The sequence below is a fragment of the Actinophytocola glycyrrhizae genome, from assembly GCF_042653545.1.
In the GTDB taxonomy this organism is placed as follows: domain Bacteria; phylum Actinomycetota; class Actinomycetes; order Mycobacteriales; family Pseudonocardiaceae; genus Actinophytocola; species Actinophytocola glycyrrhizae.
Window position 1 is genome coordinate 1,026,709 of record NZ_JBHSIS010000002.1, and the last position, 114,578, is coordinate 1,141,286.

100 protein-coding genes and 1 pseudogene (2 of these 101 only partly in view) are annotated in these 114,578 nt (G+C 71.6%); 48 read left to right on the forward strand and 53 right to left on the reverse strand.

What is annotated here, in order from left to right; genetic code table 11:
* Both ACFPCV_RS04605 and ACFPCV_RS04610 read left to right on the forward strand, forming a co-directional pair.
* Positions 1-660, forward strand: partial view of an ATP-binding protein gene (locus ACFPCV_RS04605; RefSeq protein ID WP_378054731.1) — the 3' portion only. 591 nt of this gene lie to the left of the window's left edge; the window shows 660 of its 1,251 coding nt (coding positions 592-1,251); its start codon lies off the left edge, out of view; it ends in the stop codon at positions 658-660.
* 136 nt (positions 661-796) lie between these two features.
* Entirely contained in the window at positions 797-1,717 is a 921-nt protein-coding gene (locus ACFPCV_RS04610) for a universal stress protein (protein ID WP_378054732.1), read from the forward strand.
* A gap of 94 nt (positions 1,718-1,811) precedes the next feature.
* Here the strand turns inward: ACFPCV_RS04610 and ACFPCV_RS04615 are convergent, their stop codons facing one another.
* Positions 1,812-2,933 (reverse strand): enolase C-terminal domain-like protein, encoded by a 1,122-nt coding sequence (locus tag ACFPCV_RS04615; protein ID WP_378054733.1) that lies wholly within the window; start codon positions 2,931-2,933, stop codon positions 1,812-1,814.
* Positions 2,934-3,083: 150 nt separating this feature from the next.
* Here ACFPCV_RS04615 and ACFPCV_RS04620 point away from each other — a divergent pair, with 150 nt between their 5' ends.
* The gene (locus ACFPCV_RS04620) at positions 3,084-4,121 is read left to right on the forward strand and encodes an SDR family oxidoreductase (RefSeq protein WP_378054734.1); all 1,038 of its coding nucleotides are present in this window, start codon (positions 3,084-3,086) and stop codon (positions 4,119-4,121) included.
* A 33-nt stretch (positions 4,122-4,154) separates the two neighbouring features.
* On the opposite strand, the gene ACFPCV_RS04625 is transcribed toward ACFPCV_RS04620, so the two are convergent.
* The gene (locus tag ACFPCV_RS04625) at positions 4,155-4,952 is read right to left on the reverse strand and encodes a CPBP family intramembrane glutamic endopeptidase (protein WP_378054735.1); all 798 of its coding nucleotides are present in this window, start codon (positions 4,950-4,952) and stop codon (positions 4,155-4,157) included.
* A gap of 137 nt (positions 4,953-5,089) precedes the next feature.
* Between ACFPCV_RS04625 and ACFPCV_RS04630 the strand changes: the two genes are divergently transcribed.
* Complete coding sequence (locus tag ACFPCV_RS04630) at positions 5,090-5,629, forward strand: hypothetical protein (protein WP_378054736.1); 540 nt, start codon at positions 5,090-5,092, stop codon at positions 5,627-5,629.
* Positions 5,630-5,681: 52 nt separating this feature from the next.
* Here the strand turns inward: ACFPCV_RS04630 and ACFPCV_RS04635 are convergent, their stop codons facing one another.
* Positions 5,682-7,211: a hypothetical protein gene (locus ACFPCV_RS04635; RefSeq protein WP_378054737.1), complete on the reverse strand. Its 1,530-nt coding sequence runs from the start codon at positions 7,209-7,211 to the stop codon at positions 5,682-5,684.
* Positions 7,212-7,335: 124 nt separating this feature from the next.
* Here ACFPCV_RS04635 and ACFPCV_RS04640 point away from each other — a divergent pair, with 124 nt between their 5' ends.
* On the forward strand, positions 7,336-8,295 hold the full coding sequence (locus tag ACFPCV_RS04640) for a hypothetical protein (RefSeq protein WP_378054738.1): 960 nt from the start codon (positions 7,336-7,338) through the stop codon (positions 8,293-8,295).
* 114 nt (positions 8,296-8,409) lie between these two features.
* On the opposite strand, the gene ACFPCV_RS04645 is transcribed toward ACFPCV_RS04640, so the two are convergent.
* The 3 genes from ACFPCV_RS04645 to ACFPCV_RS04655 all read right to left on the reverse strand — a co-directional run bounded on the left by ACFPCV_RS04645 (position 8,410) and on the right by ACFPCV_RS04655 (position 12,137).
* A complete protein-coding gene (locus ACFPCV_RS04645; RefSeq protein WP_378054739.1) occupies positions 8,410-9,138 on the reverse strand; it encodes a phosphatase PAP2 family protein in 729 nt (242 codons plus the stop codon).
* Complete coding sequence (locus ACFPCV_RS04650; RefSeq protein WP_378054740.1) at positions 9,096-9,503, reverse strand: phosphatase PAP2 family protein; 408 nt, start codon at positions 9,501-9,503, stop codon at positions 9,096-9,098. Before ACFPCV_RS04650 ends, ACFPCV_RS04645 begins: the two co-directional genes overlap by 43 nt.
* Before the next feature lie 723 nt (positions 9,504-10,226).
* Positions 10,227-12,137, reverse strand: a complete 1,911-nt coding sequence (locus tag ACFPCV_RS04655) for a S9 family peptidase (RefSeq protein WP_378054741.1) — start codon at positions 12,135-12,137, stop codon at positions 10,227-10,229.
* A 188-nt stretch (positions 12,138-12,325) separates the two neighbouring features.
* Here ACFPCV_RS04655 and ACFPCV_RS04660 point away from each other — a divergent pair, with 188 nt between their 5' ends.
* Positions 12,326-12,649, forward strand: coding sequence for a hypothetical protein (locus ACFPCV_RS04660; RefSeq protein ID WP_378054742.1), 324 nt, complete (start codon positions 12,326-12,328; stop codon positions 12,647-12,649).
* 67 nt (positions 12,650-12,716) lie between these two features.
* Here ACFPCV_RS04660 and ACFPCV_RS04665 read toward each other — a convergent pair whose 3' ends face one another.
* Positions 12,717-13,742, reverse strand: coding sequence for a peptidoglycan-binding domain-containing protein (locus ACFPCV_RS04665; protein ID WP_378054743.1), 1,026 nt, complete (start codon positions 13,740-13,742; stop codon positions 12,717-12,719).
* 391 nt (positions 13,743-14,133) lie between these two features.
* On the opposite strand from ACFPCV_RS04665, the gene ACFPCV_RS04670 reads away from it, so the two are divergent.
* Positions 14,134-14,805, forward strand: a complete 672-nt coding sequence (locus ACFPCV_RS04670) for an EF-hand domain-containing protein (protein WP_378054744.1) — start codon at positions 14,134-14,136, stop codon at positions 14,803-14,805.
* Between the two features lie 442 nt (positions 14,806-15,247).
* Positions 15,248-15,676 (forward strand): hypothetical protein, encoded by a 429-nt coding sequence (locus ACFPCV_RS04675; protein ID WP_378054745.1) that lies wholly within the window; start codon positions 15,248-15,250, stop codon positions 15,674-15,676.
* A gap of 212 nt (positions 15,677-15,888) precedes the next feature.
* Here ACFPCV_RS04675 and ACFPCV_RS04680 read toward each other — a convergent pair whose 3' ends face one another.
* Both ACFPCV_RS04680 and ACFPCV_RS04685 read right to left on the reverse strand, forming a co-directional pair.
* Complete coding sequence (locus ACFPCV_RS04680) at positions 15,889-17,076, reverse strand: glycosyltransferase family 87 protein (protein WP_378054746.1); 1,188 nt, start codon at positions 17,074-17,076, stop codon at positions 15,889-15,891.
* Positions 17,077-17,251: 175 nt separating this feature from the next.
* On the reverse strand, positions 17,252-17,809 hold the full coding sequence (locus tag ACFPCV_RS04685) for a GNAT family N-acetyltransferase (protein WP_378054747.1): 558 nt from the start codon (positions 17,807-17,809) through the stop codon (positions 17,252-17,254).
* A 70-nt stretch (positions 17,810-17,879) separates the two neighbouring features.
* On the opposite strand from ACFPCV_RS04685, the gene ACFPCV_RS04690 reads away from it, so the two are divergent.
* The gene (locus tag ACFPCV_RS04690) at positions 17,880-18,389 is read left to right on the forward strand and encodes a hypothetical protein (RefSeq protein WP_378054748.1); all 510 of its coding nucleotides are present in this window, start codon (positions 17,880-17,882) and stop codon (positions 18,387-18,389) included.
* A 53-nt stretch (positions 18,390-18,442) separates the two neighbouring features.
* Here ACFPCV_RS04690 and ACFPCV_RS04695 read toward each other — a convergent pair whose 3' ends face one another.
* Together ACFPCV_RS04695 and ACFPCV_RS04700 are read right to left on the reverse strand one after the other, a co-directional pair.
* Complete coding sequence (locus ACFPCV_RS04695) at positions 18,443-19,450, reverse strand: alpha/beta hydrolase (protein WP_378054749.1); 1,008 nt, start codon at positions 19,448-19,450, stop codon at positions 18,443-18,445.
* Positions 19,447-20,790, reverse strand: coding sequence for a cytochrome P450 (locus tag ACFPCV_RS04700; RefSeq protein ID WP_378054750.1), 1,344 nt, complete (start codon positions 20,788-20,790; stop codon positions 19,447-19,449). The genes ACFPCV_RS04695 and ACFPCV_RS04700 overlap by 4 nt, the downstream gene beginning before the upstream one ends.
* Before the next feature lie 160 nt (positions 20,791-20,950).
* On the opposite strand from ACFPCV_RS04700, the gene ACFPCV_RS04705 reads away from it, so the two are divergent.
* The 3 genes from ACFPCV_RS04705 (at position 20,951) to ACFPCV_RS04715 (ending at position 24,939) form a co-directional block, all read left to right on the forward strand.
* Positions 20,951-21,766 carry an SAM-dependent methyltransferase gene (locus ACFPCV_RS04705; protein ID WP_378054751.1) on the forward strand — a complete coding sequence of 272 codons (816 nt, stop codon included), beginning with the start codon at positions 20,951-20,953 and terminating at the stop codon, positions 21,764-21,766.
* A gap of 63 nt (positions 21,767-21,829) precedes the next feature.
* Positions 21,830-23,947 carry a putative bifunctional diguanylate cyclase/phosphodiesterase gene (locus ACFPCV_RS04710; protein WP_378054752.1) on the forward strand — a complete coding sequence of 706 codons (2,118 nt, stop codon included), beginning with the start codon at positions 21,830-21,832 and terminating at the stop codon, positions 23,945-23,947.
* A gap of 467 nt (positions 23,948-24,414) precedes the next feature.
* On the forward strand, positions 24,415-24,939 hold the full coding sequence (locus ACFPCV_RS04715) for a nucleotidyltransferase family protein (RefSeq protein WP_378055024.1): 525 nt from the start codon (positions 24,415-24,417) through the stop codon (positions 24,937-24,939).
* Between the two features lie 205 nt (positions 24,940-25,144).
* On the opposite strand, the gene ACFPCV_RS04720 is transcribed toward ACFPCV_RS04715, so the two are convergent.
* Both ACFPCV_RS04720 and ACFPCV_RS04725 read right to left on the reverse strand, forming a co-directional pair.
* Positions 25,145-25,537: a hypothetical protein gene (locus ACFPCV_RS04720; RefSeq protein ID WP_378054753.1), complete on the reverse strand. Its 393-nt coding sequence runs from the start codon at positions 25,535-25,537 to the stop codon at positions 25,145-25,147.
* A gap of 414 nt (positions 25,538-25,951) precedes the next feature.
* A complete protein-coding gene (locus ACFPCV_RS04725; RefSeq protein WP_378054754.1) occupies positions 25,952-27,334 on the reverse strand; it encodes an FAD-binding oxidoreductase in 1,383 nt (460 codons plus the stop codon).
* A 156-nt stretch (positions 27,335-27,490) separates the two neighbouring features.
* On the opposite strand from ACFPCV_RS04725, the gene ACFPCV_RS04730 reads away from it, so the two are divergent.
* The 11 genes from ACFPCV_RS04730 to ACFPCV_RS04780 all read left to right on the forward strand — a co-directional run bounded on the left by ACFPCV_RS04730 (position 27,491) and on the right by ACFPCV_RS04780 (position 36,380).
* Entirely contained in the window at positions 27,491-28,516 is a 1,026-nt protein-coding gene (locus ACFPCV_RS04730) for a beta-ketoacyl-ACP synthase III (protein ID WP_378054755.1), read from the forward strand.
* A gap of 26 nt (positions 28,517-28,542) precedes the next feature.
* A complete protein-coding gene (locus tag ACFPCV_RS04735) occupies positions 28,543-28,794 on the forward strand; it encodes an acyl carrier protein (RefSeq protein ID WP_378054756.1) in 252 nt (83 codons plus the stop codon).
* Entirely contained in the window at positions 28,794-30,008 is a 1,215-nt protein-coding gene (locus tag ACFPCV_RS04740; RefSeq protein ID WP_378054757.1) for a beta-ketoacyl-[acyl-carrier-protein] synthase family protein, read from the forward strand. Before ACFPCV_RS04735 ends, ACFPCV_RS04740 begins: the two co-directional genes overlap by 1 nt.
* A 164-nt stretch (positions 30,009-30,172) precedes the next feature.
* Complete coding sequence (locus ACFPCV_RS04745) at positions 30,173-32,023, forward strand: acyl-CoA dehydrogenase family protein (protein ID WP_378054758.1); 1,851 nt, start codon at positions 30,173-30,175, stop codon at positions 32,021-32,023.
* Between the two features lies 1 nt (position 32,024).
* Entirely contained in the window at positions 32,025-32,435 is a 411-nt protein-coding gene (locus ACFPCV_RS04750; protein WP_378054759.1) for an acyl-CoA thioesterase, read from the forward strand.
* 6 nt (positions 32,436-32,441) lie between these two features.
* Positions 32,442-33,317, forward strand: coding sequence for a fumarylacetoacetate hydrolase family protein (locus ACFPCV_RS04755; protein WP_378054760.1), 876 nt, complete (start codon positions 32,442-32,444; stop codon positions 33,315-33,317).
* Positions 33,314-34,381 (forward strand): branched-chain amino acid aminotransferase, encoded by a 1,068-nt coding sequence (locus ACFPCV_RS04760; protein WP_378054761.1) that lies wholly within the window; start codon positions 33,314-33,316, stop codon positions 34,379-34,381. Before ACFPCV_RS04755 ends, ACFPCV_RS04760 begins: the two co-directional genes overlap by 4 nt.
* A gap of 11 nt (positions 34,382-34,392) precedes the next feature.
* Complete coding sequence (locus tag ACFPCV_RS04765) at positions 34,393-35,112, forward strand: beta-ketoacyl-ACP reductase (RefSeq protein WP_378054762.1); 720 nt, start codon at positions 34,393-34,395, stop codon at positions 35,110-35,112.
* Positions 35,113-35,178: 66 nt separating this feature from the next.
* Positions 35,179-35,859 (forward strand): AzlC family ABC transporter permease, encoded by a 681-nt coding sequence (locus tag ACFPCV_RS04770; protein WP_378054763.1) that lies wholly within the window; start codon positions 35,179-35,181, stop codon positions 35,857-35,859.
* Positions 35,856-36,182 (forward strand): AzlD domain-containing protein, encoded by a 327-nt coding sequence (locus ACFPCV_RS04775; protein ID WP_378054764.1) that lies wholly within the window; start codon positions 35,856-35,858, stop codon positions 36,180-36,182. The genes ACFPCV_RS04770 and ACFPCV_RS04775 overlap by 4 nt, the downstream gene beginning before the upstream one ends.
* Positions 36,183-36,191: 9 nt before the next feature.
* Complete coding sequence (locus ACFPCV_RS04780) at positions 36,192-36,380, forward strand: hypothetical protein (protein ID WP_378055033.1); 189 nt, start codon at positions 36,192-36,194, stop codon at positions 36,378-36,380.
* Here the strand turns inward: ACFPCV_RS04780 and ACFPCV_RS04785 are convergent.
* The 5 genes and pseudogenes from ACFPCV_RS04785 to ACFPCV_RS04805 all read right to left on the reverse strand — a co-directional run.
* Positions 36,357-36,536: pseudogene (locus ACFPCV_RS04785) on the reverse strand (LuxR C-terminal-related transcriptional regulator); the annotation flags it as partial. The gene ACFPCV_RS04780 and the pseudogene ACFPCV_RS04785 sit on opposite strands and share 24 nt — an antisense overlap.
* 374 nt (positions 36,537-36,910) lie before the next feature.
* A complete protein-coding gene (locus ACFPCV_RS04790) occupies positions 36,911-37,888 on the reverse strand; it encodes an NAD(P)-dependent alcohol dehydrogenase (RefSeq protein WP_378054765.1) in 978 nt (325 codons plus the stop codon).
* On the reverse strand, positions 37,885-38,112 hold the full coding sequence (locus ACFPCV_RS04795; RefSeq protein ID WP_378054766.1) for a helix-turn-helix transcriptional regulator: 228 nt from the start codon (positions 38,110-38,112) through the stop codon (positions 37,885-37,887). The genes ACFPCV_RS04790 and ACFPCV_RS04795 overlap by 4 nt, the downstream gene beginning before the upstream one ends.
* Entirely contained in the window at positions 38,106-38,534 is a 429-nt protein-coding gene (locus ACFPCV_RS04800) for a hypothetical protein (protein ID WP_378054767.1), read from the reverse strand. Before ACFPCV_RS04800 ends, ACFPCV_RS04795 begins: the two co-directional genes overlap by 7 nt.
* A 140-nt stretch (positions 38,535-38,674) precedes the next feature.
* Positions 38,675-39,787, reverse strand: coding sequence for an AI-2E family transporter (locus ACFPCV_RS04805; RefSeq protein WP_378054768.1), 1,113 nt, complete (start codon positions 39,785-39,787; stop codon positions 38,675-38,677).
* Positions 39,788-39,959: 172 nt separating this feature from the next.
* Here ACFPCV_RS04805 and ACFPCV_RS04810 point away from each other — a divergent pair, with 172 nt between their 5' ends.
* Positions 39,960-40,694 (forward strand): hypothetical protein, encoded by a 735-nt coding sequence (locus tag ACFPCV_RS04810; protein ID WP_378054769.1) that lies wholly within the window; start codon positions 39,960-39,962, stop codon positions 40,692-40,694.
* Between the two features lie 24 nt (positions 40,695-40,718).
* On the opposite strand, the gene ACFPCV_RS04815 is transcribed toward ACFPCV_RS04810, so the two are convergent.
* A complete protein-coding gene (locus tag ACFPCV_RS04815) occupies positions 40,719-41,198 on the reverse strand; it encodes a hypothetical protein (RefSeq protein ID WP_378054770.1) in 480 nt (159 codons plus the stop codon).
* Positions 41,199-41,598: 400 nt separating this feature from the next.
* Between ACFPCV_RS04815 and ACFPCV_RS04820 the strand changes: the two genes are divergently transcribed.
* From ACFPCV_RS04820 to ACFPCV_RS04835, 4 genes are all read left to right on the forward strand, one after another.
* Positions 41,599-42,420, forward strand: a complete 822-nt coding sequence (locus ACFPCV_RS04820; protein ID WP_378054771.1) for a YihY/virulence factor BrkB family protein — start codon at positions 41,599-41,601, stop codon at positions 42,418-42,420.
* 167 nt (positions 42,421-42,587) lie between these two features.
* Positions 42,588-43,157, forward strand: a complete 570-nt coding sequence (locus ACFPCV_RS04825; protein ID WP_378054772.1) for an SPW repeat protein — start codon at positions 42,588-42,590, stop codon at positions 43,155-43,157.
* A gap of 345 nt (positions 43,158-43,502) precedes the next feature.
* Positions 43,503-44,501 (forward strand): S1C family serine protease, encoded by a 999-nt coding sequence (locus ACFPCV_RS04830; RefSeq protein WP_378054773.1) that lies wholly within the window; start codon positions 43,503-43,505, stop codon positions 44,499-44,501.
* Between the two features lie 277 nt (positions 44,502-44,778).
* Positions 44,779-45,072, forward strand: coding sequence for a hypothetical protein (locus tag ACFPCV_RS04835; protein ID WP_378054774.1), 294 nt, complete (start codon positions 44,779-44,781; stop codon positions 45,070-45,072).
* 36 nt (positions 45,073-45,108) lie between these two features.
* On the opposite strand, the gene ACFPCV_RS04840 is transcribed toward ACFPCV_RS04835, so the two are convergent.
* Entirely contained in the window at positions 45,109-46,125 is a 1,017-nt protein-coding gene (locus tag ACFPCV_RS04840) for a sodium:calcium antiporter (RefSeq protein ID WP_378054775.1), read from the reverse strand.
* A 333-nt stretch (positions 46,126-46,458) separates the two neighbouring features.
* Here ACFPCV_RS04840 and ACFPCV_RS04845 point away from each other — a divergent pair, with 333 nt between their 5' ends.
* The 3 genes from ACFPCV_RS04845 (at position 46,459) to ACFPCV_RS04855 (ending at position 48,492) form a co-directional block, all read left to right on the forward strand.
* Positions 46,459-46,872: a PASTA domain-containing protein gene (locus ACFPCV_RS04845; protein ID WP_378054776.1), complete on the forward strand. Its 414-nt coding sequence runs from the start codon at positions 46,459-46,461 to the stop codon at positions 46,870-46,872.
* Positions 46,873-47,010: 138 nt separating this feature from the next.
* Positions 47,011-47,469, forward strand: coding sequence for a nuclear transport factor 2 family protein (locus ACFPCV_RS04850; protein ID WP_378054777.1), 459 nt, complete (start codon positions 47,011-47,013; stop codon positions 47,467-47,469).
* Between the two features lie 297 nt (positions 47,470-47,766).
* On the forward strand, positions 47,767-48,492 hold the full coding sequence (locus ACFPCV_RS04855; RefSeq protein WP_378054778.1) for an alpha/beta hydrolase: 726 nt from the start codon (positions 47,767-47,769) through the stop codon (positions 48,490-48,492).
* A 106-nt stretch (positions 48,493-48,598) separates the two neighbouring features.
* Here the strand turns inward: ACFPCV_RS04855 and ACFPCV_RS04860 are convergent, their stop codons facing one another.
* On the reverse strand, positions 48,599-49,468 hold the full coding sequence (locus tag ACFPCV_RS04860) for a poly(ethylene terephthalate) hydrolase family protein (protein ID WP_378054779.1): 870 nt from the start codon (positions 49,466-49,468) through the stop codon (positions 48,599-48,601).
* A gap of 164 nt (positions 49,469-49,632) precedes the next feature.
* Between ACFPCV_RS04860 and ACFPCV_RS04865 the strand changes: the two genes are divergently transcribed.
* Complete coding sequence (locus ACFPCV_RS04865; protein ID WP_378054780.1) at positions 49,633-52,068, forward strand: LuxR C-terminal-related transcriptional regulator; 2,436 nt, start codon at positions 49,633-49,635, stop codon at positions 52,066-52,068.
* A gap of 1 nt (position 52,069) precedes the next feature.
* On the opposite strand, the gene ACFPCV_RS04870 is transcribed toward ACFPCV_RS04865, so the two are convergent.
* Positions 52,070-52,240 carry a hypothetical protein gene (locus ACFPCV_RS04870; protein WP_378054781.1) on the reverse strand — a complete coding sequence of 57 codons (171 nt, stop codon included), beginning with the start codon at positions 52,238-52,240 and terminating at the stop codon, positions 52,070-52,072.
* A 442-nt stretch (positions 52,241-52,682) separates the two neighbouring features.
* Between ACFPCV_RS04870 and lanKC the strand changes: the two genes are divergently transcribed.
* Complete coding sequence (lanKC, locus tag ACFPCV_RS04875; protein ID WP_378054782.1) at positions 52,683-55,316, forward strand: class III lanthionine synthetase LanKC; 2,634 nt, start codon at positions 52,683-52,685, stop codon at positions 55,314-55,316.
* Positions 55,317-55,482: 166 nt separating this feature from the next.
* Here lanKC and ACFPCV_RS04880 read toward each other — a convergent pair whose 3' ends face one another.
* From ACFPCV_RS04880 to ACFPCV_RS04890, 3 genes are all read right to left on the reverse strand, one after another.
* Positions 55,483-56,007 (reverse strand): hypothetical protein, encoded by a 525-nt coding sequence (locus ACFPCV_RS04880; RefSeq protein ID WP_378054783.1) that lies wholly within the window; start codon positions 56,005-56,007, stop codon positions 55,483-55,485.
* A gap of 162 nt (positions 56,008-56,169) precedes the next feature.
* A complete protein-coding gene (locus ACFPCV_RS04885) occupies positions 56,170-57,852 on the reverse strand; it encodes a SulP family inorganic anion transporter (RefSeq protein WP_378054784.1) in 1,683 nt (560 codons plus the stop codon).
* Positions 57,849-58,190: an ArsR/SmtB family transcription factor gene (locus tag ACFPCV_RS04890; protein ID WP_378054785.1), complete on the reverse strand. Its 342-nt coding sequence runs from the start codon at positions 58,188-58,190 to the stop codon at positions 57,849-57,851. The genes ACFPCV_RS04885 and ACFPCV_RS04890 overlap by 4 nt, the downstream gene beginning before the upstream one ends.
* A 455-nt stretch (positions 58,191-58,645) precedes the next feature.
* Between ACFPCV_RS04890 and ACFPCV_RS04895 the strand changes: the two genes are divergently transcribed.
* The gene (locus tag ACFPCV_RS04895; protein ID WP_378054786.1) at positions 58,646-59,539 is read left to right on the forward strand and encodes a universal stress protein; all 894 of its coding nucleotides are present in this window, start codon (positions 58,646-58,648) and stop codon (positions 59,537-59,539) included.
* A gap of 32 nt (positions 59,540-59,571) precedes the next feature.
* Here ACFPCV_RS04895 and qcrA read toward each other — a convergent pair whose 3' ends face one another.
* Positions 59,572-60,807, reverse strand: coding sequence for a cytochrome bc1 complex Rieske iron-sulfur subunit (qcrA, locus tag ACFPCV_RS04900; RefSeq protein ID WP_378054787.1), 1,236 nt, complete (start codon positions 60,805-60,807; stop codon positions 59,572-59,574).
* 272 nt (positions 60,808-61,079) lie between these two features.
* Between qcrA and ACFPCV_RS04905 the strand changes: the two genes are divergently transcribed.
* The 3 genes from ACFPCV_RS04905 to ACFPCV_RS04915 all read left to right on the forward strand — a co-directional run bounded on the left by ACFPCV_RS04905 (position 61,080) and on the right by ACFPCV_RS04915 (position 63,353).
* Positions 61,080-61,601 carry a YflT domain-containing protein gene (locus tag ACFPCV_RS04905; RefSeq protein ID WP_378054788.1) on the forward strand — a complete coding sequence of 174 codons (522 nt, stop codon included), beginning with the start codon at positions 61,080-61,082 and terminating at the stop codon, positions 61,599-61,601.
* 294 nt (positions 61,602-61,895) lie between these two features.
* Positions 61,896-62,687 carry a DsbA family protein gene (locus ACFPCV_RS04910; protein ID WP_378054789.1) on the forward strand — a complete coding sequence of 264 codons (792 nt, stop codon included), beginning with the start codon at positions 61,896-61,898 and terminating at the stop codon, positions 62,685-62,687.
* Between the two features lie 279 nt (positions 62,688-62,966).
* Positions 62,967-63,353: a hypothetical protein gene (locus tag ACFPCV_RS04915; protein WP_378054790.1), complete on the forward strand. Its 387-nt coding sequence runs from the start codon at positions 62,967-62,969 to the stop codon at positions 63,351-63,353.
* Between the two features lie 238 nt (positions 63,354-63,591).
* Here ACFPCV_RS04915 and ACFPCV_RS04920 read toward each other — a convergent pair whose 3' ends face one another.
* Both ACFPCV_RS04920 and ACFPCV_RS04925 read right to left on the reverse strand, forming a co-directional pair.
* Positions 63,592-64,035, reverse strand: a complete 444-nt coding sequence (locus tag ACFPCV_RS04920; protein WP_378054791.1) for a hypothetical protein — start codon at positions 64,033-64,035, stop codon at positions 63,592-63,594.
* Positions 64,036-64,045: 10 nt separating this feature from the next.
* Entirely contained in the window at positions 64,046-64,396 is a 351-nt protein-coding gene (locus ACFPCV_RS04925; protein WP_378054792.1) for a peptidoglycan-binding domain-containing protein, read from the reverse strand.
* A 235-nt stretch (positions 64,397-64,631) separates the two neighbouring features.
* Between ACFPCV_RS04925 and ACFPCV_RS04930 the strand changes: the two genes are divergently transcribed.
* Positions 64,632-65,345 (forward strand): methyltransferase domain-containing protein, encoded by a 714-nt coding sequence (locus ACFPCV_RS04930; RefSeq protein WP_378054793.1) that lies wholly within the window; start codon positions 64,632-64,634, stop codon positions 65,343-65,345.
* A 29-nt stretch (positions 65,346-65,374) separates the two neighbouring features.
* A complete protein-coding gene (locus ACFPCV_RS04935; protein WP_378054794.1) occupies positions 65,375-66,214 on the forward strand; it encodes a glycosyltransferase family 2 protein in 840 nt (279 codons plus the stop codon).
* Here ACFPCV_RS04935 and ACFPCV_RS04940 read toward each other — a convergent pair.
* Together ACFPCV_RS04940 and ACFPCV_RS04945 are read right to left on the reverse strand one after the other, a co-directional pair.
* Positions 66,203-67,267, reverse strand: a complete 1,065-nt coding sequence (locus tag ACFPCV_RS04940; RefSeq protein WP_378054795.1) for a glycosyltransferase family 9 protein — start codon at positions 67,265-67,267, stop codon at positions 66,203-66,205. The two genes, ACFPCV_RS04935 and ACFPCV_RS04940, sit on opposite strands and share 12 nt — an antisense overlap.
* 329 nt (positions 67,268-67,596) lie before the next feature.
* The gene (locus tag ACFPCV_RS04945) at positions 67,597-68,421 is read right to left on the reverse strand and encodes an alpha/beta hydrolase (protein WP_378054796.1); all 825 of its coding nucleotides are present in this window, start codon (positions 68,419-68,421) and stop codon (positions 67,597-67,599) included.
* 333 nt (positions 68,422-68,754) lie between these two features.
* Here ACFPCV_RS04945 and ACFPCV_RS04950 point away from each other — a divergent pair, with 333 nt between their 5' ends.
* The 5 genes from ACFPCV_RS04950 to ACFPCV_RS04970 all read left to right on the forward strand — a co-directional run bounded on the left by ACFPCV_RS04950 (position 68,755) and on the right by ACFPCV_RS04970 (position 73,328).
* Positions 68,755-69,777, forward strand: coding sequence for a hypothetical protein (locus ACFPCV_RS04950; protein ID WP_378054797.1), 1,023 nt, complete (start codon positions 68,755-68,757; stop codon positions 69,775-69,777).
* 233 nt (positions 69,778-70,010) lie between these two features.
* Positions 70,011-70,661 (forward strand): DUF4328 domain-containing protein, encoded by a 651-nt coding sequence (locus ACFPCV_RS04955; protein ID WP_378054798.1) that lies wholly within the window; start codon positions 70,011-70,013, stop codon positions 70,659-70,661.
* A 341-nt stretch (positions 70,662-71,002) separates the two neighbouring features.
* Entirely contained in the window at positions 71,003-71,854 is an 852-nt protein-coding gene (locus tag ACFPCV_RS04960) for a hypothetical protein (protein ID WP_378054799.1), read from the forward strand.
* 190 nt (positions 71,855-72,044) lie between these two features.
* Positions 72,045-72,878: a hypothetical protein gene (locus ACFPCV_RS04965; protein WP_378054800.1), complete on the forward strand. Its 834-nt coding sequence runs from the start codon at positions 72,045-72,047 to the stop codon at positions 72,876-72,878.
* A gap of 294 nt (positions 72,879-73,172) precedes the next feature.
* Complete coding sequence (locus ACFPCV_RS04970) at positions 73,173-73,328, forward strand: DUF6131 family protein (protein WP_378054801.1); 156 nt, start codon at positions 73,173-73,175, stop codon at positions 73,326-73,328.
* Positions 73,329-73,465: 137 nt separating this feature from the next.
* On the opposite strand, the gene ACFPCV_RS04975 is transcribed toward ACFPCV_RS04970, so the two are convergent.
* From ACFPCV_RS04975 to ACFPCV_RS05025, 11 genes are all read right to left on the reverse strand, one after another.
* A complete protein-coding gene (locus ACFPCV_RS04975; RefSeq protein WP_378054802.1) occupies positions 73,466-74,650 on the reverse strand; it encodes a hypothetical protein in 1,185 nt (394 codons plus the stop codon).
* Entirely contained in the window at positions 74,650-75,159 is a 510-nt protein-coding gene (locus ACFPCV_RS04980; RefSeq protein WP_378054803.1) for a hypothetical protein, read from the reverse strand. The genes ACFPCV_RS04975 and ACFPCV_RS04980 overlap by 1 nt, the downstream gene beginning before the upstream one ends.
* A 274-nt stretch (positions 75,160-75,433) precedes the next feature.
* Positions 75,434-77,119: a Na(+)/H(+) antiporter subunit D gene (locus tag ACFPCV_RS04985; RefSeq protein ID WP_378054804.1), complete on the reverse strand. Its 1,686-nt coding sequence runs from the start codon at positions 77,117-77,119 to the stop codon at positions 75,434-75,436.
* Complete coding sequence (locus tag ACFPCV_RS04990; RefSeq protein WP_378054805.1) at positions 77,109-77,363, reverse strand: hypothetical protein; 255 nt, start codon at positions 77,361-77,363, stop codon at positions 77,109-77,111. The genes ACFPCV_RS04985 and ACFPCV_RS04990 overlap by 11 nt, the downstream gene beginning before the upstream one ends.
* A complete protein-coding gene (locus ACFPCV_RS04995) occupies positions 77,360-78,841 on the reverse strand; it encodes a proton-conducting transporter transmembrane domain-containing protein (protein ID WP_378054806.1) in 1,482 nt (493 codons plus the stop codon). Before ACFPCV_RS04995 ends, ACFPCV_RS04990 begins: the two co-directional genes overlap by 4 nt.
* Positions 78,838-80,313 carry a monovalent cation/H+ antiporter subunit D family protein gene (locus tag ACFPCV_RS05000; protein WP_378054807.1) on the reverse strand — a complete coding sequence of 492 codons (1,476 nt, stop codon included), beginning with the start codon at positions 80,311-80,313 and terminating at the stop codon, positions 78,838-78,840. Before ACFPCV_RS05000 ends, ACFPCV_RS04995 begins: the two co-directional genes overlap by 4 nt.
* Entirely contained in the window at positions 80,310-80,687 is a 378-nt protein-coding gene (locus tag ACFPCV_RS05005) for a cation:proton antiporter subunit C (protein ID WP_378054808.1), read from the reverse strand. Before ACFPCV_RS05005 ends, ACFPCV_RS05000 begins: the two co-directional genes overlap by 4 nt.
* Positions 80,684-81,679 carry a DUF4040 domain-containing protein gene (locus tag ACFPCV_RS05010; RefSeq protein WP_378054809.1) on the reverse strand — a complete coding sequence of 332 codons (996 nt, stop codon included), beginning with the start codon at positions 81,677-81,679 and terminating at the stop codon, positions 80,684-80,686. The genes ACFPCV_RS05005 and ACFPCV_RS05010 overlap by 4 nt, the downstream gene beginning before the upstream one ends.
* A complete protein-coding gene (gene mnhG, locus ACFPCV_RS05015) occupies positions 81,679-81,993 on the reverse strand; it encodes a monovalent cation/H(+) antiporter subunit G (RefSeq protein ID WP_378054810.1) in 315 nt (104 codons plus the stop codon). The genes ACFPCV_RS05010 and mnhG overlap by 1 nt, the downstream gene beginning before the upstream one ends.
* On the reverse strand, positions 81,990-82,271 hold the full coding sequence (locus ACFPCV_RS05020) for an MrpF/PhaF family protein (RefSeq protein WP_378054811.1): 282 nt from the start codon (positions 82,269-82,271) through the stop codon (positions 81,990-81,992). The genes mnhG and ACFPCV_RS05020 overlap by 4 nt, the downstream gene beginning before the upstream one ends.
* Positions 82,268-82,744 (reverse strand): Na+/H+ antiporter subunit E, encoded by a 477-nt coding sequence (locus ACFPCV_RS05025; protein WP_378054812.1) that lies wholly within the window; start codon positions 82,742-82,744, stop codon positions 82,268-82,270. Before ACFPCV_RS05025 ends, ACFPCV_RS05020 begins: the two co-directional genes overlap by 4 nt.
* Positions 82,745-82,989: 245 nt before the next feature.
* Between ACFPCV_RS05025 and ACFPCV_RS05030 the strand changes: the two genes are divergently transcribed.
* Complete coding sequence (locus tag ACFPCV_RS05030) at positions 82,990-83,475, forward strand: hypothetical protein (RefSeq protein WP_378054813.1); 486 nt, start codon at positions 82,990-82,992, stop codon at positions 83,473-83,475.
* Between the two features lie 71 nt (positions 83,476-83,546).
* Here the strand turns inward: ACFPCV_RS05030 and ACFPCV_RS05035 are convergent, their stop codons facing one another.
* The gene (locus ACFPCV_RS05035; RefSeq protein ID WP_378054814.1) at positions 83,547-83,708 is read right to left on the reverse strand and encodes a hypothetical protein; all 162 of its coding nucleotides are present in this window, start codon (positions 83,706-83,708) and stop codon (positions 83,547-83,549) included.
* Positions 83,709-83,959: 251 nt separating this feature from the next.
* Positions 83,960-84,340 carry a histone-like nucleoid-structuring protein Lsr2 gene (locus ACFPCV_RS05040; protein ID WP_378054815.1) on the reverse strand — a complete coding sequence of 127 codons (381 nt, stop codon included), beginning with the start codon at positions 84,338-84,340 and terminating at the stop codon, positions 83,960-83,962.
* A 316-nt stretch (positions 84,341-84,656) separates the two neighbouring features.
* Here ACFPCV_RS05040 and ACFPCV_RS05045 point away from each other — a divergent pair, with 316 nt between their 5' ends.
* Complete coding sequence (locus ACFPCV_RS05045; RefSeq protein ID WP_378054816.1) at positions 84,657-85,271, forward strand: hypothetical protein; 615 nt, start codon at positions 84,657-84,659, stop codon at positions 85,269-85,271.
* Positions 85,272-85,681: 410 nt separating this feature from the next.
* Here the strand turns inward: ACFPCV_RS05045 and ACFPCV_RS05050 are convergent, their stop codons facing one another.
* Positions 85,682-86,584, reverse strand: coding sequence for a hypothetical protein (locus tag ACFPCV_RS05050; protein WP_378054817.1), 903 nt, complete (start codon positions 86,582-86,584; stop codon positions 85,682-85,684).
* A 211-nt stretch (positions 86,585-86,795) separates the two neighbouring features.
* On the opposite strand from ACFPCV_RS05050, the gene ACFPCV_RS05055 reads away from it, so the two are divergent.
* Positions 86,796-87,980, forward strand: a complete 1,185-nt coding sequence (locus ACFPCV_RS05055) for a 3-hydroxyacyl-CoA dehydrogenase NAD-binding domain-containing protein (protein ID WP_378054818.1) — start codon at positions 86,796-86,798, stop codon at positions 87,978-87,980.
* An 86-nt stretch (positions 87,981-88,066) separates the two neighbouring features.
* Here the strand turns inward: ACFPCV_RS05055 and ACFPCV_RS05060 are convergent, their stop codons facing one another.
* A complete protein-coding gene (locus ACFPCV_RS05060; RefSeq protein ID WP_378054819.1) occupies positions 88,067-88,459 on the reverse strand; it encodes a hypothetical protein in 393 nt (130 codons plus the stop codon).
* A 251-nt stretch (positions 88,460-88,710) separates the two neighbouring features.
* Between ACFPCV_RS05060 and ACFPCV_RS05065 the strand changes: the two genes are divergently transcribed.
* Positions 88,711-89,907, forward strand: a complete 1,197-nt coding sequence (locus ACFPCV_RS05065) for a cytochrome P450 (protein WP_378054820.1) — start codon at positions 88,711-88,713, stop codon at positions 89,905-89,907.
* A gap of 12 nt (positions 89,908-89,919) precedes the next feature.
* Here the strand turns inward: ACFPCV_RS05065 and ACFPCV_RS05070 are convergent, their stop codons facing one another.
* The 8 genes from ACFPCV_RS05070 to ACFPCV_RS05105 all read right to left on the reverse strand — a co-directional run.
* Positions 89,920-91,143 carry a macrolide family glycosyltransferase gene (locus ACFPCV_RS05070; RefSeq protein ID WP_378054821.1) on the reverse strand — a complete coding sequence of 408 codons (1,224 nt, stop codon included), beginning with the start codon at positions 91,141-91,143 and terminating at the stop codon, positions 89,920-89,922.
* Positions 91,140-92,102 carry an NAD-dependent epimerase/dehydratase family protein gene (locus tag ACFPCV_RS05075; RefSeq protein WP_378054822.1) on the reverse strand — a complete coding sequence of 321 codons (963 nt, stop codon included), beginning with the start codon at positions 92,100-92,102 and terminating at the stop codon, positions 91,140-91,142. The genes ACFPCV_RS05070 and ACFPCV_RS05075 overlap by 4 nt, the downstream gene beginning before the upstream one ends.
* Entirely contained in the window at positions 92,095-93,339 is a 1,245-nt protein-coding gene (locus tag ACFPCV_RS05080) for a macrolide family glycosyltransferase (protein ID WP_378054823.1), read from the reverse strand. The genes ACFPCV_RS05075 and ACFPCV_RS05080 overlap by 8 nt, the downstream gene beginning before the upstream one ends.
* Before the next feature lie 106 nt (positions 93,340-93,445).
* Positions 93,446-94,666 (reverse strand): macrolide family glycosyltransferase, encoded by a 1,221-nt coding sequence (locus tag ACFPCV_RS05085; protein WP_378054824.1) that lies wholly within the window; start codon positions 94,664-94,666, stop codon positions 93,446-93,448.
* 19 nt (positions 94,667-94,685) lie between these two features.
* Positions 94,686-95,423 (reverse strand): hypothetical protein, encoded by a 738-nt coding sequence (locus ACFPCV_RS05090; protein WP_378054825.1) that lies wholly within the window; start codon positions 95,421-95,423, stop codon positions 94,686-94,688.
* 23 nt (positions 95,424-95,446) lie between these two features.
* Positions 95,447-96,328 carry an ABC transporter ATP-binding protein gene (locus tag ACFPCV_RS05095; protein WP_378054826.1) on the reverse strand — a complete coding sequence of 294 codons (882 nt, stop codon included), beginning with the start codon at positions 96,326-96,328 and terminating at the stop codon, positions 95,447-95,449.
* Positions 96,329-96,372: 44 nt separating this feature from the next.
* The gene (locus ACFPCV_RS05100; protein ID WP_378054827.1) at positions 96,373-101,529 is read right to left on the reverse strand and encodes a type I polyketide synthase; all 5,157 of its coding nucleotides are present in this window, start codon (positions 101,527-101,529) and stop codon (positions 96,373-96,375) included.
* A gap of 11 nt (positions 101,530-101,540) precedes the next feature.
* On the reverse strand, positions 101,541-114,578 hold the 3' portion of the coding sequence (locus ACFPCV_RS05105) for a type I polyketide synthase (RefSeq protein WP_378054828.1). It continues 807 nt past the right edge of the window; only the last 13,038 of its 13,845 coding nucleotides appear in the window; its start codon lies beyond the right edge, outside the window; its stop codon occupies positions 101,541-101,543.

A 114,578-nucleotide genomic window follows, 5' to 3' on the forward strand; every position in this document is an offset into this window, starting at 1 on the left:
TACGAGATCGGTCTGAGCGACGTACTGGACATGTGGATCGGCAGCAGTGAGCGCAACCTGCGGTCGATCTTCGACACCGCTCGCCGCAACCGGCCCTGCCTGCTGTTCTTCGACGAGATGGACGCGCTGGGCCAGAAGCGGTCGCACCTGCGCGGCGGCGGCTCGGCCATGCGTGGCGTGGTGAACCAGATGCTGGCCGAGCTGGACGGCGCCGCCACCGACAACGAGGGCGTGTTCGTGCTGGCGGCGAGCAACCACCCGTGGGACATCGACTCGGCGCTGCTGCGGCCGGGGCGGTTCGACCGGACCGTGCTCGTCCCGCCCCCGGACCGTGCGGCACGGGAGGCGATCCTGCGTTTCCACCTGCGTGGGAAACCCGCGGAGAACCTGAACCTGGCCAGGGTGGCGAAGGCCACCAACGGCCTGTCCGGCGCCGACCTCGCCCTCATCTGCGAGCAGGGCACCGAGTCGGCCATGGACGAGTCGATGATTTCTGGCCGGCTCCAGCCGATCACGCAGCGGCATCTGGAGGACGCGACCCGGACCGTGCGCCCGAGCATCGACGACTGGCTGGAGACCGCGCGCAACTACGCCCTGTACGGCAACGAGTCGGGCAAGTACGACGAACTGGCGGGATACCTCAGGAAGCGCCGTCGCTGACGTACTCCTCACGCCCGGATGACGGCGAGGGCCACCTGACGAGTTCCTTACCGATGCCCTCGCCGGGTTTGCGCCCGCGTCCGCGGACCAACCCGGCAGGTCGGACGTCAGCGAGAACAGGGACGAGGTGACCGGCATGCCGAACGGAGTGGTCGTCGGCTTCGACGGCTCGGACCGCGCGCGGGACGCGGTGTGGTGGGCGGCGGACGAGGCGCGGCGCCGGGACCGGCCGTTGACGCTGGTGCGGGCGCACGGGGCGCCGGTGCCGACCGTGGCCCACGCGTGGGGACCGGTGGTCACACCAGGCGGAGCGGCGGCGGCCACGGGTCTGGGCCCGGCCGAGCTGCTCGCCCACGACCGGGTCCGCGAGCACGCCGAGCAGGAACTGGCCGCGCTGGCCGACGAGTGCCGCACCCGGGTACCCGGGCTGGCGGTGGACACCGAGGCCGGGGAGGGCCGGGCCGCGGCGGTGCTGCTCGCGGCAGCGGACCAGCGCGACGCGGCCCTGCTGGTGGTCGGCGCGACCGGGCTCAGCGCGCTGCCAAGGGCCGTGCTCGGGTCCACCACCGCGGAGCTGGTGCACGACGCCGGCCGGCCGGTGGTCGTGGTCCGCGGCGACCACACGGGCAGGGACGCCGACGCGCCGGTGGTCCTCGGCACGGGCGGCACCGAGGCGGCCGACAACGCCGTGGGCTTCGCGTTCGAGTTCGCCGCCCGCCACGACTGCCCCCTGCGGGTCGTGCACGCCTGGTCGGACTCACCCCTGGACGTGCTGGCCACGCTCGGGCTGTGGGAGCTCGGGTCCGACACCGACGAGGTCGCTGAGCGCATCGACGAGTACGTCCTCCGCGAGGAGCGGCAACGGCACCCCGAGGTGAGCGTGCGCGTCGACGTCGTGCACGACCGCCCGGCCCGCGCACTGCTCGACCAGGCCGGGACGGCCAGGTTGCTGGTGGTCGGCAGCCGGGGCCGCGGCCCGGTTCGCCGTGCCCTGCTGGGCTCGGTCAGTCACGCGGCCCTCTACCACGCGTCGTGCCCGGTCGCCGTGGTCCCGTGACCCGCTCGGACCCGGTCGTGGCGGGAGGCACCCGGTAGGAATCGTCGCGCTCGACCGCCGCGCGACCACACTCCTCTGTGGTGCTTCTCCGGTGTCAGTTCCGCTCCGGCCCGTGCACCCGGTAGGGCCGCAGGTCGGCCCAGCGCACGTCGAGGCCCAGCCCCGCGCGGTCCCGCGCGGGGCGCAGCACGCCATCGACCGGCAGGAGGGTGCCGTCGAACGCGAGCCGCTCGACCCGCACGTGGTCGTGGAAGTACTCGAGGTGACGCAGGTGCGGCACCGCGCAGAACGCGTGCGCGGACACCGACGGAGCGCAGTGCGCGGACACGTCCACCTGCCGGGCGGCGGCCGCGCCACCGACCTGCGCGAGACCGGTGACGCCACCGCAGCGGGTCACGTCGGCCTGCAGGCAGTCCACGGCGCCCGCCGACAGCAGGTCCTCGAAGTCACGCAGCACGAAGGCGTACTCCCCCGCGGCGATGTCCAGGCCCGGCGGCCCCTGGTCGCGCAGCACCCGCAGGCCGGTCACGTCCTGGGAGCTGACCGGCTCCTCGAACCAGCACACCCCCCACTCGTCGGCGAACCGGCGGGCCCAGTACAGGGCGGCCTTGCGGGACAGGGCCCCGTTGGCGTCGGCGAACAGTTCCGGGCCGGTGCCGATGACCTCGCGGACCGCCGACAGCCGCGCCGGGTCCGCCCGGGGATCACGGGAGGTCTTCAGCTTCACCCGGGGGATGCCCTGGTCCACCCAGTCCGCCAGTTGCCCGGTGAGCCGGGAGTGCGGGTAGTTGGTGAACCCGCCGCTGCCGTACACCGGCACCTGGTCCCGGAAGGACGGCAGAACCTGGTACAGCGGCCGGTCCAGCAGCCGTGCCTTGAGGTCCCACAGCGCGACGTCCACGGCGCTGACGGCCATCGCGCCTGCCCCGGACTGGCCCGCGTTGCGGATGGCGGTCTGCTGCGCGTGCCAGGCCGCCGCCGGTGCCATGGCGTCGGCCCCGAGCACGACACCGGCGAGCGCGGACTCGACGAAGGTCGCGACCGACACGTTGCCGTAGGTGTAGCCGATCCCGGTCCGGCCACCGCCGTCGACCTCGACGAGCACCATGGTCGTCGAGTCCCATTCCAGGGTGCCGTCGCTCTCCCGTCCGTCCGGGCCGTCGGTGGGCACCGTGAACGCGTGCACCCGGACGGCGTCGACCGTGACGTCTGCCATTCCGCCTCCTCCCCGAGCCGCTCGATCCGCCGTGTGCCGTGTGCCCGGCGGGACACGGGGCAAACTCCTCGAACCGAGGACGAGCGGATCGTCAGGTTCGGAACGGACCGGCCGGGGTACGCCGCGGGCACCGACGCGAAGGAGAGGGAGGTGCGCGCTGCGATGGCGGGCGGTTCTGAACTGCGGGACAAGGTCGTGGTGGTCACCGGGGCGAGCGGCGGCGTCGGGCGCGCGACCGCACGCCTGCTGGGCGAGCAGGGTGCGGCGGTCGCGTTGCTGGCGCGGGGCGAGACCGGTGTGCGTGCCGCCGCGAAGAATGTCGAGCAGGCCGGTGGCCGGGCACTCGCGGTGCCCGTCGACGTGTCCGACCACGCGGCGCTCGACGCGGCCGCGACGCGCGTCGAGGAAGAGCTCGGGCCCATCGACGTGTGGGTCAACGTCGCGTTCAGCACGCTGTTCGCGCCGTTCACCGACGCCGAACCCGAAGAGTTCGAACGCGCCACCCGCGTCACCTATCTGGGGTTCGTGTGGGGGACCAGGGTGGCGCTGAACCGGATGCTGCCGCGGGACCGGGGCGTGATCGTGCAGACCGGGTCGGCGATGGCGTACCGGGGCATGCCGCTGCAGGCCGTGTACTCCGGCGCCAAGCACGCGATCCAGGGCTTCACCGAGGCGCTGCGCTGCGAGCTGCGGCACGAACGCAGTGGTGTCGCGGTCACCATGGTGCAGCTGCCCGCGATCAACACGCCGCAGTTCGACTGGGTCCTCTCCCGCCTGCCGAAGCACCCCCAGCCGGTGACACCGGTCTTCCAGCCCGAGGTCGCGGCCCGCGCCATCGTGCACGCCGCGGCCCACCCCCGCCGCGAGTACTGGGTCGGCGCCTCGACCGTGCTCACCCTGCTGGCGAACAAGATCGCCCCAGGACTGGTGGACCGCTACCTCGCCCGCACCGGCTACCGTGCCCAGCAGACCACGGAGCTGCCGCCGGAGGGCACGGCGAACCTCTGGGAGCCGGTCGACGACGTCGCCGGCACCGACCACGGCGCGCACGGCCGGTTCGACGACCGCGCCCACGCGCACAGCCCCCAGCTGTGGGCCTCCCAGCACCACGGCACGCTCGCGGCGACCGCGCTCGGCGGGGCCGCGGTGGCAGGCGTGCTCACCTGGCGGTCCCGCAGGAGCGGATGAGCATGTCGTGCGGCCGGCGGGGCGGTCGCCTGATCAGGACGGCAGCGCCCCGGTCGCCGCCAGCAGCAACGCGAGGGCCGGCAGGAAGTTGTTCACCTGGTGGGCGACGACGCAGGTCAGCAGGTTCCCGGTGACCAGCCGGGCCAGCCCGATGGGGATCGACAGCACCAGCAGCAGCGGTGTGCGCAGCAGTTCCATGTGGGCCACCGAGAACACCGCGCTCGTGACCGCGAAGACGAGCCAGCGGTTCCACCGCCAGTGCTCGAACGCGCGCCACAGCACGCCGCGGAAGAGCACCTCCTCGGCGAGCGGTGCGACGAGCCAGACGACCAGGAACATCAGCCCGGCGGCGAGGGGTCCGAGGCGCCGGTCGCCGAAGGCCGCGCCGACCGCCGAGGTGGCCTGTTCGCTCCCGATCCAGCTCGCCCAGACCACCGCGGCGGGAATCGTGAGCAGCAGGCCGCCCGCGCCGATCGCCAGGCCCCGCCCGGCGTCGCGCCTGCTCCAGCGAAGCGCGAGTTCCCTGCGCACACGTGCCGGCCTCGTTCCCGGACCGAACCAGGCCGTGCCCGCCACCGCCACGAGCGCCGCCGTCACCGACGGCACCACGAGCAACGCGATCAGTGGCCAGGTCCCCAGCCTGCCGTCCCGGAGGAACGCGGAATCGTTGACCGCGAACGGGACCAGCACGAAGAACGCCGTCGCGAGCAGCGCGACCTGCGCGACCAGGAACACCGACAGCATGCGCCACCCCGCTCCCCTGCCTGTGCCGGCGCGCGAGCCGGCGCTCGCCCAGTCCTCCGGCGGCGCCGACTGCCAAGGTCGTGCCATGCCTACCTCCCCGCGCCGCGAACGATCCTGGCCGGGCGCAACCGCTCGTCCAGGCACCGGTACTCCTGTTCTCTCATGGCAACCGCTCCTCTCCGCCGACAGACCGGCTACCCCGCCACCGCCGGACGGCGACCGAGATGACGGAACTGTCAGGTTTCCGTCGTGGCCTGACGGGCACGTCCGGTGACGGTTCCGAGAAGGAGGAGGACGACATGCCCGCACACGTGTTCCGCCGCGCCGCCACCGTGACGGTCGCGCTCGCCACCATGGCGGTGTCCGCCTGCGCCGACGAGTCGGACGGCGGAGCGGTCGACAACGAGGAGACCACCAAGACCACCGCCGAGACCACCGCCCCGCAGGAGAAGTACTTCGCCGACTCCGAGTACGTCGGTGAGACCGTAACGGTGACCGCGGCCGTCGAGACGGATCTGACCGACGAGTCGGTGGTCCTCAACGCGAACGACTACGGCGACGAGAGCCTTCTCGTGCTGTACCGGTCCGACCAGCCGGCGTTCGAACAAGGGGACGTCGTCACCGCGGAGGGCACCGTGCGCCGCTTCTCCTACGACGAGATGTCCGAGACGTACGGCCTCGCGGAGTCGGCGATGTACGAGGTGTTCGCCGACGAGGCGTTCCTGATGGCCGACAGCCTCAGCGTGGACTCCCCTGGTGGGTGAGCGCCGGAGCGGCGCTGGGGCAGAGCCGCCGAGCCGTTCCCGCAACGCGGCCCTACTGGTAGGTGATCATCAGCGGCTTCGGCTCGTGCGCCATGGTCTGTGCCGGGGTGAGCATCGGGTGGTCCTCGTCGTAGAAGTTCTTCCAACCCAACGGCATGCCTTCCGGCCGGGCATTCACGACGGCGCGCCAGGTGGCGTTCTTCTGGGCCGTCGTGCCCTGCCCGTCCATGTGGATCAACAACGACAGCTCGTCGTGGCTGGTGTCCAGGGCGTGCTCGTTCCGGATCATCGACAGCCGGAACTGGTGGATCACCAGCAGCTTCTGCGGCAGCGCGTGCTCGGCGGTCAGTGCGGCCAGCCACGCGGCGGTCCGGTTGATCTCGGCGGCGTCGATCCCGCCGATCTGTTGGAGCGGCAGCTGATCGGGGCCCAGCTTCCACTCCGGGTCCACCGCGAGCCCGACGTGCGGCATGCGCAGCAGGGGTTCGTACCGCCGCGCTTGCGCTGTGAGGTCGGCACGGCCGGGCTGCAGGTCCAGCAGGACGTAGAGGCCGGTCTCGCGCGCTCGTTCCACCCACGGTCGCAGCGACTCGACGCTCGCCTCCCCGGAGTAGTCGCCGTCCGCCCCCGCGCTGCCCTGGGCGACGGTCGCGATGATCTCGAACGCGGGCACCACGGGCACGTCGCTGAACGGTTCGTACTCCTTGGCGACCTGCCGCGCACGGTCGACGGCGGCGTCGACGCCCTGTTCACCGAGCACGCCGAGGGACGCCGTGCCGGGATGGCCGTAGAGGCAGACGAGCCGCCTGCCGCTCAGCACGACCTGCCCGCCACCCGGCAACTGGCCCCCGGTGGCCGCGACGGTCAGCCGCGAGCGGAGACGCTCCGCCGGGCCGAACGCGCCGCCCACCGCGAGCACCGCACCGGGCGGGGCGGCGTGCAGCGCCTCGATCGCCGCCGGGTCGGCACGGGGGTCGGTGCCGTGCACCGCGACGACCGCCGCACCCGCCGCACGTGCGGTCGCCACCGCGGCCGCGTCGTCACGCGCGCGGTCGACGAGCACCGTGACCGCCACCGGGGTCGGCGGCACGACGTGCGGGAGGTCCGCGGGCAGTTCGGGAGCCGCGCCGGTACCTTCGACGCCGAACACCGGTGCGTCGGTGCCGTTGGACCGCACGGACTCGCGCGCCGCCCCGCCCACCGCCACGATCGCGCGGGGTGACAGGCGCGCGAGTTCCCGCCGCAGCGGGTCTCGTGCCGGTCCTGGCGCCGCGAGCAGCACCGGCGCCCCGGCCTTTCCGGCGACGGCCGACGCGGTGGCCATGCCCTTCGCGTCGCCTTCCGCCACCACGACCACCAGTGGTGCGCGCCGGAACAGCTGTGCGCTGACCGCGATCGCGGCACCCACACCGGGCGGCGCGTCGAGCACCGTCGTCTTCCCTTGCGGCGGCGTCACTTCCGCAGTCAGCTCAGGCGGTTCGGTGGTGGCCGACGGACCGGCCGCCGGCGTCGTGCAGGCGGCGAGGGCGGCGACGACCGCCACCAGCATCAGCGAGCGGAACCGCGGCGGCGGGGAGACCATGGTCCTCCAAGGACGAAAGGTATCGGACACTCAACGCGTACCAGAGCAGCACCGGCGGCACACGACGAAGGTCGCGAACACCGCCGGTAGTCATGGTCACCCCGCAACAACCTGGCAGGTCGCGATGGCTCACCGTCCCACACTGCGCCCGACCCTGCTGGCCGGCGCTCCGCAACTGCTGGCCGTGGCACCGGCCGCGCTGACGATGCTGGTCGCGTGGGACCGGCTGCCCGAGCGGATGGCGACCCGGTTCGCGTTCGACGGCTCGGTCACCGACGACATGAGCCGTCCCGCGATGCTCGTCACCACGATCGGTGCCGGGCTCGTGCTGTCGGTGGTGCTCGGGCTCACCAACCGTTCGACCTCGGGCACGCGGATCTCCCGGTGGGACATGCCTCGGCTGCTGGTCGCCGTGTCATGGGCACTGGCGGGGTTCCTCGGTGTCGTCCTGTTCATGGTGGTGGTGAGCAACATCGACGCACCGGAACCGGCGGCCGTCACCATGTCGGCGGTGGTGCTGCTCTACGCCCTTGGCGCCGCTGTGGTGACGGGGGCGGTCGGTGCCCTGGTGGCGCCGAGGAGCGCGACCCCGCCACCCGGCGACCGCGAGCCGCCGACCATGGACCTCGGGCCGGCCGAACACGTCGAATGGTCGCGGTCGATCACCGCGCCGTGGCTGGTCGTGCTGGGGGTCGTGCTGCTGCTGGCTGGTCTGCTGCTGGGATGGAGCGCAGGCTGGGGCGCCGGGGTGCCGCTCGCCGTGGCCGGGCTGCTGCTCTCGCTGCTGTCGAGTGCCACGGTCACCGCCGACGAGCACGGGGTGCGGGTGCGGTTCACCCCGTTCGGGTGGCCCCGGCTCCGGGTCGGGATGGACGAGATCGAGTCGGCGGTGGCGGAGGACGTCACCCCGGCCCAGTTCGGCGGCTGGGGTTACCGGGTCGTCCCCGGCGCCAGTGGGCTCGTGCTGCGCCAGGGACCGGCGCTGGTCATCACGCGCACGTCGGGCAGGAAGTTCGTCGTCACCGTGGACGACGCGCGGACGGCGGCGCGGCTCCTCAACGGCCTGCGTGGCAGGAGAAGGTGAGTCCGCGAACCGGGGGGTCCCTTCGTCGCGTCGTTGTTTCCGTTTGGTCACAAGGGTTTGGTCTGGTCCGACGGGTGCATCCACCGGTGTGGAACCCAGTTCATGGCCTGCGTCTCACGCGCCAGGCCCGCCGGTGGGCGGCGGGATCGAGATTGCCCCCTCTCCCGTCGTCCGCCTCCACCCGCTGTGCGGACGACCGGTTCTGTCCTCGGTTCTGAGGACGTGCCGGCAGACGAGGATCCACGGCAGGGCGAGCAGCGCGGAACCGAGGATGTCGGTCGGGTAGTGGACGCCCGCGTAGAGGCGCTGGACCGCCACGAGGACGGGCACGGCCGCCGCGGCCGCGACCAGCGGCCAGCGCCACCACGAACGGAGGAGGCGGTGGGCCAGCAGCGCGATGCCGGTGTAGACGACGAGCGTGGCGGCGACGTGTCCCGAGGGGAAGCTGGACGTGGGTGGCAGGTTCGGGTTGAGCTGGGGGACGTCGGGGCGGTGCCGGTCGACGATCGCTGTGGTGGCGAGGAACAACGTCAGTTCGCCGAGCAGGCCGACGGCGAGGAGGAGCACGGGCTGCCAGGTGCGCGTGATGGCGACCGCCAGCGGGGCGGCGACCAGGACGGCGAGCATGACCATGCGGGTGCTGCCCAGCTGGCCGACGTGGTGGAGCACCGCGGTCAGCGTGGGGTCGCGGTGCCCGGCCAGCCACGCCACCACCGCGCGGTCCCAGCCGAGCGCGGGTCCGCTCGTGCGGCTGAGCAAGGTGCCAAGCCCCGCCAGCGCTCCGATCAGCAGGACCCACGTCACGGTGAGCACGCCCAGGCTCTGCCAGGGGTGGTGCAGCACTCGCCGATGGTGGTCGGGCACCGGCCGGAGGTCGGCCACGTCCTCCGGCGGCACCTCCCCGGGCAGGGACCGGCGGCCGGAACGTGTGCTTCCTGTCGCCAGCGGCGGAAAGCGAAGGTCGTGAGCAACAGCCACAGGCAGCCGAGCAACCAGCCCGCGACCACGTCACTGAGGTAGTGCACGCCGAGCGCCATCCGCGTGAACCCGATGACGAACACGAGCGTCGCGACGACCGCGATCGTGGCGCGACGCGTTGCGGGTCGCAACAAGGGGGTGAACACGAGGAGCAGGACGCCGTACGAGACGAGGGAGCTCATCGCGTGGCCGCTGGGAAAGCTCATGCCGGGCGCTGTGTAGACGGGCATGTCCACCGCCGGCCGCAGCCGCCCGACGAGCTCCTTCCACCCAGTTGAGAATCATCCCGCCCGCAGCGGTCACGGCGACGAGGATGGCCAGCCTCGGCTGGCGACGGACCAGCAGCCACAGCACGCCGATCGCCAGCACCCACAGCAGCATGGTCGTGCCGCCGAGGTCGGTGACCGCGGCGAGCGCGCGCTGGAGCACACCTTCTGCTGCCACCGGCTCGTTGAGCGCGTCGGCCACCGCCTGGTCCAGACGTCCCAACGGCGAGGAGCGCAGGCGCACGAGCACAGCCAGGAGGCCGAACCCGACACCGAGCACGGCCACCACCACCAGCGCGACAGCGCTGCGGAGCGTGAACCGTTCGAGTGGACCCAGACGCGAATGTTGAGTGGCAGAAGACACTCTCTTCCTTCCCACGGTGCCGGTGGACCGAGCCATGGGCGACCGGAGCGAGCGCGCGGGCGTCACCGACCTCGTGCGACCGGTGACGACGACAGGACGGCCACGCTGTCCGGCTACCGGTCTGGCCTGGCAAGGAAGCTGCGCACACGATCTCCTCTCATCCGTTCGGGATGGACCGTGACTGCCCCCGCTGGGCCGGGATCATTCGTCCTGAGCGGGAAATGACGGAATCGACATCCTGTCGCCCGCGGCCCGCACGGCCGCGGCAGTCGGCTTCGGAGAAGGGTTCGGGCAGCGGGCACGTTGCGGTGGTTCGGTCGCGGTCAGGTCCCGGCAGGTGGCTGAAGCCATCGGTCGAACCAGGCGCGGGTGCGGTGGAGCAGGTCGATCTGGTGGTCGCGTTCCTGGAGGCGGTGGTTCTCCCCGGGGTACACGACGAACTCGTGCTCGACGTCGAACCGGCGAAGTGCGCGGTGGAAGTACTCCGCCTGGGCGAGCGGCACGTTGGTGTCCTCGGCACCGTGCACGATCAGCACCGGGGTGCGGATGGCCGAGGCGTAGGAGATCGGGCTGAGCCGGTCGTGCCGGTGCGGGCCGGTGCCTTCCCATCCGGTGCTGCCGCCGAGGGCGGCGTCGAAGGCACCCCATTCGCCCGCGGCGGCCTGCAGCCCCCAGTCGCTGATTCCCGCACCCATCACGGCGGCCGCGAACCGGTCGGTGTGGCCGACCGCCCACGCCGCCATGAAACCGCCGTGGCTCCAGCCGCCGATGCCCAGCCTGCCCGGGTCGGCGACACCGTCGGCTGTCAGCAGGTCGATGCCGGTCAGGATGTCGGTGAACTCCTGCTGGCCGACGGCGCCGGCGACGCTTGCCGCGAAGTCATGGCCGTGGCCCTGCCCGCCGCGGGGATTGGGCAGGAACACCGCGTAGCCCGCGTGCGCCAGCCACTGCCCGGACGGCGCCCAGTGCAGCATGAACTCGTCGGCGTACCGGTCGTCGGGACCGCCGTGGACGATGGTCACCAGTGGGAAGGGACCGTCCTGCCGGGTACGGCCCGGCGGCAGGATCAGCAGACCGTCGAGGAGCAGGCCGTCGGAGGCCTGGTAACCCAGCCGCTGCTGGGTGCCCCACCGGATGTCACGCAGTTCGGGCCGGGTGTCGGTGCGGCGAGCAAGTGGGCCGTGGAGCGGGCCCGCCAGTACGTCGTGCGGCTCGTCGGCCCTGCTCACGACTGCCGCGACGACGTCGCCGTCCCGGTTCGTGCTGAGGTGCTTGACCAGGCCCCTGGTCCGTGCGATCTCCGCGAGCCCGCCGGGGGTGAGCCGGTGGATGCCGGTGTCCAGTCCGTCGGCCACCAGCACCAGCGGAGCGTCCCGGTCGACCTGCACCAACTCCGCAGGGCACGCGGGCATCCCGGCGGTCAGGTTCCGGGGTGGTGTCGCCGGTGCGGTACCGGGCGACGCGAGGTCGAACACGGCGGTTCCCGCGTGCAGGCCGGGCGGCGTCAGCGCCAGGTAGGACAGGTGCCAGTCCTCGCCCCGCCACCACACCGGTGAGTGCGCGCCGGCAGGCACCGGGCCGAGGTCGCGGACCTGACCCGAGGACAGGTCCAGCAGGTGCAGCGCGGGGTGGACCAGCCCGGGGTCGAGGTCGGGCGCCGACCAGGTGAGCACGGCTACCGGACCACCGTCGGGGCGCTGGACCGCGTCGACGACGTGCCGATCGCCGAACGCGCCCGCCACGTCGATCCGGCCGGTCCGCAGGTCCAGCAGACACAGGCGTGCCGGGCGGGCCCGGCTGCGCACCCGCACCGCGGCCCGATCACGCTCCTCGTCGGGCGCCATGACCGCGACGACGCGGGGGTCGACGAGGGGACGGTGCTCCTGGACTCCCACCCGCCACTGGGTCAGCACCTCGACGGCATTGCCGGCACACCCGACGCGGTGCAGCTGCGGCGCACCACGGTTCGCGTGGTCCGACAGGAAGAAGATCGCATCGGAGCCGGCCGCCCAGCGCGGTGCGGAGAGGTGGGCGGGCGGGATGGCCAGCCGCCACGGTGCGACGTCGCCATCGACCGCCGTGACCCACAGCTCGCTCACCGTGTGCTCGCCGGACCGTCCCATCGGAGACACCACGTACACCACCCACCGCCCGTCCGGCGACAACCTCGGCGACGACGGCACGTGACCGTCCACCACCAGCTCGGCGGTCAACCTCGACGGCACTTCGTCCACGGGGTCCCCTTCTCACCGTCGGCCAGCACCAACGGTGTGGTTCGCCTTCGACTCTGCCTCGGACGGCGTGCATCGGGTGGTACCTGATCGACACCACGGTCGCCGCCGCCACCCGGTAACGCACCCGGACAGCGACGCACGGCCTCGCCGTCACCGTGCCCGTCCAGTGCCCTCGCGAAGCTGACGAGGTGGTCAGCCTGGTCGCCGCCGCCGGTCTCGCCATCGCCGCCACGACCGGGATACCCGCGATCCTCCGCGTGTGGGGCACCTGGGCGATCGTGTCCGGCATCATCCAGCTCTTCGTCGGCACCAGGCGCACCGCGCTGGGCGGCCAGTGGCCGATGATCCTCAGCGGCGCCATCTCCACCGTCGCCGGCACGGCGTTCATCCTGCAGGCGGCCCAGGACGGTGCCGCGCTGTCCGTTCTGGCCGGTTACGCCACGGCCGGCGGCGTCTTCTTCCTCGTCTCGGCACTGCGCCTCGGCCACGGCACAAAGAACCCGGACGCGTGACCGACGAAGGCCCGAACGCGACAGCCGTGTCCGGGCCTTCGTCGGCGGGTACGGGCGGGTGGGCGGGTCACGGCAGCAGTGCCTCCCACGTGAGCCGGCCGACCAGTCCGTCGTCGTCGAGGCCCCTGCTCGCCTGGAAGGCCTTCACCGCGGCCTCGGTCCGCTGGCCGAAGTCGCCGTCCACGCTGCCCGGCGTGAAGTTGCGGTAGATCAGCAGTTCCTGGAGGTAGCGGATCTCGCTCGCGTCCTCGTCGTCGCGGCGCAGGACCCGGCGACCCGTCGCCGGCCCACCCTCGACGTACTCCTTCACCTGCCGTTTGACGCTGCCGCCCGTGGCGCCCGCGTCGGCCTCCCTTGGCGCGTCGACGCCCGCCGGGACCGGGGAGACGCCGAAGTTCTGCTCGTACCAGGCGATCGCCGCCATCGTCTTGGTGTTCGACTGCAGGATCGGGTCGGCGGCGCCCAGGTTGGCGATGTCCAGGTTCAACCCGGTGCGGGCGTGAATGGCGGCCCCGTCCATGTCGTAGAGCCCGGCGAGCAGCCGCGCGATCGTCCACCACTGCTCGCTGTGGCGCGACTCGTGGTAGATCGTGTCCATGTTCTCGACGGCCTCGCCGCTGTCCTGCGCCTTGACGTACAGGTCGCGGTTGACGGTGACCGCCCACGGCCGCCAGTCGAAGACGGCCCAGTTCGTCCCGGCGTCGCCGAACGCGATCGGCACGTAGGGCACCCCGGCGGCGGCCAGTTGCTCGTTGGCGGCGGCGGCCAGTGCGTCGAGCTGCTCCTGGGGATCCATCGAGCTGTGCGCCGTGCCGTAGGTGTCGTCGACGTAGTCGGTGACGCTCTCCTCGGTCCGCAGGCCGTCGAGGTCCCCGAACTGCGCCGCCAGCGCGGCCCAGGTGTTCACCCCGCACACGCCCTCGGGATCACCGATCATGTGGTCCCTCTGGTACCCGATGAGCGCTGCCTCGGTGATGGGACCGAAGTCCCCGTCGATGTTGCCGACGGGATAGTGCATGTCGCGCAACATCTGCTGCAGCAGCCGGACATCGTTGTTGTCGAAGTCGTTCTGCTGGACGGTCGGTCGGGTCATGGCCACGCACCCCTTCATCGAGTTCGTCCACGATGACCGGCGCGCCCGGTCCGTGTCCGTCCCGAAAGGGCAGCCTTCAGGACCACGCGGCGCCCACTTCCGGGCCTGAGCCCGCCGGACCACGCCTGCGCCCGGCATCTGGCCCACCGGCCGAAGTTTCCCGAACCAACCGGCGAGAACAACCACCGTCGACCGACGCATGGTCGCCGTCAGTGTGATCGCGGCGGCCTCATCCACTTTCCCGATTGGTTATTCACCCGTTACGGCGCCCGGCGACTGGGCGCTGCGTGACGACTGGACGCCCCTGTTCGCCGGCCCACGATCTTTCGAGTGACGTCATAGATTCGGCTCGACTAGTCGAATTCAGTGTGGTTAGACTCCGAATATCCGAGTGATCGTCCGCGAATCGGACCATGATTTGCCCCACCGCGGCCAATCATGGTCCGAATTCCGGCCACCTCGGTTGTTTCCGGCGGGACAACAATGCCGACGCCGATTTATTCGGCCATCGCAGAAGGAAGCATACATGACCGCGATCACGTCACAGGAAAATGTGCAGCAAAGGTTGAAGCGCCGGTTCGAGCGGTGGGACACCGACCACAGCGGCAGTCTGACGCGGGAGGACTTCGAGCGCGAGGCGGACAAGGTCGCCCGGCAGATGGGGGAAGACGCCAACTCGGCGAAGGCCACCCAGTTGAAGAAGGCCCTGGCAGGCATGTGCTCCGACATCGCAAGGGACGGTGGGGCCGGCTCCGGGCCGATCAGCTACGACCAGTTCAACCAGGCGGCGCAGAAGTGGATGGAGAGTGACGAGCACATCCTCAAGCAGCACCTGCGGCCCATGGTCCAGGCCGTCGTCGCGCTCGCGGACCGAAGCGGCAACGACAAGATCTCCCGAGAGGAGTTCATGAACTGGCTGAAGGCGGTCGGCACGGACAGTGCACAGGCCAGGGACGCTTTCGACCGGATCGACACCGACGCCGACAGCGAACTGAGCACCGAAGAACTGTTGCAGGCCTGCGTCGATTTCCACCTCGGCAGGAGCGACTTCGAACTGCTCTGAGGACCGCGCCGCCAACCACCGCGATCGGCGCTGTCCGTCCACACCGGAAACACCGATCGTCGCCCCAGTTCGGAGCGTTCCTTGAAAGCCATGGCGATCACGGCTCCGGGTCACGCCAGCCACCCATTCAGGAGCGCTCACTCGACATCGACGTGCGATCCCAGCCGTACGCCCTGATGGGGCCGTCAGTCGAGGACGGTGTACCGGCGAGAGTCATTGTCGTCCACCTCAGCCACCCTCGTGGCCGACCCGGCGGCCGTGTCGCAAGACGGGCCGTCGGGTCGGCTGCGGCTGCGTGCCCGGTTCGCCGCCCGGCCTGCCCCGACGGCGGCGTGGAGCCGCTGAACCGTGCGCTCGACCGGTTGGCGGACCGCGGCCGCTCGCGTGCCGCGGATCTCGTGGCGGACCGGCAGCCCGAGGCCGTGACCATTGGCAGCGGCCGGTGAACCCGAGTGTGCCCCGCCGGACCTGGCTCCGGCTCGGGTTGCTGGTCGTCGCGGTCACGCAGGGGGTACCCGGACTCTGGGCGGCGTGCTGGCCCCGGTCGTTCTACACCACCTTCCCGACCGCGGGCAAAGCGTGGCTGACGTTGTTCCCGCCGTACAACGAGCACCTGGTGCGCGACTTCGGCCTGATGAGTCTCCCGTTCACCGCCGTGCTGGTGTTCGCCGCGATCTCCCTGGAGTTCCGCGTGGTCCAGGTGACCCTGCTCGCGGCGCTGCTGTTCTACGTGCCGCACCTCGTCTACCACCAGGTGCACGTGGTGGCGGGCACCGACACCGGCATCCAACTCGCGTCCCAGCTCCTCCCCATCGTGCTGCTGACCGTGCTGTTCGCCGTCAACACGAGGAGCCGGGACAGCCCCGGCTGAGCCGGCATCGGTTCCGCACCGCTCACTCGTTCGCAACAGCGAAAAGCCGGCACACGGTGGGAATCAGGTCCAGATCTTCCGAGGACGACGTCGACAGCGGAAGCCCCGGCCGACGACGACCAATTGCCGAACCGTCACGGCGCAGCAACTCGGCGTCGGTCAGTGGTACCGCCAACTCCCTTCCGAAATCCTCCTCACCTGTACCAGGATCGTCATCGGTCGGCCCCGGCTGGTTTCCACCGCCGACTACGGCCCGGTTCCCGGAGCGGTGAAGCGGCGGCGACGAGGACGAGCGCCGCGGCCCAGGCGTAGGCGTTCCCGGTCAGCAGGCGCCAGGCGTGCCACGGTGTGCTCGGGTCCCACCACCAGTGCGGTGCGAGGACGAAGAGCAGCGTCCCCGCGGCGACGGCGACGATGGCTGTGGTGCGCCGGGTGCGCCAGGCGAACACGGCGCCGGTGAGCAGGATCGGCACGATCCACACCCAGTGGTGCGAGTACGACACCGGGGAGACCAGCAGCGCCCCGAGCGCGTTGAGGCCCAGTGCCCACGCCGGCCATCCGGCGGCGAACGCCCGTCGCACACCGAGGACGGTCACGCCGAGCACCACGACCGCGAGCAGCGGCCACAGCACCTCGGGTTCCACCCCGAACCGCACCAGCAGCACCTTGAGCGACTGGTTCATCTCGTTGGACATGCCGCGGAACTGGGAGGAGTAGAACGCCTCGTGTGTCCAGAACTGTACGGAGTTCGACCAGTCCACCGCGAACCCGACGGCCGTCGCGCACAGGAAGGACACGCCGGCGGTGAGCGCGGCCCGGCGGTCGCCACGGAACACGAAGAACAGCACGAAGACCGCGGGCGTCAGCTTCACCGCCGCGGCGATGCCCACCAGCACGCCGCGCGGCCAGCGCGGTGCGCGGACCAGGCAGTCCGCCACCACCAGCGCCATCAACAGCGCGTTGATCTGACCGAAGTACAGCGTCTCGCGGACCGGTTCCAGGGCCAGGGCCATCGGCAGCAGCGCACCGACCAGCAGCGCGGTGAGGCGCACCTCCAGCGCGCGGAGCACCACCACGAGCACGAGTGCCACCGCCACGATCGTGACGAGCGCGAAGACCGCGCTGGCCAGCCAGAAGGGCACGACGGCGAACGGCGCCAACACCACGACCGCGACCGGCGGGTAGAGGTATGGCAGGTGGCTGCCGTTGTGCAGCCTGGGCAGTTCCCCGTACAGGTCACCGCCCTGCCACCACACGTCCACGGCGACACGGTAAACATCCAGATCCATGCGGTAGGCGCTGCCGAGCACCCCGTCCCGGAACGACAGCAGGACCCACGCGACCTCGGCGACGTCGACCACGACCAGACCGCCGAGCACAGCCTTGCGTATCGCGACCAACTTCCGCCCCTCCCCCGCTGACCCGGTCAAGCCACGGCCAGCATGATGACAATCCCCGCCCGCGGATCACCTGGTGAGCCGGTGTCGCAGCCGTGCCTGTCAGCCACACTCCCTTGCCGAGGGCTGCCGCCAGTCCGTCGGGAAGCGCGACCCCGACAGCCGGGACTGATGCTCCTCAGCCGGTCTTCGTCGATGCCACCGGAGTCGTCACCGCGCCGAACCACTGCTCGGCGCCGTACTCCTCGAACCGCTCCACCTCGGTGAACCCCAGGTTCGCCGCGAGGCGCACCGAGCGGACGTTCGCGGTCTGTGTGCAGAGCACCACCGGCTCGCCGGGAAACGCGTCGGCGAACCAGCCGAGTGCCGCTGCGCACGCCTCGGCGGCGTACCCGCGTCCCCACGCCTCCGGCAGGAACAGGTAGCCGAGTTCGGCCTCCCCGGCATCCGGACGGACGTGACCCGGCCGCTCCGCGTCGCGCCGGCCGAACGTGACCGTGCCGATCATCGCCCCGTCGAGATCGACCACGAACAGGCCGGGGCGCCGCCCAGGCACCTCGGGCACCGCGCGCTCGAGCTCGGCACGCGGTCGAGGACCCCCGAGGTGTGCTGCCACCTCCGGCGAGGCGAACAGCTCGATGAACGCCGTGCGGTCCCGGGCCTCCGGCTCCCGGAGCACGAGCCGCTCGGTCCTGATCGGGGCGGGTGGCCAACCGACCGGCCCAAGTTCAGCCATACCCGCAACCTATCGGTGTCGTCGTGGGAGGCAGGCGTGCGGGAGGCAGGCACGTGGCAGTCTGCACATCATGACCGCGCCGAAGCCGGCCAAGCCCCTGAGCAAGGGTGGCAGGGTGTTCATCTGGTTCATGATCGTGTTCGTCGCCCTGATCGGGTTGGGCGGTGGCGTCGCCCTGATCGCCGACGGCGTGGCAGGTCGCGACGCGCTGGCCGACGGCCCGGTCGGCACGCTCATCCCCACGGACCGTCGGTGTTCCGAGGAAAGCTGCTCGTGGATCGGCGAGTTCGTCAGCGAGGACGGCGCGATCACCCGGACCGGTGTCGAGTTGCGCGACGCGGGACAGGTCGGCAGGACCGGCCCGATGCCGGCAAGCATCGACAACGTCCGCCTGCACGATCACCCTGACCGGCCTGCCGCCTACGCCATCGACTACGACCCGGTCCCCAAGATCGCCGGCGGCGCTTTCCTACTGGTGTTCTGCCTGGCGACGGCGGCGTTGTTGGTGCGGATGGTCAGGCGCTACCAGCGGCGTGCGGGGTCTTCCGAACCGACGGGGAGCGTGCCCCGTCCGTGGTGATCGCGGGCCCGTCCGCTGGGTGCGGACGGGCCGGACCGTCGGCAACCGGGTGATCAGCGAATGCCGTTGACCCACGCGATGACCGCCCGGTGGTAGCCGGGTGCCTGCGCGGAGAAGTTCAGCGAGTGCCCGTAGCCGGGGACGACGTAGGCGCGCAGCCGGGCCTCCTGGGAGTAGAACGGTGCCTCCGACCTGCGCAGTGCTTCGCTCGAGGAGCAGTCCGCGCCGAGCGGGGGCCCGCAGAAGTTCGCGTCGCCGCCGCCCATGACGAGCATGACCGGGACGGTGATCTGCCGTGACACCGGGAGGAGGGCGCTGACCAACACCGTGTCCAGTGTCTCCGCGGCCGTGACGACGTCCTTGGTGGCCTCGTCGAAGCCGATCGCGCCCGGTTCCGTCGCGCCTGGGGTGTGGAACGACGAGTACCGCGTGCCTGCCACGGTCGTCAGGTAGCCGAGGTCGAGGCCGTACCGCTTCTGGCCGGGGTCGAGCGGGCTCGGGATCAGGGTGGTGAACACGGGCACGGCACCAGGCAGGTTGACCTGGTGGGTGAGCCCGGTGATCAGCACGCCGTCCACGTCGCGGTACCTGGCCGCCTCGGTCATGGTCGTCGCCGAGCCGATCGAGTGGCCGACGAGCACCACCTTGTCGAACCGCGGCCGCAGCGACTGGATCACCGCGTGCACCGCCTTGGCCTGGGTGGACACGTTGACCAGAAGGCTCAGCGGCGCCGAACTGCGGCCGCTGCCGAGCCGGTCGACGGCGACGGTGGCGAACCCGGCCCGGTTCATGGCCAGGCGGTACGAGCGGGTCTCCGGCTCGTAGCCGATGTCCCAGTACGCGCTGTTGTACGTGCCGCCGGGCACCAGCACCTGGAGCGTCGTCGCGCCCTGCGGCACGCACAGCCTGCCGTACATCGACTGCGTGGTCAGGCCGATCCGCACCGGCACGCGCACGTCCTCGCACGTGATCTGGGTGGCGCCCGCCGTGCCGGGGGCGAGACACACGCCCGCCGCGATCAGCAACGCGGCGCCGAACCGGCGAAAACGCAACGAACTCAAGGAGAACGACCTCCAACTCGGTTTCTGGGGATCGCCGTCATCAGCAGACGGCTGGGATAGGCGGCGGAGGTGAACCTGACCCGCACTGGCCTGCCCGGCACGGGAACCAGCCGCCACCGCGCCGCGACGGTGGCGAGGGTGATGACGATCTCGGTCCTGGCGAACAGGTTTCCGACGCACTGCCGGGTGCCCGCGCCGAACGGGACGAACGCGCCCTTGGGGACCTTCGCCGCGCGTTCCGGCGACCAGCGGCCGGGGTCGAAGCGGTAAGGGGCCTCGAACGAGGCCGGATCGTGGTGGAGGGCGTGCGGGCTGAAGATCACCTCGGCACCCGCGGGCAGCACGACATCACCCAACTCGACCGGCGCCAGGGCCCGTCGCATCAGGAACCAGACCGGGTACATCCGCAGCACCTCGTTGACGACCTGGTTGACGTAGACCAGCTTCTCCACGTCGGCGAAGGTGGGCGTGCGGCCGCCCAGCACCTCGTCGACCTCGGCGTGGACGCGGCGTTCGACCTCCGGATGCCGGGCGAGTTCGTGGCACGCCCACGCCAGTGCCAGGGCGGTGGTCTCGATGCCGCCGATGAGCAACGTCATGACCTCGTCGTGGACCTGGCGGTCGGACATGCCCGCGCCGGTGTCCGGGTGCCGGGCCAGCAACAGCATGGACAGCAGGTCGCCGCGGTCGGTGCCGTCCTCCCGCCAGCCACGCACGACGTCGAGCACGATCGCGCGCATCCGCTCGATGGCCGCGTCGAACTCGCGGTTGCCGCGCAGGGGCAGCTTCTCGACGAACGACGGGGACAGTGCGCGGACCATGCCGTGCTTGAGCACGATGAAGATGGACCGGCGCACCTCCTCGATCGCGCGCTTGCCCATCTCGGTGGAGAACAGCGCTTCGCCCACGATGGTGACGGCGAGCGCCTGGGTGTCCTCCTCGACCACGCGCACCTGGCCCGGGCGCCACGTCGACGTGAGGTCGGCCGCCGCGCGCGCCATGGTCTCGGTGTAGGCGGCGATGCGGTCCCGGTGGAAGGAGGGCTGCACCATCCGGCGTTGACCGCGGTGGAACGTGCCGTTCGAGGTGGCCAGCCCGTTGCCGAAGACCGGCAGGAACCTGTCGAACAAAGCCCCTTTCCTGAACAACGGCCCCTTTGTGACCAGCAGTTCGTGCACCAGCCGCGGATTTGTCACGACGTAGGTGGGCATCGTCCCGAGATCGACCCGGACGACGTCACCGTGATTTCGCAGTGATGTCGTGAACTCGTACCGTCTGAGCAACATCGGCAGGGTGTGGCCGAGCAGGGGAAGCCGGCCAGGAGCCACCGGTACAGGCATGTCAGTTCCTCGCCGCGTCAGGAGAGTGACCACAATAGGAGTCGCTCCCGCACGGTCGACAGTGCCCGATCGGGTGACCTGTGGACCACTCCGATGGCCCAGCTGTGACCGCTTCACGGCGTGGTTAGGATAATGCCCTCCGACCGAAGAGGTGTTCGCGATGGCGGGACAGAATTGGATTCCGCGAAGCGTCGACGTCTCCGCTCCAAGCATGGCCCGCACCTACGATTACCTGCTCGGCGGCGCCCACAACTTCGCGGTGGACCGGGAACTGGCGGCGCACGTCGAACAAATCATGCCGGACGCGCGTTCCGTGGCCCGCGTGAGCAGGGCGTTCCTCGCGAGGACTGTGCGATTCATGGTCACACAAGGGATCCGGCAGTTCCTCGACATCGGCTCTGGCATCCCGACCGTGGCCAACGTGCACGAGGTCGCCCAGAGCGTGGCCCCGGAATGTCGCGTGGTCTACGTGGACAAGGACCCGATCGCGGTGGCGCACAGCGAACTGATGCTGGTGGACAACGACCGCGCGACCATCGTGCAGGCGGACATGCGCGATCCCGACTCGATCCTCGACCGCCCGGAGACCCGTCGGCTGATCGACTTCGAGCAGCCCGTCGGCCTGCTGATGCTGATGATGCTGCACTGGCTGCCGGACGAGGCCGACCCGTGGCAGCTGATGGCGCGGTACCGCGACGCGCTGCCCTCCGGCAGCTACCTGGCGATCACCCATGTCACCGCGGACAACCAGGGCCACGGCGTGGCCGAGGTGACGGACCTGATCATGGAGAGCCGCAGCGCGGACCAGCTCACCGAGCGCTCACACGAGCAGGTGCTGACGCTGTTCGGCGACTTCGAGCTGGTCGAGCCGGGGCTGGTCGGGTGCGCGGCGTGGCGGCCGACCGGGCCGGCCGACATGTCCGACACCCCGGAGACGAACAGGACGGTTTACGGTGGTGTCGCCAGGAAATCCTGACGCCGCTCACCGGCTACTGGGGAACCAACCGCACGGCTACTGAACCGAAGCAGGACTGGCCCGATGTCGCAGCCTGGCTCAAGCCATGATCCCCGACCGACTTCCGTCGACAGCGCGCTCGCCCGGGATCTCCTCGCCCGCAAGTGGACGTACCTGCTGAGCGGAATCACGCTGGTTTCACTGCCCCCTGAGGAACTGAACCGGGAGATGCGCGGTCAGCTCGACCTGCTGTGCTCGATCATGACCCGCGACCCGTTCGACGCCAGGGCGGTCGAGCAGGTCGGCGAACACGTCGTCGCGGTCGGCTATCTCGGCGAGGACGGTTTGCGCCGCACTGTCGAGGTGCTCGCCAGAGGACTTCCCGCGCTGCCCGAGTTCCAGCCGGCCGGTGCGTACGCGAACCGGATCGCGCTGGCGATCGGCGCGCTGGCCACCGGTTTCCTCGCCGCGAACCGGCGAGCCGTGTTCGAGCAGCAGGAACGGATGAGTCTGGCGCTGCTCAAGGCCGTGCGTGACGCCAAGTGGAACCTCAGGGAAAGCGAGGCGCGGTTCGACGAGGTGGTCACGTCGTCGGCGAGCGGCGTCATGATCGTCGGTCTGGACGGGCAGTTCGTGCGGGCCAACGGCGCGATGGGCGACATCGTCGGCTACCCGGCCGACGAGCTGACCGGCACGAACCTGTTCGACCTCGTCCATCCCGACACGGCCGGGATGCTGCGGGAGGCGATGCGGGCCGTGGTCGATGGCACGCAGGACCGTGTCCGCCAGTCGCAGCGGTTGCTGTGCAAGGACGGCGTCGTCGCGCGGATCTCGCTGACCGCGTCGCTGCTGCGTGACCCGGACGGCGCGCCGAGCCACTTCGTCTCGGTCGTCGAGGACGGCACCGAGCTGATGCTGTTGCAGAGCGAGCTGAGCAGGCAGGCGCTGCACGACGTGCTCACCGGCCTGCCGAACCGCCAGTTCTTCATGACCCACCTGGAGAGCGCGGTGCGGCGGGCCGATCCCGCGCACGGCGTGACGTTGCTGCACCTCGACCTCGACGCGTTCGGCATGGTGTGCAACAGCCTCGGGCACGGTGTGGGCGAGCGGCTGCTGGTGCACGTGGCGCAGCGGCTGAAGTCCGTGCTGGCGCGGGAGAAGGCGATGATCGCCCGGTTCGACGGCGACGAGTTCGGCATCCTCGTGGAGAACACCGCGGCCACGCCGAACATCGCCACGATCGCCGCCGCCGTCAACGGGATCCTCGCCGAACCCGTCTACGTCGACGAACACGGCCTCGCGGTGTCCGCGTCGATCGGGGTGGTGCACGGCGTGTCGTGGTCCCAGGACCCGGCCGAACTGCTGCGGGCGGCCGACCAGGCGTTGCGGCGCGCCAAGTCGAAGGGGCGCGGGCAGTGGGCGCTGTTCGATCCCGGCCAGGACCCGGCGGACTGGGCGGCGCAGGAGCTGGCCGTCGTGATGCCGGGCGCCTGGGAGCAGGGCGAGATCACGGTCGGCTACCGGCCCGTGGTGCGGCTGGCCGACGGCGGCGTCGCGGGCGTGGAGGCGGTGCTGCGCTGGGAACGGGAGGACGGACCCGTACCGCATGAGCGCTGCGTGGAGCTGGCCGAGCGAACCGGTTTCATCCTGCCGCTGGGCGGGTGGCTGCTCGGCGCCGCCGCCGGCCAGGTCCAGTGGTGGCAGCGCAACGGCTTCGCGTCGCCGTTGACCGTCGCACTGACCGCGCACCAGGCGTCGGACGCGGACCTGGTGTCCAAGGTCGTGCAGGCCCTGGACACCACCGGTCTGCCGGCGAGCGGGCTCGTCGTCACCGTGCCGGTGGACGTGGTGGCCGTGCCGGAGGCGGCGGAGAACCTCGGCGTGCTGGCCGAGACGGGCGTGCGGACCGCGCTGGACGACTTCGGTCTCGGCCCCGACGACCTGGCCGCCGCGCGGGACCGCCCGGTCCACTCGATCCGCGTGGCCAGACGCCTGGTGGACCGCCAGTCAGGCATGGACGCCGACTACGTCGCCGCTCTGGTCCCCGCGGTGCGCGACACCGGTGCCGTCATCGTCGTCGACGGCATCAGCACGGCGGCGCAGGCGACCTGGTGGCGGGCGGCGGGAGCGGACCTGGGCACCGGCCCGCACTTCGGCGACCACCACTCCCCCGGCACGTTCCAGTCGGCCTTCATCGCCTAGATGGTTGGTTCCGTGCAGTTGGTGTGAGTCGGTCGTCGGGTGCTGGTCGGGGCCGGTCCGGTTTTCGGTCGGGTGGCTGGGAGCCCCTTGTGGGGTGGGCTTACGCCACCGTCGGGGTTGCATAAGCTTCGCGGGACGGGCGCGAAGCGCCCGGCCCGCGAACCCAACCACCAGCCGAACAACCCCTCCGCCCCCGAGACCTGCCCGTCCGGCGCGGGACACCAGGCCGCCGCGGGATTCGTGGCCGGCCACCCGAGTCTGAGGCTCACCGGTCCGGCAGGCCACGGCCGCAGCGCGCGTCCCCTTGCGGCCGGCCGAAGCCTTGCCCGTGCTAGACATGGGGCATGCTGATCGGCCGGCTGCCGGTGAACGAACAACTCGACGCGCTGCGCGCGACGCTCACTCGCAATGAACTGTTGACGGAGATCCTGGCCCGCGCCGCGAAGCTGGACCTTCCAGGCTGATACCTGACCGCCGGGTGCGTGTTCCAGACCGTCTGGAACGTGGTCACCGACCGGCCGCCGGCCGAGGGCATCAGGGACTACGACCTGTTCTACTTCGACGGCTCCGACCTCGGCTGGGACGCCGAGAACGACGTCATCCAGGCAGGCGAGGCCGCCTTCCGCGACCTGCCTGCGACCGTCGAGATCCGCAACGAGGCACGCGTGCACCTCTGGTACGAGGACCACTTCGGCGTCCCCTGCGCGTCCCACACCTCCACCGAAGCGGCCATCGACTCGTTCGCGGCCACGACCTGTTGTCTTGGCATCCGCCTCGGCAACGACGACCGGTGGCGCGTCTACGCACCACACGGCCTTGCCGACGTGTTCAACCTCGTCGTCCGGCCCAACCCCGTACTCGCGCCCCGCCACGTCTACGAATCCAAAACCCGGCGCTGGCGCGAACACTGGCCCGAACTCACCGTGCTGCCCTGGCCCGAAACCGGCCAACAGCCGCCACCGTCGACGCCGGCAGGTTGCCAAGCGCAGTAACGAGCGCGGGTCGTGGTACGCGCGGAGAAGGTCGGGATCTCCTGCCACCGTGGCCACGGCCAGCCGCTGACCTACGGCTTGGCGCCGGTCCAGTTGCCCGTGCCCGGTCAGCCACCTGGTGGTTCTTCGCGGCTGCGTCGCAACTCCGGTCCTGGGCCCGACGCGGCTCGAACACTGGCAGGAACTCGCCGCGGACCCTGTCACACTACGCGATCACCTGCCGGTACGCCGTGTAGGCCAGGGCGACAGCGCGGAGCGTGTTCGAGAGCGCGTGCATGTTCGAGAAGCTCACGTAGAAGGCACTGCGCATGAACAGTGCCTCGCCCACGATGGCAAGCCCGACGGTCGCGTAGGGCTGGAGCACACTCAGCGCATCGCCGACGTGATCCATGTCGATCTGCACCAACGCCTGGAAGTAGATGTCGTTGATGCCGTTGTCGGCCAGGACCTGAACAGGTTCGGCGCCTTCGACGGACACGGCGATCTTCCACAACGCCTTCGCGCCATCGACTCGCTCCATGCTGACGACATCGTCGTTGTTCCGCATGAGAAACTCGATGTCCGAGCTACTGAGTCCGGCGGGAAATTCGCCAGCCATCCGGGTTCACCTCACGTCGGAAATTCGGGCGGGAACCGCTACGAGCAGCGTCCCCATTGGCAGTTGTGGCGGGATGTCGGAATCTTGTGCGCCTCGGCCTCCTTGCACCAGGCACATTTCGGTTTCCCGGCCCTCGTGCACGCACAGCCCATGTCTACCTCCGATGATCGCCTTCAGCTGGATGTCCTGCGAGGTTCGTGTTGCACATCCACCAGCATCGGGAGACCGTTAACCCGAGTTATTGGATTGTTATCGCACGCGGGTTCGGGGTAAATTTCCGTAACACCCGGACTCGGCGCGACGACCTCCCGGAGAACGACGGAGAAATTGGTGGCCGACGACCCGGCCCGCGGGGTCGCCCGCGGCACGTTCCCGCCGGGAAGATTCCACAGCGGACCGGATCGGACCGGGCGGTCAGCCGGCCGCCGGGAACACCTTGCCCGGGTTGAGGATGCCCGCCGGGTCGAGGGCGTTCTTGATCGCCCGGTGCATGGCCAGCACCGCGGGGCTCAGTTCCCGTGCCAGGCCGCGCATCTTCAGCAACCCGACCCCGTGCTCTCCGGTCACGGTGCCGCCCGCGTCCACCGCCAGGTCCACCACCCGCTCGAAAGCGGCCCTGCCGCGTGCCCCCGCCTCGTCGTCGCCCGGTGGGACCACGACCATCGGGTGGAGGTTGCCGTCGCCCGCATGGGCGATGCACGCGATCCGGACGTCGTGCTCCCCGGCGATCTGCTCGATGCGCGCCAGTACGTCGGTCACCGCCGTGCGGGGCACACAGATGTCCTCCGTCAGCACCGCGCCCAGCCGCGCCAGCGCCGGGTACACCAGGCGGCGCGCGGCGAACAGGGCGTCCGCCTCCGCCTGGTCGGTCGACCGTTCGCTCCACGTCGCCCCCGCCGCGTCGAACGCCGCGCGGACGGTCTCCGCCTCATCGTCACCCGCCACGCCCGGCGCGTCGCAGCGCGCCAGCAGCAGCACGTTGCCGTCCGCCGACAGCCCCATCCGCTTCCAGTCGTCCACCGCACGCAGACAGAACCGGTCGATCAGTTCCAGCGCGCTCGGCTGGGCCCCCGACGCCACCACCTCGGCAACGGCCCGGCCGGCCGAGGGCAGGTCGTCGAAGCAACCCACCACCGTCCGCTCGGCTGCCCGCGCGCCCCGCAGCCGCACCGTGACCTCCGTGATCAGCCCCAGCGTGCCCTCGGCGCCGACCATCAGCCCGGCCAGGTCGTACCCGGCGACCCCCTTCGCGGTGCGCCTGCCCAGCCGCACCACCTCGCCCCGGCCCGTGACCACCTCCATGCCGAGCACGTAGTCGCGGGTGACCCCGTACTTCACGCAGCACGGCCCGCCCGCGTTGGTCGACACGTTTCCGCCGATCGTGGACCACGGCGAACTCGCCGGGTCCGGCGGATACCACAGCCCGTGCTCCGCGCACGCCGCTCGCAGGTCGTCGTTCACCACACCCGGTTGCACCCGCGCGAGCCGCTCGGCCCGGTCGATCGCCACGATCCTGTCCATCGCCTCGAACGACACCACCACCGAGCCGGCGACGGCGTTCGCGCCGCCGGACAACCCGGTGCCCGCGCCACGTGCGACGACGGGGATGCCCTCCGCCGCACAGTGCGCGACGACCGCCGCCACCTCGGCCGTGGACGTCGGGCGCACCACCGCGGCCGGGAGGGTGTACGGCGCGCCCGCCGCCTCGTCGTGGGCGTAGCCGGCGACGGCGTCGGGATCGGTGAACACCCGGTTCGCGGGCAGCACTTCGTGGAGGCCGGACATCAGCGCGGTCATGTCCGGCAAGCCTAGGAGCGACACCGCGAAGTTCCCATTGTCCTTTTGTCCCCTGTCCGGAAGGACAATGCGCCACATTGTTCGAAGGGACAATTGAGCACCACCCGGGCCGCCTACAGAATCGAACGGGCCGAACGCCGGCCCCGCACGGAAAGGATGTCCATGGCTGCGGTAATCACCGGGCTCGGGGGCTGGCTGCCACCGAAAATCGTCACCAATTCCGAGCTGTGCGAAACGCTCGACTCGACCGACGAGTGGATCAGGACCCGCACCGGCATCCAGGAGCGGCGTGTCGTCACCGCCGGTCTGTCCACAAGGGACATCGCGGTGGCGGCCGGTGCCCGTGCGCTGAAGTCGGCAGGCGAGTCGGCCACCGACGCAGTGGTGGTGGCGACGACGTCGGCGGACCGGCTGTGCCCCGCGGTCGCACCGGAGGTCGCGCACCTGCTCGGCCTCGACACCGTCGCCGCGTTCGACCTCACCTCGGCGTGCTCGGGGTTCCTCTACGGGCTCGCGGTCTCGGCCGGGCTGATCGCCGCGGGCACCGCCGAGAGCGTCCTGTTCATCGGCGCGGAGGCGTTCACCACACTGGTCAACCCGGCGGACCGCAACACCAGGCCGATCTTCGGCGACGGCGGCGGCGCCGTCGTGCTGCGCGCCGGTGAGCCGGACCGGATGGGCACACTGGGCCCCATCGACCTCGGCAGCGACGGCGCGAAGGCCGATCTGCTGGCGATCCCGGCCGGCGGGTCGCGGCAGCGCGCGGAAAGCGGCGGCCTCGGTTTCGACGCGGTGCCGACCGGGGACTGGTACCTGCACATGTCCGGCCGGGCGCTCTACACGCAGGCGGTCGAGCGGATGACGCAGTCGTCGCGGACCGCGCTGGCGCGGGCCGGGTGGCAGGTCGAGGACGTGGACTGGTTCGTCGGGCACCAGGCGAACGCCCGCATCGTCGCGGCCGTCGCCGAGGAGCTCGAACTGCCGGCCGAGCGCGTCGCGGGCAACATCGACAAGGTCGGCAACACCCTCGCCGCGTCCATCCCGCTGCTGCTCACCGACTACGTCGACCAAGGCGTGCTGCGGCCCGGCGACCGGGTCCTGCTCGCCGCGTTCGGCGCCGGGCTCTCGTGGGGTGCCACCACGCTCGTGTGGCCGGAACTCACCGTCGACAGTTTCCGATAAACAAAGATCCGAACAAGGGACACGTGATGACCGACACTTTCGATGCCGTTGCCGAGCTGCTTTCCGCACGTTTCGACATCGAGCCGGAAATCGTTTCGATGACGGCGACGTTCGACGACATCGACCTCGACTCGCTTTCCCAGATCGAGCTGGGCACCGCGATCAAGAAGAAGTTCGGCGTCGAGATCAGCGACGACGAGCTGGCGGAGATGTCCACCATCGGCGACGTCGTCGACAGCCTCACGGGCAAGCTCGCCGACAAGGGCGTGACGGTCTGATGGCACCGTTCGCCGCGGCGGTCACCGGCATCGGGCTGGTGACCCCCGCGGGGATCGGGGTCGCCGACAACTGGGCACGGGTGGTGGCGGGCGAGACCGCGGCGGCGGCCGACCCGGCGCTGGCGGACCTGCCCGTCCACGTTTCCTGCCGGGTACCGGACTTCACGCCGAAGGACCACGGCCTGCGCGGCGCACGGCAGTGGGACAGGTACACCACGTTCGCGATGCTCGCGGCCAAGGAGGCGCTCGCGCACGCCGGACTGGACCCGCGGGACTGGGACGGCACACGCGTCGCGGTCGTGCTCGGCTCCGGCGCGGGCGGCACGCTGACGCTGGAGGAACAGCACCGGACGCTCCTTGCGGACGGCCCTGGCGACGTGTCACCGCAGACACTGCCGATGGGGCTGCTGAACATGGCGGCTGGCCAGGTGGCCATCGGGTTCGGCGCGCAGGGCCCGTGCCTCGCGCCGTGCACCGCGTGCGCGTCCGGCGCGTCCGCCATCGGCATCGGCCGCGACCTGCTGCGGCTCGGCGCCGCGGACATCGTCATCGCCGGTGGCGCGGAGGCCCCGATCAGCCCGCTGTACGTGTCCTCGTTCGCCCGCATGCGGGCGCTGTCCCGCAACCCCGACCCGGCGACCGCGTCGCGGCCGTTCGACTCCGCGCGGGACGGGTTCGTGCTCGGCGAGGGCGCCGGCGTGCTGGTGCTGGAGTCCGAGGAGCACGCGCTGGCCCGCGGCGCGCGGCCGGTGGCGAAAGTGATCGGCCACGGCGCGTCGGCCGACGCCCACCACGTCACCCAGCCGCACCCGGAGGGCATGGGGGCGCGCCTCGCCATGACCGCGGCGCTCGCCGACGCGGGGGTGACCGGCGCCGACGTCCGGCACGTCAACGCCCACGGCACCTCGACCGTCGCGAACGACCGCACCGAGTCGGCGGTGATCCGGGACCTGCTCGGTCCCGACGCGCAGGTCACCTCCACCAAGGGCGTGACCGGCCACCTGCTCGGGGCGGGGGCGTCCGTCGAAGCCGCCTACACCGCGCTCACGGTCCGGCACGGGCTGGTCCCGCCAACGGCGAACCTCACCGACCCGGAGCCCGGCCTGGACGTCGACCTCGTCTTCAAGGCAGCCCGGCAATCCACTGTGGACATCGCGGTGAGCAACTCGTTCGGCTTCGGCGGCCAGAACGTGTGCCTCGTCATCGCCAACTAGCCTCCCCGGAATCACGAGTGTTGGTCGCGATCCGGCCGACGGCGCGGAGGCCGAGGTTGGACAGTGGCTGGGTGTCGTCACGTTCCCCTGAGGTGACTGCTGATCAGGTGCGGACGTTCGCGCAAAGATCCACGGAACAGGCCCTAGACCAAAGGAAGTACCCGATGACCATCGCCACCGCCCCGACCAGGGCGCCCGGCGCGCACGAACGGACCGCGGCCGACCTCGTCCGGCTGGTCTACGACGGTGACTACGAGCGGGTCCACGCGGACATCCGCGCCACCTTGTTCGACCCGGTCTTCGACCCCCGCCCCGGCCTCACCATGGACGAGGCGGGCAAGCTGGCCTACGAGCGGTCCCGGTTCCTGCACGCGGAACTGGGTCGCCCGAGCGCCGTGGTGGCCGACCCGGCGCGGCTGTTCGCGCTCGCCGAGTGGCCCTCGGTGCTGGACGTCTCCGTGTTCTCGCTGCTGATGGTGCACTACAACCTCACCTTCGGGACCGTGGCCGACCATGGGGCCGGCCGCACCGACCTCGACGACCTGGTCGGCGACCTAGACTCGCTCGCCGCGTTCGGCCCGTACATGGCGACCGAACTCGGCTACGGCAACAACGTCGCCGCGCTGCGCACCGAAGCCGTCTACGACCGGGAGAGCGGCACGTTCACGCTGAACACGCCGGACGCGCTCGCCCAGAAGTACATGTCCTACAGCGGTTTCGCCGACATCCCGAAGGTCGCGGTCGTGCTGGCGCGGCTGAAGGCCGACGGCAAGGACCACGGCGTGTACCCGTTCCTGGTCCGCATCAGCGACGAGAACGGTCTGCGCCCCGGCGTGCACGCGGCGCCGTGTCCCGAGAAACCCGTGCAGGGCCTGGACAACGGCGTCACCTGGTTCGACCACGTGCCGGTTCCCCGGCGGGGTCTGCTGCTCGGCGACATGGGCGAGTTCACCGAGGACGGTACGTTCCGGCCGACGGGCGGCAACGCCCGCAGGCGGTTCCTGCGGTCCATGACCCGCATCCAGCCGGGCAGACTGTGCGTGTCGTCCTCCGCGATCGGCGCCGGCCGCGCCAGTGTCTACATCGCACTCCGCTACGCCCGGCAGCGGCTGGTCAACGCCCCGGGCCGCAAGGAGATGCCGGTCATCGAATACCGCAGCCACCAGCTCGCGGTGTTCACCGCACTGTCCACTGTGTACGCCATGTCGTTCCTCCTCAACCGAGGCAAGCGTGCCTACCTGGCCGCCGCCGGTGCGGTGGACGCCGAGCTGAACTCGCTCATCGCCATCACCAAGGCGTTGTCGACCTGGCAGATGACCGACGTGATCACCGCGATGCGCGAGCGCTGCGGCGCGCAGGGCATGTTCAGCGCCAACCGGATCGCGGACTACGTCTCGCTGTTGCAGGGCCTGGTCACCGCGGAGGGCGACAACAAGGTGCTGCTGGCGACCACCGCCGCGCAGTTGCTCGCCACCGAGGAGACCGGGCCCGCGCCGGCCCCGCCCGACGGCGCGGCCCACGACATCCTCGACCCCGCGCTGCACCGGGCGCTGCTCGGCTACCGCGAGCGCGCGCTGCGCGAGTCGGCGCGGTCGGCGATGCACGACGACACCGTCGAGCGGACCTATCTGGACGCCTGGAACGGCACCATGAACACCGCGCTGGCCATGGCCAGGACACGCGGGGTGCGGCTGGCCGTCGAGGAGTTCCACGCGGCGGTCGAGCGCGCGGAGGACGCCGACGCGACGAACGGGCTGGCGTTGCTCGCCGCGCTGTACGCGCTGACCGAGATCCACCGCGACGCGGGCTGGTACCTGGCCCGTGGGGTGCTGACCGCCGCCCAGGTGGAGCGGCTGCCCGCGACGCTCGACGAGCTGTGCCCGAGGATCCTGCCCCTCGCCGACGCGCTGGCCGACGGGTTCGCGCTCACGCCGGAGCTGGTGCGTGCCCCGATCGCGGCGGACGACTACGTCGCCGCGTTCGGTGCGGTCGCGGACACCCGGCCGGAGCGCTGACATGGCCCGTCACCTCTACCGCTGCCCGCTGCGCTGGGCGGACATGGACGTCTACGGCATCGTCAACAACGTGATGTACCTGCGCCTGCTGGAAGAGGCGCGCGTGGACTTCGTCTTCCGCATGGCGCCGACCGAGGGCGACGCGTTCTTCCGGGACGGCTCGGTCGTGGTCCGGCACGAGATCGACTACAAGGACCGCCTGACCCACCGGCATGAGCCGGTGGACATCGAGATGTGGGTGTCGGACCTGCAGACCGCGACCGTCACGGTGTCCTACGAGGTCCGCGACGGCGACCGGCTGTGTGCCAGGGCCTCGACGGTGATGGCGCCGTTCGACTACCGCAAGAACCGGCCGCGGCGGCTCACCGACGCGGAGATCGGGTTCTTCGAGAAGTACCTCGAGACGAGCTGAGGGGTCATGCGACTGCTGCGAACCGGGCCGCCCGGGGAAGAAGTGCCGTGTGCGGTGGACCGCGACGGCGTGGTGCGCTGCCTGTCGGCGTGGGTGCCGGACTGGACCGGCGCCGCGCTCTCGCCCGCCGCGCTCACCGAGCTGGCCGGCAGGCTGGCCGGCTCGGCCAATGAGCTGCCCGAGGTGCGGCTCGACGAGGTGCGGACCGGCCCGCCGGTGCCCGCGGGCGGCCAGCTGATCTCGGTGGGCCTGAACTACCGCTGCCACGCCGCGCAGGCGGGCATGGCGATCGGCCCCGAGCCGGTGATCTCGACCAAGTCGCCGTGGGCGCTGGCGGGCCCGCACGACGACCTGCTGCTGCCGCCCGGCGCCGAGCGGGTCGACTGGGAGGTGGAGTTGGCCGTCGTCATCGGCACGGAGGCCAGGTACCTGCCGGACGAGGACGCCGCCCGCGCCGTGATCGCCGGGTACTGCACGGCCAACGACGTGTCCGAGCGGTCATGGCTGCTCGACCGTGGCGGGCAGTGGGTGAAGGGCAAGTCGTTCGAGACGTTCGCGCCGCTGGGGCCCTACCTGGTGACCCCGGACGAGGTGGGCGATCCGGCCGCGCTGCGGCTGACCACCCGCGTCAACGGCGAGTTCATGCAGGACGCCAAGACCGGCGAGATGGTGTTCGGCGTGCCGTGGCTGATCCGGTACCTGACGCACTTCATGGTGCTGCGGCCCGGCGACGTGGTGCTCACCGGCTCGCCTTCCGGGGTGGCGCTGCGCCGGATCGACGAGCCGTACCTGCAGCCGGGAGACGTGGTCGAGGTCGAGGTGGAACGCCTCGGCGCCCAGCGGCAGCGGTGCCGTGCACACGGAGAGGAGCCGCGACGGTGACTGTCGCGTTCGAGGTCGAGCCGGTCGAGCGGACACCGGCGCGGGAGCGGGCACGGTTGATGGCGGGCGCCCCGTTCGGCGAGGTGTTCACCGACCACATGGTCACGGTGCGCTGGTCGGCGGCGCGGGGCTGGCACGACGCCCGGCTGCGTGCGCACGCCCCGCTGGTGCTCTCCCCCGCGGCGCAGGTTTTCCACTACGGCCAGGAGATCTTCGAGGGCATGAAGGCCTACCGGACGGCGGGCGGCCCGGTGGTGACCTTCCGCCCGTACGCCAACGCGGAGCGGTTCGCCGCCTCCGCGACCAGGATGGCCATGCCGGAGCTGCCCGCCGAGCTGTTCGTCGGGGCGCTGGAGACCCTCGTCGCGGCCGACCGGGAGTGGGTGCCCGAGCAGGAGGGGCACAGCCTGTACCTGCGGCCGTTCATGATCGCCACGCAGCCGACGCTCGGCTTCTACCGGCCCGCGCAGGAGTACCTGTTCGTGGTGATCGCCGCCCCGGCCGGGGCGTACTTCGCCGGGCGGCCGATGACCGTGTGGCTGGAGACCGAGTACACGCGGGCCGCGCCGGGCGGCACCGGTGCGGCCAAGTGCGGTGGCAACTACGCGGGCACGCTCGTGGCGCAGCGGCGGGCCGCGGACCGGGGCTGCGACCAGGTGGTGTGGTTGCGCGACGGCCACGTCGACGAGATGGGCACCAGCAACCTGTTCTTCGTCTACGGCGACGAGGTGGTGACGCCCCCGCTCGGCGACACGATCCTCGCCGGGGTCACCAGGGACTCGGTGCTGACGCTCGCCGCCGACCTCGGCTACCGGGTCGCGCAGCGGCCCGTGACCGTGACCGCGTGGCGCGCCGACGCCGAACAGGGGCGGCTGACCGAGGTGTTCTCGTCCGGCACCTCGTCGATGATCACGCCGGTCGGCCACGTCCGCGCCGCGGACGGCGGGTTCACCGTCGGCGACGGCGCGGCCGGCACGGTCACCACGCGGCTGCGCGCGGAACTGCTCGGCATCCAGACCGGCGTGCGGCCCGACCCGCACGGCTGGGTCCACAAGATCGCGTAGAGAGGGTTGGCATGACGCGTTCGGTTCTCGTGACCGGTGGCAACCGGGGCATCGGGCACGCGATCGTGACCGCGTTCGCGCAGGCGGGCGACCGGGTTGCCTACACCTGCCGGACGGGGCCGCCACCGGACGACCTGACCGCGCTCGGCGCGCGGGCGGTGCGCTGTGACGTCACCGACCGCGAGGACGTCGAGCAGGCGTTCAAGGAGGTCGAGGAGGCGCACGGTCCGGTGGGGGTGCTCGTCGCGAACGCGGGCATCACGCGAGACAACCTGGTGCTGCGCATGAGCGAGGAGGACTTCGCCGCCGTCGTCGAGACCAACCTGACCGCCACGTTCCGCCTCGTGCGGCGGGCGACCGCGGGCATGCTCGCCGAACGGGCCGGGCGGGTCGTGCTGATCTCGTCGGTCAACGGGCTGCGTGGCGCCGCCGGCCAGGCGAACTACGCCGCGACCAAGGCGGGCCTGATCGGGTTCGCCCGTTCGTACGCCCGTGAGCTCGGCAGGCGCGGGGTGACGTGCAACGTGGTGGCGCCTGGGTTCGTGGACACCGACATGACCAGTGGGCTTGGCGAGCGGGTGCGGGCCGGGATGATCGAGCAGATCCCGCTGGGCCGCACCGCGCGGCCGGCGGAGGTGGCGGCCGCGGTGCGGTTCCTGGCGTCACCGGAGGCCGCCTACATCACCGGCGCGGTCCTCCCGGTCGACGGCGGGCTCGGCATGGGGCACTGATCGTTCGGCATACCATACGAACGTTCGACTTGACGAACGGAGTGTGCGGACCACATCATGTCCCCCATGCGTTCGGTATGGCAAACACTCGACCGTCGCCTGCTGACCGACGCGGCCCTGGTGTCCGTGGCCGTCGGGTTGATCGGGCTCTCCTACGGCGCCACCGCGGTCGCGGCCGGGTTCCCGCTGTGGCTGCCGGTGGTGCTCGGCGCGCTCGTGCTGGCTGCCGGGTCGGAGTTCCTCTTCGTGGGCATCGTCGGGGCCGGCGGCAGTCCGGTGGCGGCGCTGCTCGCCGGACTGCTGGTCAACGCGCGGCACATTCCGTACGGCCTGGCGGTGCCCGACGTGCTCGGCCGCGGCTGGCGCCGCGTGCTCGGCGTGCACCTGATGAACGACGAGACCGTGGTGATGGCCATCGCGCAGGAGGAGCACGAGCGGCAGCGGGCCGCGTACTGGGCGTGCGGGCTCGGCATCCTGGTGATCTGGCCGCTCAGCGCGGCGGCGGGCGGGCTCATCGGCAGTGTCGTGCCCGACACCGACGCGCTCGGCCTCGACGCCATGTTCCCCGCGGTACTGCTCGCGCTGATCCTGCCCGCCCTGCGGGACCGGACCACGTTGTCCTCGGCCGTGGTCGGGGCGCTCCTCGCGCTGGCCGCGACCCCGTTCCTGCCCGCCGGGCTGCCCGTTCTGGTGGCACTGGCCGGGGTGCTGCTGAGCGTGCCTGCCGCGCGGGGTGGTGCGACGTGACGGCATCGCCCGTGCTCCTCGCCGTGTCCATCGTGGTGCTGGCGGCAGCCACGTTCGCGTTCCGCTTCGCGGGCCCGGCACTGCGCAGCCGCATCACGTTCCCGCCGCGGGTGACGAAGCTGCTGGAGACCTCGTCGGTGGTGCTGCTGGCGGCGCTGGTGGTGACCTCAGGGCTCATGGAGGACGGCGTTCTGGCCGGTGTGGCCCGGCCTGCCGGCGTCCTCGTGGGCGGGGTGCTGGCGTGGCACAAGGCGCCGTTCGCCGTCTCCGTGGTCGGCGCCGCGGGCACCGCCGCGGTACTGCGCCTGTTCGGGATCCCGTGATCTGGGCACGTGCGGTTCGGGTGGCTCGCTGTCGCGGGGCGGCTGGCACGGCGCGGCGGGCAGGGCGAGCAGGCGGTCGTTCTGTTCGAGGACCTGCCACGCGAACGCGACGAGTCCCGCCTGGAGCCGCGACTCCACGTCGAGTTTCGCGAGGATCTGGGCCACGTGGGCTTTCGTGGTGCGCTCGGTGACCCGTAGCGACGCGGAGATCTCCCGGTTGGACCTGCCCGCCGCGAGGAGCCGGAACACCTGTAACTCCCGGCCCGACAACAAGGACACCCGGAGGAGCACCTGCTTCCACCCGGCATCCAGCGCGCCGTCGTGAGCAGGCACGACGGCTCCCAGTTCGATCATATTCTTCCCGTCCGAAGCGACGTCGACCCTCGAATTCCCCGACGGCTATCAGGTATACCGCACCCGCACCCACGTGGGGACCACTCAACGGCAACATCACACAGACTGACAATGATCCACAGGAAATCGCGCACAGTAATCGAAACTGCGGCCGAACGGGTGATCTTGACAATTCAACCGATTGTCGCACAAAGGGAACGTCGATGCTCGAATGCGCGACCACGGGATGACCTCATTGGACCGATCAGGTGATCCACGGCCGGATCCAGTCATTTCCGAGTGTGCGGCCGTTCAGCTGCTTCCGCGGATACGCGTCGGGACGTTCCATTCCCCCGGGCGGCGTATACCAACCCACCGCATTTGCCGTCGTCGCATCAGAACGACTGTTCTCGGACGGTGAGGACGACCTTGCCCCTGGCGCGGCCTTCCGCCAGGTAGCGGATCGCCTTGGCGGCGTCGGCGAGCGGGAACGTGCGGTCGACGACCGGGGTGAGCTTGCCGGCCTCGATCAGCGCGCGCAGTTCCTCGATGTCCTCGCCGCGCTCCACGGAGATCAGGCCGCCGAGGCGCTGACTGACGAAGGGCGAGAGCAGGATCGCCCGGAGCGTGCGGTCCATTCCGCCGAGCCATCGACCGCCGCCTTCACCGCCGACGATGATCAGCCGGCCCTTCGGGGTCAGGGCGCGGCGCAGGTGGGACAGTCGCCGCAGCCCACCGGTGTCGACGATCAGGTCCCAGTGCCGCGTCCCGTCGGCGAAGTCGGTCCGGGTGTGGTCGACGACGTCGTCCGCGCCGATCGAGCGGACCAGATCGACCTTGCCGGTGCTGCACACGCCGGTCACCGAGGCGCCGTACGCCTTCGCGAGCTGCACCGCGAACGTGCCCACCCCGCCGCCCGCGCCGATGACCAGGACCCTGTCGCCGGTCCGGACGGCGTCGCGCAGGCTGTGCAGCGCGGTGAGGCCGGAGACCGGGACGGCGGCCGCCTGTTCGAGCGTCAGGTTCGCCGGCTTCGGCACGCACCTCGCCACCGGCACACACGCGTACTCGGCGAACGTGCCGCCACAGGTGCCGAACACCTCGTCGCCGACCCGAAACTTCGTCACGTCGGCGCCGAGCGCCTCGACCGTCCCCGCGACATCCCGCCCCAGCACGGGGTTCCTGGGGGTGCGCAGACCGACGGCCGCGCGGACCGGGAGCGGCAGCCCGGTCATGAGGTGCCACACCCCGTAGTCCACCCCGGCCGCGTGGACCCGCACGAGCACCTCGTCGTCGCCGGGCTCCGGCTTGTCGATGTCGGCGAGCCGTAACACGTCGGCCGGGCCATATCTGTCGTACACGATCGCTTTCATGACTTCTCCCCATCCGGGTACTGGAAAACGTCATCGAGCGGAACCGCGAAGACCCGCGCGATCTGGAACGCCATCTCCAGCGACGGCGAATAACGCCCCTGCTCGATGGCGATGATGGTTTGCCTGGTCACGCCGATCCGTTCCGCGAGCGCCGCCTGCGTCATCTCGCCGTTGGCGAACCGCAGCGCCCGGATCGAGTTCGTGACCTTGGTCGACTTCACCACGACTGAAATCCCCGACGGTAGGCGGATATCTTGGCCACGGAAGCGAGCAGGCCGGACAGCGCGAACGCGAGGTAAATCGCGTTGGCGATCCAGAAATGGCCGACCTCGGCCATCGCCATGACCAGCGTCGACACCCCGCCGATGACGGTGAACGAGTGGCCGACGTACTCGCCGAACCGCTCGATCTCCCGGTCCCGCTCGTCCTTTCTCCTGGAGTCCTCCGGCGTGGTGAGCGCGGCGGCGATGCTGAGCACGATCGTCACGGCGATCGCCACCCCCACGGTCCACAGCAGTGCCGCCACGTACGGCACCTCGGCCAGCGGCCCGTCGCCGGCACGACTCAGGATGATGACGAGATAGGTCGCGTACGCGCAGGCAGTGACCAGCGCCATGATCCACGCGCGCTTCTCTTCGAGTGCCACGCCCACTCCCGATGTAAAACAACTTTGACATCGCCGAATGTAAAGCGTTGCGGACATGATGTCAAGGATCTTTGACTCCTGTGGCACGGCCCAGCGGACGTCAGTGCCGCACAGGAGCCAGTGGTTGTCCCCTTCGAGAGCTACTGTCGCTTGTGGACGTCCTCGGTGACCTCGGCGGGCGGATCGGTTTCTCCGGCACCGCTTCGTGCCGCGGCGACGAGCACCGCCGCCCTGATGGCGGCGGTCACCGGAACGGCGAGCAGGACCCCGGCGATTCCGCCTTCCACCGCGCCGACAGTGAGGGCCAGCAGCACCACCAGGGGATGCAGGCGCACGAAGTTGCCCGCCAGCATGGGTTGCAGCACGTTGCCTTCGAGTTGCTGCACAGCGATCACGACGCCCAGCATGATCAGGGCGGCGACGGGCCCGTTGCTCACCAGGGTCACGGCGACCGCGAGGGCACCGGACACGATCGCGCCGACGTAGGGCACGAAAGCGCCCAGGAAGACCAGTGCGGTCAACGGCACGACGAGCGGAACACCCACCACCAGCAGCCCGATGCCGATTCCCGCCGCGTCGACCAGCGCGATCAGCGCCGTCACCCGCACGTACATCACGACGCTGTGGAACGCCTCCCGGCCCGCTTCGTCCACGTACCGCCGGGTCGGCACCCGCCACAGCCGCAGCAGGAAGTCCCACATCCGCGACCCGTCCAGCAGGAACATCACCAGGATCACCAGCGTGAGCACGGCGCCGGCGACCAGCGATCCGAACGTCGTGAACGCCGTCATCACGTCCGACACCAGGGACGCCTCGTGCGCCTGCAGCCACTGCCTGCCCCGGTCCAGCAGGTTCGCGTCCAACCCGAGAGGGCCGTGCGACAACCACGTCTGCACCCGCGCGACGCTGCCTGCGACGCTGTCGCTCAGCTCGGCGAAGTGGCTGGTGACCGCCAGGACGACGAAGGTGACCAGCCCGCTGACCACGGCCAGCCCCATGACCAGTACGGCAACCACCGACAGGCCCCTGGGCAGTCCGCGCCCGCGCAGCCACGCCACGGCGGGAGACAGCAGTGCCGACAGCAGCAGCGCCACGGCGACGGGGACGAGGACGAACCCGAAGTGCTTGACGACGGCACGCAGTACCCACAGGCCCAGGACCACGGCCGCGAGTTCCAGGGAGATCACCGCGGCGCGGTGCAGCCCCCTGGCCGTGAACAGCGGGCGAGCGAGTCGCCGAGGTGGAGATGGCACCCGGGTGGCTACCCTCGCCGCGGGCGCGAAAACCGACCTCACCCAACACTGTCCCGGCCGAACCGCGGGGACCACCGCGTTCGGCGACCGTCCCGGACCGCCCGCATGTTTGCCTACCGGGTCGGCGGGCATCCGGACGAGTCAGGGCAAGCCGTGGGAGCGGTGGGGAACGGTGGTGCGGACCGACCAGGAACGGCAGGAATGGCCCGAGCGGCTGGCCGACCGGCTTGACGGGCCGATGAGCGTGCTGGGCATCCTGTTCCTGTTCGTGGTGCTCGGCCAGACACTGGCGCGGAACCCGGTCCTGTCCACGGCGCTCGCCGTCGCCGGCTGGGCGCTGTGGCTGGTGTTCGTGGCCGAGTTCGCCCTACGGCTGTACGTGGCCCCGGATCGCACCCGGTTCCTGCGGCGCTTCTGGTGGCAGGCGCTGTTCCTGGTCGTGCCGTTCCTGCGGTTCCTGCGCCTGGTGCGGTTGCTGCGGTTCATGCGCGCGACCGGAGTGGTCTCCTCGGCGGTGCGAGGGAGCCGATCAGCGGGCAGGCTGCTGTCCAGCAGGCTGGGGTGGCTGCTGGCGGTGACCGCGGCGGTCGTGCTGGCGGGCAGTCAGCTGGTCATGATCACCGGCCACTACACCGACTACGGCGCCGCGCTGCACGACGTCGCCTACGCCACCATCACCGGCGAACCCATGACCGGGCCCGGCGGGCTGGTGCGTGTCCTGGAGATCGTGTTCGCGTGCTACTCCGTGGTGGTCTTCGCCGCCCTGGCCGCGGCCATCGGCGCCTTCTTCCTCCGCGCACCCTCCACATCGGACACCGACGCACCACCGCAGTCCCCCGGCCCCGGGCACCCCGGTGAGCCCGCCGCGGCCACCGAACCACCTACTCGCTCCCGGGCGAGAAGCTGACGGCACACCCCGCAGAAGCGGCCGTCAGCGGCCGCTTGATGCCGCCCCGGCCCTTCCGATCTCGGTGGCCTCGATGAACTTCTCGCCCTCGTACGGTTCGTAGCGGGTGGGACCGGTCAGGCCGTACTCGTTGGTGTAACGCTCGTAGCCGAACACCCGCAGGACACCGGTCACGTCCACGACGTCTCCCTCGTGCACATCGCCGGTCTGCTCCCCGGCAAGCACCAGCACGGTCTCGTCACCCCACTCCTGCCCGTCGACCTCGAAGGACGTCGGGGACAGGACGTCGGTCGCCTCGCCGCTGATGCTGACGAGATCTCCCACGAACTCCCTGCCGTCCTCGAAGTACAGGTCCCCGTCGGGGACCTCCTCGTTCACGATCCCCTCGTCCTGGTCCACGTCCTGTCCGACGTCCTCGCCGCACGCGGCGACCGAGAACGGCAACAGCACGGCCACACCGACGACAGCCCACCGGCCAAGACGACCGGCTGTGCACTCCGACACGAGCAATCCCTTCTTCGTGCGGTTTCGGGACGCGGGCCTGCGTTCCCCGGAAGGCGCGGGCGAAAGCACAGATGGGACCTACGTTGTCGCCTTGTTACCTTGACCTGGCGGCGTTCCGCGACTTCCCGCGATGCGACCTTTCGACGGGACCGCCGAACCACGTCTCCGTAACGGAATCGAAAGGTGCCGCCAGTGACGAGGAGGCGCAACGGGGTACCCGGGGTGCACGCGGTTCGGAGGCCGGAAGCGGTCGGAAGGAGCAGGATGCCGCCGTGCTCGCAGCCGCTCCAGGGGGACCGTGGTGAGTCACATGACACCCTCCCCTGAGCGAGGCCGGGGGCGGCTGACGAGAATCCCGGTACACGCGTGGCGCGATGTCTCGCGGCGCGTGGTGGCGTCGGTGTCCGCCGACCGGCTGCCGCTGACGGCCGCCGGGGTGGCGTTCTTCCTCATGCTGGCCCTGGTTCCGACGATCATCGCGCTGCTCACGATGTACGCGCTCGTCACCGACCCCGACCAGATACGGACCCAGCTCACGCCGCTGCTCCGCGTGGTGCCGGGGAAAGCGGGCGACCTCGTCGTTGACCAGTTGCGCTCCGCCACCGAGATCGACGTCAGCGGGCTGACCGCCGGACTCGTGACCAGCATCGTGGCGGTGCTGTGGAGCACCTCCAACGCCGTGCGATGGCTGTTCGCGGGGCTGAACGTCGCCTTCGGTGAGCGGGAGACGCGCTCGTTTCTGCGGCTTCGTGGCTTGGCGCTGCTGTTCGCCATGGGGGCCTTGCTGGTCGTGGCCGTTGGCCTCGGGGTGGTCGCCGCCGTTCCCCTGGTGCTCGACCTGATCGGCGCGGACGCGGCAACGCGCGCCGTCGTCAACGTCGCCCGCTGGGGCGGCGGAGCGGTGTTCGCCTATGTGGCACTGGCTGTCGTCTACCGCTTCGGTCCGTGCCGGGAGGTCACCCACCGGCGTTGGGTGACGGCCGGCAGCGCGGTCGCCGTTCTGGTGTGGCTCACGGGGTCGGCGGGATTCGCCGCCTACTTCGGTTTGTTCTCTGGTTCCCACCGCATGTCCGGCACGCTCACCGGCGTCGCGATCCTGCTGCTGTGGCTGTACCTCTCGTCGTTTGCCGTGCTGCTCGGAGCGGAGGTCGATGCCGAGGTCGAAGCGGAGATCAGGCGTCAGCCCTCCCGAGAGCACGCAAACCGCGAAAACATTTCGTAAACGCATACATCGACCTCTTCGTCGCGGATAAGTTTCCTTTCTTTACGGTTGCCTTTCCGTTCCCCGACGGCGATAGCGGACCGCGCCGTAATCGGGATAGCTTGTGCTCGTGTTCTTTCCAGGTCGATTCACGCGAATATCCGGGATATCAGGAAGAGGTGTTAAAGATGGTCTTTCGGCGGACCCCGGACGATCCGGGCGACACTCGCGTTCAGGACGACCCCCCGGGCACTGTCTACCGCGAACGGGCGGACGGGGTAGACCTCGGCTACCCGCGTTCGGCCTACCCGTACGGCCCGACGTACTCGGTCCCGGACGACTCGTTCGGCTCGAGCGCGGCGAGCGCGGTGACGTTCCTCGCCGGGGTGTGGTTGATCGTGTCGCCGTTCGCGCTGGGCCACACCGCGACGGGTGGGGAGTTCGGCGGGTACTGGAACGACGTCACGGTGGGGATCGTGATCGCGCTGCTCGCGTTGGTGCGCGCAGTGGCGCCGAGGGAGGTGCCGTGGTTCAGCATGGTCAACATCGCCCTCGGTGGCTGGCTGATCCTCGCGCCGTGGGTGCTTGCCTACAACGAGGGTGCGGACGCCGTCGCCGCGACGACCAACGACATGATCGTCGGTGCGGTCGTGGTGCTCGCCGCCGCGGTGAGCGTGGTGCTGACCTTCCGCCGCCGCGCCCGCGTCCGTGAGGAGGCCCGGCGTGCCGGACGCCGGTCGGCGGAGGCCGCCGGCTGACCACACGGGGCAGCGGAGCGAGCACCCGCTCTTCCCGGCGTCCGTCCACGCCCAACCAGGAGGCGAGCCACTGTGCCAAGGCCCGACGAGACCCACGACCCCATTGCCGACCTCTACCTCACGGCGGAACAACGGGCACGCGCCGCCCGTGTCGTAGCCTCCGCCGCAGCGGACGCCGCCGACTGCGGCAGGCTGCTCGACATCCTCGGACTGTCTCCCCCGGCAGCGCCCGCGCCCTGCTCGGAATCCGCATGACAGTTCCGTAATCCCCACCGCCGGTACCGGACCGCCGGGCCGGGTAGTCCGTTGCACGACGGCCGGCGACGTGAGCGGAGGGCGGAACCCATGAGCAGGAACGTGATACTCGGATTGTGGATGGCACTGATGCTGTCGCTGTCCGCGTGCACGGTCGACTCCTCTGCGCCGAGGGTGGTGAACGATCCGCCCGCCACCGAGCCGGGCTACACCGACCTCGTCGACGAGACGGGGCCGAGTGTGGTGACCATCCAGACCGCCAGCGGGCTGGGCAGCGGTGTGGTGCTGCGAGCGGACGTCGTCGTCACCAACGCACACGTGGTCGGCGACGCGTCCGACGTCACCGTCGTCTACGCCGACGGCACCCGATCACCAGGAGCGGTCCTCGCCACCGACGCGATCACCGATCTCGCCGTGGTGCGCACCGAGCGCGATGATCTCCCCGTACCGGAGTACCGCGCGGAACTGCCACAACCAGGTGAGGTCGCCGTGGCCATCGGCAGCCCGCTCGGCTTCCAGAACACCGTGACCGCGGGAATCGTGTCCGGACTGCACCGCGACATCCCCGGGTCGGCGGCGACGACCCACTCACTCGTCGACCTGATCCAGACCGACGCCCCGATTTCCCCAGGCAACTCCGGCGGTGCGCTGCTCGACTCCGCGGGACGGGTCGTCGGCATCAACGAGGCCTACCTGCCACCCCAGACCGGCGCGGTGTCCCTCGGCTTCGCCATCCCCACCGCCACAGTGCTCGACATCACCGAACAGCTGATCGAGGACGGCGAAGTCGTGCACCCCTACCTGGGCGTGTCCGCGCGTCAACTCACACCCGCCATCCAGCAGGAACTCGGCCTGCGCGCCGACCGCGGCGCCGTCGTGACCACGGTGGACGACAACGGTCCCGCCGCCGAGGCGGGCATACGAACCGGTGACGTGATCACCGATTTCGACGGCAACGAGATCAGCAGCGTCGAGGACCTGCTCGCCACCCTGCGGGACACCAGGCCCGGCGAATCCGCTCCCCTCGTCGTGGTGCGGGACGGGGACCGGCAGGAACTCACCGTGGAGATAGGCTCCCGCACCTCCTAGAAGGTAGCCGCACAGCACCGCGACCGGCAGCACCAGGAAGGCGCGTTGACGGCGTGGCGATGCCCTGAAAGGCGCGTTCAGGGCGCTGAGCGCCCTGAACGGCCCATTCACGGCACCGGCCCCGCCCCGTCTCGGGCGACCGCAGGGTGTGGGTGTCGTGCCCGACGACGGGTCCGTACACCCAAGCCACTTCACATGATCTTCACGGAATCATCGTCTGGGCTGGTCGTCACGTTGCCGCTCACGCCTTCGGCTCCCGCTGGTGGACACTGGTGTGGTGACCGATCAGCCGCAGGGCTCGGATGACGTGACCTGGGAGCTGCCTGCCCGGGATCGCCGGGGCAAGCTCGCTTCGCTGGGACTCATCTCGTTGGGTCTCGGAGTGTTGTGCTGGCTGACCCCGTTCGTGAGCGTGGTCGTCGCGGGCCTCGCGATTGCCTGCGGGGTCGTGTCGATCGTGACCCGGCGGGAGTACCGCATCGACTGGACCGCGGTCGTGGGGATCTGCCTGGGCACGGCGCAGCTGTTCTTCGAGCTGGTGCTGTTCGCGATGAGAGCCAGCGGGCTGTGAGCATGAAGGCGCCACCGGGAAGCCTGCCGGGTCCGGTCAGAACGCGAGGGTGACCGCGGCGGCGGCGTAGATGCCGAGAAGCAGGATGCCGTCGAAACCGAGCCGCCACCAACCGTGGCGCTGCCGGATGAGCAGGCCGCCGAGCAGCACCGTGGTCATCAGCAGCGCGGCGGTGGTGAGGAAGAGCTGATCGTTGCCGCCGGTGTGGAACAGTGAGCCCGCCCGGTAGGCGACGTCGCCGACCACGAGGTTGAGCGCATCGAGGCTGTTGCCGCCGATGATGGCCGCGATCGCCAGGGTGAGCGCTCCCCGACGGACCGCGGCGACGGCGGTCACGGTCTCCGGCAGCGCGTTGACCACCCCCATGAACACCCCGCCGACGAAACCGGCGGCAAGGCCGGTGGAGGTGACGAGGCCCTCCGCGGCGTGCGCGACGGCCCAGCCACCGGCCATGACCAGCGCGGCGATCGCGATGAACTCGGTCCACAACGAGCTGTTGCCCCGGTCTGCGAACTGGTCGTTGTCATCAGGTGTGTCCGACCGGGTCTCCCCGGTGCGGACCGCCCGCCACATCGGCTGTTTCTGTTCCCGGATGAGCTTGAGCCCGCCCAGGTACAGCGCGACCATCACCAGCGACACGGGATGCACACCCAGCACGGTGACGTCCGGGCTGAACGAGGCCAGCAGCGCGGTGCTCAGCAACACGATCAACAGGCACCCGAACAGCAGGTTCTGGGTGGACGCGGCGGCGTGTTCGAGGTTCACCCGCCGGTACGCGGCGTCCGCGGCCACGATCGCCAGCGTCTGGACCGCGATCCCGCCCACCGCGTTGCTGTAGGCCAGGTCCGGTTGGCCCGACGCCGCGCTGACCCCCGTCATGACGATGCCGGAGAGCGAGGTGATCAGACCGAAGAACACCGCGCCGAAGAACGCCTCACCCCAGCCCGTGCGGTCCGCGAGCGCGTCACCCAGCCCGGCCAGCCGGACGGCACCGAACACCGTGACCACGCCGGCGAGCACGAAAACCGCGACCGACCCGCCCAATGACAACACCGACGTCGTCCCCACCCTGACTCAGACCAGCGCCGCAGCGCCACACCGGGTCCACGCACACGCCGGGCTGCCCGGTGCACTTGTCGAAAGCCCCATACCGCGGGCATAACCCGGACCGAGGACGTCGAAACAACTCCACCGACTGGTCACACGGTTTGGCGGTCCAGGCGCCACGTGATCGGCTCACGTGCCGCCGCGTAGCTCGGCCACCGACCGGACGAGGGATGCGATCGCGGTTGAGCGGACGCCGATGCTCGTTCGAGTGAACATCGGTGATGATCGCAACGGGGCGGGCCGTGGTTGCGATAGGCGCGGTGACGACAGGAGATGGTTGTGCGGGTCTTTGCCACGCTGATGTCCTCGGGTGCATGCGTTGTCGCCGTCCTGGCGACGTCGGGTTGCGGTGGTGAGTCGTCTCCTGAGCAGGAGCTGACGACGACCGCACCGCCGGCGCAGACGGAGGAGCAGGCCACGACGGAGCCCGCGGCGGAACCACCGGCCACCGAGCAGTGGGCGATGCCGAACCTCGCCGGGATGACCCTGCAGGACGCGCAGGACCAGATCCAGGCGCTGACGGGCGGCGCGATCTACTTCACGGACTCGCACGATCTCGGCGGACAGGACCGGAACCAGGTGCTGGACGCGAACTGGCAGGTGTGCACCCAGAACGTCGGGCCGGGCGCGACGTTGACCACGACGTCGCGGATCGACCTCGGGGTGGTCAAGCTCGACGAGGCTTGTCCCTGACACGGCTTCGCGGTCACGCCAAGGGTCGTCGTCAGTGGCGAACACGCACCGGTTCGCGCCGGTGAGAACGCCGGGCTATCTTACTTGCTACCTTTACCCCGAATCACCGGGACCAGGCTCCGGAGGACAAGGGAAAGCATGAGCCCGATCGAAATCCCGCAGGCACACGGACGACCGAGCTACGATTCGGAAAAGGAGATCTGGCGCACCCTCTGTGCTTATTGCGAGGCCATCGACAATGCCGATTTCGACCGGGTCGCGAGTCTCTGGAAACACGGCAGGTGGCCTTTCGCGGACGGGCCGGGTTCGGAACCGATGCGCCGCTGGCTGGAAGACAGCGTGATCCTCCACGACGGGAAGACGTACACCAAGCACCAGATGACGAACGTCGTCATCGACGTCGACGAGGATGCCGGTACCGCTTTCTTCACCAGCTACAGCAGCATCTGGCAGGCCCTTCCAGGCGCCAGGCCGGAGCTGATCATCTACACGCGGCTCAACGGCACCTTCGAGCGCCTGGAGGGTCGGTGGTGGTGGAAGGACCTCGAACTGCTGCCGGACCTGGTCGGTGACACCAGCAGGCACGTTCGCGGATGAGACCCCGGGGACCGAGGTTCGTCCCAGAGGCCGACGGAACAACCACTGGACACCGGTACCGGTCAGGGAATGTCCGCTACTCGCGGCAGTCCGGACTCCATGCCGGCCGCCTCCTCGACAGCGTCCGCGAAACCTGTTGGCGACCGCTGCGACCACTGCTACGTTTCCGGTGGCCGTGCGCGAACTCGAGGAGGTGGTACCCGTGAACATATCGACATGGGTGCTTCCCTCCGGGTTCACGGTCGGGCGATAGGTCGTCCGGGAGCGCCGTCACGAGCACTCCCGAAAGGCACGACCATGCGCTTCACCTCAGAACAGCGCTTCGACGACGGTGTCCTCGAACGCGGGTTCACCCTCGGCGAGATCCCCGGCATCCTGTGGACGCCCGCATCCGCACCGGCCCCGCTGATCCTGCTCGGCCACCCCGGTGGACTGCGCGGGATGTACCCGCGCCTGGCGGCCCGGGCCCGGCACGCCGCGGCGGAGGGCTTCGCCGCCGCCACCATCGAGCTCCCCTGGAGCGGTGACCGGCCCCGGTCCACCACCGCCGAACAGGCCCGCGCCGACCTGCACCGCGCACTGGCGGCCGGCGAGCCGATCGACGACGAGATCGTCGACCGGCTCGTCCTCCCGCTCGTCGACAGGGCGGCCCCGGAATGGCGGGCCGCCCTGGACGCCCTCCTTCCGCTGCCCGAGATCGGCGGCCCGGTCGGGTACGCGGGAGGGGTGATCGCCATCGGCGTGCGGCTGGCGGTGGTCGAGCCGCGCATCTCGGCAGCACTTCTGTTCGCCGGGAGTTTCGTGCCCCGCACGATGTTCGAACAGGCCCGGCAGGTCACCATTCCGCTGCAGGTGCTGCTGCAGTGGGACGACGAAGGAAACGACCGGCAGCTGGCCCTGGACCTGTTCGACGCCTTCGGCTCCAAGGAGAAGACGCTGCACGCCAACATGGGCGGGCACACCGGCGTCCCGGAGTTCGAGGGGGACGCCGCGAACCGGTTCTTCGCCCGCCACCTGAAGTGACACGCCCCGCCGATGCCCGAACGACGCTTCCGGGACGTCGAGCGTGCCGGAAGCGTCGTTCAGGGCATGGCGTCCGGGCCCGCGCGGCGGAACCCCGGCCATGGGGTCAGGAGTGGGGGCAGGTGTCCCGGTACTCCTGGATCAGGCTGCTCGGGCTCGGGGGCGGGCACAGGAACTGCTCGTACCGGGTGTCGTTGTCGATGAAGCGTTTGAGCCAGGAGATGCTGTAGCGGGCCACGGTCGTGTTGGCGCTCGTCGGGGCGGAGTGGCTCGCGTTGTTCAGTTCCAGGTACGCCTTGTCCGGGGCCGTGCTCATGCTGGTGTAGAACGGTTCGGAGTGGGACGACACCGGGGCCACCGAGTCGTTCTCCGCGCCGATGATCATCGTGGGGACGCGGACGGTGGACCAGGACTTGGTGGTGTGCCAGGGCGTCAGCGGGATGGCGGCCTGGATCGCGGGGCGGGTGCGGGACGCGGCGAGGCTGCCGCCGCCGCCCATCGAGTGGCCCATCACGCCCATGCGGGTGCGGTCGACGCGGGTGCGCACGGAGCTGGTGTTCGCCACGTAGTCGAGCGCGGCCAGCAGCTGGGTGCCGCGGCTGTCGGGCTGGTCCCACGTCGAACGGGTGTCGATGGTGATCACCACGAACCCCTGGGACGCCAGGCGCGGGCCCAGCCACGCCACGCTCGACTGCGACGCGGTGAAGCCCGGGGAGATGGCCACCGCGCCGAACGTGCCCTCCGCGGTGCTCGTGGGGTAGTAGACGGTGCCGCCGCCGAAGCCCGACACCGACGACCGGGACACGGTGACGCTGGCGATGGCGAACGGGCCGCGCGACGCCTCGATGCTCGACGTGGTCGGTGCGGGGCCGCGTTCGTACGGGTTGGCCGCGACCTGCGCTGGGGCCTGCGCGGGAGCGCCGACCAGGAGCAGAGCCGACGTGGACAGCGCGCAGAGGACACTGCGGATTCGCATGGATGCCTCGCTGGTGCAGGGGGAATCAGACCCCTACGACCCTCGGGCACCCGCCGGGCCGCGCGCATCGGCGGATGTACCGGTTCTCCGCCAAATGGGATCGGTAAAACTACCGTTCGGATGGCGTCTTCCCGGCGCGGTACGCCGTGTGGAAGAAAGGGTGCATGCTGCGGGGACGCGACCGGCAGCGCGTCGCCGTCGACGCGTTGCTCGAGCGGGTTCGTGCCGGCCGCGGCGGTGTGCTGGTGCTGCGCGGCGGACCGGGCTCTGGCAAGACGGCCCTCCTGCGCGCGGCACGGGCGGCCGCCGCCGACTTCGCCGCCGACCCGCGACGGGTGCTGCTGTGCGTCGACGACGCCCACGACCTGGACCTCGCCTGGCTGCTCAGCGCGCTGCCCGACTTCGCGGACAAGCCGGTCGCGGTGCTCATCGCCACCGAGGGCTCCGCACACGGGCTGCCGTGCGCGGAACTCGACCCGCTGGACCACGCGACGAGCGTCCGGGTCCTGCGGGACCTGCTGCCGGGCCTGCCCACCGGGCTCGCCGACGACGTCGCCCGCGTCGCCGACGGCAACCCCCTGGCTCTGGTGGAGCTGGCGCGGTCGCTCACCAGTGCCCAGCTGGGCGGTGCCGAACCACCACCGGAGGTGCTGCCACCGCACAGTTCACTCCGCGCGCGGCTGCGGGACCGGTTCGCCGCACTGTCACCGGACGCGCGGCACGCGCTCGCGATGGCCCTCGTCGACGACGACGTCGACGTGGACACCCTGGCGCGCACCCCCGGGCTGGACCTCGCGGCCGTGGACGAGGTCACGGCACTCATGGCAGCAGCGCCGCTCGTGCGGGCGACGCTGCGCGCGGAGCTCCCCGTGACCACCCGCTACGCCGCCCACGCGACCCTCGCCGCCACCCTGCCCGAAGGTCCGCGCCGCACCTGGCACGAGGCCGCGGGCCTGCCCGGCCCGAGGGACACCCACGCCGACCTGCTCGGCGCGGCGGCCGCCGACGCACGCGGCCGGGGCGACTTCGCGGCGGCTGCCCGCGACCACGGCCGGGCCGCCGCGCTGACCACCGCGCCCGACCTGCGTGCGCGCCGCCTGGTGTCCGCCGCGGCCGACCACTGGCGGCACGGCCTGCCGCACCGGGCACGCGCGACCCTGCGCGCGGTGGTGCCGCTGTCCGCGCGGCCAGAGGTGCGGGTGCTGGCCGAGCTCGTGGAAGGCGGCATCGAGGTCGGCGCCGGCCAGCCCGTCGTCGCCGCCCGCAGGCTGGTCCGCGCCGCCGAGCAGCTCCTGCCCGGCGACCGCGTGCTGGCCGTGACGGCGCTGGGGTTCGCGGGCGAGGCCGCTGCCGTCGCGGGCGACCACGCGCTGCACGGCGAGATCGCCGCCACCGCGGCGCGGTGGCGCGCCCCCGACGAGGCGCCGGGCCCGGCGTTGGTGCTGGACCACCTGATCGGCACCGCCGCGAGCTTCGCAGGGCGGCACGAGGTGGCGCTGCCCGCCCTGCGCTCGGTGGTCGAACTCGCCGGCCGGCTGCCCCACGCGACCGCCGCGATCTGGGGCGGCCACGCGGCGTTCGTGCTCGGCGACGTGGCGACCGCGCTGCGGCTGACCGAACGGGGTGTCGCCGCGGCACGGGAGGGTGGCCTCACCACGCTCGTGCCGTGGGCGCTGACCTACCGCGCGATGGCCGCGCTCCTCGCCGACCAGCACGAGCTCGCCCGTGAGTCCGCGTTCGAGGGCGCGCACGCGGCCATCGCGGCCGGCCAGGTCAACGCCATGACCGACCACCTCATGTTCCTGGCGCTGCTCGCGGCGTTGCTCGGCGACACCGACACCGCGCTGCACCGGATCGGCGCGGCAGGGGAAGGAGTGCGCGACCGCGGCCTCGGCCGGTCGGGCACGCTCGGCGCCTGGGCGTTGACGTGCGTGGACCTCGTCCGCGACCGGCCTGCCGACGCGCTCGGCCACCTCGGGCACCTCGTCGCGGGCGGGATGCACGCCGGTGTGCGGGCCCTGGCGGTGCCGGACATCGTGGAGGCCGCCGTCCGCTGCGGCGAGCGGTCCACTGCCGACGCCGCGCTGCGCAGCTACACGCGCTGGGTGCACAGCACCGGCCCGTCGTCGCGGCTCGCGGTGTCACACCGCTGCCAGGCGATGGTGTCCGACGGCGCGGACGCCGAGGGCCACTTCACCGAGGCGATCCGCCTGCACCGGATCAGCGGGACGTCGATGGAGCTGGCGAAGACCGAACTGTTCTACGCCACCCGGCTGCGCCGCAACCGGAAACCCAGGCAGGCGCGTGAGCTGCTGCGCGACTCGATCGGCCACTTCGAACGCCACGAGGCCGACTACTGGGCGAACCGCGCCCGCGCCGAACTGCACGCGGTGGGCGAAGCGCCGAAGACCGGTCCCGGCGTGCCGGCGCTGACCCCGCAGCAGGACAAGATCGCGCGCCTCGTCGCGGAAGGGGCCACCAACCGCGAGGTCGCCGCCCGCCTGTTCCTGAGCCAGCGCACCGTGGAACACCACCTGCGCAACATCTTCACCCGCCTCGGCGTGCGCTCCCGCGTCGAGCTGGTACGCATCCTGGGCTGATTCAGGCGTCCTCGTCGGGTTCGAGGAAGTGGTACAGCAGCACCGGGTGGGGCGCGCCGATGGCCTTGGTCCACTGCCGTCCGTCCCACCCGCACACGAGGTTGACCGGGTCGAACCCGGCGCCGGTGGAGAACGCGCCGGATGTCGCGTGCGCACGAGGTCGGACCACCACTCCGGGACCGCGGCGAGCAGGTCGGTCTCGTCCTCCGCGCCGAACCAGGTCACCGCGGCGGCGAAGCAGGTCTCGGTGTCCTCGACATCGCAGCCGACCAGAACCGCGCACGTGTGGTCGTACACCCGCCCGGGGAAGAGCTGTTCGACGATGGCCCAGCCGGACCGGGTCCGCGCCGCGGCCACCGGGTCGTCGGGACGAGGTCCCGGACAGGCCTCCCGCATCGCCACGGGTGCGCGTCGTGATCCGAGACTGTGGTAGGCCGCCATGATCGACGATCATGCCCGTGTGTCTCTCGGCCAGGTGGCGGAACCTCGTGGCGAGGATGTGCGCGTTGGGCCGTTCCTACCAATGGGATTCGTGCGAACAATACATTCCCATACTTCTGGGAATAGCACTCCTTGACGTCCGTTGAGATCATTTGAGAACGTCGATCGTGGACATGTCCTTCCTGATCGCGGATTCGGAGTATTACGAGCCCTGGTACGTGGCTGATCCCGGCGTGCGGCTGTGTCCTGCCGCGATGCCCGACGACTGGGTGCGGCACGACGAGGGGGCCTGGACACATTGGGGCCCACCGGATCTCGTGCTTCCGGACCAGGGCTGGAAGGTGCACGTGTCCAGCTCGCTGGCCAATGTGCGGTCCGTCGTCGCGGTCGTGTCGGTCGCGTGCGTGGAAATGGGAGTGCCGTTCAAACACCTCGCGGGCCGGACCACATTCCTGATCGCACACGACAAACACGCGGCCCGGCCGCAGAGTGGGAAGTCGTGCACCCTCTATCCGCCCACCGAGGAATCCGCGCGGGAGTTGATGCGGCGCCTGTCGTCCGACCTCGCCGGAGTGGATGGACCGTTCGTGCTCACCGATCGGCGGTTCGGCCAGAGCACGTGTGTGTCCTACCGCTTCGGCGCGTTTCGCGGTCGTACCCGGGTGGACGGTGACGGCAACCACGTGCCGGTGATGACCGGCGCGGACGGCCGGGACGTCGACGACGAACGCAAACCGGTGTTCCACCTGCCACCCGGCGTGTCCGACCCGTTCCGTGAGGAGCAGCCCGCGACGGGCGCCCGAGGACCGGTGACGATGCACGGCTACGTGTTCGACGCGGTGTTGCGGCACAGCAACGCGGGCGGCGCGTACCGGTTCCGCGACGCGGACGGCGCCGCGGTGTTCGTCAAGGAAGCGAAGGCGCACAACGGCTACACCGCGGACGGTGCGGACGCGAAGACGCGGCTGACCGCGGAGTACCTGGTGCTGAGGGAAATCCACGCCCGCGCTCCCGGCCTGTGCCCACGGCCGGTGGAGATGTTCCACCACTGGGAACACAGCTACCTGGTCTCCGAGTTCGTGCCGGGTGTCTCGCTGTACCGGTGGATGGTGACGAACAACCCCGTGGTGCTCGACCACACGGACACCGCGGCGTACCCCGGCTACCACCAGCGCTGCCTCGCCCTCCTCGACCAGATCGACGAGCAACTGCGCGCGCTGCACGACCTCGGTCTGGTCTTCATCGACCTCAGCCCGACCAACGTCCTGGTGGACGACGACGACCGCGTGCGGCTCGTCGACTTCGAGGCGGTGCAACCGGCCGACGACGTGCACCGGTACATGGGCACGCCGGGCTACCTGCCGCCAGACCCGAGGGCCGTGGTGGCGGACGACCCGCTCGGTCTCGACCGGTACGGCCTGTCCGCGCTGGCGCTGCTGCTCGTGTTCCCCGCCCACGAGGCTGCGGAACGGGACCCGGCGGTGCTCGACCACCTGCACGCGGACCTGACCGAACTGGCGACCGTCCAACCGCGGCTGTGGCGGCTGGCCACCAGGTGCCACGACCGCACCGGCCCCACGGCCTTGCCCACGCCGGCCGCGGTGCGGGCCGGACCGGTCGCCGCGTTGCGGGACCTCGCGGAGCGGACCGCCGACGCCGTCGAGGCCATGGCGCGACCGGACCACCCGGCACGCGTGTACCCGACGATCCCCCTGGGCTACCAGACGAACACCCGGGCGCTGGCGGCGGGCACGGCGGGCGTGTTGTACGCACTGCACCGCACCGGCCGCACCTGCGATCCGGCCATCGTCACGCGGCTGCGAGACGAGGCGGTGGCGGCTGCCGTGTCCGACGCGCCGGGCTTCCTGCACGGCAGTGCGGGCATCGCGGCCGTGCTGGCGGACCTCGGCGAGACCGACGCCGCGGAGTCGCTGCTCACCGCGGCGGCCGCGCATCCGCTCAACGACGAGTCCGCGACGTTCGGCGGTGGTGCGGCGGGTACCGCGTACGGACTTCTGGCCCACCACCGCCGCACCGGTGAGGAGCGCTGGCTGGGCCTGGCGGCGAGGTTGCTCGACCGGGTGCCGGAGGGCGCCGAGCTGACCGCCCGGTTGAGCAGGGTCAACCGCTCGGGGCTGGTGGGCGGGCGGACCGGCGTGGCGCTCGCGCTGCACGGTCTTCACGAGGCCACGGGTGATGACCGGCCGTTCCGGCGCGGTCTGCGGCTGCTGCAGGAGGAACTCGCCTACGCCGTTCCGCTGCCCAACGGTGGGCTCGGGTTCCGCATCGCGCAGGCGGACCGGCGCGTCTACCCGTACCTGTTCGCGGGCAGCGCCGGCTACGCGATGGTCCTGTCGCGCTTCTTCACAGACCGCGCGGACGCGGAGTTCGACGAGCCGTTCGACGGCGTGACCGCCGGCGACGCGCTCACGCGGTGCCTGACCGCGTGCACGGCACGCTTCACCGTGTTCCCCGGCTTGTTCCCCGGGCTGGCGGGCCTCGTCCTGGCGCTCGCGGACGCGGGACAACGCCTGAACAGACCCGAGCTCGTCGACACGGCGCTTGTCAACGCACAGGGCCTGTTCCGGTACGCCGTGCCGCACCGGCGCGGGGTGGGTTGGCTCGGTGAGCCGGGCCAGCGCCTGTCCACCGACCTCTGGTCAGGCGCGGCCGGTGTCCTGCTCGCACTGCGCCACCTGACCGGCGCCCTCCAGGACCCCCTCGACGCGGTCACCACGTCGAGGGCAGTCGAAACACCCGTGGAAAGGAGTGATGAACATGGAGGAAGTCCTGCTTTTGCAGGCTGAGGCAGCTCACGAGGACGACCTGATGGCGTGCAACGTGCTCACGATGAGCAGCAGGGGCAGCGTCTGCCTGTGACGCAACCGCCTGCCGGGCACGCTCCACGCCCGGCAGGCGGCCTCCAAGGACGGCGCGATCAGTCGATCCTGTGTTGTGGGCCTGGATGGGCTGTCACGCGGCAGGCCGGTTCTGTGCGTACTTGATGTAGGCGTCGATCCAGGTACGTGCCCAGGCGCGGATCTTGTCCTCGACGGCGGGATCGTCGAGGGCCGCGCGCACCTCGTCACAGACGACGCCCCACTCGGCCGGGCTGAACGACGTCACCTGGGTGAGGGCGCCCTTCTTGGCGCAGTCGATGAAGTCGAAGCGGACCGGCCCCGGCACGCTGTAGTCGCCGGGCCGGTAGCAGTCGTCGACCACACGGTCGATCTCCGGCTTGGCCGCCGCGACGACGCCCTTGGTCTCGGCCAGCCAGTCCGGCACCATCGCCGGGATGTTCTTCTTCAGCCACACCACGTCCCTCGCGTCCGAGCCCGGCCGCAACGGCGCGGCGCGAACCAGCTCCTCCTCCAACACACGGGTGACCGAGTCGACCTTCCCCGCGGCCATGGAGCAGGAGGCGTAGGCGGTGGCGGTCGGCAGGACGGTCAGCGCCGCGGCGACGAGCGCGACGAGCGCGATGGGCTTGATCCTCATGGAGCACTCCGGTAGCTCGGGAACGAAGACCCACCTCGAATACCCGACTCCGGAGCCACAAACGAGAGCACGCTCCGATTCACTCCTCTGTGCACGCACAATCACCCGACCGGTGACGATCACCGCCGTCGCCCGGCCACGGTTCACGGCCGTGCCGAGCGGTCACAGCCCTGCCCGGTCGGGCAGTGCGCCGCTGTCGTGGAGGTGGCGGCGGGCCGCGGCGATGGCCTCGGGTGTCGTGGCGAACACGTGCCCGTCCGCGGCGAGGCGGGTGATGACATCGAGTGCCTCGAGCGGCTGGTGGTGTCCGTCGCGGATACCGGACAGGTAGACCGTGATGCCACGGCGCTGGACGGTCTCGATGATGTCCTTCAGCACCAGCGCACCGCTCGCGTCGATCGTCACGATCCGGGACATGCGGAGGATGAGCACGGAGACGTCGGCGACGTCGGTGAGCTCGTGCAGGAACCGGTGCGCGGCGGCGAAGAACAGCGGTCCGTCGATGCGGTAGGCCACGATGTGCTCGGCCAGCAGGGCGTGCTCCTCGTCGCCGGTGGCGGCCGGCAGGTCGTCGGCCAGGTCGACCTGGTCGACACGTGCCTGCCTCGCCACGGCCCGCAGCGCTAGCAGCCCGGCCACGAGCAGGCCGAGGACCACCGCGTAGACCAGGTCCAGTGCGACGGTCGCGACGGCGGTCAGCACCAGCACGACCGCGTCGGAACGGGTCGCGCGTGCCATCGCGCGGAGTCCCCGTGCGTCCACCATGCGGATGGCGGTGGCGAGCAGGACACCCGCCAGCGCCGCGAGCGGGATCCGGGACACCAGCGGCGCGGCGGTGTAGACGATGACCGCGAGCACCCCGGCGTGCGCGAAAGCGGCGAGCCGCGACCCGGCCCCGGTGCGCACGTTGACCGCGGTGCGCGCGATCGCGCCGGTCGCGGGCACCCCACCGAACAGCGGCGCGGCGATGTTCGCCAGCCCCTGCCCGAACAGCTCCCGGTCCGGGTCGTGCCGCTGGTTGACCGTCATCCCGTCGGCCACCGAGGCCGACAGCAGCGACTCCAGCGCGGCGAGCGCCGCGACGGCGACCGCCGACGGCAGCAGCGAAACGACCGCCGACAGGTCGAGGAAGTCCAGTGACGGAGCCGAAAGCCCGGCGGGCAGCGCCCCGATCGGGACGGCGTGGTCCAGGTGCGCCACGGCGGCGACGACGGTCGCCGCGACCACGGCGACGATCGAGAACGGGATCGTGGGCCACCGCCGCACCCCGGCCAGCATCACCGCCGCGACACCCGCCGCGAGCCCGATGGCCTGCCAGTTCGGCGTCTGCAGGAATGCCTGCACCGCATGCCAGGCGGCGGCGACCACGTGCGACTCGCCACCCGCCTCGACACCGAGGGCGTTCGGGACCTGCTGCAGCCCGATGACACAGGCGATGCCGACCGTGAAGCCCTCCACCACCGGCGCGGGCACGTACCGCATGTACCGGCCCGCCCCCGCCACCGCGAGCCCGACCAGCAGCAGCCCCGCGAGCAGCCCGACCGTCAGCACTCCCCTGGGGCCATGCGCGGCCACGATCGGCACGAGCACCACCGTCATCGCCCCCGTCGGGCCCGACACCTGCAGGTTGGAGCCACCGAACACGGCAGCCACCGCACCCGCGACCACCGCGGTGGCGAGCCCGGCCTCCGCCCCCAGACCCGAGGACACCCCGAACCCCAGCGCGAGCGGCAGCGCCACCACCGCCACCGTCAACCCGGCGAGCAGGTCCCGCCGGGGATGGCGGCGAACCGCGACGAAGTCGGCACCGGCAGGCAGCAGCGAGAAGAGCCGGGAGCGGGTCACCGGGTGCCCGTCTCAGCGTCCCGCAGCTCGTCCAGCAACTGGTTCTGCCCGGCCAGCATCTCGGTCAGGATCCGCCGCGCCGCACGCATGAGGTCGGCGACATCACCACCGGCCAACGCGTACACGACGGTGGCCCCCTCCCGGTTCGCGGTCACGATGCCCGAACGCCGCAGCACCGCGAGCTGCTGCGACAGACTCGGCGCTTCGACATCGATCTCGGCAAGCAGATCGCGGACCGCCTTCGGCCCGTCCTGCAACAGCTCCAGCACCCGGATCCGGACCGGATGCCCCAGCATCTTGAAGAACTCGGCCTTCGCCACGTACAGCGGAACCGGCATGTCACCCCCTGCGGCAGGACACCAAGGGGTCAACTATCTGCCAAGTTGCAGAACTATGCAATCGCGCAACCTGTGCCGTTGCTCACCGAGGTCGGCCGTGCTCGGTCAGCGGAGTGCGACGGTGAGCAGGACCGCGCTGTCGGTCACGGCGGTGAGGCCGTGTCGCTGGGGCGGGATGGCGGTGCGGTCACCGCGGTCGAGGCCCTGGACGTGGCCGCGGGTCAGGGGGCGGTGATCCCGTGCCGCGCGGACTGTTCGCGGCGCCCCAGCCTGCGGAACATCAGCACCTCGAGGAACTCCACTGTGGACATCGCGGACGGCGGTGTCCGTGATGGCCGTTGCCGTCTGGTCCTTGTCGGCCGGGATCGTTTCCCGGAACCGCTGAAGGGGTAGCTTCGGGTCGTCGGACTTTCTCGGATGGCTTGACTGGTCCGACAGTCGCGGAAGGAGCGTGCATGGCGAGGCAAGGCCATCAACACCGGGTGGTGGTGGGCGTGGACGGCTCGGAATCCGCGCTGCACGCCGTTCGGTGGGCGGCGGAGGAGGCCGAGCGGCGTGGTGCCGCACTGCGGCTGGTCAGCGCGTTCCGACTACCCTTCCGTTACCGCGCTGGTGTCGTCGAGATCGACAGTCTGCGCACGCTGTTGCGTGCCGAGCACCGGCGCCAGCTCGTCGACGCGGGCTCTGCCGCGACCGCGGCGGCACCCGGTCTGCGGCCGGAACCGGAACTCGTGGACGGCGTTCCGGTCGACACTCTGGTGCGGGAGTCCAGCGAGGCATCCCTCCTGGTGCTGGGCACCCGTGGGCTCGGCGGCTTCGCCGGGCTGCTGGTCGGGTCCACCTCCGTCGCGCTCGCCGGCCGCACACACTGCCCACTCGTGGTCGTGCGGGACGCGGACGAGCCCGGGACCGGCGCCCCGGTGGTGGTCGGCGTGGACGGGACACCGGTGGGTGAGGCTGCCATCGGGTTCGCGTTCGAGCAGGCCTCGGCACGTGACAGCGAGCTTGTGGCGGTGCACAGCTGGACGGATCCCGCGGTTCTCAACGCACTGGCCGGTGGGGCACTGATGGCCGACTACGGGATGTTGGAGGAGCAGGCCACGGTGCTGCTGGCGGAGCGGCTTGCCGGCTGGCAGGAGAGGTATCCCGACGTGCGGGTGACCCGCCACGTCGTCCGCGACCACCCGACCAGGACCCTGCTCCACTTCGCGGACGGTGCACAGCTCGTGGTGGTCGGCAGCCGTGGCCGCGGCGGCTTCGCCGGTCTGGTACTCGGGTCGACCAGCCAGCACCTCCTGCATCACGCGCCGTGCCCGGTCGCTGTCGTGCGAACGCCGAGGTCCGACTAGAGAACTGACGGAGAAGACCAACGACCCCGGCCTCATCGCCAGGCAACAGTCGCTTGTCTCGGTGAACAGCGCCCTGCAGGTGGACCTCTACGCGCGCGCAGCCGGTCCTCGGCCCAGCGCAGCACGCCCGGCAGGTTCGGTGAGATACCGCCGCCCGCCATCAAACCAGCTCCCAGAACGACGGACCGACCGGCTCGGAGAAAGTCGCCGGTGGCGACGAGGAAGCCGTCGGGGGCGAGGGTGATCGGCAGCTGCGGCAACGCCCGGACCGCGGGCCCGAAGATCGGCACGGCGCCCCGGTTGAGGTCGAACTGGGACTGGTGGCACGGGCACAACAGCCGGCTCACCCTGGTCTCGAACAGGGATACCGGGCAGCCGAGATGGGTGCAGATCCTCGAGTAGGCGTAGAAGCTCCCGTAGTTGAATCCCTCGTGCCCGGGACGGGGAACGACCCGTTCCTCCGGCCGCAAACGGAACAACATCGCCGCGGCGTCGGCCCGGCGGGCGGCGGCCACCAGCCGCTCCGGATCGTCCCTTTCGGACTCGCGGAAGGGCACGACGCCCACCGTCGAACCGGCTTCCAGGTCGGCCGGCCGGACCAGCACGACCTCGTGCGGGTCACCGAGGTCCTGCCGCAGGTACACCTGCTCACCGTCGGTCGATGCCCAGGTGGTGTGCCACAGCGAGTCCGGGTCGCGGGGGCGTTCCACCGGGTCCTCGACGAACCCGCCCACCGTGAGGACACCGGCGCCCAGCCCGGTCACGCCGACACCGGCGCCGAGTGCCCGGCCCATCCACGATCTCCTGGTCAGCCCCGCCCGCCGCGCCGAGTCGGCCAGGATCGCCGCCGTGGCGTCCTGGTCCGCCTCCGGTGACGGCTCGTCGTGCCGTTCCTGCACCGCCACCTCCCTGGGCATGAACCGTCTGGTGTAGACGATCAACATCACGCTCAGCGCGATGAGCGCGAGCCCGAGCGTCAGACCGAGCATCGGCGTGTAGAGCACGTACACCAGATGCCCGTCCTCCCCCGGAGGCACGTACCGCGACGGCCAGAACACATACGCGGCAAGGAAAGACAGCCCGGACAGCACCGAAACGGCCGCCCAGGTCAGCACCAGGCGGCGGGCGCGACGCTCCGCCCGGGTACCTGCGACCGGCCACGGGTCGGCGTACTTCCGCAGCCGGACACCGTCCTGCTCGGCACCGTACCGCACCAGTTCCTGCCGTTCTCCGGAACGGGCATCCTCGTCGTGATCCGGTTGGGGCATCACCGGGCCTCCTCACCTGCACACTGCCGCGACGTGCCAGCGTGGTGCCCCACGTGGAGGGCGGAAAACGTCCTCGTCCGGACGTGACAGAATCGTCAACTGCCTTTCTCCGGCAGGCGCCAACTCCGATGACGATTTCGACACAAAACCACAACACGAATTTATCTGCGCTGAGCAAGTATTCGTGCGGTGAAACCGGAATGCCCACCACTTGGCCGGGTAGCCACCTCGAAGAAGTCATCCAGCGACGACGATCGTCGAAAGGAGACATCATGACAACCTTCCCCGACCCCTCGTCCACGCCGGTGTCCCGGCGGGTGGTGGCGAACTTCGACGACTACGCGGAAGCCGAACGGGCAGTGGACTACCTGTCGGACAACAAGTTCCCGGTCCAGCGCACGACGATCGTCGGGCGCGGCCTGGACCTGGTCGAGCAGATCACCGGCCGGCGCACGTACCTGTCGGCGGCCGGTCGCGGAGCCGCATCCGGCGCCGTCGTCGGTGCGCTGTTCGGGTGGCTCTTCACCGCCTTCGGCTGGCTGGAACCGGCGATCGCGAGCCTGCTGCTCGCACTCTACGGAGCCGTGTTCGGAGCGGTCGTCGGCGCCGTGCTCGGCGCGCTGCTCGGCGTGCTGGGACACGCCGGCACCGGCGGACAACGGGACTTCAGCTCGCAGCCGACCTTCCGAGCACACTCCTACGAGGTGCACGTCGACAACGAAGTCGCCGACGAGGCCCAACGGCTGCTGAGCAGCGACAGCGCCCCTGGTATCGGAATGTCGTCCAGGCACTGACGACCCGTCCTGGCCGAGGCCAGGACGCCAACCGGAACCCGTCGCGTGTTCCGGTGACGTCGGACATGCGTGCCGTGAACGCGCCTTTCACAGCACCGGCCCGCCCGGCGGGCGACGGACGCGCGATCTGTGGTGCGGACGGCGACTCCTTCCCCGGGGCAGCTGCTTCGGGCGCGGCCCCGGGCAGCCATCTTGCGGGCACCTGACGATTTCGTCCGGCGGACGGCGCCAGGTGGCGGACTGGCCGGTCATGGTCTGTGATCGGACCGACAGGACAATCAAGGGAAGGGGCACATGCGTAGTCCACGACAGACGATGTCGCGCCGGGCGAGGACGGCGATCCGCCGGGCACCTGGCGATGGCGTGGGCCGGGCGACCATCGCCATGATCGTGGTCGTCCTGCTGATCGCCACGACCGTCATCGGTGGTGTGCTGTGGCGAGCTGACCAGAAGCAGTCCGCGACCAAGGGGCCGATCCCCGCGGTGACCTCGGCACCGGACGACCTCCTGGTTGGCTTCGAGCCCAGTACCGTGAGCGTGCTCGTCGGACCGGCCGAGGCACCCACCACCATTCACGTGTACGAGGACTTCCTCTGCCCGGCGTGCCGCCGGTTCGAGCACCGCTACGGTGAGCGACTCCACGACGCGGTCGAGCGGGGCGAGGTCAAGGTGGCCTATCACCTGGTGAACCTGCTCGACAACCGCTCCGACCCGCCCGGCTACTCGCTGCGGGCGGCGAACGCCGCGCTGGCCGTCGCCGTCCACTCGGCACCACACTTCCCCGACTTCCACCGCAGCCTGTTCGCAGCGCAACCAGACCAGGGTTCACGCGGCTACAGCGACAATCAGCTGGTCGGGCTGGCGGAACGGCTCGGCGCCGTCGGCCCCGAACTGACCGACGCGATCACGAACGGCGCCAAGACCGACGAGATCGAACGCGCTCTGCGCGAGGCGAGGAACGATCCCGCACTTCGGCGAACCACCTCGGACGGGCGGTCCTACTTCGCCGTCCCGACCGTGACGGTCAACGGCCGCCTGGTCGAGGACATCCAACGGGGCTGGCTGGACCCGATCTCACCCGCATGAACCGCCGCGTCGCCGAGTGAGAACACGCCGACGGGGCGCCCTCGTCGATTATGGGACGCGGCGCACGGCGTGCTCGCGCATCCGCGTGACGACGGTGTCGACCTCGCCGCCGCACACCTCCCCGGCGCAGGGCGCCTGCCGGATCGTCGCGGGTGGCCAGCACCCGGACGACCAGGTCCCGGTCGGTGACGATGCCGCGAAGCCGCTCGCGCCGCATCAACATCCCGGATTCGGGCAACCTCCGGGGACGACGGAAGCGCACGACGGAGGGAGAGCACCATGTCGGAACCGAACAGCCCGGACTACGACAACGGCGACGACAACGGCGACGACAACGGCGACGACAACGGCGACCGTGTCGCCCCCGAGCAGGAGGGGGTGCGCTCCGAGCAGCAGGAACGGCTCGAGCTGGAGCCCGAGCCGCCCATGGCCGACCCGGCGAGGTGGCAGGCGTCCGACCCGGACGTGGCCAGGGAGACCGACAACGCCCCACCCGGCAGGCAGATCGTCCCACCCGGCGACGGTATGCAGACCGACCGGGAAGCCGACGAGGTCGCCGAGGACGCCGGAGCCCACCGGGAGGTCGGCCCGGAACAGCAGGCCGTCCACGTCGAGACCGGCGCGGAGGGAACCGCCGACGAGGAGCCCGAACGCTACGGCCGCTGACGCGGCTTCCCGGTAACCGTTCGGGCCCCGGTTCCGTCGGATGCGGCGGTCCGTCCCCGCGCACCATCCGCCAGGATGCCGAGCGCGCACACCGGCAGGTCGTCCGGTTCGGCAACGACCCGGACGACCTGTGGACGGAACTGCGCCGCCGCCACAGGCCTGCCGAGTAGATCCACTCCACTACCCGCGGGCATCGGCTCCGGTCAGGTGCGCCCCCGGTGTGAAGCATCACGGACGGTTACTGTCCACCGTCGTCGTTCGCCGGACCGACGAGGTGGCCCACCCTGTCCGCTTCGCCACTGAGCCCCTGCTCCATCTGGTCGAGGTTGTCGGCGATCTGCGTCATCTCCTGCGCGTCGGCGCCCTCGCTCTCGTCGTCGGAACTGGAGCTGGTGCTGGAGCTGTCCTCGGAGTCGGAGTCGGAGTCCGAGTCGTCGCGGACCGCGATCTCCCTGCACTTGAACGCCAGCCAGGTGATCGCGCCGGACATGGCGACGAAGCCGCCGGTGATCATCGCCGCACCCGCGTTGATCGTCGTGTTGCCGCTGCCCTCCTCGTTGTCGTTGGCCTGCGTACCCAGCACTATCGCCGCGACGCCGCCTGCCATGGAGAGCAGCCCGCCGATGAGCGTGGTCACCGGCGTCACCATCGCTGTCTGGTCCTCTGGCGTGCAGTTACCCATCGGATCCTCCTCAGGCCTGTCCGGTCAGGATCTTGACGTCGATGCCGCGGTCGAGCAGGAACTGGCGCATGCCGTCCTCAGTGGCCTCGTACTGGGCCAGCGCCGCCAGCCACGGGAGCTCCGACCAGTCGACCTTCAGCGACTCCACGGTGACGTTGGTGAGCTTGTCCCAGGTCGACTCGCCGACCACGCCGTCCGCGGTGAGCTGGTTGTCCTGCTGGTAGGACCGCACCGCGGAATCGAGCACGGCGCCGAAGACCCCGTCCACCCGGCCCGGGTCGATGCCCTTGCTCTCGAACACCTGCTGGAGATACGTCACCCACTCCCCTTCGTCGCCTCGTTCCAGCCGCACGTTGGCCATCGCCGCCTCCGCAAAACTTTGTCGGGTAGTAACTGCCCCTCCAGTTCTCGCACGGCCAATCCCTCGTCGGGACGCGCGCAGGGGCGGCCGAACGGGCAAGAAACGACGTCAGGCCGCCCTCGCGGCCGGTCGTGGGAGACGACACCGGTATCGGTCACCGAAGGACGTCCCCGCGGTCCGCGATGCCCGCGGTGTCGTGAGTTTGGCGGTCCGCTGGCGGGCAACAACCATGGGCATGACCATGCCGATCGCCCCGTTGTCCGCCGACCGGCTCGGCCGCCTCGACCGGTACCTCGACGGTGCCGTTGCCGACTTGTTCCGCCACGACGTCCGCCTGCGCGACCTGGACCTGCGCGTCGAGTTCCGGGGCGCTGTCGCGCACGTGACGGGGGCGGTGGCCGGGCAGGACGACCTGGACCGCGCCCGTGACCTGATCGGCGCGACCGCGGGTGTCCTCGGGGTGTGGGACCGGGTCGTGGTCGCCGGGCGGCGGCCGGTCTGTCTCGATCTCGGCTGCGGTGACCAGAAGCAGTACCCGGACAACATCGGTGTCGACGTGCGGCAGGCCCCTGCCGTGGACGTGGTGGCCGACCTCAGGAACGGCATCCCGATGCCCGACCGGTCGGTGGACCGGGTGTTCGCCGTCCACGTGCTCGAACACCTGATCGACTTCCTGCCACTGGTCGACGAGTGCCACCGGGTGCTGCGGCCGGGCGGCCTGCTGCACGTGCTCTCGCCGTGGTGGCGCTACGTCAACGCCGTCGCCGATCCAACGCACGTCCGGCTGCTCGACGTGCAGACGTTCAAGGGCATCTGCGACCGTCCGGGAACCGACCGCCGCTGGTACCCGCGGCACGCGGCCTGTGACGGTGCGAGCGTGTTCGCCGACCTCGCCCCGCACGACGGTGCGGCGCCGGAGCCGGAGCACATGGCGCGCTTCTTCGACTGAACTCGTTTGACCGATCCCACCGTGGGCACATGGTCCCCATGGCAACCCCTGACGTCGACGTCGTGATCCCGACCCGCAACCGCCAGGCCGAGCTCGCCACCACCCTGGCTGGTCTCGCCGCGCAGAGCTACCACGACTTCCGGGTGCTGGTGAGCGACCAGTCCGACGGGGAACCGTCCTACGCGGCCCAGCCCGCACAGACGATGGCGCGGGTACTGCGGCTGCGCGGTCAGGACGTCACTCTCACCCGGCACCTGCCCCGGCGCGGGCTCGCCGAGCACCGGCAGTTCCTGCTCGACCAGGCCACGGCACCGTACGTGCTCTTCCTCGACGACGACGTCTGGCTCGAGCCCGCCGCGCTCGGTCGCATGCGGACCGCGATCGGCGAGCTCGGGTGCGGCTTCGTCGGCGCCGCCGTGCAGGGGCTGTCCTACATCGACGACGTACGCCCCCACCAGCTCGCCTCGTACGAGGAGTGGGACGGCCCCGTCGTGCCGGAGACGATCACCCGTGACAGCCCCGAGTTCTGGCGCGCCACGGTGAACGCGGCCGCCAACCCGTACCACCTGGAGCAGAAGCTGGGTCTCGAACCCGGCGAGTGGCGGGCGTACAAGATCGCCTGGACCGGCGGCTGCGTGCTCTACGACCGCGCCGCACTGGTCGAGTGCGGCGGCTTCGACTTCTGGTCCGAGCTGCCGGTGGAGCACGCGGGCGAGGACGTCGGCGCGCAGTGGCGCGTCATGGCGCGCTATGGCGCCGCGGGCGTCGTGCCGACCGGTGCGGTCCACCTGGAGTCCCCGACCACGGTGCCCAACCGGGAGGTAGAGGTGACCGAGGTGGTCCGCGAGTTCCGCGTGTCAGTCCAGTAGGTCGACGACCTCGCGCATCGCGTCCGCGACCGGCACACCGGCGACGAACGAGACGTCGTGCTCGCAGCGCGGCACGTCCTCGCGGGTGCAGTCCACGCCGCACTCCGGGCACCGCGTCGTCCAGGACAGCAGCACGCGGTGGTTCCCACGCCCCAGCGAACCGGCGTTCAGCGCGTTGCCCAGCCAGAAGACACCCACCGTCGCGGTGCCGACCGCCTCGGCGATGTGCCGGGGCCCGCTGTCGTTGGCGAGCACGACCCGGCTGGCGGCGAGCACCCCGCACAGTCCCGCGAGGTCGAGGTCGGCGAGCGGCCACACCGACGGCGCCCCGGCGAGCGCGGCGACCTTGCCGACGAGGTCCCGCTCGGCGGGCGAGCCGACCACGGCGACCCCCGCTCCCCCGGCCGCCACCGCGGCGGCGATCTCCGCGAACCGTTCCGCCGGCCAGCGCCGCCGCGGGTCCGTCGCGCCGGGGTGGATGGTCAGCAGCGGTTCTGGCAGCCCGTCGAGCGCCGCCGCGGCATTGGCGAGGTCCCGCGGCGTCACGGCCAGCCGCGGCACCACCGACACCGGTGCCGCACCGGCGAGGCCGACGATCTCCAGCGCACGCATCACCTCGTTCTGGTAGTACCGGTACGGCAACCACCGCGTCAGCTCGGCCGCGTCCGGGGTGCACGCGCCGACGGTCCACCTCGGCGCCAGCCGCAACAGGAAAGGGTTGGAGTTGCGCCCACCCCCGTGCAGTTGGACCCCGAGGTCGATCGGACCGACCGCACGGGCGAACCCGTCCCAGTCGCACGGCCCGTCCACCTCGTACACGCCCTTGGCCGGCGGCAGCGTCACCACGCGGTCCACCGGCCCCGGCCGGTCCGCGAGCAGCTCCGCGAAACCCGGCACACCGAGCAGGACGATCTCCGCGTCCGGATAGGCGGCGTCGAGCGCCTCGAACGCGGGCATGGCGAACACGAGGTCCCCCAGTCCGCCGCCCCGCAGAACAGCGATCCGCCGCACATCCGGCCACACCGGCTCCACCGATCCGATCCCAGTTCGCATGAATCCACGGATATCCGAAAGCAGCCCGCTCAATCCAGGCGATGGTGACAGCCTCCGGTTCGCCGTACGCCTCGGTACCCGGGACGATCACGAGGCGCCACGACGTGGGCATGCCAACGCGCTTCCACGGGCACGAGCCGTCCCTGCGATGGGACCGAGTGCGGCGGTGGCCAGGACCATCGCGACCGGCGAGTGTGCGAGTTGCCGGCAGAGGTCTTCGTTCCGCGGCAGGCGAAACTGCTGGCGGAGCTGGACGGCTTGCTCCACGGCTACCGCGGTCGAGAAACACCGCTTGCGGTAGCCGTGGACCTGTTCGGCGGCCGTACAGGTCAGGACGTGCAGAGATCGGTCAGCAAATCTGCTACGAGATCGGGACTGGTCACGAACGGAGCGTGCCCGATGGCCCAGGCGACCGACGACCCGCAGCGCGCCGCCATCTGCCGCTGCAGGACGGGATCGACTGCCCGGTCGTGTGAGCACACCACGTACGTGGACGGGGTATCCCGCCACGACTGGCGCTGCGGGACGCCTCGCCCGCAACCAGCTGCCTGAGTTCGCAGCAGCGCGACCGCCCACGCGGTCCGCTCCGGCGAGCAGCCCGCGTACATCATCTCCGCGGCCAGCGCCGGATCCAGCCGGGTCCCGCCCTCGTCCGCCGGTAGCACGGCGGGGGCGATCGGATGGGTCGAACGTCCCAGGCTTGCGGCGCTCTCGCCGGCGTCGGGCACGAACGCCGCGACATACACCAGGTGGGCCACACCCGTGAGCCCGGTGATCACCGAGCCTCCGTAGGAGTGTCCGAGCACGACCACAGGTGCGAGCGCGTCGACGACCTCCTGCACCACTCGCGTATCCGCGGCCAGCGAACCCCGATGCAACTCCGGCACGGCGACAGTGACGCCGCGCTCGCGCAGTCGAATGACGACGAGATCGAAGTGCCTCGGATCGTGCCACTGCCCGTGCACCAGCACGACATTCGCCTTCACTTGCCCAACCCCGTTCGCGTCGCCCGGGAGGGACATCGTCGGGGTTGGCAAGAGCAGCACCCGGCCAGGTAGTCGGCGATAGCCATCGGACCTGATGGTATACCCGAAAGGGGATCGGAAAGGCGTGATGATCACACGCCGGTTCTCATGGCGGAGCGCACGCGCCATGCACGGATCCACCGTGGTGACTTGCCGAGCATCGCGTTCGCCCGATCTCGTTGTCGATCTTCACGTACAGTACAGCCACAACGGTTTCGGATACCCGAATGCAACGGATTTCGGAAACCGCTGCCTGTGCCAAGGGCCGAACCGCAGGGCTGCGCACCGTGCTCGTAGGAGGCGCCCAGGTGCTCCAGAGAGGTTGATGCCGACGTGGAGGCAGTCGTCGAGAGTGTTGACATGTCGCGCGGTGCGCGTCTGGCCGCTCACAGCGCCGTATCCACGGCGCTGGCCCTGTGCAGTGATCGTGAACTGCGCGACCTCGTGGACGGGGCTGAACCAATGGGCTCCGGTATCGGCGGGACATCGGCGCTACTGGACGTCGGCGGGACCCCGGTCTTCGTCAAGCGGGTGCCGCTGACCGATCTGGAAAGGCAACCGGAGAACGTCCGGTCCACGGCGAACCTCTTCGGGCTACCAGCCTTCTGCCATTACGGCGTCGGGGCAGGAGCGCCGGGCTTCGGGGCCTGGCGGGAGCTGGCCGTGCACATCATGACGACGAACTGGGTCCTCGCGCAGGACTACGAGGGTTTCCCACTGATGTACCACTGGCGGGTGCTGCCGCACCCTGGGCAGTCGCTTCCCGAGGAACTGACCGACGTGGAGAAGGCCGTCGCGTACTGGGGAGGCGGCTCGGAGGTACGGCACCGGATCGAGGCTCTGCGCGATTCCTCGGCGAGCGTCGCGCTGTTCCTGGAGTACATCCCGCAGAACCTGCACGACTGGCTGGGCGCTCAGGTCAAGGCAGGCGACGAGGCCACCGAGAGCGCCTGCGCCATGGTCGTGAGGCAACTGCGGGCTGGGACCTCGTTCATGAACGTCCGTGGTCTCCTGCACTTCGACGCCCACTTCCAGAACATCCTGACCGACGGTCGGCGTCTGTACTTCGCGGACTACGGCCTCGCGATCTGCTCCCGGTTCGACCTGTCCAAGGAGGAAGCCGGCTTCTTCGCCGAACACCAGTCCTATGACCGTTGCTACACCGTCACACACCTGGTGATCTGGCTGATCGCCGAGCTGCACGGGCACAAGGGGGACGACCTCAGGACGTTCGTTCGCGCATGTGCCCGAGGGGAGCGGCCGGCGGGAACTCCGCCGCAGGTCGCGGAGATCCTCACCCGCCATGCTCCTGTCGCCGTGGTGATGACGGACTTCTACCGCGGGTTCCACCGGGAGAGCAGACAGATTCCCTATCCGGTGGAGGAGATCGGCCGGATCGGCGGATCGGGCAGCTCGTCCCGCCGAGAGGGCGACGGAGGACACACCGGGCCGGGAACACCGGGGCCCGCCGCGCTGTTGATGTGAGCGGTCGGTGCGGTTCGTGTCCCCCGGGCAGCACTCATCAGCCACATGCCGGTCGGAGTCACACCCTGGCGTTCACCGCGCGCGGTCCGGCCTCGCCTCGCAGGTGCCGCGAAAGTGAAACAGTTGATCAGCGCGGAGCGATGGGCAGTTGACTCGTTTCGACTCGCCTGGGGATCACTGTGCACACACCACCTCCGCTGACGCCTGTCCGGACCCTCGCCACGGTCGCGTCCGTGCTCATCGCCGCTGTCTGCGCCACCAACCTGTACGGGACGTGGACGGCGTGGAACGCGCACTCCGTCGTCGCCGACTACGTCGCCGGCCTGCCGGGAGTCACCGACAGCGACCTCTACGCCGCCGACGACGCCACGATCACCGCGGTCTGGGTGAGCCTGCTCGCCCTCGTCGCGTCGGTGACCGTGTTCCTGACCTGGTTGTGGCGCGCCCGCACGAACTCGGAGCGCCTCTCCGGCGTCCACCACCGCATGGGCCGCGGCTGGACCATCGGCGCCTGGTTCTGCCCGATCGTCAACCTGTGGTTCCCCCGCCGCGTCGTCGACGACATCTGGCGGGCCAGCCGCCCCGACGTACCTGCCGACCAGCGCCAGATCGACTCGCTGCCCCTGAGCCCGCTGGTCCGCGCCTGGTGGCTGATCCTCATCGCCAACTACCTGATGCAGTACTTCCTGCGCCTCCAGACCAACTCGATCAACGTGACCGTCGGCTACTTCGAGACGATCGCGGTCTACTCGACGATCAGCGCGGGCCTCACGCTCGTGGCCGGCGTGCTGCTGATCCGGGTGATCCGCCAGATCACCGAATGGCAGTCCACGCCTCGCACCGCCATGGAGGGCAGCGCGCACCAGCAGACACCCCAGCTCTGACCCAGGGCCCCGGCAGAAGTACGTGTCGACTGGCCGCGCGGAGCGAGGTGTCGCTGGGCGACGGGGTGCCGGAGGCGGATCACCTCGGTGTCGGCCCGAGCGCCCCTGCGAAACCTGTAAGGATCCGCGCGAGTGCGTGCTCCTACCGGTGTCGGGTCCCCGCCGGGTGACTCGGGAAGATCTGCTGGGACGAGCGGCTGCCGGGCGGTGAGGTCGCCACCCACTGCATCGAGATCACGATCGCGGCAGGCCGGTAGGGAAACCGGCCTGCCGCGCAACCGGCGGAGTGGCCGCGCGTCCTGGGTGCGTAGATCGTTTCACCGACACCTGTGAGGTCCGCCGTGTCCATCCTCCGTCTGTTATCGGCCTTCCTGCTCGCGGTCGCGGGCACCGCGGCGGCGGCGCACACGCCCGCCGCCGCGGCGGTGCCCGGGCTCGAGCTGGCCTGGTCCGCACCCGCGACACCCAGCTCGGCCACGACCCGCATCGCCGCCGCGGGCTGCCCGACCGGCAAGCGAGTGGTCGGCGCGTTCGCGTTCACCTCCGGCAACACGCGTGATGTCGTGATCACGGGGCTGATCCCGACCACGAACTCGGTGATCGCCCTCGCCAGTGAGGACCAGGACGGCACGGACGACAACTGGCAGCTGACCGTGCAGGCGATGTGCGCGAGCCCGCTGCCCGGCCAGACGATCGTCACCACGTCCTCGGCTTACACGTCGGCGAACAAGCAGGTCACCGCGACGTGCCCAGCAGGCACCCGGATGCTCACCGGCGGCTGGAACCTGAACGGGAGCGACGGCGAGGTGTTCCTCAACCAGGTGGCGCCCGCCGCCGACCTGTCCCGGATGTCGGTGACCGGCATGGAGGACCAGGACGGCATGGCCGATACCTGGCGGCTCACCACCCACGCGGTGTGCGCCGACCCGCTGCCCGGGCTGTTCACCCGCACCGCCACGTCGGCGGCCGACTCCGCCGACAAGTCCGTGGTGATCGTGTGCGACCCCGGCCAGCAGCGGCTGTCCGCGGGCTGGTCACTGATCGGCTCCGGCGCGGGCTCCCCGGCCGGACAGGTGCAGGCCCGGCCCGGCTCGGCGGGAACCGGCTGGTACGAACTGGCCGCCGTCGAGGACGACGACGGCTACTCCGGCCACTGGTTCGCCACCGCACGCATCATCTGCGTGACGATCTAGCACAGGCCGGCGGATCCGGTTTTCGCCGGCAGGGCGCCGATCCTCCCTCGTACCGGGTTGTACTCGGGTGGATCGGCAACGCCGCCAGAAGGAAGCCGGGCCGTCGAATCATGTGCCGGATTTCCGGCACGGGGCTCGACTCCAGGTAGTTGAACCCGGCGAGCAGTCCTGCTCGTTCGCCATGCGCCGCATGATCGCCGACGGCCGGCAGGACGCGACCCTCGACCTTGACGACGGTTCGTTCGTCACCCCCGAGGCCGACCTGGAGCGGCTACTCCACGAGCACGTCAAAGACGTCGGTGCCGAGTTCAGGGTGTTCGTCTTCCCGCACCTGCACCTCGACGTGCTGGCGCGACGCTCCCATTTCCAGATAGCCAAGGGCGACGCGGTGGTGCACCACACGCTGGAGCCGCTGGTCGCCGAGCTGAAGGACACGGTCAACTCGTTCGTCCGGTGGCCGGAGGGCCAACTGCGGTCCACCGCACACCTGCTGATGCAGGCGGTGTTCCAACGACCGGGCGACGCGGGAACCGTGTACCTGCAATGCGCCCGGGTGGCGACCTTCGCCCAGCTGCCGTGGGGTGCCATCGTCCGGGACCGGTACTGCACGATCCTGCTGGAACGGCTTCAGGCGGACGACCAGGTGGCACCGGCTGTCGCGGACGAGGTGCTGACGTTCCTACTGCCCCGCAAAGCGTTGCGTGTGCGGCTGGTCCATTGTGGACTGTCCTTCCTTGGCCGGGACCCCGCCAGTGACCCCAACCTCGTCGCGAAGCTGCAAGTCCTCGTGGACACCGACTTCGCGACGCAGGAACCGGTGGCGGCGCTGGAGGCGTGGCTACGGCTTACCGAACTCGGTCTTGTGGCGCAGGGAGTCCTGTCGAGTCCGGCAGCCCTGTTCCGTCTCATCGCCCCGGCCGCCATCCGCGAGTCGCGCAGAGAACTGATCACCCGAGTCCGCTGGGCGATCACGGACCTCGGCGCCCAGGACGACCTACCAGAAGCCTGGCGGACACAGCCCTGACGGCATAACGGCCCTTCGGCCTGCCGCTGGGGTCCCGTCGGCGGTGGTCACGATGTCGTGGACTCTTGTGGCCGGCACATGGGAGGCATCCCCACCCGATCCCGCGCCCACCACGACCACTGTCACCCACGGCAGCAAAGGCACGGTGCCGCGAGTCCGGCCGATTGCGTCGAAACGAGGCACAGATTAGGCCGTTCGGCCCGTTTCACGGCGTTGGCGACGGGTATCTGCCGTAGCAGCAACCATGAGGCACGCGGCGCGGTTCTCGCGCCCCTCGTAGAAAGAAGGATTCCGTTGATCGTCTTAGGCGCCATCCTGCTCGTGATCGGGTTCATCGCGGACATCTCGATCCTGTGGACGATTGGAATCATCCTGCTCGTCGTCGGTGCCATCCTGGCCATCCTCGGCGGCACCGGACGCGCGGTGGCAGGCCGCAAGCACTGGTTCTGACCCGTCGACCAGCCGCCACAGGGAAACTCGTGCGGGGTGCCGCCGGCTCACGTCGGCGACACCCCGCCTTGTCAACACCCACCCCGGACGGAAGATCCAAGATCATCGTTGTCGGGGAACTTCTTCGCGCTTGCCGGTCAGTACGCTCCGGTGGCGCTGTTCTCGGTGAGGTCGTACAGCTCCAGGAACGTGCTCGGCACCGCGTTCACCGCGGCGCGGAACGTCGCCACGTCCTCGGTGTAGCCCTCCTCCGCGGTGGTGAGCGTGCCGACCATGTCCACGACCTGGTCGTAGAGCGCGATCGCGACCGCGCCCGGGTCGTGGTCGTAGGTGAACTCGGTCTTGGCGACCTTGCCGAGGAAGTCGTCGCCGAGCCAGGCCACGATCGTGATCACCCGGGTGGCGACCTTCGCCTGCGGGAGCCAGCCGACCACGGTGTTGATGCGGTTCACGGCCTTCCACACGCCAGTCAGGTCGGTCTCGCTGCTGGTCTCCGACTGCGCGCCGAGCGCTGCCGTCGCGGCCTGCACGAGGTTGATGCTGTTGTTGCGGTAGGTGTCGATGATCGTGGCGCGTTCGTTGACGAGGATGCTGAGCCCGTTGGCCATCAACGCGTGGTTGTAGAGCGTGGGCGAGGTCGAGGCGAAGAAGCCCTCGCTCGCGCGGTCGGCCGCGGTGCCGGTCCAGTCCGCCCGCCAGTCGGTGCCCTCGTGGCGGTCCCCGAACAGCCCGTTCACCTCGTCGACCAGCGTCAACGACGTCCGCAGGGCGGGGTCGCCCTGTTCGGCCTCGCCACCGAGGTCACCCGCCATCCCGACGAGCGCGTCGCGGGCGGCACGTAGCGACGACAGCTTCTGGTCGGCGAACTTCGGCAACCGGTCGAAGATGTACGTGCGGTCCTGGTACGCCCATTCCTCGGCCTGCGCGAGGAGCAGACCGACGCCACAGTCGATGGTCTCGGGCACCTCCACCGAAGCACCGTCGGCGGTCGGCGGCCAGAAGACGGTCTGGCTGCCGGACTCGGACGACCACACGAGCCCGGGGCACGACGTCGGCACGCCGCCCGCCCGGCCACCGTCGTACCAGGCGAGGGCCGTGCAGTTGCCGGAGACCGCGTGCGCGTACACCTCGGCCCGCCGGTGGTCGTACACCGGCGCGTAGTGGCTCTGCTTGTAGATGTGCAGCGCGGGCGGGATGTACCCGGAACTGACGACCGCGTCGTGGATCGTCTGCTGCCAGCGGTCGGTGGACGCCGCCTCGAACTGGTCGAGAACGTACCCGAGCGCACCCGCGTAGTCCTCGTTGTCACCAGGGCCGGCCATCAGTCCCTCCCGCTGTCGACGGTGTCCAGGTAGTCCTCGGCGGATCCGCTCGCCGCGTGCTGCTCGGTGCCGAAACCGTCGGCGTGCTCGGTGGTGCCTTCCTGGCGTGCGGTCTCGTCCGCCTCGTCGCCCGGGTTCCAGTCCGCGTTGCCGTACTCCCGGTTCGCGGCGTAGGCGGAGTCACCGCTCTCCAGATCCCCCATGTACGCCTCGAACACCCGCCGCTGGTCCTCCTCCTGCTGGGTGTACGTGCTCGCGGACGCCTCCAGCTGCTCACCGGCGAGGAAGTAGCGGCTGGAAGTGGTCTTCAGGTACTCGACGAACTCGTCGACGAGCGCGATCACCTCGGTGTCGGCGGCGGTCGCGGCCCCGTCCTTGTCCGTGAGGTGGCCGACAGCCGCGTCCACGTCACTGACCCGGCCCACGACGGCGGCGTAGCCGTTCGCGGCGGCGTAGCACTGCTTGGCCATGTCGAGGATGGCGCTGATGTCGACGTTGTACCCGGTCATGTCACTTCCTCCAGATCGCGGCGGTGTCGACGTCCGCCGCGGTGGCGGGACGGTGACCCAGCGCGAGACGACGAACTCACGACATCCGCGAACCTCGGCATGAGCTCCTGCGCCTGGTTCTGGGCCTACAGGATCACGGCGGACTTTCCCCGGTCTTTCACGACGAGGAAAGACGAGGAAAGCGGAGGCGGCGGTGATGCTGCCGGGACCGTGCAACTGCCGGCGGGCGCGTGGTCCACTGCCGACGAAGAACGGTGGCCGCGCCCGAGGGGCATCACAGCAGCACCAGCAGGCAGAGCACGCCGAGGAGCAGCGCGGCCCACCAGACCATCAGATGGGTCGACCATGGTGTCGCGATGCGCCCACTGGGCCGGAGCGGGCCACTGGCCGTCACCCACAGACGCCCGGCGTGGCGGCGCAGTGGCGCGCCGAGTTGGTGGCCGAGACGGCTCGTGGTCCGGGTCAGGGCCTGCCAGGCGGCAGGGAGGGTGCGCCGGTAGACCACGTCGGCGTCCAGGTTCACCGAGCGGAGTTCGGGTGGGTGGAGACCGCTTCTGATCAGCACGACGAAGGCCAGGGCGGCGAACAGCAGCAGCTGTAGCTGGTGGACCACGTGGGAGGTCGTGTAGGGCTGGTAGTCCATGGCGTGGGGCAGGATGTCGTACAGGAGTCCCGGCACGACGCCGATCCCGACGCAGAGCAGCGCGGCCAGCGCCATCGCCACGCGCATGTTCACGGGGGGCTCGGCCACCCGGTGGCCTCGGTCGTGGGCGAAGAAGGCGAAGTAGGGGACCCTGATGCCGGTGTACTGGAGCACACCGGCGGCGGCGAACAGCAGCAGCAACCAGATCACCGCCCGGTGCTCCTGCCCGACCGCTTCGAGAATCAGGGACTTCGTCGCGAAGCCGGAGAACAGGGGGACCGCGGAGATCGACGCGGCACCGACCACGCACAGCACGGCGGTCTGCGGCATGGACTTGTACAGACCGCCCAACTCCGAGGCCTTGACGGTGCCGGTCCGCATCAGCACCGCGCCCATGCTCATCATCAGCAGGCCCTTGAACACCATGTCGGCCACGGCGTGCGCGCTCGCGCCGTTGATGCCGAGTGGGCCGCCGATGCCGACACCGACGACCATGAACCCGAGCTGGTTGATTATGCTGTAGGCGAGTACCCGGCGCAGGTCGTTCTCGATCACGGCGTAGAAGACCGGGAACACGGCCATGATCGTGCCTATCCACACCAGTGGCTCGACGCCGGGGAAGCCGCGTGCCAGTGTGTAGACCGCGAGCTTGGTGGTGAACACGGACAGCGCCACCGCGCCGACGACCGTGGCCTCGGGGTAGGTGTCGGTCAGCCAGACGTGCAGCAGGGGGAAGGCGCACTTGATGCCCACCGCGACCAGGATCAGCATCCCGCCGGGGCCCGCCAGTCCCAGGTAGCTGAACTCGATCCCGGCGCCCGCGTGGACCCGCCACACGATGCCGGCCAGCATCAGGAGGCCGGAGATCACCTGCGCAACCAGGTACCGCATGGCGGCACGGTGGCTGCGTTCGGTGCGGCCGGCCCAGATCAGGAAGGTCGAGGACAGGCCGGCGAGCTCCCAGAACACGAACAGGGTCAGCAGGTCGCCTGCGAGCGCACCGCCGACGGCGGTGGCGGCGTAGACCAGGATCACGGTCTGCTGGAGGGTATCCCGCAGGTGCATCGCGTAGATGGCGGCGAGCAGGGCGGCGACGAGGAACCCGGTCGCGAACACCCGCGACAGGGCGTCCACCCGCACCGGGTTGAGCTCCAGGCCGAGGAACTCGTACGTGGCCCCGGCGCCCTCGGGCAGCAGCCACAGCACGACCAGTCCCGCGACGGGAAGTGCCGCCATCAGGGCGCGGCGCGGCCAGCCCCGCAGCAGCGGCACGAGGAACGCGCCGAGGATCAGCAACACGGCGGGGCTACTCGTCATCGCGGTTCCGTTCCGGCCGCTCGTAGTAGTCCTCGTCGCGCCGCAGCACCCGCCGGAGCTCCTTCGCCGTGAGCACCAGGGCCACGCTGGCGGCGAACCCGTACACGGGGTAGAAGCCGAACCAGCCCTCGAAGGCGAAGTGCGGGTGCTTGGCGAGGAAGAAGTCGGCGACGAACACCAGCCCGCACAGCACGACGAGGCCGTACCCGACGCGCGGGCCGGCCAGCCGACGACGGTCGTTCATGGCAGCTCCAGGATCGCGGTCAGTGGCGCGAGCACCGCCTCGGCGGCGAAGAACAGCGCGACGCAGCCGAACGCGGTCAGGATCAGCGGCCCGACGAGGGCCGCCCGGGCCTCACCGTGCGCAGGCTCCTCCGGCGGGGGCCGGAAGAACGCGCGCGTGGGTATCGGCATCAGGTAGGCGAGCGCGAGCAGCGACCCCACGAGCAGCACCACCAGCATCACGACCTGGTCGGCTTCGGCAGCCCCCATCAGCAGGAGCCACTTGCTCCACGTGCCGCCGAGCGGCGGGAGCCCGACGATCGACACCGTGGCGGCCAGGAACGCGGCGAACGTCCACGGCATGGCGCGGCCCAGCCCGTCGAGCTCGCTGACGCGAGTCTTGTTGGCGGTGACCGCGATGGCGCCGGCACAGAGGAACAGCGTGATCTTGCCGACCGCGTGGGTCACCAGGTGCAGCGCGCCGCCTGCCATGGCGACGTCTCGCGCGAGGGTCGCGGCCAGCACGATGTAGGCGAGCTGGCTCACCGTCGAGTAGGCGAGGCGGCGCTTGAGGTTGTCCGCTCGCGTGGCGACCACCGCCGCCGCGATCAGCGTGAACGCGGCGGCCCACATCATCGGCCGGGCCGCGCCGCTCACGTCGAGCGTGTCGAGACCGAACACGTGGAAGGTGACCTTGAGGACCGTGAACACCCCGGCCTTGACCACGGCCACCGCGTGCAGCAACGCCGAAACCGGGGTGGGCGCCACCATCGCCGCGGGCAGCCAGCGGTGAACCGGCATCAGTGCCGCCTTGCCGACGCCGAACAGGTAGAGCGCGTACAGCACCGTGAGCACACCCGGCCCGGCCTGGCCCGCCAGCACACCACCGGGGCGGAACTCGGTGGTGCCCGCGAGCAGCCAGGTCCACACGATCGCGGGCAGCAGCAGCCCGATGGACGTGGTCAGCAGCACCACCAGGTAGGTCCGGCCGCCGCGCCGACCCTCCGCGCCACCCTTGTGGGTGACCAACGGCCAGGTCGCCAGCGTCATGATCTCGTAGCCGATGAACAGCGTGATCAGGTTCGCCGACAGGGCGATCCACATCGCGGCCGCGATCGTCAACGCGAAGAAGGCGAAGAAACGGGTCTGGTGGTGCTCGTCCTCGGCACGCAGGTAGCCGGTCGCGAACACGGTGGTCACCGGCCACAGCACCGCGGCGACGGTGGCGAACAGCAGGCCCAGCGGCTCCAGCGCGAACTCGAGCGAGAGCCCCGGCAGCCAGGTCCACAGCTCGAAGCGCAGGTCCTGGCCTGCCGCGGGCCACAGGCTGAGCACGGCGGCCACCAGCGCGACGCCGCTGAGCACCGAGGCCGCCTCCCGGAGGTTGGGGTGGCGCCGCAGGAGCAGCACGGCGCCGAGGCCCAGCAGCGGGACGGCCACCGTGACCGGCAGGGCGACGGCCTGCGCGGGGGTGGTCCAGCCGGTGGTCAGCCCACTCACCCCCCGTTCCCGAGCAGCGCCGCCGCCGCGGCGTCGGCGAGGCCGGCGGGCAGTGTCGCGTCGATGCCGAAGTAGACCGACAGCAGCACCAGCAGCCAGATCGCCGCGACCATCGAGGCCGGCGCCTTCGGGACCACCGCAGGCTCGGGCGGGTCGCGGAACCACGCGGCCTCGACGATGCGCCCGACGTAGACCAGCGCGAGCAGTGAGCTGGCCAGCACGGCCACGAGCACCGGCCACTGGCCGGCGTCGAGCAGCGCGGTCGCCAGGGCCCACTTGCTGACGAACCCCGCGGTCGGTGGCACCCCGACCAGCCCGAGGCCCGCCACCACGATCGCGGCGAACGTCCAGGGCATCCGGCGACCGAGCCCGGCCAGCGCGGACAGCCGGACCGAGCCCAGCCGCAACAGCAGCAGCCCGGCCGCGCCGAACATTGCCCCCTTGACCACCGCGTGGTTGATCACGTGCAGGTACCCCGCCGAGACCCCCTCGGCGGTGGCCAGGCTGATGCCGGCCAGGATGTAGCCCATCTGCGCGACGCTCGACCAGGCCAGCAGGTACTTCACGTCGTCCTGGAAGCAGGCGACGGCGGACCCGGCCAGCATCGCCAGGCCTGCGATCGCCAGGCCGACCTGGTCCAGCGGCATCGTCCCGAACACCAGGCCCGCGCCGAAGACGGTGAACGCGAACCGGCAGAACACGTAGGTCGCGACCTTGGTGCTCGACGCGGCGAGGAAGGTGCTGACCGCCGACGGGGCCTCCGCGTACGCACCGGGAAGCCAGGCGTGCAGCGGGAACACGGCCATCTTGATCGCGAGCCCGACGAAGACGAACACCACGGCCGCGTACAGCGCGCGGTTGCCGTCCACGTCGGCGAGCCGGCGAGCCAGGTCGGTCATGTTGAGCGTGCCGGTGACCGCGTAGGCCAGGCCGACGCCGATGAGGACGAACGTGGCCCCTACGGTGCCGATCACCAGGTAGCGGAAGCCGGCGAGCAGTGCCCGCCTGCGCCTGCCCATGGCGATCAGCGCGTAGCTCGACAGTGAGCTGACCTCCAGGAAGACGAAGGCGTTGAACACGTCCCCGGTGATGGACAGGCCGAGCAGCCCGGTGAGGGTGAGGCACAGGCAGGTGTAGAACAACGGCGCGCGCCGGTCGTCGATCTCGGCGGCGACGCTGCGCCGGCTGTAGACCGCGGTGACCGTGGCGATGAGGGACACCAGCAGCAGTACCGGTGTGTTGAACCCGGCGACCACGAACTCGATGCCGTACGGCGCCGGCCAGCCGCCCATCTCGTACCGCAGCGTGCCGTCCCCGGCCACCCGCACGGCCAGCAGGACCGCACAGGCGAGGGAGCCGAGGGATGCCAGGAGGAACAGCAGCCACGCCACGGTCCGGGACCGCAGCAGGACGCAGAAAGGTGCGCAGAGCAGCGGGATCAGCACCTGAAGCGCCGGCAGCTGTGCCGTCATGGGGCGGTGCCGGTGTGATCGTTGTGGTCGGCGGCGTCGCGTTCGAGTGCCTCTTCCTCTTCGACCGTGCCGTAGGACTCGAAGATGCGCACCACCAGGGCCAGGCCCACGGCGAGGGTGGCCACGCCGACCACGATCGCGGTCAGGATCAGCACCTGCGGCAGCGGGTGGGAGTAGGTCTCGACCTCCTCGGAGACGATCGGCGCGCTGCCGCCGTCGACCTTGCCGACGCTGATGAAGAACAGGAACACCCCGACCTGGAACAAGGAGAGGCCGATGAGCTTCTTCACCAGGTTGCCGTGGCTGATGACGACGTAGAGCCCGATCATCATCAGCGCGAGGATCAGCCAGTAGGTGTGGTGCGACTCGATCATCGCTGTGCTGCCACCCGGTTGCCGAAGCTCAAGAAGATCGAGGTCATGACCGCGGCGACGGTGATGCCGATGGACGTCTCGACGAGCAGGATGCCGGCGTGCTGGCCTGCCTTGGGGTCGTCGGGACTGAGGGTGTCGTAGTCGAGGAAGGCGCCGCCGAGCACCATGTTGACCACACCGAGGCCGGCGTAGAGCACGAGCCCGACCGGGACCAGTGTCCGCAGCGCTGCCCTCGGGAGCACCTGCTGGGCCTTGTCCATGCCGAACACCAGGCCGTACAGCACGAACCCCGTCGCGAAGATCACGCCGGCCTGGAAGCCGCCGCCTGGACCGTAGTCGCCGTGGAAGAGCACGTACAACGCGAACAGCAGGATGAACGGCATCAGCATCCGGCTGATCACCCGCAGGACGCGGTAGTCGGCCAGGTCGAGCACCGTCTGCCGCCTGGCCTCGTCGACCCGCATGATCGGCTCGAGCAGCAGCAGGACCGCGACACCGGCGGTGAACACGACGACCAGCTCGCCGAGCGTGTCCAGCCCGCGGTAGCTCGCCAGCACCGAGGTGACGGTGTTGGGGATCCCGATGTCCTCCTGGGACTGACGGAGGTAGACGTCCGTGACCGGGTGGGTCTGCACGGGGGTGTCGGCCGCGCCGAACTCCGGCAGGTCCTGCGCGGCGTAGATGAGCGTGCCGCCCGCCAGCACCACGGCCACCGCGCCGGGCAGCCTGCGCCGCCGCGGTGTGACCGCCTCCCGCGACCGGGTCAGCGCGAGCACACCGATCAGCAGCACGGTGCTGATGCCGACCCCGACCGCGGCCTCGGTCAGCGCCACGTCCACCGCGTCGAGCAGCACGAACAGGCTCGCGGTGACCAGGCTGAACAGCGCGGTCAGCATGGTGGCCTCGTAGAGGGCGCGCAGCCGCGCGATGGCGACCGCGGTGGCGGTGAGGATCGCGAGCAACACGAGGTTGATCGTGGTGAAGGTGCTCATCAGCGCCGCCTGTCACCTTCCCGCCAGACGGGCACGCCGTCGCGACGAGCGGCGCGCGCGAGGATGTGTGTCGCGGTCGGGCCGCTCAGCGCCAGGAACAGCGCGATGACCAGCAGTCGCACCGCCGTGTCCCAGGTGGTCGCCTGCGCCAGCAGGCCGAACAGGATCAGGCCGGCGCCCGCCGAGTCCGTGACACCGGCGGCGTGGATGCGGGTGTAGAAGTCCGGGAAGCGCAGCAGGCCCACCCCGCCGGAGACGACGAACAGGGCACCGGCGGCCAGCAGCACCCAGCTCACGACGTCGAGGACGGTCATCGGCGCTCGTCTCCGCTCGGCTCGGTCACCAGTTCGTCGTAGTGGGTCAGCCGCAGCACCGCCACGACCGCCACGAAGTTGACGAGCGCGTAGAGGATGCCGATGTCGAGGAACTCGGCCCGCCCGAACAGGAACCCGGCGACCACGACGAAGAGCACCGTCTTGGTGCCGAACATGTTGATGGCCAGGAGGCGGTTGTAGAGGCCGGGACCCACGAACGCCCGAACCAGGGCGAGGACCATGGCCACCAGCAGCGCCGCCATCACAGCGAGGATCACCGGCGCACCTCCAGCCGCCGCACCCGGCGCAGCATCCGTCCGGAGTGGAGCTCCTCGACGTCGGCGGGGTCGAGGCCGTGCACCTTGATCTGGTCCTCGTCCAGGTCCAGGGAGAGGGTGCCCGGGGTGAAGGTGATGGAGTTCGCGTAGATCACCTGCGACAGGGCCGACATGTCCGGCGACGGCGTCACCCCCACGGTCGGCCGCAGCCGCGGGCGGGGCGACCACACCCTCCGCACGACGGCCACCGCCGAGACCAGAACCTCCTTGACGAGCCACAGGAGGTAACGCGGCAGGCGCAGCGCCAGCGGGACCGAGGCGCCTTCCCCCTCGACGAGCCCGGCTCGCCACGACAACCAACAGACGAGCGCCACCGAGAGAGCGCCGAGGACGAGCAACAGGGTGGTGTAGTGCCCGGAGAGCACCAGCCAGAAGACGACGAAGAGTGGCACCATCCGCCGGTTCCACCGCATGCGGTCGCTCCCTCCCCTGGTGTTGCCGGTCCGGTCGCCGAGGCCCGACCGACACCTTCGCCGCTTCAGTGATTCTCGGACTTCTGGTACGTCCCTGCTCGATGAGCAGGTGTTCCCGCGGTCATGATGTCCCGTCGTGGCCGGGCCGGCCGGTCGGACCGGCGCCGAGAACCGCGACCACATCCGCGCCGCGAACCGCCTCGACCACCGCGGTTCCGCGGACCGCGACCGGGTACGCACGAGTCATGGACCGCTTTCTCGGGATCTACCTGAACGACCAACTGGCCATGGGCATCGTGTGGCGGGAACTGGCCCGACGTTGCGCACACGGCAACCGCGACCGCCCGGCGGGTGCGCCGCTGCGGGAGGTGGCCACCGCCATCGCCGAGGACGTCACCACCTTCCGCGGCATCATGCGCAGGCTCGGGGTCCGCGCCAATCCGGTGAAGACGGGCCTGGCGGTGCTCGCCGAACGGGCGGGCAGGATCAAGCTCAACGGCAGGCTCCGGACCTACTCGCCGCTCAGCAGGTTCGAGGAGGTGGAGATCCTCGCGATGGGCATCGACGGCAAGAAACAACTGTGGACGACCCTGCGTGACCTCGCTGGTCTTGCCGAGAGACTGCCCGAGATCGACTTCGACGAACTGATCGACCGCGCGGACCGGCAACGCGCCGAGCTCGAACCGCTGCGCGTCAGCGCAGGGACCGAGGCATTCCGGTCACCCGGATGACATCGGCGACGCGCTCCGGGCCTGGGGCCGCGCAGGCGCGAGCCCCGGCCGGTCCTCGCGTGGCGCCCTGCTCAGTCCGGTGGTTCCACCGCGCCGGTCTCCTCCTCGGCATCCTGCGCGCGCGGGTCCTCCTGCCGGGGGTCCGGCTCCGGCACGTCCGGGGCCTCCGGGCGCGGTGTGCCCGGCGCGTGCGGAGGATCGGGGCTCAGCGGGGTCTCAGCGGAGTCAGTCATGTGGTAGCTCACCCGCCCATGGGTCGTCGAGGGCCTTGTGCACGAGGTCCGGCGGGGACGCTGTGCCGTGCTGCTCGTCGGGAATGGTCATGTGGCCGTCTACCCGGTGTTCCGGAACTCATGCCGTCCACCGCCGCGTCACCGTCAGCCCGGGGGATCTCCAGCCCGGGGGTGTGGACGGACGTACCGGCAGGGCGACGGGATGACCGGTGTCCCGGGGGCGTGAATCACACCCCCGGGGAGTCGGGTCGCTACTTCTTGCGAGAGGTCTTCCGCTTCGCCGGCTGCGCCTCTGCCGTCCTGGCCGCGTTGTACGCCTCGACGACGTGGCTCGGCATCCGGCCACGGGCGGACAGCTCGTAGCCGTTCTCAAGTGCCCACTCGCGGATGACGCCCGCCTCGCCCCGGTTGGCCGACTCGCCGTTGGGCGACGTGCCTCGCCGGCGCCGACCACCGGTACGACGCGCCGCGGCGACGTACTCCGCCACCTCCTTGCGAAGATTCTCCGCATTCCGCTCGCTGAGATCGATTTCGTACTCCACGCCGTCAAGCCCGAAGGAGACCGTGGACACGTCCTCGGAAGAGGTGCCATCAAGGTCGTCGACCAGCCGCACCAATACTTTCTGAGCCATTTCCCTACTTTCACACGGAGCCAGACACGCGATATCCGATACGCCCTGCATACAACATACACCATCAGAAATTCGACAACAAAGACCGCCACGGAATCACGTCTGCCCAATCCCGACCCAGCGCAAGATTCGACTCCGACCACCCGCCGGCGCGAGCACCCATTCGACCGGAGACGATGCGGACCACTCACCCAGGGACCGCTCCACCGGCGCATGGAACGCATCCGTTCTGCATCACGCACGCGGCGCGCCCGTGAGCCCTCTCACCGGAGGCACGTCTTTCGCATGTGGACACACCATGCCCATAATCGAACACATGAGCGATCAGCGGCGGGACCTCGAGCGCGGGATGTACGGCCGCGCGGTGCCGGTCCGGCCCGCGCCCGGCGACCGCTCCCCCACCGAGTGCCCGCGCGGGCACAACCTGGCGATCGCCACCGTGCGGTCGGGCTACCACCACCGGTACGGCCTGACCGCGATCACCTGCGGCGCCTGCCACGCACTCGGCGACCCGCTGGCCACCTGGTGCCTGGTGGACCCCGCCCGGCAGTACGACGCCGGCACCGCACCCAGCTCCGGCCTGGTCCTGGTCCGGACTCCCCCACCACTGCGCGGCGGCGTCGGCCAGCTCTCGCTCCGGATCGACGGCGAGACACAAGCCGACGTCGACCTCGCGATCTGCGGACCGTGCAAGCGCGGCGTGATCGAACACGTACGCACCGACATACCCCGCCGGGGATACGGCCGCGTCCTCATCGCCGCGGCATTGGCACTCGCCGCACCGACCGAATACCTCTGGTCCACGACACGCATCGCGGACGACCCGGTCACCCGGGCGTTCTGGGCGGGCATCTCCTGGCCAGGAAAACTCGGCACAACCGACTACTGCACCGACATGGACCGCGCCGCCGGCCGTCTACCGGACTGGTAGGCGGGAACGAGATGTGGCGAGACACGAAGCCTGTCCGGCTTACCAAGCCCATCCCGGTGTTCGGTCACCTTGCGTTCCAACCAGAAACACCGCCACCGCGGGCCGGTCGTCACGTCTGCGGGCGACTGGGCCGAAGGCGGAGGTGGACGCTGCACACCAACACGCGGATCACCACCAGGCCACCTCCTGGATGATTGATTCCAACGCTTTCGGGACGGTGGCGATGTTGTGAAAGCCCGTCGTTCGGGACACCTGTTCCTGCCGTCTACGCGCCTTTCACAGCACCAAACCCGGGCGCTACGCGCCCCACCGCGAAGCGGGGCCTTGCCAACGCAACCCCTGACGGTGACACAAGCCCACCATCAAAGGGTCTCCCCGCCATCCCCGAGATGGCCTCTGTTCGTCACTTGTCACGCGGGCAGGACGATCGGGCGCTTCGGCGCGACCGACGGTGACGGATCGGTGTCGGAGGGCATCAGCGCGGAGGCCAGCTTCGCGGCTTCCTCGCAGCTGTCGCCGCGCAGTTGGATCACCGTGTCCGCGTACGGGGCGGTTTCACCGGACTCGCGTACCCGCCATCCGTACTCACAGCCATCGCCCGTGTCGTAGACCCGTACGTCACGACCGTCCAGGACGTCCGGTCGCTCGTTGGAGATCGAGCCGAACCTGGTGTGGGTGATCCGCGCCGAAAACCGGGTGCGCCACCCGCCGTCGACCGCTTGGCGGGCCTGACACAGCCCGAGCCCGGTGCCGGCGTTCGGCCCGAACCGCAGTTCGGTGTCCTCGGTGACGTCGATGCCCGCGTCGCGGCCCGCTCGCCGCAACAGTTCGCACGCGTCCTGCCGCGGCCCCGACGCGGCCAGTCTCTCGGGCTTCTCCAGCAGATCGACCGCCGCGATGGCCCCGTCCTCGGCCAGTGCGCAGAGCGAGCCGCCGAGACCGGTCCTGGCGGTGTCCGCGGCGAACGCGATGCCGAGATCGGCGCCGGTGAGCAGCGTCGTGGCGCAGTGACGATCGCTCGACGTGCTGACCGCACGCACGCCGCCCAGCGCGATGACCTCGCGCGGCACGTCGGGGTCCAGCCACACGCCGAGCGTCACGGTCAGCGCCGGGTCGTCCCCAACGCGGCATGCGAAGGGGCCGGTCCGCACGGGGGCGTCGGCGTCCGGCAGCAGCGCACACGGATCCAGTTCGCGCAGCGCCGCGGTCACCGCTTCGACATCCGGCCCGCCCACGGTCTCGGGGCCGGAGCCGGAAGGACTCGTGCAGCCACTGAGGACGGTCGCGACCAGTGCGACGGCGAGCAGGCGCATCCGCCGATGATAAGTAGTCCCGCGCCCCCACCGTTCATTCGCCCGAGATTCGGCCAGGGCTTCTGGCCAGGTGCCTAGGGGGAGCTAAGGGTTACCGGGGGTTGCCGGGGGTCCTTACGGTGCAGGGGAGGACCCCGCACGGCGGTGGGTGCGGCAGGTCGATCGTGAATCCACTGGTTCACATGGACTCCTACTGGAGGAGATCGAGGCTATGGCCGTCGAACTTGGCTACTCCCCCGACATACCGATCGGCGTGGCGGCGGAAGGGCCCGCTGCCGCGCTGGTGTTCGCTTACCTCAACCGGGCCGTGCGGTTGCTGGAGACCGGGTACGCCTCGGCGTCGGACATCGACACCGCGATGCGGTTGGGGTGCGGGCTGCCGTCCGGGCCTTTCGCGATGATCGACATGATCGGGGCGGCTGTCGTGCGCGGGGTGCTGGCACGCATGCACAGCGCCACCGGCGACCCGTCGTTCGCGCCTTCGCCGTCGTTCGCGGATCTCGCGCGTGTCGACCGGAGGCCGGTCGGCACGCCCGTCACCGGAACGGCCACGGCACGGCGGATCGACCGTGCCGGCGTGGCCGGGACCGGGACCATGGCGCGTGGGATCGCCGAGGTGGCGGTGACCGCGGGCCTGCCGGTCGTGCTCGTGGGGCGGGACCAGCGGCGGGCCGGGCAGGCCGTGGCGAAGATCGCGGCGTCGATGGAGCGGTCGGTCGGCAGGGGGAGGATGGCCGAGGCGGAGCGCGACCGGGCGCTGGGTCTGCTGACCCCGGCCGGGGAGCGCGACGCGCTGGCCGACGTCGACCTGGTCGTGGAGGCGGTGGTCGAGGACATGGCGGTCAAGCGGGAACTGTTCGCCGGCCTCGGGCGGATCTGCGCACCTGGGGCGGTGCTGGCGACGACCACGTCGAGTCTGCCGGTGGCCGAGTGCGCCGCCGCGTCGGGCAGGCCACGGGACGTGGTGGGACTGCACTTCTTCAACCCTGCGCCTGCGATGCGGCTGGTCGAGGTGGCACGGACCGAAGCGACCGCGGCCGACGTCGTGGCCACGGCACGGGCGCTCTGCACGCGCTTGGGCAAGACCGGTGTCGAATGCGGCGACCGGACCGGGTTCATCGTCAACTACCTGCTGTTCGCCTACCTGAACCGGGCCGTCGCACTACTCGGCGACGGTGCCGACCCCGAGGCCGTCGACACCGCGGTCACGACCGAGTTCGGCTATCCCCTTGGCCCGTTCGCACTGCTCGACGTGGTCGGCCTGGACGTGTCGCTCGCCATCCTGCGCAGGCTGCACCTGGCCTTCCCCGAACCGGACTTCCTCGCCGCGCGACAACTGGCCGAGTTGGTGGCCAAGGGAAGGCTCGGCAGGAAGACGGGCGGCGGGTTCCGCTGACCGCCTGTCGTCCGGGAGCGTCCCTGCCCCGCTCCTGCCCGGCTACCGCTCGGCAGCCGGGCAGGCCAGCGGGGCAGGGCTCCGGGTTAGAGGACGTCGACCTCCAGTGAACCGGTGAACGCGCCGACCGGGCTCGGGATGGAGTAGGTGATGGTGGCGGTCTGGCCGCTCAGGAACGGGCCGCCGGTCCAGGTGCCGGTGCGGTTGCCGAGGAAACCCGCCTTCATCGTGATCGCACCAGAGCCATGGCCGTTGGTCTGGACCGTGCCGGTGAAGGTGGCGCCGAACTGGCCGAGGAAGGTGTCGATGGTGCAGTTGCCCGACACCGTGTTGCCGGACGTGCTCGCGGTGCAGAAGGACTCGGCCGCGGACATCCCGGGTGCCGGGGCCGCGGTGGCGGCGGCCGGGGCGACCACCGCGATCAGGCCGGCCGCGGTGGTGGCGACGACGGCGGACAGGACACGGGAAACGGACTTCACAATTTCCTCCGATTCATGGGAAAGAATCACGTACCTACGATGTTGTCAGAAATAAATCTTGCCCGGAAACACTCCGGACACCGAAGCGATATTCGTCTCATAGTGGGCGACAGGGGTTACCGGCGGCCAGTCCGGGGAGCCACAGGGGTGATCGGACAACGCACCCCCCGGAAAACGAATAGGAGTTGACCGGCGATGACTTCGGAATACATCCTCGGCTGCGTCTGCGTTATTCCTCCAACGGGGGCGGCATGAGCGAGCACTTCGATTTCGGGGACCCCGGGCTGCGGGCCGACCGGTTCGCCTACTACCGGCGGTTCCGGGAGACCGACCCGGTCCACCGGACCCCGCACGGCTACTGGATGCTGTTCCGCTACGAGGACGCCGAGGCCCTCCTCAAGTCACCCGCGGCGTCCAGCGACTTCCCAGCCAACCCCAACTGGGCGCGCGCCCGCGGCGGGCCGACGAGCCCGGTGGTGCGGGCGGCGAGCAAGTGGCTGCTGATGCAGGACGGGCCTGCGCACAGACGGCTGCGGCGGGTGGTCGGGAAGCTGTTCACGCCCAAGGTGATCGAGCGGATGCGGACCCGGGTACCGGAGATCGTCGACCGGCTGCTGGCCGGGGTCGACGACGCACGCGAGGTGGACCTGATGTCCACGCTGGCGTTCCCGGTGCCCATCGCGGTGGTCAGCGAGCTGATCGGCGTGCCGGAACCCGACCGCGAGGCGCTGCGGGTGTGGAGCGAGTCGATGGGCCACGTCATCGACCGCACGGTGACCCCGCGCCGCCTCATCGCGATGAACAAGGCCGAGCCCAGGATCCGCGCCTACACCGCGGGCATGCTGGCCGACGTCGACACGGTGACTGGCCCCGAGGACAACCTGGTCTCGCTCATGGCCCGATCCGACGCCGGATTCACCGAGGAGGAGATCGCGGCCAACGTGGGCCTGGTCTACAACGCGGGCCACGAGACGACCGCCAACCTCATCGGCAACGGCATGCTCGCCCTGCTGCGGGACCCCGGCGCGCTGGATGCGCTGCGCGCGGACCCGTCGCTGATGAACACCGCCGTCGAGGAGCTGTCCCGGTTCGATCCCTCGGCGCGGTTCGCCTGCCGGGTCCTCACCGACGACGTCGAGATCGGCGGCAAGGAGATCCCCGCGGGTGAGGCGGTGTTCGTCGCGTTCGACGCCGTCGGCCGCGACCCGGAGCGCTACCCCGACCCCGACCGCCTCGACCTCCGCCGCACCGGGGTGCGCTCGCTGGCGTTCAGCGCCGGGCCGCACCACTGCATCGGCAAGATGCTGGCCCAGGTCGAGGCGGGCGGGGTGTTCGGGACGCTGCTGGCGCGCTACCCCAAGATCGAGCTGGCGGTGGACGAGCCGCGTTACCGTGAGCACTTCAACCTCCGCATGCTGGAAGAGCTGCCGCTGCGCCTGTCCCGGTGAACCGGGCGCTCCTCACCCGACGGCGGCCACGCGCCGGTGGGCGGCGATGCGCCGCTCGATCGCGTCGGCCGCCGCGGCGGGACCGCCCGCCTGCCGGATCTCGTCCCGCATGCGCGTGACGCGCTTGGTGGTGAGCGGGTCGGCCGCGACATCGCCGACCGCGGCCAGCAGCCGCTGCGGAGTGAGCGCCTCCTGGCGCACGACACGACCGAGGCCGAGTTCCGCGACCCGGTGCGCGTTGACCTTGTGCTCCGGCGAGGACGGCACGAGCACGAGCGGCACACCCTGTCCCAGCCCGCCCATGATGCTGCCGAGGCCGCCGTGGGACACGAACACGGCGGCGTGGGAGAGCACCGAAAGGTGCGGGATCCACGAGTGCGCCTCGATGTTGGGTGGCAGGGGCGCGAGGCCGGCCGGGTCGACGGCGTTGTGCACCGCGAGGACGACGTGCCACGGGGTGCCCGCGAAGGTGTCCACGCACATCCGGAAGAACTCCGGCTGCCGGTTCACACTGGTGCCCAGCGAGATCAGCACGACCGGGCCCGCGCCCTCCGGCGGGCGCCACGGCGCCTCGGCGCGCTCGGTGTACTCCAGGCACGGGCCCATGAAGGTGAACCGGTCGTCGAAGGAGCCGCCGGCGGGCTGGAACCGGCGCGGGTGGAAGACCAGGTTCAGGTCGTCCACCTGGCCCATGACCTCCTCGACGGTGCGGTCGGACTGGCCGTGGTCGGCCAGGACACCGTTCAGCCTCGTGAAGAACGCGCGCAGCGCGGGGTGGCCCCAGCTGCCCTTGTCCGTCATCGTGCCGAGCATGGCGTCGAGGAACGAGAAGTGCTTGTTCGACGCCAGGCACGGGAAGCACTCGGCGGCAGGCACGTCCCACTTGCGGGCCAGGATGCGGCCCGCGTGGTAGACGGTCATGTCGAAGGCGATCAGGTCGGGGCGGTCCAGCTCCAGCACCGGTTCGGCGGCGGCCAGGATGTCGACGGTCTCCTGCAGGTAGATGCCGGGCATCCGCGAGGTCGCGTCGGCGTCGACCATCTCGGACAGATCGACGTGCACGAGTTGCGAGTCGTAGCCGAGCACGCGGGCACCGGTCGCGGCGACGGTGTCGACGAGCCGGTCACCGGTGACGTAGGTGACGCGGTGGCCGCGGTCGACCAGCTCCGAGACCACCCCGAGCGTCGGGATGACGTGGCCGTAGCCGGAGTTGTTGAAGTACGCGATGTGGCTCACCGGGCACCTGCCGTCTCCACCAGCTCGCCGGTGAGGGCGGCGACGGTGCTGATCACGCCGTCGCGCAGGGACAGCCGGGGCCGCCAGCCGGTGACCGCGTGGAAACGGGCCGGGTCGATGTCGACGTCGAGCCGGTCGGTGGACAGCGAGTTGGCCGGTGGCGGCACGCAGGTGACCGCGACCGCGGGCTGATCGGTGAGATCGGCGACGACCTGGGCGATCTCGGCGAACACCTTGCCGAGGGGGGCGCCGCGACCGGTGCCGACGGGCCAGTAGGTGCCGGTGAGGGCGTCCAGGTGGTCCAGGGTGTCCATGAAGGCGGCGGTGACGTCGTCGACGTGCACGAGGTCGCGGCGGACGGTGCCGTCGTTCCACAGGGTCAGGTCGTCGCCGTCGAGCGCCTTGCGGGCCATGGTCTCCACGATGTTGGGGCGGGTGCCCGGCTCGTAGCCGAAGACCGGCGGCAGGCGCAGCGTCACCGCGCGCAGCACGCCGTCGCGGGTGGCCAGCTCCAGCGTCCGCTCCGCGGTGAGCTTCTGCGTGCAGTAGGCACTGCGCGGGCCGCTCGGCACGCGGTCGATGTGGTCGTCGCCGTTGAGGCCGGTGCCCGCGAACACCACGAACGGGTTGCCGCGGCCGGCACGGCAGACGGACACGAGGTCGCGGACCAGGCCGACGTTGACGCGTTCGCCCACGGTGGCCTCGTCGGCGGCCCGCCAGGAGTGGGCGGCGAGGTGGATGACGACGTCGGCGTCGGAGACCGCGGCTGCCAGCGCGCCGGGCCGGGTGAGGTCGGCGCTGCGGATCTCGACGTCGGCGACCGGGTCGTAGGGGACGGGTGGCGGCCGTCGTGACACCAGCCGCAGCCGGATCGGCCGCCGCGCGAGCGCGCGGCTGACGGCGGTGCCGATGAAGCCGGAGGCACCCAGCACGGCGACGCGTGTGCGGGTCTCAACCATGTCCGTTCCCGTCTCCCGGTGTCCGGTCCGGCCGGTCGGCGGACCGCTTGAGGTACTCCTCGACGACGTCGGCGCCGTGCGCCCCGCCCCCGGCGCGCCGGATCGCGCCGCTCATGGCCTCGACGCGGGCCCGGACTCCCCCGTCGGCGTGCAGTTCGTCCACCGAGGCACGCAGGCCCGCCGCGGTGACCTCCCGTTGGGAGAACATCTCGCCAAGACCCAGTTCGACCACCCGGTCCCCGTTGACCATCTGCTCGCCCGCGTTCGGCACCACGACGACCGGGGTGCTCCTGGCGAACGCGGCCATCAACGTGCCCAGCCCGCCGTGACAGACCAGGACGTCGGTGTGCTCCAGCACCGCCAGCTGCGGAAGCCAGCCGTGCACCTCGACGTTGGGCGGCAGCTCACCGACCGCATCGAGGTCGAGACCCTTGTGCGCGTGCAGGACGACCTGCCAGTCGCTGTCGCGGAACGCGTCGACACAGGTGCGGAACAACCCCGGGTTGCGGAACACGCTGGTGCCGAGCGACACCATCACCACCCGGCGGCCGTCGGCAGGCGGCCGCCAGTCCCCCGGGTCGGTGCCGAGGGTGAGGTTGGGCCCCACGAACGCGTACCGGTCGTCGAAGGTCTCCCCCGCGAACTGGAACTCCCTCGGGTAGAAGGCGACGTAGAGCCCTTCCTGTACGCGGTAGAACTCGTCCAGCGTGCGGTGGCTCTGCCCGTGCTCGGCCATCAACGACACCAGCCCGCGCAGCGCCCGCGCGACGTGGGGGCGGCGCTTGGGCAGCGCGCCGCGCTTGGCGTCGACCCGCTCCTGGAACGAGAAGTGCTCGTTGGACAGCTGGACGGTGCAGAACGCCGCGGTCGGCACCCCCCACTTGACGCCGAGGATCCGCCCGACGGCGAACCGGGTGGCGTCGAAGACGAGCAGGTCGGGACGGCCCTCCCGCTCCGCGTAGTCCTCCGCGGCCGCGATGAACCGCCGGTCCTCCTCGACACCGAGGACCATGAGCCGGTCCATCTCCTCCACGGTGTCCATGACGGTGAGGTCGACCCCGGCGAGCACGGAGTCGATCGGGATGACGTGCGCACCGGTCGAGGCCAGCGTCGCGGCCGCGACGGGGACGGTCACACAGGTGACCCGGTGTCCCCTGGCCACCAGCTCGGCGATGGTCTCCAGGGTCGGGATCGCGTGCCCGACGCCGACGCAACCCGCGATGACGATGTGGCTCACGACTCCCCCTCGCAGGCTCCGGGGAGCCGCTCGCGGTCGCCCAGCGTTGCCTGATCCACTCCGCAAGCTCCGCTCAGCGTCGTCTGATCCACTCCGCAAGCTCCGTTCATCTGTCCTCCCTCGCGCGGTCACCCGCGACCTTCAGGTAGCCCTCGACCGCGTCGGCGGCGCGCGACCCGCCGCCCGCGTCGCGGATGTCGTCGCGCATCGCCTCGGCCGCCTCGCGCACGAACGGGTCGGTCACGGCCTCCAGGACGGCGCCACGCAGCCGGTGCGCGGTCAGCCGCGCCTCGGGCACGGACCGCCCGAGGCCCAGCTCCTCGACCCGCGCGGCGTTGACCAGCCGCTCCGGCCCGTCGGCGACGACGACCACCGGCACCCCGTTCGCGAGCGCGGTCATGACGCTGCCCAGTCCGCCGTGGCAGACGAACCCGGCGGCGTGTGCCAGCACCTCGGCGAGCGGCAGCCAGCGGTGGGTCGCCACGTTGGCGGGCAGCGGCCCGTCCAGTCCGTCCGGGACGGTCATGAGGACCCGGTACGGCAACTCCCCCAGCGCCTCGGCACAGGTGCGGAAGAAGCCGGGTTTGCGGTGGACGCTGGTGCCGAGCGAGACCACCAGCAGCGGGCGGTCGCCGGGCGGCGGGGTCCACGGGTCGGCGGGTGGGACGCCCAGGTGCGGGCCGACGAACACGTGCCGCTCGTCGAAGGTGTCGCCCGCGTACTGGAAGGACCTGGGGTAGAAACCGAGGTGCAGACCTTCCTGCCGGCCGACGAACTGCTCGATGGTCTGGTCGCCCTGCCCGTGCGCGGCCAGCAGGCGCAGCAGCCGGGTGCCGAACTCACGCAGGGCGGGGTGGTTGCGGGGCAGGCCCGTGCCGGTGACCGCCACGAACCTGTCCACCAACGAGAAGTGCTCGTTGGAGGACAACGTCGCGCAGAGCGCGACGGCGGGCACCCCCCACTCGCGGGCCAGGATGCGGCCCGCGTGGTAGACGGTCGTGTCGTAGGCGACCAGGTCCGGGCGGTCCGGCGAATGCGCGCCGAAGCGGGCGGTGACGGCGCGCAGGATCGCCTCGCTCTCGCGCACCTGCAGCGGGAGCAGCCGGTGCGACTCGCCCGCGGTGTCCACGGCGGCCAGGTCGACCCCGGCCAGGACGGACTCGAACTCCAGGACCTCCGCCCCGGCGGCGGCCGCGAGCCCGGCCGCCGCGCCGGTGGCGGTGTAGGTGACCCGGTTCCCCCGGCGAACCAGTTCGGCGACCGTGTCGATGGTGGGCAGGACGTGGCCAAGCCCCGGGTTGTTGACGACGATGATGTGGCTGCTCACCGGCACTGCCCTCCTCGGATCAGGCGTACCGCTTGCCCTCGTCGTTGCGGTAGGCGCGGTAGGCCCAGGCCGCGAAGACCGCGGTCCACACCACGAACGACACCATCGAGATCACGTTCACCGAGTAGCCGCCGACCGCGGCCCACACCAGCTCGGCCGGGCCGCGGGTGGGCAGGAACTGGGTGAGCGTGGCCAGCAGGCCCTCGGTCGCGTTGGGGTTGGTGAAGTAGCCGCCGACGAAGGCCATCAGGATCGGGACCAGGGAGGTCACCGGGCCGATCGCCATGGGGGTCACGGAGTAGCCGACGGCGGTCATGAAAAGTCCGAAGGGGACGACCGACAGCAGCAGCGCGCCGAAGCCGAGCACCAGGCCCTCGACGGACACGCTCGCCGAGGTGGTGACGCCGGCGAGCGCGATCAGCGGGACACAGGAGAACACCACGAGCACCGTGCTGAACGCCAGCATGCTCACGATCTTGGGCAGCGGGCCGCCCGGCAGGGTCCGCACGTAGGTGCCCCACGGCTGCGTGCGGCCGATGGAGATGTCCATGGCGTACTGGGCTGCGCAGATCGTCAGCACGGCGAACAGGCACATCGACGCGGTGGCCATGCTGGCGGCCACCGGGTCGTCGCCGACGGCGGGGATGACGAACAGGACCATGCCGACGCTGGGCATGAACAGCAGCGCGACGTACATCATCGGGATGCGCATCGCTTGGAGGAGCTGGAACCGGGAGTAGACGATGATCGATTTCATGGCGGCGGACTCCGTTGGGGTGGTCAGACGGCGGGGGTCTTGGCGGTCAGGGCGAGGAAGGCGTCCTCCAGCGAGCCGGCGTGGATCTCCAGACCGCTGAAGGGGATGCCGGAGCGCACGAGGTCGCGCACCAGCTGGTCGGCGTCGTGGGTCACCAGGTGGGTGCGGTCACCCGCGTGCTCGACGCCCTCGACGCCGGGCAGCGGCGGGACCTCCGGGATGGAGACGCTGACGCGTTGCAGGCCGGTGAGCCTGCGCAGGGCCTCGACGCTGTCGTCGGCGACGACCCGGCCGCGGTCGATGATCACGACGCGTTCGGCGAGCTGCTCGACCTCGTCCAGGTAGTGGCTGGTGAGCACGACGGTGCCGCCCCCGGCGTTGAACTCGCGGATGCCCGCCCACAGGGTGTGCCTGCCCTCGACGTCGAGACCGGTGGTCGGCTCGTCGAGGAACACCAGGTCGGGCTTGCCGACGAAGGCCAGCGCGACCGCGAGCCTGCGCATCTGGCCGCCGGAGAGGCCGCCGGTCTGCCTGCGGACGACGTCGGTCAGTGCGAAACGGGCGAGCAGTTCGTCCGTGTCGATCGGGTCCGGGAAGTGCGAGGCGACGAAGTCGACGGCCTCGCCGACGCGGACCGTCTGGGGCAGGCCGGTCTCCTGCGGGGTGACCCCCATGCGCCTGCGGGCGACGACGTCGCGGGGGTTGTGGCCGAACAGCTCGACCCGGCCCTCGGTCGGGCGGCGCAGGCCGACGAACATGTTGACGATCGTGGACTTGCCCGCCCCGTTGGGGCCGAGCAGGCCGAGCACCTGCCCGGCGGGAATCTCGATGCTCACGTCGTCGACGGCGGTCACGTCGCCGTAGCGGCGGGTGACGCCGACGGCGCGGGCCAGAACCTCATTCATGGGGTGTTTCCTTTCCTCGGTGCGGTTTCGGGGCTTGGCCCGGGTCAGAGGGTCTTGCGGATCCAGGAGTCGACGGCCAGCGCGGTGGCCGGGGCGTGGTCGCCCACCATCGAGAAGTGGTTGCCCGCGACGTCCACAACGGACTCGGCGCCGGTCCAGGAGCTCTGCCAGTGCTGCCCCTCCTGGACGGGGCCGAGCGGCTCGCTGGCGCGGACCAGCAGCGTCGGGGCCTCGACGGTCTCCGGCTGCCAGCGCCAGAAGATGCGGGCGTACCAGGCCATCGCGGTGAGGCGCAGGTCGTCCATGGGCACGTACTCGTCCTCACGGGCGAACGCACCCTCGGACAGTTCGTTGTCCCAGCCCGACATCGTCGTGTCACCGGGCAGGTACAGGTCGCCGAGCACGAGCCCGGCCGGGCAGGCGCCATCGGCTTCCAGGCGGCGGGTGAGTGCGTGGGCAACGATCGCGCCCGCCGAGTGTCCGAAGAGGACGAACTTGCGCCCCGCGGCGTGGGTCAGTACGGCCTCGGCCAGCCAGTCGAGGGCGATGTCCATGGTGGCGGGCAGCCGCTCGCCCCGGCCGTAGCCGGGCAACGGGACGGCGGCGACCTCGCGGATGCCCCGCAGCGGGGCGGCGACCCTGGCGAACTCGTGCGGCCCGCCGATGGCGGTCATGCCGCTGCAGCCGATGAGGACCGGCTCGGCCGGGCCTGCCGCGAGACGGGTCGCGCCGGGGACCGCGCCGACGGCACCGGGGGTGTCGGCGGCCGGGCGGAACCCGGCGGCGTCGCCGAGGAACTCCAGGAACTCGGTGACCTTGCGGTCCGCGACGGCGACCTTGTAGAGGGAGTTGAGCAGGCCGACCGGGTCGCGGTCCTCCGGTGAGACGCCGAGCACCGCTGCGGCTCCGGTCGCCCCGCCGCCGCGGGTGGTGCGGAGGTGCTCGACGAGCGCGCCGACGGTGGAGTGGGTGAAGATCAGGTTGGCGGGCAGGCGGACGCCGGTGGCCGCGCGCAGCCGGTCGCGGAACTCCAGGGTGGTCAGGGAGTCGAAGCCGAGTTCGAGGAACCCGTCGGCGAGACCGACCGCGGCGGCGTCGGCGTGACCGAGCACGGCCGCGGCCTCGGACCGCACCAGTTCGGCCAGGTCGGCGGCCGGGCGCGGTGTGGGTGCCGGTTCCGCCGCCGCGCGCGGGATGGCGTCGAAGAGGGGCCGGGGGCGGGCGCCGGTCACGGCGGGGAGGAAGCGGTCCCACTCGATGTCGGCGACGACGCAGTCGGCCGGGGACGCGACGGCCACCGCGAGGGCGGTGAGGGCGCGGTCCGGGTCCATGGCGGGCAGGCCGGTGCGGGCGAGGCGCTCGGCGGCACCGCCGGACAGGCCGGACGGCTCGGCCCACGGGCCCCAGGCGAGCGCGGTGGCGGTCCTGCCGCGGGCGCGGCGGTCGGCGGCGAGGGCGTCGAGGCCCGCGCAGGCGGCGGCGTGGGCGGACTGGCCGGAGCCGCCCCAGACGCCCGCGGCCGAGGAGAACAGGACGAACGCCTCAAGGGGGTGGTCGGCGGTCAGCGCGTCGAGGTGGCGGGCGCCGTCGAGCTTGGGGGCGAGCACACCGGCCAGCCGCTCGTCGGTGAGGTCGTCCAGCCCGGTGCCGTCGGCGATGCCCGCGGCGTGGACGACGGCGGTCAGCGGGCCCGCGGCATCGACGACGGCGGCGAGCGCGGCCCGGTCGGTGACGTCGCAGGCGGCGACCGTGACGGTCACCCCCGCGGTGCGCAGCCGGTCCGCGAGGTCCGCCGCGCCGGGCGCGTCGGGGCCGCTGCGGCTGACCAGGACGAGGTGCCCCGCACCGCTGCGGGCCAGCCAGTCGGCGACGCGGGCGCCGAGCGCGCCGGTGCCGCCGGTGACCAGGACCGTGCCGCGCGGTCGCCAGCGGTCGATGGCGGGCCCGGCCGGGACGAGCCTGCGGACGAACGCGCCGGCCGGTCGCAGCGCGACCTCGTCCTCGCTGCCGCCGAGAACGGCGGCGAGCAGGTCGGCGGTGCGGGCGTCGAGCGGGCCGGGAAGGTCGATCAGGCCGCCCCAGCGGTGCGGGGCCTCCAGGGCGGCGGCGCGGCCGAAGCCCCAGACGGGGGCCTGGCCGGGGGCCCGCAGCGGGTCGGAGTCGCCGATGGAGACCGCACCGCCGGTGACGCACCACAGCGGGGCGCCGACGCCGCACTCGGCGAGGTCGCGCAGCAGCGCCGCCATCTGGCGCACGTCGTCCACAGTGGACACGACGCCGTCGACGGGACGGCCGAGGTCGGCGCGGGAGGTGACGACGTCGGCACCCCGGTCCCGCAGGGCGGCGGCGAGGCCGGGGTTGTCGAGAACGAGCCAGCGGCCCCCTGGGCGGGCGGGGCCGGCCCCGGTGACGGGCTCCCAGCGCACCCGGTACCGCAGTCCGGCGACGTCGTCGTCGGCGGCGCGGTCGGCGCGCCAGCGGGCGAGTGCGGGCAGAACGGTGTCGAGCGCGTCGGTGTCGGGGAGGTCCAGCGCACCCGCGACGGCGGCGGTGTCGCCCGCCTCGACGGCGGCCCAGAAGCCGGTGTCCCTGGTGGGCGGGGCCCAGTCCGGATCGAAACTGAGCCAGTAGGGGGACCGCTGGAACACGTAGGTGGGCAGGGTGGTGCGGGCGGCGCCCCATGGCGCGAAGACGGCGGCCCAGTCGACGGCCACGCCGCGCGCCCACGCCTGGCCGACGGCGCTCAGCAGGGACTCGACCTCGGGGCGGCGCCTGCGCAGCAGCGCAAGCGCCTCGTCGACGTGCGCGGTGAGGGCGGCGTCGGGGCCCAGCTCCAGGAAGGTGGTGACGCCGCCGGCGCGCAGGCGCTCGACCTCGTCACCGAAGCGGACCGTGTCGCGCAGCCGGCGGACCCAGTGGTCGGGGTCGGTGACCTCGCCGGGGATCGGCAGGAGCGGGGGCCGGAAGTCGATGCCACGTGCGATGGTGGCGAACTCGTCGAGCACCGGGTCCATCAGCCGGGAGTGGAAGGCGTGGGAGACCGTCAGCGGCGTGACCCGGCGGCCCTCGGCCCGCCAGACCCGCTCCAGCTCGGCGATCTCGGCGGCGGGGCCGGACACCACGAGCGAGGTCGGGCTGTTGACCGCGGCGATGTCGACGGTGGACGGCACGTCCGCTTCGACCGCCTCGACGGCGAGCATGGCCCCGCCGCCGGGCAGGCCCTGCATGAGCCGGCCCCTGGCGGCGACGAGCGCGCAGGCGTCGTCGAGGGACAGGACACCGGCGCAGTGGGCCGCGGCGATCTCGCCGACGGAGTGCCCGACCACGTGACCGGGCACGATCCCCCAGGACTCCAGCAGCCGGAACAGGGCGACCTCGAGGGCGAACAGGGTCGCCTGGGCACAGTCGGTGCGGCGCAACAGGACGGCGTCGTCGAACGGCAGCGCGACCGACAGGGCGGCGAACGCGCAGGTCACCTCGTCCATGGCGGCGGCGAACACCGGGAACGCCGCGTACAGCTCACGGCCCATCCCGGCGCGCTGGGCACCCTGACCGGAGAACAGGAACGCGGGCCCACCGGGCGCGGCGGCCGGGCCCGGCGCCGCGGCGGCGACCTCCGCCAGGCCGCGCAGCAGGGCGTCCCGGTCGGCCGCGACGACCACGGCCCGGTGCGGCAGCGCGGCGCGGGTGGTGGCCAGGGAGAAGCCGGTGTCGACCAGGTCGGTCGCCTGCTGCGCGGCGACATGCCGCCGCAGCCGGCCGGCCTGGGCGCGCAGGGCGTCCGGGGTACGGCCGGACACCACGAACGGCACGGCGCCGGGCGAGGAGGCCCTCGGCGCCCGCCCTGCGGGGTGGCCAGGTGGCTCCTCGACGATGACGTGGGCGTTGGTGCCGCTGATGCCGAAGGACGACACGCCGCCCCGGCGCGGGGTCTCCCCCGCCGGCCACGGCCTGGCCTCGGTGAGCAGCTCCACCGCACCCGCTGACCAGTCGACCAGCGGGGTCGGGGCGTCGACGTGCAGGGTGGCGGGCACCTGCTCGTGGTTGAGGGCGAGGACGGTCTTGATCACGCCCGCGAGGCCGGACGCGGCCTGCGTGTGGCCGATGTTGGACTTCAGCGACCCCAGCAGCAGCGGCGTCGTCCGGTCCTGGCCGTAGGTGGCGAGCAGGGCCTGTGCCTCGATCGGGTCGCCGAGCCGGGTGCCGGTGCCGTGTGCCTCCACGACGTCCACATCGGACGGGGTGAGGCGGGCGTCGGCCAGTGCGGCCCGCAGGACCCGTTGCTGGGACTGGCGGTTGGGGGCGGTGAGGCCGTTGGAAGCGCCGTCGGAGTTGACCGCGGAGCCGCGCACGACCGCGAGCACGTCGTGCCCGAGCCTGCGGGCGTCGCGCAGCCGCTCGACCAGCAGGACGGCGACGCCCTCGGCCCAGCCGGTGCCGTCGGCGGCGGCGGCGAAGGACTTGCAGCGGCCATCGCCGGCCAGCCCGTTCTGCCTGCCGAACTCCACGAACGCGGCGGGTGTGGTCATCACGGTCACGCCGGCCACCAGCGCCGAGGAGCACTCCCCCGCCCGCAGCGCCGAGACGGCCATGTGCAGGGCGACCAGCGAGGACGAGCACGCGGTGTCGACGGTGACCGCCGGGCCCTCCAGCCCGAAGACGTAGGAGACGCGGCCGGACAGGACGCTGTCCGCGGTGCCGGTGACGGCGTGGCCCGCGACCTCGGGGGTCAGCGGGACGCCCGCGCCGTAGCCGGAGTGCGACGCGCCGACGAACACGCCGGTGCGGCTGCCGCGCAGCGAGTCCGGCGCGATCCCGGCCCGTTCCAGGGTCTCCCATGACGCTTCGAGCAGCAGGCGCTGCTGGGGGTCCATGGCCAGTGCCTCGCGGGGCGAGATGCCGAACAGGGCGGCGTCGAAGCCGGTGGCGTCGTAGACGAAGCCGCCGACCTTGGCGAAGCTCGTCCCGGCCATGTCCCAGCCACGGTCGGCGGGGAACTCGGCGAGCCCGTCCGCCCCTGCGGACACGAGCCCCCACAGGTCCTCCGGCGACCGCACGCCGCCGGGGAGCCGGCAGCTCATGCCGACGATGGCGACCGGTTCCGGGGCGCGGGTCTCGACGTCGGCGAGTCTCCTGCGGGTCTGGTCCAGTTCGGCGACGACCCGCTTCAGGTAGCCGCGTAACTTGTCCTCTGTAGACATCGGGTGCTCCATCACGCCACCCCCAGGTCCTGGTCGACGAGGGCGAACAGCTCGGTGTCGGTCGCCTCGTCGAGGTTGGACAGGGCCGGGGGCGGCCCGTCGTCGGCGTCGGTGAGATTGGCCAGGATCCTGCGCAGCCGCAGGGTGATCCGGGCCTTGTCCGCTGGCGCGGCGGCCGCGGCGAGCGCGTCCTCCCACCTGGCGAGGCCGGCGAGCAGCGGCTCGACCGGGTCGCCGGTGTCATCGGGGCTGTCCCCGCCGGTCATCCGGCGCAGGAGGTCGGCGGCCAGTGCGCCGGGGCTCGGGTGGTCGAACACCACCGTGGCCGGCAGCGCGACCCCGGCCAGCTCCTGCAGGCGGTTGCGCAGTTCGACCGCGGTCAGCGAGTCGAAGCCGAGGTCGCGGAAGGCGCGGTCGGGTTCGACGGCGGCGGTGTCGGGGTGGCCGAGGACGGTCGCCGCCTCGGCCCGGACCGCGGCCAGCAGCAGGGCGGGCCGTTCGGCGGGCGCCGCGGCGTCGAGCCGCTCGCGCAGCACGGCGGTCCCGGCCGGCGCGGTCTGGCGGGACCGGCCCGCGAACTCGAGCAGCTCGTCGAGCATGCGCCGGTGGCTGGCCATGGTGTAGACGTCGGCGAAGACGGTCCAGTCCACATCGGACACGACGACCGTGGTGTCGCGGCGGGCGATGGCCTGGCTCAGTGCCGTGACCGCCCGGTCGGCGGCCATCGGGCGCAGGCCCTGGCGGCGCAGCAGGGCGCTGGCCCCGTCGGCCATGCCGCCCTGCGCCCACGGACCCCAGGCGATCGAGGTGGCTGCCAGGCCACGGGCGGCCCGGTGCTCGGCAAGGGCGTCGAGGTGGGCGTTGGCGGCGGCGTAGGCGGGCTGGCCCGCGCTGCCCCACACTCCGGAGATGGACGAGAACAGCACGAACGCGTCCAGCGGGGTGTCGCCGAGCAGTTCGTCGAGGTGCCGGGCGCCGGCCACCTTCGGGTCGGCGACGGCGGCGAACTCGGCCAGGTCGACCTGGCCCAGTGGGGTGAGCTGACCGACTCCCGCGGCGTGCAGCACGGCGGTCAGCGCCGGGCCGTCGGCCGCGATCTCGTCCAGCACCCTGGCCACGGCGGCGCGGTCGGCGATGTCGCACTCGGCGACGACCACCTCGGCGCCCAGGGCGGTCAGCTCCTCGGCCAGTTCGGCGGCGCCGGGGGCGGCGAGACCGCGCCTGCTGGTCAGCACCAGGCGCTGCGCGCCCGACCCGGCGGCGTAGCGGGCGACGTGGGCACCGAGGGCGCCGGTGCCGCCGGTGACGAGCACCGTGCCGGTCGGCCGCCACGGGGCGGGCGGGCCCGCCGGGGCCGGGGTGAGCCTGCGGACGAACACGCCGGCGGGCCGGACCGCGAAGGCCTCGTCGTCGATGGCGCCCGCGAGGATGCCGCGCAGCCGGGCCAGCGTCGGGGCGTCGAGGTCGTCCGGCAGGTCGACCAAGCCGCCCCAGCGGTCCGGCCACTCCAGACCGACGACCCGGCCGAGGCCCCAGACCTGGGCCTGGTTCGGGCCTGCCAGCCGGTCGCCGTGGCCGATGGAGACGCCGCGCCGGGTCAGGCACCACAGCGGCACGTCGACGTCCAGGTCGCCCATCGCCTGTGCGAGCAGCAGCGTCGCCGCCGCGCCGGTGGCCACCGAGGCGGCGGCCGGGTGCGGGCGCTCGTCCAGTGCCAGCAGGGACACGACGCCGTCGACGAACGGGTGCCCGGCCATGGCGGTGTCGATGAGCCCGGCGATCCCGGCTCGGGTCGCGTCGCCGGGGACGCGGAGTTCCACGACGGTCGCGCCGTCCTCGGCGAGACCCGCCAGCGCCTCGCCGGTCCAGCGCTGCCCGGTGCCCGAGGTGACCGCGAGCCAGGTGCCACGCAGCGGTGGGGACACCGCGGCGTCGGCCGCCTGCCAGCGGACCCGGTAGCGCAGGGCGTCCACGGCGGTCTGCTCGTCGTGCCGCGATCGCCACGCCGAGAGCGCGGGGACGACGACGTCGAGGTGGGCGCGGTCGAGGTCGAGCAGGTCGGCGAGAGTGTCGACGTCCGCGCGCTCGAACGCCTGCCACAGCGGGTCGGCGGCTGGCGCCGCGGACGCCGCGGTCGCCGGGGCGCCGGGCGCCGTCGTGGCACCGAGCCAGTAGCGGGTGCGCTGGAACGCGGCGGTGGGCAGGTCCACGGCGTGCGCGCCGCGCAGGACGGTCCGCCAGTCCGCGCGCACGCCGTGGACGTGCAGGGTCGCGAGCGCGGTCAGCAGAGTCTCGTCCTCCGGCTTGTCCCTGCGCAGGACCGGCACGGCCGCGACGACGTCGGTCAGTCCCTCCTGGACCAGGGCGCTGAGCACGCCGTCCGGGCCGGCCTCCAGGAAGCGGGTGGCCCCGGCCACGGTGACGGCGTCGTGGAAGCGGACCGTGTCCCGCAGGTGGGCGACCCAGTGGTCCGGCGAGCACGCCTGGTCCTCGGTCAGCCTGCGACCGGTCACGCAGGAGACGACCGGGATCTCCGGCGGGGCGAGCCGCAGGGTGGCGACGACGGCGCGGAAGCGGTCCAGGACCGGATCCACCATGGCGGAGTGGAAGGCGTGTGACACGGCGAGTCGCTTGACCCGGCGGCCACGCAGGGCGAACTCCTCCGCGGCGCGGGCGATGGCGTCCTCGTCGCCGGAGAGCACGACCGACGTGGGGCCGTTGACGGCGGCGATGGACACGGCGGCGACGGCGGCCAGTCCGGCGGCCTCGGCCCCGGTGGCCTCGACCGCGCACATCGCGCCGCCGTCTGGCAGTCCGGCCATCAGGGCGCCGCGGGCGGCGACCATGGTGGCCGCGTCGTCGAGGGAGAGGACCCCGGCGACGTGCGCGGCGGCGATCTCGCCGACCGAGTGGCCGACGAGCACGTCCGGGCGGACACCGAAGTGTTCGAGGAGCCGGTAGCAGGCGACCTCGACGGCGAACAGCGCGGCCTGGGCGTAGGCGGTGCCGCTCAGCAGTTCCGCGTGCTCGGGCTCGAAGACGACATCGCGCAGCGGGACGTCCAGTGCGGCGTCCAGGCGGGCGCAGACGGCGTCGAAGGCGTCGGCGAAGACCGGGTGGGTGGCGTACAGCTCGCGGCCCATGCCGGTGCGCTGGGCGCCCTGGCCGGTGAACAGCATGGCGAGGGGCTCGTCGGGGCGGGCACGGGCGGTGAGCTTCGCGGTGCCACCCGCGACCGCGGCCAGGCCGATGCGCAGGTCGTCCTCGTCGCGGCCGGTGACGACCGCCCGGTACTCCAGTGCGGAGCGGGTCGTGGCGAGCGAGTAGGCCACGTCGGCCGCGGTGAGCTGCGGGTGGGCGTCGAGGTGGGCGCGCAGGCGCGCGGCCTGCTCGCGCAGCGCGGTCTCGGTGTGGCCGGACAGCAGCCATCCCAGCACGTCCGGCGCGGCGGTCGCCCGCTGCTGGACCGTTTCCTGGGCCTGCTCGAGGATGGCGTGGGCGTTGGTGCCGCCGATGCCGAAGGCGGACACGCCCGCCCGGCGGGGGCGGCCGGTCGCGGGCCACGGTGTGGTTTCGGTCAGCACCTCCACCGCGCCCGCCGACCAGTCGACGTGCGGGGTGGGGTTGGTGACGTGCAGCGTCCTGGGCAGGATGCCGTGGCGCAGCGCGAGGACCGTCTTGATGACCCCCGCGATACCGGCCGCGGCCTGGGTGTGGCCGATGTTGGACTTCAGCGAGCCGAGACGCAGCGGCTCGGCGCGGTCCTGGCCGTAGGTGGCGATGAGTGCCTGGGCCTCGATCGGGTCGCCGAGCGCGGTGCCGGTGCCGTGCGCCTCGACGACGTCCACGTCGGAGGGCGCGAGGCCGGCGACGGCCAGGGCGGACCGGATGACCCGCTGCTGGGCGGGGCCGCTCGGGGCGGTCAGGCCGTTCGACGCGCCGTCGGAGTTGACCGCCGAACCGCGCAGGACCGCCAGGACGGGGTGCCCGTTGCGGCGGGCGTCGGAGAGCCGTTCCAGGACGACGACGCCGGCGCCCTCGCCCCAGCCGGTGCCGTCGGCGGCGGCGTCGAAGGTCCTGCACCTGCCGTCCTGGGACAGGCCGCGCTGCCTGCTGAAGTTGATGAACATGCCGGGCGTGCACATGATCGTCGCGCCGCCCGCGACGGCCAGTCCGCACTCGCCGGAGCGCAGGGCGGCGGCAGCCAGGTGCAGAGCCACGAGCGACGCGGAGCAGGCGGTGTCGACGGTGACCGCGGGCCCCTCCAGGCCGAGGGCGTAGGCGATCCGGCCGGACAGCACGCTGCCCGCGTTGCCGGTCATCATGTGCCCCTCGACCCCGTCCGGCCGTCCGGACAGCGAGCCGTAGTCGCTGTAGTTGATGCCCGCGAAGACGCCGGTCGCGGTGCCGCGCAACGAGGTCGGGTCGATGTGGGCGCGTTCGAGGGCCTCCCACGTGGTCTCCAGCAGCAGGCGCTGCTGCGGGTCCATCGCCACGGCCTCGCGCGGGGAGATCCCGAAGAAGCCGGGGTCGAACTCGCTCGCGCCGTGGACGAAGCCGCCCTCGCGGACGTAGAAGGTGCCCTCCTTGTCCGGGTCGGGGTCGTAGCCGCCCTCGATGTCCCAGCCGCGGTCGGCCGGCAGGACGGAGACGGCGTCCTGTTCGGCGAGCAGCAGCCGCCACAGGTCCTCGGGGCTCGTCACGCCGCCGGGGAAGCGGCAGCCCATGCCGACCACGACCACCGGGTCGCCGTCGGTCACCGCCACGGGTGCCGCGGCGACCGGTGCCGTGGGCGCGCCGCCCAGCTCGGTGCCGAGGAACGCCGCGAGCGCGGCAGGGGTCGGGTGGTCGAAGACCAGGGTGGACGGCAGGCGCAGTCCGGTCGCGGCGGCGACGAGGTTGCGGAACTCGATGGCGGTCAGGGAGTCGAACCCGGCGTCGCGGAACGGCTTGCCCGGCTCGACAGCGGCGGGCGAGTCGTGCCGCAGCACGGCGGCGGCCCGCTCGCGGACCAGGTCGAGCAGGGCCCGGTCACGTTCGGACCCGGTGCGGGCGGCGAGCGTGTCGCGCAGCGAACCGGGCTCGGCCGCCGCGGCGGCCGGGGCCGCGTCGGGCAGCTCGTCGAACAGGGTCGTCGGGCGCACGGCGGTGAACGCCGGGCGGAAGCGGGCCCAGTCGATGTCGGCGACCACGAGCCCCGGGGTGGCCCCGGTGAGCGCGCGGTCGAGGGCGGCGGTCGCCAGCTCCGGGCGCATGGCGCGGAACCCGCCGCCGCGCACCCGCTGCTCGCGGACCGCGCCGTCGGCGGCGAGGCCGCCGCCGCCCCAGGCGCCCCAGGCGATCGAGACGGCGGGCAGGCCGTCGGCCGCCCGCTGCTCGGCGAGGGCGTCGAGGTAGGCGTTGGCGGCGGCGTAGTTGCCCTGTCCCGCGTTGCCGAGCGTGCCGACGGCGGAGGAGAACAGGACGAAGGCGGTCAGGTCGGTGCCCGCGGTGAGTTCGTGCAGGTTGCGTGCGGCGTCGGCCTTGGCCCGCCACACGGTGGCCATGCGCTCGGGGGTCATGGCGTCCAGGACGCCGTCGTCCAGGACGCAGGCGGCGTGCACGACGACCGTCAGGTCGGGGATGTCCGCGAGGACGGTGGCGAGGGCGGCGCGGTCGGCGGCGTCGCAGGCGACGATGTCGACCGTGCTGCCACCGGCCGCCAGCTCGGCGGCCAGGTCGGCCGCGCCGGGCGCGGCCCGGCCACTGCGGCTCAGCAGGACAAGGCGGTCCGCGCCACGTGCGGCGAGCAGGCGGGCGGTGTGCGCGCCGAGGGCACCGGTGCCGCCGGTGATCAGCGCGGTGCCGGTGAGCGGGGCCCGGTCGGCCGGACCGGCGGTGGTGCGAACCATGCGCCTGCCGAAGACGCCGGAGGCGCGGACGGCGACGTGGTCCTCCGGTCCGCCGAGAGCGCTGACCACACGGGCCACGGCCCGCTCGTCCGGTTCGGCGGGCAGGTCGACCAGGCCACCCCAGCGCCCGGGGTGCTCCAGCGCGGCGACGCGGCCGAGGCCCCACACGGCGGCCTGGGCCGGGTCGCGCAGCCGGTCGGCGCGCCCGGTGGTGACCGCGCCGCTGGTGGCGCACCACAGGCGCAGGCCGGGGGCGACGGCGGCGAGGGCGTGCAGCAGGGTCAGGACGCCGTCGGTGTCGGCGAACGCGAGGACACCGGGCGGGTTCGCGCCGTCGATCGCGCCGAGCAGGACGTGTTCCGCGTCCTCCCGGGACGCGGGCAGGTCGACGCGGCGGCCGGACAGGGCGGCACAGGCGGCGTCGGCCCACGCGTGCCCGGCCGGGGCCACGACGAGCCAGCCGGGGGCGGTGCTCGCGCCGGTGTCGGCGAGGGGCCGCCACCCGGTCCGGTAGACCCAACTGTCCACTGTGGAGTCCGCGGTTTCCCGGTCCCGCCAGGCGGACAGGGCCGGCAGGACGTCGCGGAGAGTGGCGCCGGGGTCGACGGCCAGCTCGTTCGCGAGCCGGTCGAGGTCGCCCGCCTCGACGGCGGACCAGAAGCGGGCGTCGTCCCCGCCCGCGGCGGGCGTGTGCCGGGCCGGGGTGGGCCAGAAACGCTGGTGCTGGAAGGCGTAGGTGGGCAGGTCGGCACGGCGGGCGCCGGGCAGCGCCGGGGACCAGTCGACCGGGACACCGAGGACGTGGACACCGGCCAGGCCGCTGAGCAGGCGGTTCAGGCCGCCGTCGTCGCGGCGCAGGGAACCGACCGCGAACGCGGCCACGCCCGCGTCGTCGACGGTCTCCTGGAGCCCGACGGTGAGGACGGGGTGCGGGCTCGCCTCGGCGAAAGCGCGGACGCCGGCGGCCAGGACGGCGCGGGTGGCGCGCTCGAACTCCACGGGGGCACGCAGGCCGCGGTACCAGTACTCGGCGTCCATGCCGGACCCGTCGACCAGTTCGCCGGTGACGGTGGAGTAGATCGGCGTGTTGGCCGGGCGGGGCCGGACCGGGGCGAGGACCTCCAGCAGGTGGTCGCGCAGTTCCTCGACCTGTGCGGAGTGGGAGGCGTAGTCGACGGCGACGCGGCGGGCGCGGATGTCGGCGGCGGCGCAGTCGGCGAGCAGCGCGTCGAGGGCCGCCGGTTCGCCGGAGACGACCACCGAGGACGGCCCGTTGACCGCGGCGACGGAGAGCCGGTCACCGAAGGGGGCGATCAGGTCGCGCACCCGGTCCGCGGGCAGCGGCACGGAGACCATGCCGCCTCGCCCGGCGAGGGCGGTGAGCGCGCGGCTGCGCAGTGCCACCACGCGGGCGGCGTCGTCCAGGGACAGGGCGCCCGCGACGGCGGCCGCGGCGATCTCGCCCTGGGAGTGGCCGAGCACCGCGGCGACCGGGACGCCGTGGGCGCGCCACACCTGCGCCAGCGACACCATGACCGCCCACAGCGCGGGCTGCACGACGTCGACCCGCGCCATGGCGGCGGGGTCGTCGAGGACGGCGAACAGGTCCCAGTCGGTGAAGGGCCGCAGCGCGGCGGCGCACTCGCGCATCCGGTCGGCGAAGGCGGGCGACTCCGCCAGCAGCGCGGTGGCCATGCCCGCCCACTGCGCGCCCTGGCCGGGGAACACCAGGGCGACCGCGTCCGCCGTGCCCGCGACGCCCTCGACCACGGCGGCGGTGTGCCCGCCGGTCGCCAGGGCGTCGAGACCGGCGGCCAGCTCCGCCCGCCCGGTGCCGACGACCACGGCGCGGTGCTCCAGCGCGGCGCGCGTGGCGGCCAGGGAGTACGCGAGGTCTGCGGGCGCGAGGCCGGGCTGGTCGGCGAGGTGGTCGCGCAGGCGGGCGGCCTGGGCGCGCAGCGCGGCCGGGGTGGCGGCCGACAGCGCGAACGGCACCGCGAACGGCTCGGGAGCGGGCAGCTCGGGCTCGGTGGGCTCGGCGGGGGCCTGTTCGATGATCACGTGCGCGTTGGTGCCGCTGACGCCGAAGGAGGAGACGCCGACGCGGCGGGCCCGGCCGGTCTCCGGGAAGGGGCGGGCCTCGGTGAGCAGGTCGACCGCGCCGGTGGTCCAGTCGACGTGGGTGGACGGGCCGTCGACGTGCAGGGTCGCGGGCAACCGCGCGTTGCGGACCGACAGGACGGCCTTGATCACGCCCGCGGCGCCGGAGGCGGCCTGGGTGTGGCCGATGTTGGACTTGACCGAGCCGAGCAGCAGCGGCCGCTCGCGGTCCTGGCCGTAGGCGGCGAGCAGCGCGGTGGCCTCGATGGGGTCGCCGAGGGTGGTGCCGGTGCCGTGCGCCTCGACGGCGTCCACATCGGACGGTGCGAGGCCCGCGTCGGCCAGCGCCGCGCGGATCACCCGCTGCTGGGCGGCGCCGCTCGGTGCGGTGAGGCCGTTGGAGGCCCCGTCGGAGTTGACCGCCGAGCCACGCACCACCGCGAGGACCGGGTGGCCGTTGCGGCGGGCGTCGGCGAGCCGCTCGACCAGGAGCACACCGACGCCCTCGCCCCAGCCAGCGCCGTCGGCGGCGTCGGCGAAGGACTTGCAGCGGCCGTCGGCGGACATGCCGCGCTGGCGGGAGAACTCGACGAAGATGGCGGGACTGGACAGGACGTTGACGCCGCCCGCGACGGCGAGGTCGCAGTCGCCGGAACGCAGTGCCCGCACCGCGAGGTGCAGTGCCACCAGCGAGGACGAGCACGCGGTGTCGACGGTGACCGCCGGGCCCTCCAGCCCGAAGGTGTAGGCGACGCGGCCGGACACGACCGACGGCGAACCGCCGACGGCCAGGTAGCCCTCCGCGCCCTCCTGGGAGCCGGCGAGCAGCGCGGTGTACTCCTGCCCGCCGGTCCCGGCGTAGACGCCGGTCCTGGTGCCGCGCAGCGACAACGGGTCGATCCCGGCCCGCTCGAACAGCTCCCATGACGCCGCGAGCACCATCCGCTGCTGCGGGTCCATGGCCAGCGCCTCACGGGGCGAGATCCCGAACAGAGCGGGGTCGAAGCCGGTGGCCTCGGCGACGAAGCCGCCGTCGCGGGCGTAGCTGGTGCCCGGGTTGTCCGGGTCGGGGTGGTAGAGGCCGTCGAGGTCCCAGCCGCGGTCGGCGGGGAACGGGCCGATCGCGTCGACGCCGTCGGCGACCAGCCGCCAGAGGTCCTCCGGTGAGGCGACCCCACCGGGGAAGCGGCAGCTCAGCGCCACGATGGCGATCGGCTCGTCCGTGGTGGGCGCGGCGACCGGGGCGGCGGTTTCCGCCCGGGTCCCGCCGGTCAGTTCGGCGGCGAGCAGGCGGGCGAGGGCGGTGGCGGTGGGGTGGTCGAACACGACGGTCGCCGGGACGCGGACACCGAGGAGCAGGGTGAGGCGGTTGCGCAGCTCGACGGACCCGGCCGAGGACAGGCCGAGATCGGAGAACGCGCGGCCGGGCTCGACCTCGGCCACCGACGCGTAGCCGAGCACCTGCTGGACCTGCTCGCGGACCAGCGCCAGGAGGGCGCGGTTGCGGTCGGCCTCGGTGGCGGCGGCCAGCTGCGCCGCGAGTGGCGTTCGCCCGGCGTCGGCGTCCTCTGTGGACGCACTGGCGGCGGGCCTGGGTGCGATGACGTCGAGCAGGCGGGTGCGGTGGGTGGCGGAGAAGAAGTAGGAGAAGGTGTCCCACTCCAGGTGCGCGACGGCGACGGCGGTGTCGTCGTGGTCGAGCGCCTGCTGGAGGCCCGCCACGCCCAGCGCCGGGTCCATGCGCGGGATGCCGTGCCTGCCCATGGCGTCGCCGAGCGCGCCGTCGGCCATGCCGCCGCCCGCCCAGGCGCCCCAGGCCACGGCGGTGGCGGGCAGTCCGAGGTCGCGGCGGTGGGCGGCGAGCGCGTCGAGGAAGGCGTTGCCTGGGCCGTAGTTGCCCTCGCCCGCCGCGCCGAACACCCCAGCCAGTGACGAGAACAGGACGAACGCGGAGAGGTCGAGGTCGCGGGTCAGCTCGTGCAGGTTGCGGGCGGCGGTGAACTTGGCGCGCAGGCCGTCGTCCACGCGGTCGGTGGTCAGCGAGTCGACGATGCTGGAGTCGGCGACGCCCGCGGCGTGGAAGACGGCGGTGAGCGGGTGCTCGGGCGGAAGGTCGGCGAGCAGCCCGGCGAGGACGTCCCGGTCGGCGAGGTCGGCGGCGGCGATGGTGACCTCGGTGCCGAGGTCGCGCAGCTCCTGCGCCAGCTCGGCGGCGCCGGGAGCGGTGGGACCGCGGCGGCTGACCAGCAGCAGGTGCCCGGCGCCTGCGCGGGCGAGCCAGCGGGCGACGTGGGCACCGATGCCGCCGGTGCCGCCGGTGACCAGGACGGTGCCTTCCGGGCGCCACTGCCGGACCGGGGGTGTGTCGCCGGTGGCGGCGCGGACGAGGCGGGCTGCGGCGACCCCGTCGGCCCGCAGGACCACCTGGTTCTCGTCCCCCGCGAGGACACCCGCGAGGCGGGCGTCTGGGGCGCCCGCGAAGTCGACCAGGCCCGCCCAGGCGGGGTTCTCGTGGGCGACGACGCGGCCGAGGCCCCAGACCAGCGCCTGCTCGGGGTGGTCGACGGTGTCGGTGGGCCCCGCGCGGACGGCCCGGTCGGTGGCGCACCAGACAGGTGCGGTGCTGCCCGCGTCGCGCAGGGCGTGCAGCAGGGTCAGGGTGTCGGCGAGGCCCGCGGTGAGGTTCGGGTGTGCGGGGCGGGTCCGGCCGTCGAACGCGAGCAGGGACAGGACACCGGCGGGGTCGGTGACGAGGTCGGTGGCGGCGGTGAGGCGGGTGGCGAGCGCGGCCCGGTCGTCGGTGCCGTCGATCTCGACCGTGGCGACCTCCGCGCCCGCGCCGGTCAGCACCGTGCGGGTGGCGGTGACCCGTTCGTCGTCGGCCATGCCGGCGGGGACGGCCAGGAGCCAGGTGCCGGTCAGTGTGGCGGCCGGGACGTCGACCGGGACCCAGTCGACGCGGTAGCGCCACGAGTCCACAGTGGACCTGTCGCGGTCGGCGCCGCGCCAGGCGGCCATGGTGGGCAGCAGGTCGCGCAGCGGGGTGTCGTCGGTGACGTCGAGCAGTTCGGTGAGGGTGTCGAGGTCGGCGCGGTCGACGGCGTCCCAGAACCGGGACGGGCCGGTGTCGGCGGCCGGTGCGGCCATGGTGGCGGTGTCGAGCCAGAACCGCTTGCGCTGGAAGGCATACGGGGGCAGGTCGACGATCCGGCCACCCCACGGCTGCGCGACGGCGTCCCAGTCGACGTCGACGCCGTGCACGTGGGCCTGCGCGAGCGCGGTCAGCCAGCGGCGCTGGCCGCCGTCGTCGCGGCGCAGCGTGCCGAGCACCGCGGCGGCCGCACCGCACGTCTCGACGGTCTCGGTGATGGCGCCGGTCAGCACCGGGTGCGGGCTGACCTCCAGGAACGCCGAGCGGCCCAGAGCGGCGAGGCCGCGCACGGTCTGTTCGAAACGGACGGTCGCGCGCAGGTTGGTGAGCCAGTACCGGGCGTCGAGGGTGGTGGTGTCGATCTGCTCGCCGGTGACGGTCGAGTGGAAGGGGATCTGCGACCGGCGGGGCGCGATGGGTGCGAGGTCGGTCAGCAGACGTTCGCGGAGCAGCTCGACCTGCGCGGAGTGGGAGGCGTAGTCGACGGGGATGCGCCTGGCGCGCACACCACGGTCGGCGCAGGCGGCCAGCAGGGCGTCGAGGGCGGCCGGGTCACCGGAGACGACGGTGGCGGACGGGCCGTTCTCGGCGGCCAGGGACAGCCCGCCGTCGGCGGCCTCGATGAGGTCCGCGACGGCGCAGGGCGCGGCGGCGACGGAGACCATGCCGCCGTTGCCGGACAGCACGGCACCGATGGCGGCGCTGCGCAGGGCGACGACCCGGGCGCCGTCCGGCAGGCTGAGCGCGCCCGCCACGACGGCGGCGGCGATCTCGCCCTGGGAGTGGCCGACGACGCCCTCGGGGACGACACCGGCCGACCGCCACAGCGCGGCGAGGGCGACCATCACGGCCCAGGAGGCGGGCTGCACGACGTCGACCCGGTCGAGCGGGTCGGCGCGCAGCACGTCGACCAGGGACCAGTCCACGAACGGGGCGAGGGCCGCGGCGCACTCGTCGATGCTGGCGCGGAACACCGGCTCGGTGTCCAGCAGCCCGGCGGCCATCCCGGCCCACTGCGCGCCCTGGCCGGGGAAGACGAACACGGCGCTGCCCGTCCCGGTGTCGCCGGTGCGGCGGACGACCCCGGGGGGCGCGGCACCCTCGACGAGCGCGGCGAGCCCGGCACGCAGCTCGGTCTCGTCGGCGCCGACGACGACGGCCCGGTGGTCGAGGACCGCGCGGGAGCTGATCAGCGCGCGGGCGGTGTCGACCGGGTCGGTGCCCGGGTTGGCCTCGGTGTGGGCGAGCAGGTTGGCGGCCTGCCCGGTGAGTGCCTCGGGGGTCTTGCCGGAGACGACCCACGCCAGCGCGGCGGGGCGGGTCCTGGCGACCGCGGGGGTGTCGGTGTCCGCCGGGGCCTCTTCGATGACGACGTGGGCGTTGGTGCCGCTGACACCGAAGGCGGACACCCCCGCCCTGCGCGGTTCCTCGGCCCTGGGCCAGGCCCTGGCCTCGGTCAGCAGTTCGACCGCGCCAGCCGACCAGTCGACGTGCGGGGTCGGCTCGTCGACGTGCAGGGTCTGTGGCAGCGACTCGTGCTGGAGCGCCATGACCATCTTGATCACGCCGCCGACACCGGCCGCCGCCTGCGCGTGGCCGATGTTGGACTTGACCGAGCCCAGCCACAGCGGGCGGTCGCGGTCCTGGCCGTAGGTGGCGAGCAGCGCCTGCGCCTCGATGGGGTCGCCGAGGGTGGTGCCGGTGCCGTGCGCCTCGACGGCGTCGACGTCGCCGCAGGAGAGCCGGGCGTCGCGCAGCGCGGCCCGGATGACCCGTTGCTGCGACGGGCCGTTGGGGACGGTCAGACCGCTGGACGCGCCGTCGGAGTTGACCGCGGTGCCGCGCACCACGGCCAGGATCCGGCGGCCGTTGCGCTGGGCGTCCGACAGGCGCTCCAGCAGGAGCAG

Excerpts from the sequence above, each read along its gene's own strand:
- ACFPCV_RS04745 (WP_378054758.1), top strand. The coding sequence starts at position 30,173 with ATGACCATCGCCACCGCCCCGACCAGGGCGCCCGGCGCGCACGAACGG.
- ACFPCV_RS04940 (WP_378054795.1), bottom strand. The coding sequence starts at position 67,267 with ATGCGAACTGGGATCGGATCGGTGGAGCCGGTGTGGCCGGATGTGCGG.
- ACFPCV_RS04920 (WP_378054791.1), bottom strand. The coding sequence starts at position 64,035 with ATGGGTAACTGCACGCCAGAGGACCAGACAGCGATGGTGACGCCGGTG.
- ACFPCV_RS04860 (WP_378054779.1), bottom strand. The coding sequence starts at position 49,468 with ATGCGAATCCGCAGTGTCCTCTGCGCGCTGTCCACGTCGGCTCTGCTC.
- ACFPCV_RS05095 (WP_378054826.1), bottom strand. The coding sequence starts at position 96,328 with ATGAATGAGGTTCTGGCCCGCGCCGTCGGCGTCACCCGCCGCTACGGC.
- ACFPCV_RS04650 (WP_378054740.1), bottom strand. The coding sequence starts at position 9,503 with ATGCCCGTCTACACAGCGCCCGGCATGAGCTTTCCCAGCGGCCACGCG.
- ACFPCV_RS05075 (WP_378054822.1), bottom strand. The coding sequence starts at position 92,102 with ATGGTTGAGACCCGCACACGCGTCGCCGTGCTGGGTGCCTCCGGCTTC.
- ACFPCV_RS04615 (WP_378054733.1), bottom strand. The coding sequence starts at position 2,933 with ATGGCAGACGTCACGGTCGACGCCGTCCGGGTGCACGCGTTCACGGTG.
- ACFPCV_RS04755 (WP_378054760.1), top strand. The coding sequence starts at position 32,442 with ATGCGACTGCTGCGAACCGGGCCGCCCGGGGAAGAAGTGCCGTGTGCG.
- ACFPCV_RS04975 (WP_378054802.1), bottom strand. The coding sequence starts at position 74,650 with ATGGCCGGCCCTGGTGACAACGAGGACTACGCGGGTGCGCTCGGGTAC.
- ACFPCV_RS04950 (WP_378054797.1), top strand. The coding sequence starts at position 68,755 with ATGGGCTCCGGTATCGGCGGGACATCGGCGCTACTGGACGTCGGCGGG.
- ACFPCV_RS04770 (WP_378054763.1), top strand. The coding sequence starts at position 35,179 with ATGCGTTCGGTATGGCAAACACTCGACCGTCGCCTGCTGACCGACGCG.
- ACFPCV_RS05000 (WP_378054807.1), bottom strand. The coding sequence starts at position 80,313 with ATGACGGCACAGCTGCCGGCGCTTCAGGTGCTGATCCCGCTGCTCTGC.
- ACFPCV_RS05010 (WP_378054809.1), bottom strand. The coding sequence starts at position 81,679 with ATGAGCACCTTCACCACGATCAACCTCGTGTTGCTCGCGATCCTCACC.
- ACFPCV_RS04965 (WP_378054800.1), top strand. The coding sequence starts at position 72,045 with ATGATCGCCGACGGCCGGCAGGACGCGACCCTCGACCTTGACGACGGT.
- ACFPCV_RS04825 (WP_378054772.1), top strand. The coding sequence starts at position 42,588 with ATGGTCTTTCGGCGGACCCCGGACGATCCGGGCGACACTCGCGTTCAG.
- ACFPCV_RS04625 (WP_378054735.1), bottom strand. The coding sequence starts at position 4,952 with ATGGCACGACCTTGGCAGTCGGCGCCGCCGGAGGACTGGGCGAGCGCC.
- qcrA (WP_378054787.1), bottom strand. The coding sequence starts at position 60,807 with ATGCCCCAACCGGATCACGACGAGGATGCCCGTTCCGGAGAACGGCAG.
- lanKC (WP_378054782.1), top strand. The coding sequence starts at position 52,683 with ATGTCCTTCCTGATCGCGGATTCGGAGTATTACGAGCCCTGGTACGTG.
- ACFPCV_RS04730 (WP_378054755.1), top strand. The coding sequence starts at position 27,491 with ATGTCCATGGCTGCGGTAATCACCGGGCTCGGGGGCTGGCTGCCACCG.
- ACFPCV_RS04905 (WP_378054788.1), top strand. The coding sequence starts at position 61,080 with ATGACAACCTTCCCCGACCCCTCGTCCACGCCGGTGTCCCGGCGGGTG.
- ACFPCV_RS04665 (WP_378054743.1), bottom strand. The coding sequence starts at position 13,742 with ATGACCCGACCGACCGTCCAGCAGAACGACTTCGACAACAACGATGTC.
- ACFPCV_RS04710 (WP_378054752.1), top strand. The coding sequence starts at position 21,830 with ATGTCGCAGCCTGGCTCAAGCCATGATCCCCGACCGACTTCCGTCGAC.
- ACFPCV_RS04610 (WP_378054732.1), top strand. The coding sequence starts at position 797 with ATGCCGAACGGAGTGGTCGTCGGCTTCGACGGCTCGGACCGCGCGCGG.
- ACFPCV_RS04980 (WP_378054803.1), bottom strand. The coding sequence starts at position 75,159 with ATGACCGGGTACAACGTCGACATCAGCGCCATCCTCGACATGGCCAAG.
- ACFPCV_RS04790 (WP_378054765.1), bottom strand. The coding sequence starts at position 37,888 with ATGAAAGCGATCGTGTACGACAGATATGGCCCGGCCGACGTGTTACGG.
- mnhG (WP_378054810.1), bottom strand. The coding sequence starts at position 81,993 with ATGACCGTCCTCGACGTCGTGAGCTGGGTGCTGCTGGCCGCCGGTGCC.
- ACFPCV_RS04945 (WP_378054796.1), bottom strand. The coding sequence starts at position 68,421 with ATGGCGCGTGCGCTCCGCCATGAGAACCGGCGTGTGATCATCACGCCT.
- ACFPCV_RS05040 (WP_378054815.1), bottom strand. The coding sequence starts at position 84,340 with ATGGCTCAGAAAGTATTGGTGCGGCTGGTCGACGACCTTGATGGCACC.
- ACFPCV_RS04705 (WP_378054751.1), top strand. The coding sequence starts at position 20,951 with ATGGCGGGACAGAATTGGATTCCGCGAAGCGTCGACGTCTCCGCTCCA.
- ACFPCV_RS05005 (WP_378054808.1), bottom strand. The coding sequence starts at position 80,687 with ATGATCGAGTCGCACCACACCTACTGGCTGATCCTCGCGCTGATGATG.
- ACFPCV_RS04925 (WP_378054792.1), bottom strand. The coding sequence starts at position 64,396 with ATGGCCAACGTGCGGCTGGAACGAGGCGACGAAGGGGAGTGGGTGACG.
- ACFPCV_RS04830 (WP_378054773.1), top strand. The coding sequence starts at position 43,503 with ATGAGCAGGAACGTGATACTCGGATTGTGGATGGCACTGATGCTGTCG.
- ACFPCV_RS04640 (WP_378054738.1), top strand. The coding sequence starts at position 7,336 with ATGGCTCACCGTCCCACACTGCGCCCGACCCTGCTGGCCGGCGCTCCG.
- ACFPCV_RS04635 (WP_378054737.1), bottom strand. The coding sequence starts at position 7,211 with ATGGTCTCCCCGCCGCCGCGGTTCCGCTCGCTGATGCTGGTGGCGGTC.
- ACFPCV_RS04740 (WP_378054757.1), top strand. The coding sequence starts at position 28,794 with ATGGCACCGTTCGCCGCGGCGGTCACCGGCATCGGGCTGGTGACCCCC.
- ACFPCV_RS04990 (WP_378054805.1), bottom strand. The coding sequence starts at position 77,363 with ATGAACGACCGTCGTCGGCTGGCCGGCCCGCGCGTCGGGTACGGCCTC.
- ACFPCV_RS05090 (WP_378054825.1), bottom strand. The coding sequence starts at position 95,423 with ATGAAATCGATCATCGTCTACTCCCGGTTCCAGCTCCTCCAAGCGATG.
- ACFPCV_RS05050 (WP_378054817.1), bottom strand. The coding sequence starts at position 86,584 with ATGCGCCTGCTCGCCGTCGCACTGGTCGCGACCGTCCTCAGTGGCTGC.
- ACFPCV_RS05030 (WP_378054813.1), top strand. The coding sequence starts at position 82,990 with ATGGACCGCTTTCTCGGGATCTACCTGAACGACCAACTGGCCATGGGC.
- ACFPCV_RS05035 (WP_378054814.1), bottom strand. The coding sequence starts at position 83,708 with ATGACTGACTCCGCTGAGACCCCGCTGAGCCCCGATCCTCCGCACGCG.
- ACFPCV_RS04685 (WP_378054747.1), bottom strand. The coding sequence starts at position 17,809 with ATGGCTGAACTTGGGCCGGTCGGTTGGCCACCCGCCCCGATCAGGACC.
- ACFPCV_RS04750 (WP_378054759.1), top strand. The coding sequence starts at position 32,025 with ATGGCCCGTCACCTCTACCGCTGCCCGCTGCGCTGGGCGGACATGGAC.
- ACFPCV_RS04630 (WP_378054736.1), top strand. The coding sequence starts at position 5,090 with ATGACGGAACTGTCAGGTTTCCGTCGTGGCCTGACGGGCACGTCCGGT.
- ACFPCV_RS04850 (WP_378054777.1), top strand. The coding sequence starts at position 47,011 with ATGAGCCCGATCGAAATCCCGCAGGCACACGGACGACCGAGCTACGAT.
- ACFPCV_RS04725 (WP_378054754.1), bottom strand. The coding sequence starts at position 27,334 with ATGACCGCGCTGATGTCCGGCCTCCACGAAGTGCTGCCCGCGAACCGG.
- ACFPCV_RS04915 (WP_378054790.1), top strand. The coding sequence starts at position 62,967 with ATGTCGGAACCGAACAGCCCGGACTACGACAACGGCGACGACAACGGC.
- ACFPCV_RS04735 (WP_378054756.1), top strand. The coding sequence starts at position 28,543 with ATGACCGACACTTTCGATGCCGTTGCCGAGCTGCTTTCCGCACGTTTC.
- ACFPCV_RS04720 (WP_378054753.1), bottom strand. The coding sequence starts at position 25,537 with ATGGCTGGCGAATTTCCCGCCGGACTCAGTAGCTCGGACATCGAGTTT.
- ACFPCV_RS04865 (WP_378054780.1), top strand. The coding sequence starts at position 49,633 with ATGCTGCGGGGACGCGACCGGCAGCGCGTCGCCGTCGACGCGTTGCTC.
- ACFPCV_RS04910 (WP_378054789.1), top strand. The coding sequence starts at position 61,896 with ATGCGTAGTCCACGACAGACGATGTCGCGCCGGGCGAGGACGGCGATC.
- ACFPCV_RS05025 (WP_378054812.1), bottom strand. The coding sequence starts at position 82,744 with ATGCGGTGGAACCGGCGGATGGTGCCACTCTTCGTCGTCTTCTGGCTG.
- ACFPCV_RS04855 (WP_378054778.1), top strand. The coding sequence starts at position 47,767 with ATGCGCTTCACCTCAGAACAGCGCTTCGACGACGGTGTCCTCGAACGC.
- ACFPCV_RS04765 (WP_378054762.1), top strand. The coding sequence starts at position 34,393 with ATGACGCGTTCGGTTCTCGTGACCGGTGGCAACCGGGGCATCGGGCAC.
- ACFPCV_RS04890 (WP_378054785.1), bottom strand. The coding sequence starts at position 58,190 with ATGCCGGTTCCGCTGTACGTGGCGAAGGCCGAGTTCTTCAAGATGCTG.
- ACFPCV_RS04935 (WP_378054794.1), top strand. The coding sequence starts at position 65,375 with ATGGTCCCCATGGCAACCCCTGACGTCGACGTCGTGATCCCGACCCGC.
- ACFPCV_RS05100 (WP_378054827.1), bottom strand. The coding sequence starts at position 101,529 with ATGTCTACAGAGGACAAGTTACGCGGCTACCTGAAGCGGGTCGTCGCC.
- ACFPCV_RS05065 (WP_378054820.1), top strand. The coding sequence starts at position 88,711 with ATGAGCGAGCACTTCGATTTCGGGGACCCCGGGCTGCGGGCCGACCGG.
- ACFPCV_RS04985 (WP_378054804.1), bottom strand. The coding sequence starts at position 77,119 with ATGACGAGTAGCCCCGCCGTGTTGCTGATCCTCGGCGCGTTCCTCGTG.
- ACFPCV_RS05055 (WP_378054818.1), top strand. The coding sequence starts at position 86,796 with ATGGCCGTCGAACTTGGCTACTCCCCCGACATACCGATCGGCGTGGCG.
- ACFPCV_RS05045 (WP_378054816.1), top strand. The coding sequence starts at position 84,657 with ATGAGCGATCAGCGGCGGGACCTCGAGCGCGGGATGTACGGCCGCGCG.
- ACFPCV_RS04895 (WP_378054786.1), top strand. The coding sequence starts at position 58,646 with ATGGCGAGGCAAGGCCATCAACACCGGGTGGTGGTGGGCGTGGACGGC.
- ACFPCV_RS04880 (WP_378054783.1), bottom strand. The coding sequence starts at position 56,007 with ATGAGGATCAAGCCCATCGCGCTCGTCGCGCTCGTCGCCGCGGCGCTG.
- ACFPCV_RS04930 (WP_378054793.1), top strand. The coding sequence starts at position 64,632 with ATGACCATGCCGATCGCCCCGTTGTCCGCCGACCGGCTCGGCCGCCTC.
- ACFPCV_RS04700 (WP_378054750.1), bottom strand. The coding sequence starts at position 20,790 with ATGCCTGTACCGGTGGCTCCTGGCCGGCTTCCCCTGCTCGGCCACACC.
- ACFPCV_RS04690 (WP_378054748.1), top strand. The coding sequence starts at position 17,880 with ATGACCGCGCCGAAGCCGGCCAAGCCCCTGAGCAAGGGTGGCAGGGTG.